Raw genomic sequence first — 115343 nt, forward strand, 5'->3', positions numbered from 1 at the left:
CGTCTGTTCCGTGCGGGGCATGAGCGGGTGCTGTTGCTGGCGTCGTTCGCGTTCGACCCGTCGACGTATGCGTTGTGGGTGCCGTTGTTGCGTGGCGATCGGGTGGTGGTGTCCCCTCCGGGTGATCTGGAGGTGGCCACGGTGGCGCGGCTGCTGCGGGAGGAGAAGATCACCGGCCTGGACGTGCCGGCGGGTCTGTTCCGGGTGATCGCGGAGGAAGATCCGGAGTGCTTCGCCGGAGTGCCCGAGGTCTTCACCGGTGGTGATGTGATCTCCCCGACGGCAGTGCGACGGGTCCTGGAAGCCTGCCCCGACACCGTCGTCCAAGCGACATGCGGTGCCACCGAGACCACCCTCTTCGGCATGCACCACGCCCTCAGCTCGCCCGACCAGGTGGGCACCGTGGTCCCCATCGGCCGCCCGCTCGACAACATGCAGAACTATGTGCTCGACAACCGTCTCCAGCCCGTGCCCGTGGGAGTACCGGGGGAGCTGTACACCGCCGGTGCCGGTCTGGCGCGGGGGTATGTGGGCCGGGCCGGGTTGACGGCCGAGCGGTTTGTGGCGAACCCGTTCGGTGAGGCGGGCGAGCGGATGTATCGCACGGGTGATGTGGTGCGGTGGAACTCGGCGGGTGCGCTGGAGTTCGTGGGGCGGGCCGACAGGCAGGTGAAGATCCGTGGGTTCCGGGTCGAGCCCGGTGAGATCGAGGCGGTGCTGTCCGGCTGCCCGGGTATGTCCCAGGTGGCGGTGGTGGTGCGCGAGGCCGCTCCGGGGGACAAGCGGATCGTGGCCTATGTGGTGGGCTCGGTGGAGCAGGCGCGGGCCTTCGCCCGGGAGTCGCTGGCGGAGTACATGGTGCCGTCGGTGTTCATGGAACTGGAGCGTCTGCCGCTGACCCGCAACGGCAAGGTCGACCATTCCGCCCTGCCCGAACCGGTGTTCGCCGAATCGGCGGGTGGCCGCGGGCCGCGGACCGTGCTGGAAGAGGTCCTGTGCGGGATCTTCTCCCAGTTGCTGGGTGTGGACACGGTCAGCATCGACGACGGGTTCTTCGCCCTGGGCGGTCACTCCCTCCTCGCCACCAAACTCGTCAGCCGCGTGCGGTCCGTCCTCGGGGTCGACATTTCCGTACGGGAGCTTTTCGAGGCCCCGTCGGTGGCCGGGCTGGCCGCCCGCATCGAGAGCGCGCGGAGTCTCCCCGCCCGTCCGGCTCTGCGCACGGGCGAGCGGCCGGAACTGCTTCCCTTGTCCTTCGCGCAGCGGCGGTTGTGGTTCCTGTCGCGGGTCGAGGGCGCGTCGGGCACGTACAACGTGCCGTTGGTGGTGCGGTTTTCGGGGCTGCTGGACGTGGCGGCGCTGGAGGGTGCGCTCGCGGACGTGGTGGGGCGTCACGAGAGCTTGCGGACGGTGTTCCGTGAGGAGGGTGACAAGCCGGTCCAGGTCCTGCTGGAAGATGTCGCTCCGGCGCTGGAGGTGCGGGAGGTCTCCGCGTCGCGCCTGGAGGAGGAACTCGCCCGGGCGGGTGGCTGGACGTTCGATCTGGCTGCCGATATCCCCCTCCGCGCGGTGGTGTTCCGGGTGGACACAACCTTCGACGTCCTGGTGCTGGCGATGCATCACATCGCAACGGACGGGTGGTCGACGGGTCCGTTGATGCGGGATCTCGGGGTGGCCTATCGGGCGCGGTGTGCCGGCGGGTCTCCTGTGTGGTCCCAGTTGCCGGTGCAGTACGCGGATTACGCGTTGTGGCAGCGGGAGTTGCTGGAGCAGGTGGGTGAGGGGCAGCTGGCGTTCTGGCGTGAGGCTCTGCGGGGTGTGCCGGAGGAGCTGGCTTTGCCGTACGACCGGCCGCGGCCCGCGGTGGCGTCGTTCGACGGTGACTCGACGTCGTTCTCGGCGGATGCCGAAGCGCTGCGGGGACTGGAGGAGCTGGCCCGGCGTTCGGGCAGCACCCTGTTCATGGCCGCCCAAGCGGTGACCGTGGCACTGCTGAGCAGGATCGGCGGGGGTACGGACATCGTGCTCGGCACGCCGGTGGCGGGCCGCTCGGACGAGGCGCTGGACGATCTGGTCGGCTTCTTCGTGAACACGGTGGTCCTGCGGACGGACGTGTCGGGCGACCCGTCGTTCGAGGAGCTTCTGGCACGCGTACGGACCACCGATCTGTCGGCCCTGTCGCACCAGGACATGCCGTTCGAGCAGGTCGTGGAAGCCGTCAACCCGCGGCGCAATCTCGCTCGCAACCCCCTGTTCCAGGTGATGTACAGCTTCCAGGAAGAAGGCACGGAGAGCGGCGTGGTCGAGTTCGCGCCGCTGCTCGGTGAGCTGGACGGGACGGAGCTGAAGCAGTCCAAGTTCGACGCCCACGTCACGTTCACCGCTCGGCGTGACAGTGACCGTCAGGCGCTCGGGCTGGACATCCAGATCGAGTACGCGACCGCGCTGTTCGACCGCTCGACGGTGGAGTCGATCGGACGGGCGCTGACCGGTCTGCTGCGGCACGCGGTGGCCGATCCGCAGGTACCGATCGGGGCACTGGAACTGCCCCTGGCCGACGCGTTGGCCGAACGGTCCGCCGCCGTTCCGACGGTGACCGACTCGCCGTCCCCGTCGGCCGCGGACACCGGCGACCGGCACCACGAGATGCTGCTGTCGCTGTTCCGGGAGCTGCTGCAGGACGAGGAGATCGGCCCGGACGACGACTTCTTCGACCTGGGCGGACACTCCCTGCTCGCCGCCCAGCTGATCGCCCGGATCCGTGAGGCGACCGGTGCGGAGATCAGCATCCGGGAACTCTTCGAAGCACCCACGGTCGCGGGCCTGGCGCAGGCGATCGCCGCGGGCGGAGCCGCCGGCGCGGTGGCGGGCGCGCTGGCGCCCGTGTTGCCTCTGCGGTCCGGTGGTTCCGGCACACCGTTGTTCTGCGTGCACCCCGTGGCCGGCATCGGCTGGGTCTACTCCGGCCTGCTGCGCCACCTGGACACGGAACGGCCCGTCCACGCCTTGCAGGCCCGCGGGCTCACCGACCCGGACGGCAAGCCGGCCTCGCTGTCGGAACTGGTGGCGGACTACGTCAGGCAGGTCCGCACGGTCAGCCCGGAAGGGCCGTACCACCTGCTGGGCTGGTCCTTCGGCGGTGTGGTCGCCCAGGCCATGGCCACCGAACTGCAACGTGCCGGTGCCGAGGTGGCGTCGCTCAGTCTGCTGGACAGTTATCCGCCGGACCCCGCACACAGGTGGAACGAGCGGTTCGACCACGACGACCCGCGCGCGGCCGAGGAACTGGCCAGGTCACTGGGCGTGGAGCCGGACGCGCAGGAAGGCCCGCTCGCGGACCTGACACCGGCACAGCAGGAAGCGGTGCGGCATGTGTTCGTCGACAACCACGCCTTGATGGGCGAGGCGGACCCTGCTCTCTTCGACGGGGACGTGCTCTTCTTCCGCGCCACCGAGGACAAGCCGGCGGACGCGACGCTCCCCGAGGCATGGCTGCCCTGGGTGTCGGGCGAGCTGGTGGTTCACCCGGTCCCCAGTACGCACGGGGAGATGTGCGGCAGTGCCGCGCTGGGGGTTGTCGGGCCGGTCCTCGAAAAATGGCTCAGGTCCCACAGCGAATAGCGGAGAATTACCGAAAAGGAACCCTTGATGTTTCCAGTCGCGCTGATACCGCGGCTGGATACATCAGCCTTGCCAAATGCTTGCCGGGTGCTTTCGAGTGCGTTTCTGAGAGCATTGACAGTGCTCTTCCCGGGGAAATACTCTCGAATTCGCTGATTTCCTTCGAGTTTTTGCCTCGGATGCGGCGCCCTGTATTTCGGCAGCCCGCTGAAACAGCCACCGAGTGAGCATGGGCAACCAGGTGGAGCACCGCACACGGGCCTTCACGGCGCGGATGGACGCGTCCGCCTGACCCGCCGGCAGTCACCACGAGCAGCGAGAGGGACCGGGGATGACCAAGGCGCGGGAAGCTTCGACCGCATGACCACCGACGACACCAGGGCCCGTGACGCAACCCGGTTCGAGTGCTCCGTCGGCCGTCCCGCCGCCGTGTGGCCCGTACACCGGCGGGACGACCACCCACATCCGGGCCGAAGCCGAGCATCCGCACCTGATGACCCACGCCGTACCGGAGCGGCACGGACCGAGCGCCACCCGCCGTCTCGCGCCGACCGCCTGAGGAGCCAGCGACATGCCCATACCTGAATCCTTCGTCGACACCGGGCTCGACGACGACATCGGCCTCGACCTGACCGATCCCGCCACCTTCGTCGGTCAGGGCCTCGACGAGTTCTGGCAGCGACTGCGGACCGAGCAGCCGGTCGCCAGGCACCGGGCCACCGCCTCCGCCCCCGCCTTCTGGGTGCTCAGCCGCTACGACGACGTCATGGCCGTGATGAAGGAGGCGGAGCGTTTCGTCTCCCGGCACGGCAACATGCTCACCTCGCTGCTCAGCGGCGGCGACCCGGCGGGCGGCCGGCTGCTCGCGGTGATGGACGCCCCCCGGCACACGGCGTTGCGCACCACCTTGCTGAAGTCCTTCTCGCCCCGGGCGCTGCGCGGTGTCGTGGCGAAGGTGCGGGCGCGCGCCGAGGAGCGGGTCACCGCCGCGGTGGCCATGGGCGAGTGCGACTTCGCGGTCGAGGTGTCCGACCACGTGCCGATGGGCACGATCTGCGACCTGCTGGGTGTCCCCGACGGCGATCAGGCTGAACTGCTGCGGCTGAGCAAGCAGGCCCTCAGCTCCGACGAGGCCGGACAGTCCGCCGAGGACGCCTGGCTGGCCCGCAACGAGATCCTGCTCTACTTCGCCGAACTCGCCGCACACCGCCGTGCCGCTCCGCAGGACGACCTGATCACCGCGCTCACCACCGTCCAGGTCGACGGCGCGCCCCTTGCGGAGGAAGAGCTGGTCCTCAACTGCTACGGCCTGGTGCTGGCCGGCGACGAGACCGGCCGGCTGGCCGCCACCGGGACCGTCTGGAACCTGCTGCGGCACCCCGACCAGTGGGCCGCGCTGAAGGAGGGCCGGGTGGAAGTCGCCACCGCGGTCGAGGAGATCCTGCGCTGGACCAGCCCCGCCCTGCACGTGGGCCGTACCGCGGCGACCGATGTGCGGATCGGCGGGCGGACCATCAAGGCCGGGGAGGCCGTCACCGCCTGGAACGTCTCCGCGAACCGCGACGAATCCGTCTTCGCCGACCCCTACCGCTTCGACCTCGCCCGCACCCCCAACCGGCACCTCACCTTCGGTTTCGGACCACACTTCTGCCTGGGCTCCTACCTGGGCCGGGCGGAGCTGACAGCGGTCCTGGAGGCGCTGTTGCGCCGGGTCGACTCCATCGAGTCGCTCGGTGCGCCCAAGCCCGTCTACTCGACGTTCCTCCAGGGCTACAGCAGCCTGCCGGTACGGCTGCACGCTGCCGAGGACGGTGAGCGGTGACCGCCACGACCGCGCTCGGCAACCCGCGGGGGAGCGGCGTCGTGGGCGACGGACCGCTGCGCACCGCCCTGGTGATCGGAACCGGCCTCATCGGCACCTCGGTGGCGCTGGCCCTCCTGGACGCCGGGGTCCGGGTCTACCTCAGCGACAGCGACCCCGGCGCGGCCCGGACGGCGTTCGCCCTGGGCGCGGGCAGACTGGACCGTCCCGGCGTCCCGGTGGACCTCGCCGTGATCGCGGTGCCTCCGGCCCAGGTCGGCGCGGTGCTGGCGCGCGCCCAGGCGGACGGTCTGGCCCGCGCCTACACCGACGTGGCCAGCGTCAAGTGCCTCCCGCGCGAAGACGCCTCCCGGCTGGGCTGTGACACCGCCCTGTACGTGGGCGGGCACCCCATGGCGGGCCGGGAGCGCTCGGGGCCCTTCGCCGCGCGCGCCGACCTGTTCCGGGGCTGCTCCTGGGTGCTGACCCCGGACGCCGGCACGGCAGAGGAGACGGTCGCGCTGGCACACGAGCTGGTCGCGCTGTGCGGTGCCGCCCCGGTGACCATGACGGCCAGGGCCCACGACGAGGCCGTGGCCCTGGTCTCGCACGGCCCGCACCTGCTGTCTGCCCTGATGGCGGCCCAACTGCCTGCCGCCGAAGGTGCCGTGACGGGCCTGGCCGGTCAGGGCCTGCGCGACATGGTGCGGATCGCGGGCGGCGACGCGGGGCTGTGGTCGGACATCCTCTCGGCCAACGCACCGGCCGTCGCCGCGGTGCTGGAAGGTCTGCTGGTCGACCTGAGCGTCATCCTGCGAGCCCTGCGCGCCCTCGACTCCGAGGGCCGCCACGACGACTCCCTGGCCCGGCTGAACGATCTGCTGGAGCGGGGCAGGACGGGACACCGGCGGGTGCCCGCCAAACCGCACACCGCTCCCGTGACCACCGTCGGGCTCGAGGTCGTGGTGGGCGACGAACCCGGCACCCTGGGCCAACTGCTGGCCGAGGTCGGAGCGGCAGGGGTGAACGTCGAGGACCTGGAGATCGAGCACGACGCACAGGGCACCGCCGGCACGGTCACGCTCACCGTCGACGAGCGTTCCGCCCAGGACCTGGCCCTGGCCCTCGGCCAGGGCGGCTGGCGCTGTGCCCTGCCCGGCCTGGAAGCGACCCGTCCCGAACCGCTCGGACACTTCGCCCACACGAAACGAAAGCGAACCTCATCATGACAGAACGGCCCAGGAGCTCCAGGCGGACGAGCCCGCACCGTGGACGGGTGCTGCGTACCGAGTGGCTCAGCCCGCACATGGTCCGCGTGGTCCTCGGTGGCGAAGGGCTGGCGGACTTCTCGGTACGGGGATTCACCGACCACTACATCAAACTGCTCTTCCCGCCCACCGGTGTCGCCCACCCCCAGCCCTTCGACCCGATGGCGGCCGGCGCCGCGCCGTCACGCCGGCACCGGCCGGTGACCCGCACCTACACGGTCCGGCACTGGGACGAGCCCGCCCGCGAACTGAGCGTGGACTTCGTCCACCACGGCCATGACGGAGTGGCCGGTCCGTGGGCTGCCCGCGCGCGGCCGGGAGACGTGCTCCACTTCACCGGCCCCGGCGGTGGCTACGCCCCCGCACCCGACGCGGACTGGCACCTGCTGGCCGGCGACGAGAGCGCGCTGCCCGCGATCGCCGCGGCGCTGGAAGCCATGCCGGACGACGCCCGTGGCACCGCGTTCGTGGAAGTGGCCGACGCGGCCGAGGAAGTGGACATCAAGACGCGGGCGGCGGTGGACCTCGTCTGGCTGCACCGGGGTGGCGCACGGGTGGGCGAGCGGCTCACCGCGGCGGTCCGCGCCGCCGAGTTCGCACCGGGCACCGTACAGGCCTTCGTCCACGGCGAGGCACATTTCGTGAAGGCCCTTCGCGGCCACCTGCTGGGCGAACGTGGACTGGACCGCGCCCGGGCGTCGATCTCCGGGTACTGGCGCGGCGGGGCCGACGAGGACGGTTGGCAGGCGACCAAACACGAATGGAACTGACGTCGTGACCGTCACCGAAACCGCCCGCCTGCTCGCCGGACTGGGCCTCATCTGTGTCGTGGCGCACGGGTGCGGCCATCTCTTCGCCCGGCTGAAGCAGCCGCCCGTGATCGGAGAGATCGTCGGCGGCATCCTGCTCGGCCCCTCCCTGCTGGGCCTGTTCGCCCCCGAGGCGGGGCAGTGGCTGTTCCCCACGTCCGGGCCGGTGTCCTCCGCGGTGGACGTGGTCTACCAACTCGGCCAGCTGCTGCTGATGTTCCTGGCCGGTGCCGAACTGCACCTCCGCGTCGACCGACGGCAGCGGCGCACCGGCGTGCTCGTCGGGGCGGCCGGTCTGCTGGCGCCGTTCGCGGTCGGCGCACTGATCGCCGCAGCACGTCCCGCGTGGTTCACGGGCCCCTCCGGCACCACGGTGACCACCGTGCTGGTGGTGGGCCTGGCGATGTCGGTGGCGGCCATTCCGGTGATCTCCCGCATCATGATGGACCTGGGGATCCTGGACGCACCCTTCGGCCGGATCGTGCTCGCGGTGGCGGTCATCGAGGACGTCATCCTCTACGTCGTCCTGGCTATCGCCCTCGGCCTCGCGAACTCCGGTGAGGCCACGGGCCTGTGGCCGGCGGTGGGCAGCTCGGCCGTGGTGCCGTCGGTGGCGTACTACACCGTCGTCAGCGCCCTGTTCTTCGCCCTCGCCCTGTTCGCGGGGCCGCGCGTGTTCCGCCGGCTGGCGCAGCACCGCTGGAACCTCGTCGCCCGGCAGAGCCCGCTCGCGTTCCGGTTGGTCTTCCTCTTCGGCGTGGTGCTGTGCTGCATGGGATTCGGCATCAACGCGGTGTTCGGGGCCTTGGTGGCGGGCATGTGCGCGGTGCGCGGCGACCTGGCGACCGGCGAGGCGACGGCCGACGCACACGGTCAGCAAGTGTGGGGCGCCATCCGGCAGTTCTCGATGGCCTTCTTCGTACCTGTCTTCTTCGCGCTGGTCGGGGTCCGGCTCGACCTCGCGCGCAGCTTCGACGCCTGGTTCTTCTTGTGGTTCCTGGTGGTCGCGTGCGCCGTCAAGGCCGTCAGCATCTGGGGCGCCGCGCTGCTGGCCGGCGAGAGCCGGGCGGTCGCGGGCTCGCTGGCCGCCGCGCTGAACGCGCGCGGCACGGTGGGCGTGGTGCTGGCCGGGCTGACCTACCGGGCGGAACTGATCAACGAGAGGTTCTTCGTGGTGCTGGTCCTCGTCTCGCTGGTGACGTCCCAGCTCGCGGGCGCCGTGCTGGCCCGCACCGCGCCCAAGCTGCGGTCCTCGCGCGAGACCGGTCCGGTACAGGTGGAGGTCGGGTGAGCGGACCCGGCGTGCCACGCTTGCTGGTGGCGGTCCATCTGCTGGGCAGCGTCGGCTTCGGGCTGTACGCCTCCGGCAGCGCGGTCTACTTCACCCGCCAGGTGGGTCTGCCGGTCGTCCAGGTCGGCACCGGTCTCACCGTGGCGGGCCTGGTCTGGCTGCCCCTGTCGCTGTACATCGGACGGTTCTGTGACCGGATCGGCGCCCGCCGGGCCACCGTCGGGCTGGGCTGCGCGCAGGTGCTGTTGCTGGTGACGGCCACCGGGGTGCGCGGCATGGGGGAGTTCGTGGTGCTGGCCGCCCTGCTGGGCGCCTGCGTGCACGGCGGCTGGATCTGCCGGGAGGCGCTGGTCGCCGACCTGGTCGACCCGGCCGGCCGGGTCAGCGCCTCCGCCCGGCTGCGCAGCGTCTTCAACATCGGTGTCGTCGCGGGCGCCCTGGGGTGCGGCCTCGCGCTGTCCGTGGACAGCGCGCCCGGCTACCTGGGTCTGATCCTGGGCAGCGCGCTGGCCGAGGCGGCGGCCACCGTCTGCTGCCTGGGCCTGCCGGAGCGCCGCCGCGGGCAGGTCGTACGGCAGGACACGGTCCGGCTCCGGCAGGCCTTGCACGACCGGCCCTACCTCGCGCTCTCGCTGCTGTACGGCCTGCTCGCGGTCGGCGACATCGTGCTGCGGGTCGGTATCCCGCTGTGGGTCGTGGCGCACGCCGCCCTGCCCAAGGGACTGGGCGCCTGGCTGTACGGCCTCAACGCCGTCCTGGTGGTGGGCCTCCAGGTCCGGTTGAGCCGGGGCGCGGAGAGCTTCGCCGGGACAAGACGCCTGCTGCTCCTCTCCGGCACGACGGCCGCCGTCTCGTGCGCAGCCGTGGCAGCCGGCGGCACGGGCGGTGCGCTGCCCGGCACAGCCGCCCTGGTGGCGGCGGTCCTGCTGCTGTCACTGGCCGAACTGTGGAGCTCGGCGGCCGGCTGGAAACTCCGGTTCGACCTGGCGCCGGACCATGCGCAGGGCACCTGGGGCGGACTGTTCGCGTTGGGCAGTTCCGTCAACCTGGTCCTCGGCCCGGCCGCGGTCACCCTCCTCGTCTCGCACTACGGCGCCGCCGGCTGGCTGCTGCTCGGCCTGGGGTTCCTCGGCGTGGCGGCGCTCTGCCCGCCCGCCTTGGCCTGGGCCCTGCGCACCCGCCCTGGCCAACTCGCCGCCGTCCCCCACTGATCTGGTGAAACGGAGTCACCGAAGGATGGACCGTTCGACACCGCGGCCGCTGGACGTCGTGGACGCGATCCTCGCCGCAGCCCGCCGCCACCCGGACCGCCCGGCCGTCACCGACGGCGTTGAGACGTGGAGTTACACCCGGCTGCTGGAGCGTGCGCGCCGGGTCGAAGGGTTGCTGCGTCTGCGCGGTGCGGCGGCGGGCGACGTGGTGGTGGTCCAGGGGCGGCGCCGTCCGCACCTGGTGGCCGCGCTGCTCGGCGTTCTGCTCAGCGATGCCGCCTACCTGGCCATGACCGAGCAACCGCCGCCCGCCCGGCTGGCCCGTGTCCTCCGGCAGACCGCGCCGCGCGTAATCCTGGCGGACGACCGGGACATGTTCACCGACGCCCTGCGCGCGGAGCTCCCGCAGAACCCGGGAGGACGCGGGGACACAACGCCAGTGGTGGCGGACCACCGGGAGACCGCCGCACACCCACCTGCTCCCGACCCGTACCGGAAGGCCACCGCGCCGGACCGGCCGGCCTACGTGATCCACACCTCCGGCAGCACCGGCATCCCCAAAGCCGTCCTGATCGGCCGCGCCTCGCTCGGATGGCACGCCCGCGCGATCCGCGATCTGTTCGAACTCCAGCCGCAGGACCGGGTGTTGCAGGCCGCCTCGATCGACTTCGACGTGGCCGCCGAAGAGATCTGGCCCACCCTCTGCGCCGGTGCCTGCGTCGAGCTGCTGCCGGACGGCCTGGGCCGGACCGGCTTCGACCGGCTCACCGCGCTGGTGGGCGAGCGTCGCCTCACCGTCGTCAACCTGCCCGCCTCGTACTTCAGCGGCTGGGCCGCCCACCTCTCCCGTACCGGCGCCGCCCCCGGGACGCTGCGCCTGGTGGTGGCCGGCAGCGAGGAGATGCCCGTCGCGGCCGCCCGCCGGTGGTGCGCCGAACCGGACCGGCCCCGGCTGCTCAACGCCTACGGAGCGTCGGAAGCCACGATCACCTCGGTGGCGTGCACCCTGCTCCCGTACCTCGTCGAAGGCGCACGGGTGCCGATCGGCACCGCCCTGCCCGGCGTCACCACGGCCGTGGTCGGCGACGACGGCCTGCCCGTTCCGCCCGGCACCCCGGGCGAGCTGCTGCTCGGCGGGGCGGGCATCGCACTCGGCTACCTGGACGCGGACGACGGCTCACGCTTCGTCCGGAACGGCGCCGAGCGCTGGTACCGCACCGGCGACCGGGTCCGCGAGCAGAACGGGCTCCTGTACTTCCTCGGCCGGTCCGACGACCGGCTCAAGGTCAACGGGGTGCGCATCGACCCCGGTGAGATCGCCGCCCACCTGGCCGAGACGCCCGCGGTGACGGACGTCCGGGTGCTGCTGGTGGGCGACCGGCTGATCGGCTTCCTGACGACGGACGGCCCCGTCGACACGGGCCGGTTGCTGGACGACCTGCGAAGGGTCCTACCCGCGACGATGATCCCCGGCGAGCTGCTCGTCCTGCCCGAGTTCCCGCTCACCCCGGGCGGGAAGGTCGACCTGCCCGCGCTGGAGCCGGCCGCGGTCCGCCTCGCGGAAGCGGCGGCCCCGGGCCCCGGCGACCTGGTGCCGTTGCTGCGGCGCCTGTGGCAGGAGGTGCTCGGCGCACCCGAGATCGACGGCGACAGCGACTTCTTCGCCCTGGGCGGGGACTCACTGCTCGCCGCACGGCTGGCCGCCGCCCTCCACCGGGAGGCGGGCGTCCGCTGCCGGCTCCGGACGATCTTCGCTCATCCGCGGTTCGACGACCACGTCGCGCAAGTCCGGTTGCTCCTGGCCCCGGCGGGCCGAACCCCGATCGGAGTGCCATGACCAGTTATCCGATGACCTTCGAGCAGACCTCCATCTGGCTCAACGACCGGATCGGCCAAGGTGGTTCGCGGTACCTGGAGTCATGGGCATACCGGCTGCGGGGACCCGTGGAGCCGTCAGCGGTCGAGTCCGCGCTCACCGCGATCGTCAGCCGTCACGAAGGGCTCCGCAGCAGACTCGAACTGACCGACGCCGGCCCGGTGCAGACCGTGCTGCCACCCGCGCCGGTGCGGCTGGCACGACGAACCGTGCCGACGCACCGGCTGTCCGCGGTGCTGGCGCAGTCGATGGCCGAGCCGCTGCCGCTCGACGCCCCTCCGCTCCTGCGGGCCACCCTGCTGGAGATGGAGGACGCCGACGACGAGCACGTCCTGGCCGTGGTGCTGCACCACGCCACCATGGACGGTGCCGCTCTGCGGCTGCTGGACACCGAGTTCAGCGCCCTGTACAGAGCCGCGCTCGACGGCGGCGCGGATCCGCTGCCCATGGTGCCCCGCCAGATCGGCCCGCATGCCGCACTCCGCCACCGGGACGCGAGCGGCCTCGCGGACACCGCTGCCCACTGGCGTACCGCCCTGGACGGCGCGCCGCCCGAGACCGCCCTCCCCGGCGACCGCCCCCGGCCGCGCACCCTCGGACCGCGCGGCGGGGAGGTGGGCTTCCTCCTGGACCAGGAACTCACCGGGCGGATCGCCCGTCTCGCCCGGCACCTGAGCAGTTCCCCGCAGGCGGTGCTGCTGGCCGCCCTGACCGCGCTCACCCACCGGTTGACGGGCGCGCGCGACGTGGTGCTGGGCGTGCCGGTCTCCCTGCGCGACGAGCCTGACCTGGACCCGCTGATCGCCTGCCTGACCGAGGTGCTTCCGGTACGTCAGCTGCTCCACCCCGCCGACTCCTTCGCCGCTCTGGTGAACGAGACGCAGCTCGCCCTGCTGGACACCGTCGAGAACCGTGCTCTGCCCTTCACCCGGCTGCTCGGCGAACTCGGTGTCGAACGCACGCTCAGCCGGTTCCCGCTCTTCCAGATCGTGATGAACGCCGAGTCGGCGCAGGCCCCCGGGCTCGACCTCCCCGGCGTCACAGCCGAGCGACTGCACGTGCCCACCGGAACCGCCAAGTACGACCTGTTCTGCAACCTCACCCCGCAGCAGGGCCACTGGTCGGGAGTACTGGAATACGCGGCGGACCTCTACGATCACGACAGTGCCGTGCGGCTCGTCGAGCGCTACCGCACCCTGCTGGCCGACGCGGTCGCCCACCCCGAACGCCCGCTCACCGACCTGGCGCTGCTGCCCGCGGCGGAGGAGCGGGTGATCCGCTCGACCTGGACCACCGGGCGGCCGCCCCTTGAACCGCCGCTGGTGCACGAGCTGTTCACCGCACAGGCGCGCCGCACCCCCGACGCCCCGGCCGTCCTGCACGGCGAGCGACGGCTGACCTACGGCGAACTGGAGACGGCCTCCGCTGCGCTCGCCGCCCGGCTGGTCGAAGAGGGCTGCGCGGGCCGGCGGATCGCGGTCTGCGTGGGGCGCTCCCTCGCGCTTCCGCAGGCCGTCCTCGCCGTCCTGCGGGCGGGCGCCACCTGCGTCCCGGTGGATCCGTCCCACCCGGCCGAACGGATCGACTTCCTGCTCCGCGACAGCGGGGCCGCCGCCGTGGTCACCGACCGCCCGCTGCCCACCACCCTGCCCGTCGTCGGCCCGGACGCGCCGCCCGCCACGCTCGGACCGCTGCCGACGGCCGGCCCCGAAGACCTCTGCTACGTGCTGTACACCTCCGGCTCCACGGGCACCCCCAAGGGCGTGGGGATGCCGCACCGCTCCACCGCCGGCCTCATCGCCTGGCAACGCGCCGCCTCGGTGTGCGACGAGGGCTCGCGCACCCTGCAGTTCGCTCCGCTGAGCTTCGACGTCGCCTTCCAGGAGATGTTCGCCACCTGGGCCTGCGGCGGCTGTCTGGTGATGGCCGACGACACGTTCCGCACGGATCCCGAGCGTCTGTGCGACCTGCTCGTCGAACAGCGGGTGGACCGCCTGTTCCTGCCGTACGTGGCGCTGCGCCAGCTGGCCGAGTACGCGTGTGCCACGGGGTGCCGCCTGCCCGCGCTGCGCGAGGTGATCACGGCCGGGGAGCAGCTCTACGTCACAGACGAGGTGCGGCGCTTCTTCACAGACCACACCGACGCCGTACTGGAGAACCAGTACGGGCCCACCGAGACGCATGTGGTCACCGCCGAACGGCTGACCGGTCCCCCCGCGCTCTGGCCCGAACGCCCGACGATAGGCCGCCCCGTCCCGGGCGCACGCGTGTACGTGCTGGACGACGGACTGCGTCCCGCCCCGGTCGGAACGGTCGGCGAACTCTGCGTCGGCGGCCCCTCGCTCGCCGCCGGGTACCTGGATCGACCCCGGCCGACCGCCGAGCGGTTCCTCCCGGACCCGCACGCCCCGGCGGCCGGGTCCGGGGCACCGCACGCGGCGCGGGACACACCGTCCGGACGGCTCTACCGCACCGGTGACCTGGCACGGCTGCGGTCCGACGGCCGGATCGAGTACCTCGGCCGCCGCGACGACCAGGTGAAGATCCGTGGGCACCGCGTCGAACCGGCCGAGGTCGAGGCGGCGGTGAAGGCGTTGCCGCAGGTGCGGGACGCCGTGGTGGTGACCGCCGAACCAGGACCGGGCGCCGGACACCGGCTCGTGGTCGGCTACGTCGGCGACGTCGCGTCCGACGAACTGCGTGCCGCTCTGGCCGAGCGGCTGCCGAAGGCACTGCTGCCCAGCGCCTTCCTGCACGTGCCGCGCCTTCCGCTGACCCACAGCGGCAAGGTGGACCGCGCTGCCGTCGCCCAGGCATGGAGTGCCGCACCCGCCGACCGGCCGGCCGCCGCCGCGGCCTCCTTGCGCACAGCGGCCGAGCACACGGTCGCCGGCCACATGGCCGGGCTGCTCAACCTGCGGGAGACAGGTGCCGACGACGACTTCTTCCACCACGGCGGCGACTCTCTGCTGGCCGTACGCCTCGTCCTCGCGCTGCGCGCCGAGTTCGACGCCGGGATTCCCATGAACGCCGTCTTCACCGCACCCACCGTGCGGGCGCTGGCAGCGTTGGTGGAGGATCTGGAACCGACCGCACCGGGGCCCGTACCGCCCGGCGATCTGCTGCTGCCCGCCGACGTCCGGGCCGGTCCACCCGACGCCGGTACCCGCTCCGGGCAGCCGGAGGAAGTACTGCTCACCGGTGCCACCGGCTTCCTCGGCGCCTTCCTGCTGCGCGATCTGCTGGCCCGCACCACGGCACGGGTGCACTGCCTGGTGCGCGGCACCGACCGGGAACACGCCGAGAAGAGGCTGCGCGCCGCGCTGGAGGAGTTCGGCCTGTGGGACCCCGCCGTCCGGCACCGGATCACCGTGCACCAGGGCGACCTGGGCGCCCCCCGGCTGGGAGTCGGCGCGGCGGCCTTCGACCAGCTCGCCCGGCAGGTCGGAGCCGTCTACCACTGCGGGGCACAGGTCAACCTGGCCCATGCGTACGCCCAGGCACGGGACGCCAACGTGACCGGCACGGTGGAGGTGCTGCGGCTGGCCGCCGTCCGAGGCGTGCCCGTGCACCACATCTCCACGGTCGGGGTCTTCGCCGGTCCGGCTCTGGCCGGACGTGGCATCGGGCCGTACGAGCCGCTCGGCCGCCCCGAGCGGCTGGTGCACGGTTACACCCAGACCAAGTGGGTGGCCGAGCACCTGGTCGAGCAGGCCCGGCGGCGCGGTGTGACCGTCTCCGTCTACCGTCCCACCCGCATCTGCGGGGCGGTGAGCAACGGTGCCTGTCAGCGGGCCGACTTCCTGTGGCTGCTCCTCAAGGGCTGCGTCCAGCTGGGACTGGCACCCGCGCTCCCCGAGGTCGCCTTCGACCTCGTCCCGGTGGACTACGTCAGCCGGGCCGTGGTGGCCCTTTCCGGCAGCCCGCAGGCGGCCGGGCGTACCTTCCACCTCGCGAGCGAACGACTGCTGCCGTTCGGTGCCGCCGTGCACCGGCTGCGCGAGCGGGGGTACGCGCTGACGGAGGTGCCGGTCGACGCCTGGCTGCGGGCCGTTGCGGGCTCGTCCGGCAACGCCGCCTTTCCCCTGCTCGGCGCGTTCGGCGAGAACGGCGCGGACGAGGATCCCGAGGGCAGTGTCCGCTTCGACGCCACCGACACCCGGCGGCTGCTGGCCGGTACCGGCGTCAACTGCCCGGAGGTCGACGGCCCGCTCTTCGACCGCTACCTGTCCTACTTCCAGGCCGTCGGGTTTCTGCCCGGTCCCGGGAACGCCCGGTGAAGCCGCGCATTCTGCTGCTCGGCGGTACCGAGGCCGCTACCCGCAAGGCCGCCGACTGCGGACTGGACGTCGTGAACATCGACAAGCCGGCCCTCTTCGACCCCGCTGCCCGCGCGCACTGCGTCCAGACCCACCTGGTGGACTACCAGGACATCAGCCTGGTCACCGCGCTGGCCCGGGCCCTGCACGCGCACCGGCCGTTCCGGCGCGTGGTGAGCCAGACCGAGGCCGGTCCGCTGGTCGCCGGCCACCTCACCACGGCCCTCGGCCTGCCCGGCACCGGAGCGGCCACGGCGCGCCTGGTGCACGACAAGGCGGCCCTGCGCGCCCTGCTGACGGCGCGAGGGATCAGCCCGGTGGCCTTCCAGGTGGGCGCCTCGCACTCCGTGCTGCGAGCCTTCGCCGAACGGCACGGCGCCCTGGTGGTCAAACCGACCATGGCATCGGGGAGCCTGGGAGTGCGCAAGGTCCGCTCGCCGCGGGAGGTGCCGGAGGCGTTGGCCTGGCTGGCGGGCTTCGGCGTGGGGGAGTTCATGGTGGAGGAGCTGCTCACCGGCACCGAGATCAGCGTGGAGAGCTTCTCGGTCGCCGGACGCCACACCGTCCTCGCCGTCTCCCGGAAGGACAACGGCGGCGGTGTCGTGGCCCTCGGCCACGCTCTCCCGGCGCCGCTGTCGGCCGAGTGCGCGGCCGAGGTCGACGACGTGGTGTGCAGGATGCTCGACGCAGTGGGCCTGATCGACGGGCCGGCCCATACGGAACTGATTCTCACCGCCGACGGGCCCCGCGTCGTCGAGTCGCACCTGCGGTGCGCGGGCGGCCGGATCGGCGAGCTCGTCGAGCTGGTGCACGGCATCGACACCGAGCGGCTGACCTGCCAACTCGCCTTGCCCGACGGCGTACCGGAGCTCGCCCCGGCCGCCCGGGGCGGGGCGGCGGTACGCTTCCTCACCCCGCGGCCCGGGCGGGTACGCACGGTGGAGGGCCTCGCCGCGGCCCGGCGGGCCGCGGGCGTGGTCCGGGCGGAGGTGGGCGTCGAACCCGGCGCACTGGTCGAGCCGTTGCGCTGGTCCGAGGACCGCTGCGGTTTCGTGGTCGCCCGCGCCGGGGACGCGGCCACGGCCGAGCGGCGGGCCCGCCAGGCCGCCGCACTGATCCGCATCCACACCGAGCCTCTTCCTGCCGGGCCGACGACCACCATGCGCGACCTGCTGACAGCGGCCGACGAGGTTCTCGACCCCTTCGGCGCGACCGCCCCACAGCTGTTCGCCCCCGTGAGGAATCACGGTTGACGTGCCGAGCGGGGCGCAAATACCTTCTGGTTCGAGACAGTCGAGCTTGAATCGAAATCAAATTCCTTTCGACTGGCGGGCTCGTCCGGCATCCGGTGTCACCTGTGGAGAGCGCCACACCCTTTTCGGTCAGCCGTTTCTCCGTCCACTTTCACCTTGTTGAATGCGCTGCAATTCGCGGACCCGGCCACGAGTGCGCGGAGTTCACCCATGGGGGCAGATATGTTCGTCGCGCGACCGGGCACAGCGGATCAGCCGGATCCGGAACGCATTCCCCTATCCCTGGAGCAGCGACGACTCTGGCTTCAGGAACGGTCGGGTGGACCGAACGCGGTGAACCGTCTGACGATGGCCTGGACCCTGTCCGGGAAGCTGGACCGGGAGGCGCTGGAAGAGGCGCTGGCCGACGTCATCGGGCGGCACGAGGCGCTGCGCACGGTGTTCCCGGCTGCCGACGGGGTGCCGTACCAGCGCATCCTCCCGGTCGACGGGGCGTTTTGCGCACTGAAGGTGGTCGAGTCGGCCCGAGCGGAGTCGGCGGACTGCGCGTTCGACCTCGAATCGGAGATCCCGGTGCGGGCCCGGCTGTCCGTCACCGGGACGGACGAAGCGGTACTCGTGCTGGTCGTCCACCGCATCGCGGTGGACGACTGGTCGGCCGTGCCGCTGGTCCGGGACCTCTCGGTCGCGTACGCGGCGCGGCGCCGGAAACACGAGCCGCTCTGGGAGGAACTGCCGGCCCGGTACGCCGATCACGCACCGGGCCGGGCCGAGCCGCTCGGCTCGGCGCACGACACGGACGGCGAGCTGTCCCGGGGGCTGACGTACTGGCGTGAGGCGCCGGCCGGAACACCGGGGGAGCTGGGACTGCCGGTGGACCGGCGGCGTCCCCCCGTGGCTTCGCACCGCGGGCATCGCGTCGCCGTCACGGTGCCCACCGCACTTCACCGGGGCCTGGTCGCACTGGCGGGGGAGCGCGGAGTACCGCTGAGCGCGGTGCTGCGGGCCGGGATGGCGGTGCTGCTGTCCCGGTGGGGTGGCGACAGCGACGTGCTCGTCGGTTGGGTCGAGGCCGGGCGTACCGACAAGGAGCAGGACCGCTTCGTCGGCCGCTACGCGGACACGCGCGTGACGCGGATCGACCTGTCCGCGGAGCCCACCACGGCGCAGGTACTGGACCGGGTCCGGGAGGCGGAGCTGCGCGCCGCGGACCATCAGGACGTGCCGTTCGCCTTGCCGGCGGTGGAGTTCGACCCTGCCGGACCTCCGGCCGCCCACCCCCTGGTCCAGGCCGTCCTCACCCTCCGCGACCCCGCCACCGCCTCCCCCGCCGTATTCCTGGAGCTGCCCGGGGTCCGGGTGAGCCCTCTGGCCGTGGGGGAGCCGCTGACGGCCCACCACGTGGAGGTGGTTCTCGGCGAGGAGACCGACGACCAGGGTGCTCCCGCCGGTCTGCGCGGGCAACTCACCCTGGCGGCAGACCTGTTCGAGCCCGCCACCGCCGCGCGGCTCGCGGGCGGGCTGCTGCGGGTCCTGCACGGGATGGCCGACACCCCGCTGGCCCGGATCCGTGACCTGGACGTGGTCGACCCGGCCGAGCGCCGGCAGGTGGACGTGTGGAACGACACGGGGCTCGCGGTGTCCGAGGCCACGGTGCCGGAGCTGTTCGCGGCGCAGGCGGCCCGGACACCGGACGCCGTCGCGATCATGTGCGGTGGCGCCGAACTGACGTACGGGGAGCTGGACCTGCGGGCGGACCGACTGGCCCGTCGCCTGGCGGCGGAGCACGCCGTGGGCCCGGAGGTCTTGGTGGCGGTCCTCGCCGAGCGCTCCGCCGAGCTGATCGTGGCGATCCTCGCGGTGCTCAAGGCCGGCGGCGCCTACCTGCCCATCGATCCCGGCCACCCCGCCGAACGGGTCGTCCACATGCTCGACGACGCCCTGCCCGCCTGCATCCTGACCACCTCACACTGCCGGAGGACGGTGCCACAGGACTGCCACGTACCCCAGCTGCTGCTGGACGTGCCCGGGACACCCGAGGCGGGGGACACGCGGCAGGGGCGGCCGCCGGCACCCGTGCGCAAGGAGAACGCGGCTTACGTCATCTACACCTCCGGTTCCACCGGCCGGCCCAAAGGGGTGGTCGTCTCGCACGCGGGGTTCGCCAACCTGTCCGCCAGCCACGCGCGGTTCGGTGTGGAACCGGGCCACCGCGTGGCGCAGTTCGCGTCGGTCGGCTTCGACAACTTCTGCTCCGAGTGGTCGCTGGCCCTGCTGTCGGGAGCGGCCCTGGTGGTCGTGGACCAGGACCGGCGACTCGGCGCGGAACTGGCCGCGTTCATGAACGAACAGGCCGTGACACACGCCACGTTGCCCCCCGCGGCTCTGGCGACGATGCCGGACGGGGCGATCGGGACCGGAGTCGTCCTCGAGGTGGGGGGCGAGGCCTGCCCTCCCGAGGTGGTGGAGCGCTGGTCGGCGGGGCGGGTGATGTTCAACACCTACGGGCCCACGGAAACGACGGTGGACGCCACGTCCTGGCGCTGCCGCCCCGGACTGGAGTCGGGCACGGTACCCATCGGGGCTCCGATCGCGAACACCCGCGCCCATGTGCTCGACGACTCCCTCACTCCGGTGCCGGTCGGGGTGGTCGGGGAGCTGTACCTGGCCGGTGCGGGGCTGGCGCGGGGGTATCTGGGGCGGCCCGGGCTGACGGCGGAGCGCTTCGTGGCCTGCCCGTCGGGTGCCGCCGGTGAGCGCATGTACCGGACGGGTGACCGGGTGCGGTGGCGGGCCGACGGCAACCTGGAGTTCGTCGGCCGCGCGGACGAGCAGGTGAAGATCCGGGGCTTCCGGATCGAGCCGGGCGAGGTGGCCGCGGTACTGGCCGGGCATCCGGGGCTGCGCCAGGCGGCGGTGGTGGTCCGCGAGGACACCCCGGGGGACAGGCGGTTGGTCGCCTACGCCGTGCCCGCCGAATCCGACCGGTCGTCCGCCGAGGGCGGGCTGGCCACCGAGGTGCGGGGGTTCGCCGCCGAACGGCTGCCGGGATACATGGTGCCCGCGGCGGTGGTGCTGCTCCCCATGCTGCCGCTGACGCTCAACGGCAAGCTGGACCGCACCGCGCTGCCTGTTCCCCAGTACGGCGCCGGCACGGGCCGGGGGCCGGTCACCGCCCGGGAAACGATGCTGTGCGAGGCGTTCGCCGACATCCTGGGCGTGAGCGCGGTCGGGGCAGACGACGACTTCTTCGCACTGGGCGGCCACTCGCTGTCGGCGACCCGGCTGGCCAACCGGATCCGGGCCGGACTGGGCGTGGAGCTGCCCGTCCGGACACTGTTCGAGTCACCCACCCCGGCCGGCCTGGCCAGATGGCTGGGAAAGGCCGCCGCCGCCCGGACGCCCCTGGCGCCGCACGCCCGCCCGGAGCGGGTCCCGCTGTCGTTCGCCCAGCAGCGGCTGTGGTTCCTGTCGCGGCTGGAGGGCCCCTCGGCTACCTACAACATCCCCCTGATCATGCGGCTTTCCGGCCCGCTCGACGTGGAGGCGCTGCGGTCGGCTCTGGGCGATGTGGTGGCGCGGCACGAGAGCCTGCGGACCGTCTTCCCCGACGACGAGGGCACTCCCTGCCAGCTGGTCCTGGACGGCGAGCGGGCACACCCGCCGTTCGCCGTCACCGAGGCGGCCGGTCAGGAGCTCGGAGCGGCGCTGCGCGCGGTGTCGCTGCGGCCCTTCGACCTGACCCGCGATCTGCCCCTGCGCGCCGAGCTGTTCCGGACCGCGCCGACGGAACACGTTCTGCTGCTGGTGATGCACCATGTCGCCACCGACGGCTGGTCCACCCGGCCGCTGGCTCAGGACCTGGCGGCGGCCTACCAGGCGCGGTGTGCCGGTGCGGCGCCCGCGTGGCCCGAACTTCCCGTGCAATACGCGGACTTCGCCCTGTGGCAGCGCGCGCGGACCGACCTGGCGCCGGACGGCACCTCGTCGGACCTGTCCTTCTGGACCCGAGAACTGGCGGACCTCCCGGAGGAACTCGACCTGCCGTACGACCGGCCCCGGCCGTCAGCCGCCAGCTATCGCGGGGACACGGTGGCGATGACACTCGACGCGGACACGCACGCCGCCGTCGTCCGTCTCGCCCGCCGGACCCGGACCACCGTGTTCATGGTCCTCCAGGCGGCACTCTCGGCACTCCTGAGCCGGCTGGGCGGCGGTACGGACATTCCGCTGGGCACCCCGGTGGCCGGGCGTCAGGACGAGGCGCTGCACGATCTGGTGGGCTTCTTCGCCAACACGCTGGTGCTGCGCACCGACCTGTCCGGCGCCCCCACGTTCGAGGAACTGCTCGCCCGGGTACACGCCACCGACCTCGCGGCCTTCGCCCACCAGTCCGTTCCCTTCGAGCGCGTCGTGGAGGCGGTCAATCCGACCCGCTCACTCTCCCGCAGCCCCCTGTTCCAGGTCATGCTCGTCATGCAGACCGCCGACGAATACGATGCCTTCACCCTCCCCGGCCTGGCCGTCACGGTCGAGGAGGGCCGGACCGGAACCTCCAAGTTCGACCTGCTGTTCAGCTTCACCGAGTCCTACGCCGGCGGAGCGGCCGACGGCATCGACGGGGTCCTCGAGTTCTCCACCGACATGTTCGACGCCGCTACCGCGCACGCTCTGGCCGGCCGGCTGCTGTCCCTGCTCAGGGCCGTCCTGGCACGACCGGACCGCCCCGTCACCGAGATCGACCTGCTCACCGCGGGTGAACGGCGACGCGTGCTCACCGAGTGGAACGACACGGCGGTCGAGCTGCCGGCCGACAACCTGCCCGAGGCATTCCAGCGCCAGGTGGCCAGGACCCCGGACGCCGAGGCCGTGCTGACCGACGACGTCACACTGTCCTACGCCGAGCTGAACACGCGGGCCAACCGGCTCGCCCACCTCATGATCCGGCGGGGCATCGGCCCGGAGCGGTACGTCGCGGTGCGGCTGCCCAGGTCGGCGGACCTGATCGTCGCCTTCCTGGCCGTCCTGAAGACGGGCGCGGCGTACCTGCCCGTCGATCCGGCCTACCCGGCCGAACGCATCCGCTACATACTGTCCGACGCCCGACCGGTGCTGATGGTCACCAGCAGCGCTCTCGACCCGCTGCCCGACACACCCGACGCCCTGTTCCTCGACGACACGGACACCGTCCGTGAGCTGTCCCGCGAGGCAGCCACCGACCCCGCCGACGCCGACCGCACCACCCCGCTGCTGCCGGACACCAGCTCCTACGTGATCTACACGTCGGGCTCGACCGGCCGCCCCAAGGGCGTGGTGATGACCGCCGTCGCGCTGCGCAACCTGCTGGCGTGGAACGCCTCCGCCGTCGCCGTACGCGCCGGGGCCCGGGTGGCGCAGTTCAGCGCCATCAGCTTCGACGCCTCGGAGCACGAGATACTCTCCGCGCTGTTCAACGGCAAGGCCGTGTGCGTCCCGGACGACGAGACCCGCCTCGACCCGTCCGCGCTCGCCCGCTGGCTGGACCAGCACGACGTGGACGAACTCTTCGCACCGGACCTGGTCGTCGGCGCCGTCTGCGAGGCGGCGAGGGAGCAGGGACTCGCCCTCGACTCCCTGCGCCACGTCATGCAGGCCGGCGAGGCGCTCCGGTTGACGGGCGGCGTACGGGAGTTCCACGCCTCCCGCCCACACGTGCGGCTGCACAACCACTACGGGCCGTCCGAGACCCACGTCGTGACGGGCTACACCCTCCCCGACCGGGTGCCCGACTGGCCCACCGCGGCGACCGCGCCCATCGGAGCGCCGATCTGGAACACGAGGGCCTACGTCCTCGACCGCCGCCTCCGTCCGGTGCCGCCCGGTGTCTCCGGCGAGTTGTACCTGGCCGGTGTCTGCCTGGCCCGGGGCTATCTCAACCGGCCGGACCTGACCGCCGAGCGGTTCGTGGCCGACCCGTTCGGGCCGGAGGGGGCGCGCATGTACCGGTCCGGAGACCTGGTGCGCCGGCAGCCGGACGGCACGCTGGAGTTCCTGGGCCGTGCCGACGATCAGGTGAAGTTGCGCGGTTTCCGGATCGAGCTGGGCGAGGTCGAGTCGGTCCTGACCCGGCACCCGCGGATAGCCGCCGCGGCGGTCGTCGTCCGCGAGGACCGGCCCGGTGACCGGCGGCTTGTCGCCTATGTCGCGCCCCTCGCGGGGGGCTCCTCGCCCGAGGCAGGCGAGCTGCGCCGTCATGTCTGCGCCACGCTGCCCGACTACATGGTCCCGGCGGCGTTCATCAGCCTGGACGTGCTGCCGCTGACGATCAACGGCAAGCTCGACCGGCGGGCGCTGCCCGCCCCCACGTACGACGGCGTGCTGACCGGAGCCGCGCCGCGCGACGTGCGCGAGACGATCCTGTGCCAGGCGTTCGCCGACATCCTCGGGCTGCCCGAGGTGGGGATCCACGACAGCTTCTTCGAGCTCGGCGGGCACTCCCTGCTCGCCACCCGCCTGGTGAACAAGGTGCGTTCCCTGTTGGAGGCGGAGGTGACGATCCAGGCGCTCTTCGAGTCCCCGACCGTGGCCGGTCTGGCGGAGAGGCTGCGGGACCGCGCTCCCGCCCGTCCGGCCCTGCGCCGGCGCCGGGCCCGTCCCTGACGAGGGCTCGCCGGCCGGTGTGATCCGGCCGGGTGCCGACCGGATCACCCGCGGGTCGGCTCGCGCGGCACCCGGCGGACCCGGCGGGCGGTATCAGCACCATGCGAGGGCGAGGCGTGCGAACGCGGACCTGCCGCGCCCGCCACGACGACTCTCGCCGTTCAGGCGAGGAAGTTCCTCAGTCGAACAGCCGGATCGGCGCCCGCTGAGCAGTCGTCGCGCGGCCGGGACGCCGGCGGGCGACGGCGCGGACAGCGGCGGGCCCCACGGCCGACGGGCGGCAGGCACGGTGTGCGCGACACGGGATCTTCGCCCCGCGAACCCGTCCGTCAGGATGACGGGACGTCGGTCGGGGCGGATTCCTCCCGCGCCTTGCGCAGGGCGTCGTCGATGCGGTCGGCACCGGTGAGCACGGCGACCAGGACGGTCATCACGGCGAGGACGATGGCTCCTGCGACGAAGGGGGCACGCAGCCCCGCCACCGTCGCCAGCCAGCCGCCCAGCAGGGCGCCCAGCGGTGCCGCGCCGACGCCCAGCATGCGGTTCGTGGCAGAGACCCGGCCGGTGAGGTGGGCGGGGACGATGGCCTGGGACACGGACGGCACGAGCACCATGGTCGCCGACATGGCCGCACTGCAGACGGCCATCGAGAGGCCCGCGGTGACCGGCCCGCCCGACAGACCGAGGCAGAGCTGGGCCACCGACTCCACCGCGGCCGTGACCGTCAGCGCGTGACCGGTCTTCATCCGGGAGCCGAGCAACCCGGCGAGCGCGGTGCCGACCAGGCCGCCGACGGCCTGGGTGGCGAGCAGGAAGCCGAAGCCGCTGTTTCCGATGCCCAGGGTGTGATGGGCGTAGAGGACCAAGACCGCCTCCCCGCCCGAGAAGGCGAGGTTGCCGACCGCGAACCGCAGGGCGAGGCCGAGGAGGATGCGGTTGCCGAAGACGTAGGCGGCGCCGTCGCGGGCGTCCCGCCACAACGAACGCCGCTCCTTGACCGGGGCCACCGGCTGGGCGGGCAGCTTGCGGATGAGCCACCCGCTGAGCAGGAAGGAGAGGGCGTCGAAGGCCAGCGGGACGGCCCGGCCGAGGGCGAAGAGCAGACCGCCCAACGGCGGCCCGGCGAACTCGCTGGTCGCCGTCTGCGCGCCCTGTTTCAGGGTGTTGGCGCGCCGCAGACTGGGGAGGTCCCGATCGAGCAGCTGGGGTAAGTAGGCCGAGGAGGCGGTGTCGAAGAAGATCTGCCCGATGCCCAGCGCGAAGGCCACGGCGATGAGGAGCTGGAGGCTGGCCGCGCCCACGGCGGCCGCGACGACCAGTCCCGACAGCAGGGCGGCACGTGCCACGTCGCTGATCCACATGACCCGGCGCCGGTCCCAGCGGTCGACCAGCGCGCCGCCGAGCAGCCCGAACGGCAGCCATGGGAGCAGGGAGGCCGCGGTCACCAGGCTGAGTGCGAACGGGTCGGTCGTGAGGGAGACGGCGAACAGGGGCAGGGCGGCGATGTAGACGCCGTCGCCGAGGGAGGACAGTGCCGAGGCGAACCACAGGCGGCTGAAGGCGGGAGGCAGGCCGTCGTGGAATCTGCGCAGCGGGATCACGCGTGCTCCTCGGGTCGGAAGAAGGCCAGGGCGAGCGTGGCCGGGGGCTCCGCCGGGTCGGACGCCGCGGAGATCTCCTCCACCAGGGCCTCCAGACGGGCGGTGAATTCTGCGTACTTGTCCTTGCTCAGCCGTGCCTGGTGCATCCGGACCAGGCGCGGCGACCCGCTCGGCGCAGCCTCCAGATCGGCCAGGGCGTGCCGCATCACCACGTTGGGTGCGCCCTGTTCGGGCTCGGGCAGCCTGATCCGGCTGCTCGTCCGGGCGTAGTAGCGCTCGGTGACCCCCCGGACCTTGCGGGTGCGCACCACGGCCACAAGGCCCGCCTTCTCCAGCAGACGCATGTGGTAGCTCGCGCTGCCCTTGGCGATGCCCATCCGGGCGGCGACCTGGGTGATGGTCGCGGGCTGGTCGCGCAGGAGGCGGAGGATGCGATGGCGGACGAGGTTACTGACGGCGCGCAGTTGCAGTTCGTCACTGATCTGCAGGGGCTCGTCCTGGCCGGCAACCGGCTGTTCTTCTGACACGGCGCAATGGTCAACGACTCTTGACCATATTGTCAACGTGCTCTCCGGCCGGGCCCCAGGCGCCGGAAAACAGTGCGCCCGGCCGCTTTCGAGCGCCGTACGGCGGTTCTCGGAAGCGGCCGGGCGAACCCGGTCCCACGGGCGGTCAGGACAGCAGCGACGCCATCCACGCCTCGACGTCGTCGGCCCCTCGCGGCAGCGCGGAGGACAGGGTCTCGCTGCCGTCCTCGGTGACGAGGAGGTCGTCCTCGATGCGGACGCCGATGCCCCGGTACTCCTCGGGGACGGTCAGGTCGTCCGCCTGGAAGTACAGGCCGGGCTCGACGGTGAGGACCATGCCCGCCTCCAGCGTTCCGGCGGAGTACCGCTCGACGCGGGCGGCCGCGCAGTCGTGGACGTCGAGACCGAGCATGTGGCCGGTGCCGTGCATGGTCCAGCGGCGCTGCAGACCGAGTTCGAGGACCCTCTCCACCGACAGGTCCTCGAACAGCCCCCAGGAGACGAGGCGTTCGGTCAGCACACGCTGGGCGGCCTCGTGGAAGTCGCGGTAGGAAGCGCCCGGTTTCACCGCGTCGATTCCGGCCTGCTGGGCGTCGAGGACCGCCTCGTAGACCGTGCGCTGCAGCGGCGTGAAGCGGCCGCTGACGGGCAGGGTGCGGGTGATGTCGGCCGTGTAGAGGTTGCGGGTCTCCACGCCGGCGTCGAGCAGCAGCAGGTCTCCCGGGCGCACCGCGCCGTCGTTGCGCACCCAGTGGATGGTCGTGGCGTGTGGTCCGGCCGCGCAGATGGAGGCGTAACCCACGGTGTTGCCCTCGACCCGGGCGCGCAGGAAGAACGTGCCCTCGATGTAGCGCTCCGAGGTGGCCTGCGCCTTGTCCAGAGCCCGGACCACGTCCTCGAAGCCGCGCGCGGTCGCCTCACAGGCGAAGCGCAGGTCGGCGATCTCGAAGTCGTCCTTGACCAGGCGCATCTCGGAGAGGAAGACCCGGAACTCTTCGTCGCGTTCGGCTGTCACCTTGTCGCGCAGGGACTCCTCCACGCCGGCGTCCAGACCGCGCAGCACCCGGACCGGGCCGGTGGCGTCCGCCAGCAGGTCCGCCAGCCCGCGGATGTCCGCCGTGGCCAGGCCCAGCAGCCGTGCGTTCTCGGTGAGGCTGTTGCGCCGCCCGTCCCACAGCTCGCCCCGGGCCGACAGCCAGAACTCCCCGTTCTCCCGGTCGGAGCGCGGCAGCAGGTACAGCGTGGCCTCGTGGCCGCCCCCGTCCTCCGGCTCCAGGACCAGCACGCCGTCCTCGCTCTGGTCCGCGGTCAGGTAGACGTAGTCGGATCCGGGGCGGAACGGGTAGTAGGTGTCGTTGGCGCGCACCTTCAGCGTGCCGGCGGGGATGACCAGGCGCTCGCCGGGAAAGCGGGCGGAGAGCGCCGCACGGCGGCGGCCGGTGTGCGCCGCCTGCGGAACGGCTTCCAGATCGTGCCGCTCGGTGTCGGCCCAGCCCTGTCGCATCGTCTCGGCGAGTTCGTCGCTCACCTTGCGGTCCTGGCCGTTCTTGCGGGGCTCCACGGCCTCGGTCTCCTCGCCCTGAGGGTTCCGCGGAGCCCTGGGCCCCAAGGTCTCGGACGTCGGCTCGTTCACTCATGCCTCCTCGTTCGGATCGCCGCACGGTCCTTACGGGGCGCATGCGGCAGGCGCGCTGCACGGACGGACGGCTCTTGCGCGGTGGGCGCCCCGCCATGGCGCGGGACACCCGTGATCGGGACACGGCACGGTCGTGTCGTCCGGGTGGATGACACGCGGTGCGTTCCTGGGGAGTCGGCTGCCTGCCCGCTCCTGGAGCGGGCGAGGGAGCATGCCGTTCGAACCCTACATGCGGCCGATCCGTTCGATCGCCGAACGTTGCCATCCACCGTGGCGACCGCGAGGATCACCGGGTACGTCCGACGGGACGGCCACGGGTCTTCGGCCCCGTGCGGGCCACCGGATCGCCGGGGGCCGCGAACTCCGGTGCGGCACAGCGAGTATGACGAGGCATCAGTGACGGGGGGATCCGTGTCGGAGGGCGCTTCGGGAACGAGTTCGGGACTCGGATCCTACGTTCGGCTGCTGCGTCTGCCGGGGGCCACGCCCCTGGCGCTGTGGGGCGTGGTCGGCAGGGCCCCGATCGCCATGCGGTCCATCGCCTGTCTGCTCCTCGTCTCGGCGGTGACCGGGTCACTGGCCGAGGCGGGCGTGGTGGCGGCGGCCATGCTGCTCGCCCAGGGCACCGTCAGCCCGGTGCTGGGGCGCGCGGCCGACCGGCACAGTCAGCGGCGGGTCCTGCTCACCGCGTGTGCGGCCCACGTCGTGGGGATGACGATGCTGATCGTCTCCATCGTGCTGGAGGCCCCGCTGCCGCTGATGGTCGCCGCCGCGGTGGTCACCGGCTGCACCTCGGTGTCGTTCACCTCGTTCATGCGCGCACGCTGGGCGGCGATGGTCGAAAAGGGGCTGCTGCGCACCGCGTACGCCCTGGAGTCCATGCTGGACGACACGATCTTCCTGCTCGGCCCCCTGCTGGTCACCCTGCTGGCCACCGCCGTGCACCCGGCCACCGGACTGGCCGTCTGCGCGCTGCTGACACTGACCGGGTCCATCGCGGTGGCGCTGCACCGCCGGTCCGAGCCGACGCCGGAGCCGACGGTCGGCCGCGGCCCCGAGCGTGCCATCAAGGTGCCCGGCGTGTGGGTGCTGATGCTCTGTTACGCGGGCATGGGCTTCCAGTTCGGGGCGGTCGACGTCACGATGATCGCGTTCGCGCGGGAGCAGTCGGCGCCCGGCCTGAGCGGAGTGTTCCTCGCCCTCATCTCGGTCGGCAGCCTGATCTCCGGGGCGGTCTACGGCGCAGTGAACTGGCGGCTGTCGCAGGCCCGGGTGCTGTCGCTCACCACGTGTGTGCTGACGCTCGGCGTCGTCCCCCTGGCCTTCGCGGAGTCCTCTCTGGTGATGTGCTTCCTCGCCGTCCTGGCGGGTGTGGCCATCTCCCCGGGACTGATCGCGGGCAGCACGCTGATGGAGTCGGTCTGTCCCAAGGGCGCGCTCTCCGAAGGCTTTTCCTGGTTGACCAGCGCCGGCGGGATCAGCATCGCCGCCGGTACCGCGGTGGGCGGGCGGCTGGCCGACGTGTTCGGCTCCGCGGCGGCGGCGTGGGCGGGGGTCGGCGGGGGGTTCGTGGCCCTGGTCCTGAGCCTCGTGGGGCAGCCGGTGCTGAACGTCGCGCGCCCGGTCGCGGAGCCCACCTCGGAATTGGCGGTGCAGGAACAATGAGCAGAGAGGGAAGAGTTGTGGGACCAACGGAGCCCGTCCCGACCGGGGCGGACCTCAGAGGCCGGCCCGTGCCCCGGCTCTCGTTCGACGAGTTCATGGCCTTCGGCCGTGCCGCTCTCATCAGGGCCGACGTCCCGGCGGTGATCACCCTGCCGGACGGCGCCCGCGGCCTGGGCCGGGAGGGGGTGGCCGAGCGCCTCGGGCACCTCCCGGTGACGCTGTTCACCGAGCCGAGCGACAAGCGGCACCCGGAGCGCTGGACGACCCGGGAGATCAGGCTCGCCGAGTTCTTCGACGACGACCGCTACCAGAACGACGCCGGTGCCTGGAACCGCGTGGTGTCGAACATCCGCAACCGGCCGGCCGACGTCAACGCGATCCTGGGCTTCGACGCCGGAAGGCTCTTCGACTACCGGCGCTCGCTCAACGCGGCGAACCTCTGGATCAGCCGACGCGGAGTGTTCACCCAGAGCCACTTCGACGAGTTGGAGAACTTCAACATCGCCCTGGAGGGCCGCAAGCGGTTCGTCCTGACGCCCCCGGGGTTCCGGGAGTACTACCCCCGGTCGCTCCGGCAGGGGTTCGGCGACAAGTCCCAGGTCTTCGACTTCGACGACGTGGACGGCGCACGGTACCCGAAGCTCGCCGCGAGGCTGGCCGAGCGCCGGGAGGTGATCCTCGAACCCGGACAGATGCTCTACCTGCCGCTCGGCTGGTGGCACCAGGCCGAATCCCTGGACGAGATGAACATCAACATCAACTTCTGGCTGCGCGACCCGAAGATCCTGCGCAGACCGTACGTGCTGGGAGTGGCGCTCTACACGGCCGTCTTCCGCAAGCTCAAAGGCGTCTACAACTACGCACCGGCCCAGGCGGCGTCATGACCGAGCGCATCGTGATCGACCCCACCCACCGGTACCGCAACAACGACAAACTCATCGGCATCGGCAACGAATTCTGGGACATGTCGGAGCGCCACGGTCTGGCCGGCATAGCGGCCGACCTCGACGGTGGTGTGCTGCGCACCGTCCCCGGTCATGAATCCGTCCCCGCGGGGCACGAGTTCGTGAACTTCAGCTGCTGCTCCTACCTCGACCTCGACTCCCACCCCAGGATCGTCGAGGGCGGCATCGAGGCGCTGCGCCGCTACGGCGTCCTGGACCATTGCATCGCGCGCAGCCGGGTGCAGATACCCGCCATGCTGGAGTTGGAGCACTCACTGGGCGAGCTGTTCGGCGCCCATGTCGTCTGCTCCATCGCGGCGAGCACCGCGACCTTCGGCCTGCTGCCGCTGATCGCCTCCGGCCACCTCGGCAACGGTGACCGGCCATTGATGATCTTCGACAAGAACGCCCATGTCTCCATGGCCAACGTCAAGCCGGTCTGCGCCGACGAGACGGAGGTCGTCACCTGCGCTCACCACGATCTCGACTACATCGAGGACGCCTGCCGCAAGTACGCGCGCGTCGCCTACGTCTGCGACGGCAGCGACAGCCTGGGCGGCTACGCGCCGGTGAAGGAACTGGCCGAACTGCAGGACAGATACGGCCTGCTGGTCTACTACGACGACTCCCACTCACTGTCGGCGTACGGAGAGCGGGGCGTCGGCTACGTCCGTACGCACAGCCCGGTTCTGGACGAGCGCACCATCGTGGTGGTGACCCTGAACAAGGCGTTCGGCACCAGCGGCGCGGCGATCGTGCTGGACGGTTACCAGAAGGACACGCTGCGGGTCATCGAGCGCTTCGGGGGAGCCCTCAACTACTCGCAGCTGCTGAACACGGCAGCGGTCGGCGCCGGTCTCGCCTCCGCGGAGATCCACCGGACGGCCGAGCTCACCGTGCTGCAGGACCGGCTGCGCGGCAACATCGAGCTGTTCGACTCGCTGATCCACACGGACCAGGCGGGCGGCACCTTCCCGATCCGCATGGTCCCGATGAGCGACGCGACCGTGATCGAGGCAGGCCGCCGGGTGTTCGAGGCCGGCTTCTACGTCTCCCCGGTGTTCTTCCCGATCGTCGCCCGCGGCACGGCGGGACTGCGCGTGATGATGCGCGCCGGTCAGACCGAGGAACAGATCCGCCGGCTGTGCGCGGTCCTCGCCGAGGTGGGCGCCCCGACCGTGCCGTCCGACCCGGCCGAGGCCACCGGATGACGGCCCGCGCCCGCGCGATCCCGCGCAGCATCCTCTACACGCCGGCGCTGTCCCTGGACCGGGTCGTCCACGCATGGTCGTACGACGCGGACGTGTACGTCATCGACCTGGAGGACGCCGTCCCGGGGCCACGGAAGCCGGCCGCACGGCAGGTGTGCCGGGCGGCGCTGGAGAAGGCGGCGGAGCCGGCGAACATCGGGGTGCGCGTCAACCAGCTCGGCACCGCCGAGGCCGTCCACGACCTGCTGCTGCTCATCGAGTGCCCGGTCCGGCCGGGCATCGTGGTGATGACGATGGTCGACTCCGCGGTCGAGGTGGAACTGGTGCGCGCCACCCTCGCCTCGGCCGGCGCCCGGCCCGAGATCTACGTGACCGTGGAGACCCCGGCCGCCGTGGCCGCGGTCGACGCGATCGCGGCATCCGCCGACGGGCTGGTTCTCGGCTCCGCCGACCTCGCCGCCACGCTGGGCGTCGAGATCACCTGGGACGGCCTCCTCGCGGCCCGGCAGGCGATGGCCATGGCGTGTGCCCGCTACGGCACCGCCTGCGTGGACACCGCCAACTTCCGGCTGGCCGAGCCCGAGGTGCTGGCCGAGGAGACCGACCGCGTACGCGCCCTCGGCTTTCACGGCAAGGTGACCGTCCACCCGGGCGAACTCGACGCGATCAATACCGCCCTGCGCCCCGACCCGGACGAACTGCGCCGGGCCAAGCGGGTCACCGAGGCCGTTGCGTCCGCGGACGGCGGTGTCGCGGTCCTGGACGGCTCCATGGTCGGTCCGCCGTTCGCCCGGCGGGCGCGTTCGACCGTCGTCCTCGGTGAGGCGTGGGCCGCCCGGTTCTCCTCGCACGGCACCGCGGACGCGGAGACGGGCCGATGACCCTCGTCGACGCCCCCGCCTCCCGAGGGCGACACCCCGAGTCCGCGCCGCTCACCGTCGCCGTCATCGGCACCGGCGCGATAGGACAGGACCTGGTCTCCAAGATCAACGACTCGGACGTGCTGGAGTGCGCCCTGGTCGCCGGGCGCAATCCGGAGTCGGCGGGCCTGCGGCACGCAGCGCTCCTCGGCTGCCCGACCACCGCGGACGGCATCGACGCGATCCTGGCCGCGCCCCGCCCGTTCCACGTGGTCTTCGACGCCACCAGCGCGATGGCGCACGCGGAGCACTGGCGGCTGCTCCGCCCCCTCGGAACGCTGTTGATCGACCTGACCCCGAGCAGGACCGGGCGGATGGTGGTGCCCACGGTGACCGGCGTCCAGCCACCGCCCGACGGCAACGTCAGCCTGATCAGCTGCGGAGGGCAGGCGGCGATCCCCGTCGCGCACGCCCTCGCCGACCGGTTCGACGTGACGTACGTCGAGGTCGTCTCCACCGTGGCGAGCAGCATCGCGGGCCGGGCCACCCGGCTCAACCTCGACGAGTACGTCGCCACCACCCAGCACGCCTTGGCCGCGTTCACCGGCGTGAGCCGTACCAAGGCCATCCTCAACATCAGTCCGGCCGTACCTCCGGCGCGCTTCCGCACCACCGTCCACGCGGTCCTGCCCCGGGCCGAGGGCCTGGAGGTCCGGTCCGCCGTCCGCGAGGCGGCCGAACGGGTACGGCGGTTCGCCCCCGGCTATCGGGTCCTCGCCTGCGACGTGCGTGACGATCTCGTCACCGTGACCGTGGAAGTCGTCGCCGACAGCGATGTCCTGCCCCCGTACGCGGGGAACCTCGACATCATCGACTCCGCCGCCGTCCTGGTCGCCGAGCAGCACGCGGCCCGGCTCGCCACGGCGTCCCCGAAGGGAGCCGGCCGGTGAACGCCGTGGTGATTCACGACCCGACGCTGCGTGACGGCCAGCACGCCGTGCGCCACCAGCTCGGCGCGGCGGCACTGCGCGGCTACGCGGAGGCCGCCGACGCCGCCGGGATCCCGGTCGTGGAGGTGGGCCACGGCAACGGCCTGGGTGCTTCCTCCCTCCAGGTCGGCCGCGCCGCCGTCAGTGACGACGTGATGCTGTCGACCGTGCGGGAAGCCCTGCGGCACAGCAGGATGGCCGTGTTCATGCTGCCCGGATGGGGCACCTCGGACGATCTGCGCAAGGCCGTCGGGCACGGGGCCGACGTGGTCCGCATCGGCGTGCACTGCACGGAGACCTCGCTCGCCGAGCGCCATCTGGGCCACCTGCGCGAGCAGGGCACCGAGGCCCACTGCGTACTGATGATGAGCCACATGGCCACCCCCGCCGAACTCGCCGACCAGGCGGCCGACGCCGTGCGCTACGGGGCACAGGCGGTGGGCATCATGGACTCCGCGGGCCACCTCCTGCCCGAGGACGTCACCCACCGGATCGGTCTGATCAGCGCGGCGGTCGACGTGCCCGTGATCTTCCACGGGCACAACAACCTGGGCATGGCCGTCGCGAACTCGGTCGCGGCCGCCCAGGCGGGCGCGGGGATCATCGACGGCTGTGCGCGCGGTTTCGGGGCCGGCGCGGGCAACACCCAGCTGGAGGTCCTCGTACCCGTGCTGGAACGCACCGGGTTCGCCACCGGCATCGACCTGTACGGCCTGCTGGACGCCGCCGAATTCGCCGAGCGGCACCTGATGTCCGTGCCGCCGGCCACCGGCTCGCTCAGCATCGTCAGCGGTCTGGCCGGGGTGTTCTCCGGGTTCAAGCACCAGGTGCTGGAACGGTCGGAGCGGGCCGGAGTCGATCCGCGGGACGTCTTCTTCGCGCTCGGCAGACACCAGGCCATCGCCGGGCAGGAGGACCTGATCGCGCAGGCGGTGGCCGAACTGAGCGCCGGGGAATCAGCGGGATGAGCGCTCCGGTGAGTCTCGGCCCCGAGGACATGGCGGGCAGCCATCAGCTGCTGCGGGTGGTCGACGCGCTGGCCGAGGCCTTCGCCGATCTGTCGGCCGGGCGCGTGTCGTCCCCGCCGCGCACGGTCGTCCCGCATGACGGACAACGGGAGTTGCTGACCGCGACCTCGGTCTGGGAGCGGCACGGGGTGGGCAGCGTCAAGATCACCACCCTCACTCCGGGCAACCCCGATCGGGGACTGCCGCTGATCCACGGCATCGTCGCGCTGACCGACCTGGACACCGGACGGATCGTCGCCCTGCTGGAGGGCGCCGGGCTGACGGCCGTTCGGACCGCCGCGGCGGCCGCCCTCGCCACCCGGCTGTGTGCCCCCGCGGACGCCGCGGACCTCGCCGTGCTCGGTGCGGGCGCTCAGGCCCGCGCCCTGGTGCCGGCGATGGCAGCGGTGCGTCCGGTCCGGACGGTCCGGGTGTTCTCGCGTACCCCGGAGCGGACCGCGCGGTTCGCCCGGTGGATCAGCGACACCACCGACGGCCGCGTCCGGACTGTCGTCTGCGACACGGCTGAGGACGCCGTCAGTGACGCCGCGCTCATCTGCACCGCCACGTCCACGAGCGGTCGGCAGCCGCTCGTGGAGGCTGGATGGGTGCGGCCGGGCGCGCACGTCAACGTGATCGGCGGCACCCACGAAGACGCCCTGGAGCTCGACCCGGCGCTCCTCGCGCAGGCCTTCGTCACCGTGGAGGACCGGGCCGCCGCCTGTGCCGAGGCGGGGGAGGTGCGAGCGGCGTTGGCCGGTGGACTGATCGACGCCCACGCGCTGCACGAGCTGGGCGAGCTGGTCACCGGGACGGCCGGGCCGATGGGCCGTACCTCGGTGTTCCGCAGCGTGGGCATGGCCATCGAGGACACGGCCGCCGCGGCCGCGTTGGCCGCGGGAGCCCGTACGTGAGGTCAACCGGCTTCCCGGCAGCGCACCATGAAGGACCGCTCGAAGACGATGACGGCCTCCCCGGTGGATTTGGTGCCGGTGGTCTCGACCGTCACGATCCCCTGCCCGGGCCGCGACTTCGACAGCCGCTTGGCCAGGATCCGGCTCGTCGCGTACAGGGTGTCTCCCACGTACACCGGGTCCTTCAGACGGACCCTGTCCCAGCCGAGGTTGGCCACCGCCCGCGCGGACAGCGCCTGTACGGTCATGCCGCCGACCAGACACAGCGTGATCCCGCTGTTCACCAGCACCCGCCCGTACTCCGTGCCCTGCCCGTAGGCCGTGTCGAAGTGCAGCGGATGCTGGTTCATCGTCAGCAGCGTCAGCCAGGTGTTGTCGGTCTCGCTGATGGTCCGCCCCGGCCAGTGCCGGATCACCATCCCCGGCTCGAAGTCCTCGTAGTCCCCGCCGTGTTCTTCGACGAACTCGTTGTCCTGGACGCGGCGCAGGGCCATGCGGCGTTCCCCCTCGTGCGATCGCTCTGCCGGACGGGCGCAGGCCGCCGGGACGGCGGCACCGGGGAGACGACGTCGCCCCCCGCACACATTAGCGACGCCCCCAGGACCGGTAGAACAGGAGAAGGACGATGAGTCTGCTTCACGAGTCGGCTCCCCGAGCGACGACCGGGCACCCATGGTTCGGCCGGCACCGGTTCCTGCCGGCCGCGTCGGCGCCGCGGATCCGGGAGATGCTCCGTACCGGCATCCGGGACATCGGGTCTCCGTACCAGTCGCTCCTGCCCGCGGCTCCGATCACCCTGCCGGTGGCCTCCTACGCGGAGTTGTTCCGGGTCACCGCGGCCCTGCTCGACCTGGTGCGCCGTACCGCTCTGGAGAGCGCACCCACCACCGAAGGGCGCCTGGCCGCCTATCGCATGCCGCACAGCGAGCACCAGCTGTTCATGGCCGACCAGTTCACCGAGGAGCGGTACGCGGACTGCGTGAGCCGCCCGGACGTCGTGATCGGGGCGGACGGACCGAAGTTCCTCGAATTCAACGTCAGCGGGGCGCTCGGCGGGCCCGTGGAGACCCACAGCCGCCTCCAGGTCTGGCGCGCACTCTACGCAGACGCCCTGGGCCGAGTGCCGTTCGGCCACGAGGACCCGTTCGCCGTCCGTACCGAGATGTTCCGCGGCCTCTGCCGGGAGCGGGGGGTGGCTCCCCGGGTGGCACTGCTGGGCAGCGCGCGTGACCAAGGGGGGTTCACCCGCTACTTCGACCTGCAGACCGACTACTTCAACACGCACGGGCTGACCGCACGCTTCTTCGAACCCGAGGACCTGAGCGAGGCCTGGGACTGCCCGCCCCACCTGCGTTACCCCCTGGGACTGAGAGACTTCACCATCCCCGACTGGGCCGAACTCGGCATCGACACCGCCCCGGTGCAGCAAGCACTGGACAACGGCTGCCTGCTGGTGGGCACCCAGACCTCCACCTTCCTGTCCAGCAAGCTGACGCTGGGCATGCTGTCGGAGGGCCGGCCGTGGATGAGCTCCGCCGAGCGCGCCCTGGTGGAGAGGTACCTGCCCTGGACGAGGGTGCTCTCCCACCGGTGGACGACCCGCGAAGGCCGCAAGGTCGACCTCGTGCGCCACGCCGTGGACCACCGGGAGTCGCTTGTGCTCAAGGAGAGCCTCGGAATGAGCGGCAGACAGGTCGTCATCGGCCGTGACACGGGCCAGGCCGAGTGGGAGGCGGCGGTGACGAGCGCCGCCGACACGGGCGCCAGCGTCGTGCAGGAGTTCGTGCAGGCGCGCACGTGCCGTCTGGCGGTCGTCTCCGACGACGTGGACGAGCCGTACGACCTCGACATCGCCCCGGTCTTCGGACCCCTGCTGTTCGCCGGCCGCCCGGCGGGCGTGTTGTCCCGCTTCTCCGCCGACACCACGACCGGCATCGTCAGCATCGCGGGGAGCAACAGCTCCCACGACTGCGTGGTGGCCGTCTGACAGGGCTGCGTGGGTCCGCCCCGCAGGGCATGGGCCCGTCCACCGATGCTCACAGGCGGGCGGCGACGACCGGGCCGATCTCCTGCAAGGCAGCGGGCGTCATCATCTGCATGTGCCCGGCGGACACCGGAATGCTGGTGATCGCACCGCCGATGTGCGGACGCCACACCTCTGCCAGCCCGCTGGGCCCGCGGACCGGGTCGTTCGCCTCGAAGAAGAGCATGTCGCCGTCGAAGTGCGGCGGCCGGGCGGCGTCGCTGATCCGGATGGTGTTACGGGTGGTGGTGATGATCGCCTCGATGGTGGGCGCGTCGGTCCCGGCCAGCGGGCTGGAGGCGTCGTGCAGGATCTCCTGAACGCGCCGAAGCGGAATGGGCCCGGTGCCGGGCTCGGCGTCGAAGGCCGGCAGGCCGTCGAAGGCGAGCTTGAGCGCGTCGCGCTGGCTCATCTCGGGCCGCTCGCCGCGCGCCCCGCCGTGACTGGAGTCGAGTACGGCCAGCAGTGACACCTGTTCGCCGGCCGCGCGCAGGCGGCCGGCCACCGTGTGCGCGGCGTTGCCGCCGAAGGACCAGCCCAGCAGCCGGTACGGGCCGGTGGGACGGATCTGCCGGATCTGCCGCACGTAGTCGGCAGCGAGGGCGTCCATGTCGGCCGCGACCGGCTCGTGGCCCGTCAGCCCGCGCGCCTGGAGCCCGTACACAGGGACGCTCTTGGGCAGATGGCGCAGGAGGCCGAAGTAGCACCAGGCCATCCCGCCGCCCGGATGAACGCAGAAGAGCGGCACGCCGTCGCCCTGCTCGCGGATCCTCAGCAGCGACTGCAGGCCCCTGGTCTCCGCATCCCGGCTGCCCTTCTCCCGGGCGGCCTCGGCCAGGCGCGCCACCGTGCGCCGGTCCAGCAGGTCACGCATCGACAGCCGCACCCCGAGCTCCGCCCGGGTACGGCTCAGCAGCCGGGTCGCGGACAGTGAACTGCCGCCCAGGTCGAAGAAGTCGTCGTGGATGCCGACCCGTTCGACGCCGAGGGCCTCCGCGAAGCACTCGGCGAGCACCTCCTCCCGGGCGTCGCGTGGGGCACCGGAGTCGGCCTGCGCAGCCGGGCCGGGCTCCGGGAGCGCCGCGTAGTCGACCTTGCCGTTGGGCGTGACGGGGAGCGTCGGCAGTCGGACGAAGGCGGACGGGACCATGTAGTCGGGCAGCAACTCGGCCAGCCGCCGGGCCAGCTCCGCATCCGGCGGGTACGACAGCCGCTCACCGGGGACCAGGTAGGCCGTGAGCCTCTTGTCGTTGACATCGGGGCCGTGTGCCGCGACCGCGACCTGGGCGGCCTGCGTCAGATCGCCCAGCACGGTCTCGATCTCGCCCGGCTCGACCCGGAAGCCGCGCACCTTGACCTGATTGCCGATGCGGCCGGCGAACTCCAGGTCGCCCTGCGGGTTGCGGCGCCCGAGATCTCCCGAGCGGTACATCCTGGCGCCGGGAGCACCGAACGGGTCCGCCACGAAAGCCGCGGCTGTCAGGGAGCCCTGGCCGTGATAGCCGCGGGCCACCCCCTCGCCCGCGAGATAGATCTCCCCGGTCGCCCCGTCCGGCACGGGATGCAGCTTCTCGTCGAGGAGGTACACCCGATCGCCGTCCAGCGGGCGGCCCAGCGGCACCTCGCGGTCCGGGGGCTCGGCCATCGCGTGGTGGGTGGCGAACAGCGTGACCTCGGTGGGCCCGTACATGGCACGCACCGTGGTGCCTGGGCACGCCTCCAGCACCTTGCGCACCGCGGCCGGGGAGACCACGTCGCCCCCGGTCAGCACCTCCCGTACGGAGCGGAACGTCTCCGGCGCACAATCCGCCACCACCCGGAACAGACCGGCGGTCAGGTGCAGTCCGTCGACCGCGTACCGCTCGATGAGCGGGCGCAGCGCCTGCGCCTCGAAACCGGCGGGGGCCAGTGCGAGACTCCCGCCGCGCAGCAGCGGGACCCAGATCTCGTAGCTCACCACGTCGAAGGCGTGGGGCGCGAGCATCAGGATCCGGCGGTGGCACTCGTCCCGCCACAGCGCGTCGTCGACCAGGGCCAGCACGTTCCGGTGCGGCACCGCGACGCCCTTGGGGGTGCCGGTGGAGCCCGAGGTGAGGGCGACGTAGGCGAGGCTGCTCCCATGGCAGGGCGGCGCGGGGGGTGCGGCGGGCGCGTCGGCGGGCTCCGACGGGTCGATGACGGTCAGGCCCCGGGTGTCGGGCAGCGGCATCGCACTCCGGTCGGCCACGAGGACGCGGACCCCTGCCCCGTCCAGCACCTGGCGCTGCCGGGCGGGGGGATTGCGGGTGTGCAGGGGGAGATAGGCGGCGCCGGACTTGAGGATCCCCAGCAGCGCCACCGGCAGGTCCGGGGAGCGCTCCATCAGCAGCGCCACCGGCTCGTCCGGGCGGACGCCGTGGGCCAGGAGACGGTGGGCCAGGGCGTTCGCCCGCCGCTCCAGTTCGCCGTAGGTCAGCTCCTTGTCGCCGCCGCTGACGGCGACGGCGTCGGGCTGCCGCCGGGCACGTTCGGAGAAGCGCCCGTGGATGGTGTGCCGGGAGTCGAGTTTTTGGGCCATCGCCGCGTTACCCCTTCGGGCGGTCGTCGGTCGTCGGTTATCGATCATCGGGCGCCGGGGCGGCGCGCGTCGTCAGCGCAGCGCCACCGGGAGGCTGCGGAAGCCCCGCAGGAACGTCGAGTAGATGGGCTGCGGGGGGCCGCACAGCTCGATGCCGCCCACGCGGTCGCGCAGCACGGTCAGCACGGCGCCGATCTCGGCCCGGCCCAGGAAGGCGCCGAGGCAGAAGTGCGGGCCGCTGCCCAGGCCCAGGTGCCGGTTGGGGGTGCGGTCCGGGACGAAGACGTCCGCCTGCGGGAAGGCCGTCTCGTCCCGGTTGGCCGAGATGTTCCACGCGGTGACGATGTCGCCGCTCCGGATCCGCCGGCCGTGCAGGTCGAAGTCCTCCGCCGCGGTGCGTCCGACGTGCTGGACCGGGCTGGTCCAGCGGATGATCTCCTCCACGGCGGCCGCCGGCGGCACGGAGCCCTCTCGCAGTCCGCGCAGCAGGCCGGGCCGGCTGCCGAACCGCTCCACCGCCGAGATCATCCCGAGCCGGCTGGTGTGGTCTCCGGCCAGCAACAGCCCGTAGCAGTTGAGGATGATCTGCTGGTCGGTGAGCGGGACGCCGTCCACCTCTGCGGCCGCCATCGCGCTGAGCAGGTCGTCGGCCGGCTCGTCGCGCTTGTCCTCCAGAGCGCGGGCACAGTAGTCGAGCAGTTCGGTGCGGGTGGCCCAGCGATCCTCCGGCGACTGGTCGGTGGAGGCGGCGCTGAGCGCGTCCCGGCTCAGTTCGAGCAGACGAGGCCGGTCCTCCTCGGGCATGCCCAGGAGTTCGCAGATGGTCCAGATGGGGACCTTGTCGGCGACGTCTTCGGCGAAGTCGAAACGGCCGCCGCCGATGCGCTCGGTGATCAGTGCGGCGACCCGGGCGGCCAGGCGATCCACCACGCCCTGTCTGATCGCGGGGGTGAGCGACTTCCTGAGGACGTTGCGCAGGGGCTGGTGCTCCGGCGCGTCCATCATGAACAGCACCTCGCCCGCGGCCGGGTCGCCCTCCGGCTTGCGCAGGGACTCCAGCATGTTGCCGGGGCCGGAGCGGAAGCGGTGGCTGTCCTTGTAGAGGTCCAGCACGTCGTCGTAGCGCGAAAGCACCCAGAAGCCGCGCCCCTCCGGGGAGTCCGGCTGGTGGTGGAGGGGCGCTTCGGTGCGCAGGCGGCGCCAGACGTCGTCGATGTCCGCCCGGCAGTGGGTTGCGGGATCGGCCAGGTCGATGGCAGCGAGGTCGAGGTCCGCCACGGCCGGCGCGGCCGACGGGGGAGTGCTCACGTCGTCTCCTGCAGCGCTCGGGCCAGCTCCGGGCCGATCACGTCGAGGGCCGCGGGGCCGAGCAGCTCGTGGTGGGTGAAGGGCACCGGTCTGCGGATGATCTCGCCGGTGATCCAGGGCTCCCAGAAGTCGCTGGCGCGGTTGTCCGCGGGCGCCGTCGAGGGCTCGAAGATGAGCAGGTCTCCGTGGAAGTGCTGCTGGACCGACTCGTCCCCGAGCTTGAGGTTGTTGGCGGTGACGGCCACGAGCCTCTCGATGGTCTCCTCGCTGAGGCCCGCCAGCACGCTGCCCTGCTCCGCGAGGATCTCCCGCACGCGCGCCGGCGGAATCGGACCCACCCCCGGCTCCGCGGCGATGGCGTCGACGCCCTCGAAGGTCTGGCGGAGGAGTTCGCGCCGGTCCGGGTTTCGGTTGACGGCCGTGTCCTCGCGCCGGGCGTCGAGCACGGCGAGCAGCGCCACCCGCTCCCCCCGGTCCTGCAGATGGACGGCGGCCGCCTGCGCGACCAGACCACCGAAGGACCACCCGACCAGGGCGTACGGGCCGCCCGGGCACAGCGTACGGATCCGCTCGGCGTAGGTCGCGGCCATCTCCTCCAGGGTGCGCGGCAGCTTCTCACCGCTGTCGACCACCTGGTCCTGCAGGCCGAACACCGGGTGACCGCGGGGGATGTGCTGCAACAGCCCCGAGTAGCACCAGGCCAGGCCGCCGCCCGGGTGGAAGCAGAACAGCGGGGTCTTCCGGCCGGCCTCGCGCAGCGTGAGGATCGGCCCCAGCCCGCTCATGCTCTGCGCATCGGCTTCCAGCAGGCCGAGGATGCCCGCCACGGTCGGCGCCTCCAGCAGATAGCGCACCGGCAGGTCCATGCCGAGGACCTTGCGGACACGCCCGGCGAGTCTGGTGGCCAGCAGGGAGTGTCCGCCCAGGTCGAAGAAGGAGTCGTCGATGCCCACCGACTCCACCGACAGCACCTCGGCGAACAGGCCGCAGAGGATCTCCTCGTGCGGGCTGCGCGGCAGCCGCCCGGTCCGGCCCGGTTCGGCCGCGGGGTCGGGCAACGCCTCGTAGTCGACCTTCCCGTTGGCCGTCAACGGCAGGGTGTCCAGGAAGACGTACGCGGAGGGCACCATGTACTCGGGCAGTGTCGCCGCGGCGAAGTCCCGCACCGCGCGGGCATCCTTCTCCCCGTCGACGACAAGGTAGGCGACCAGCGACTTCTCGTCATCGGACTGCGCCCCCAGCCGGGCCAGCACCGCGACCTGCCCGGTCCCCGGGAAGCCGGACAGCGTGTGCTCCACCTCGCGCGGCTCGATCCGGAAGCCGCGGATCTTGACCTGGTCGTCCGCGCGGCCGAGGAACTCCAGCATGCCGTCGCCGTTCCAGCGCACCCGGTCGCCCGTGGCGTACATGCGCTCGCCCGCCCCGCCGTAGGGATCGGCGACGAAGCGTTCGGAGGTCAGGTCCGGGCGGCCCAGGTAGCCGCGTGCCAGCCCGGCGCCCGCGATGTACAGCGAGCCTTCGTCGCCGACGGCGACCGGACGCAGCCGGTCGTCCAGCACGTGCAGCCGGGTGTCGTCCAGCGGCCGGCCCAGCGGCACCCCGGCAGGGCCGTACACGGCGTCCCGGGGCAGTGCGACCTGGGTGGCGAACAGCGTGGTCTCCGTCGGCCCGTACGTGGTGCGCACCACGGTCTGCGGACAGGCCCGCTGAATCCGCTGCACGGCCGTCGGCGGCACCACATCGCCGCCCGTCAGCACCTCCCGGACGGCGGAGAAGCACCCCGGCTCCTCCTGCGCCATCACCCGGAAGAGCCCGGCGGTCAGCAGGACGCCGGTCACCTTCTCGTCGATGATCGTCTGCGCGTACGCCCGCGCGTCCACCGCGCCCGGCGGCGGCAGGACCACCGTGCCGCCGTGCAGGAGCGCCACCCACAGGTCGTAGACCGACGCGTCGAAGGCGTACGGGGCCGCCATCAGCACGCGGGTGTGTCGGTCCGGGACGAACATCCGGTCGTGCGCGAAGCGGGTGACCTCGTCGTGCGCGATCGCGACGCCCTTGGGTTCGCCGGTGGAGCCGGAGGTGAACATCACCGACAACAGCTGGCCGGGCCTCACCCGTGCCGCGGTCTCGGTGGTGGGCCGCGCCGCGATGCCGGGGCAGTCGTCCACGACGATCGACGTGTCGGTCCCGGGCAGTTGCCGCTCGGCGCAGGCCCGGTCGGTCAGCAGGATGCGGACGCCGGCGGCATCGGTGATGGCCTGCATCCGCTGGACCGGATTCGCGTGGTGCAGCGGCAGGTAGGCCGCACCGGACTTCAGCACGCCCAGGATCGAGACGATCAGGTCGATCGTCTTCTCCTGGTGGACCGCCACCAGTTCTTCGGGCCGGGCCCCGGCCTCGATCAGGTGGTGGGCCAGCTGATTGGAGCGCTCGTCGAGTTCCCGGTAGGTGAGGGTGCCGCCCCCCGCCTCCTGGACTGCCACCGCGTTCGGGGACAGCCGCGCTTGCTTGGTGAAGCAGTGGTGCACCGGCTTGCTGTTGTCCATCGGCTATCTCCTCGAGATGAAACGGCTGCGGGCGGTCTCAGAGGACGGCGTCGGCGAGCGGGGTGAGGGCGACGGCGTCACGGGTGACGAGAAACTCCGGCCGCTTGCAGTGGAGGGCCGCATTGGACACGGCGTTGTACGTCACCAGCAGCATCGCCCGGCGGTCGGCGGAGGTGTTGCTGGAGGAAGAGTGGACGATGCTCGGATGGAAGACGCAGATCGTGCCGGCCGGTCCGGTCGCCAGCTCGGTGCCGGACCGGGCCGCCAGCTCCTCGGCGACCGTGTCCGGGACGGTGTACTCCAGGTCGGCGGCGACGTGGTTGCGCCAGTCGTGGCTGCGGCCGTCCGCGCCCTGGCCGGCGTCGAGAAGCCCGGAGCGGTGGCTGCCCGGCACGACCCTCAGCGGACCGTTGCCCTCGTGCGTGTCGTCCAGCAGCACCGCGATGTTGACGGCACGGTCCTCGGGCATGCCGTCCTCCCGGCTCCAGAACGCGTAGTCCTGGTGCCACGGCCAGGCCGCGCCCTCCCGAGGCTGCTTCATGTTGACCTTGAACTGGTAGACGTACACCGGCTCACCGAGGAGGTGCTCTGCCAGCCCGAGCAGCGCGGGCAGCCGGACCAGGCGGCCGCAGACGTCGTCGAAGTCGTGGCAGCCGTGGATGGCGCGAACCGCGTCGCTGCCCTTCTCGTGCACGACCTCGGGCCGGTCCTGCCGGCTGATCTCCGCCACGCTGGCGCGCAGCTTCTCCACCGACTCCGCGTCGAGCCGCGTCGGCGCGGTGAACCAGCCGTTCTCTTCGTAGGCGGCCCGCAGGGCGCCGGGGGAGCTTGCGGTGTCCAGCATCGAACTCTCCAGAGATGTGGGTGGCTGAGAGGTCTGGCACATCAGTTCGGCCCGTCCCAGGCGTCCCGCAGCGCGGCCCGGTCGACCTTTCCGTTGGCCGTACGGGGAAGCGCGGGGACCTGCTTGAGTTTCGTCGGGACCATGTGCAGCGGCAGCGCGGTGCGGAGCGTGGCCCGCACCTGGCGGGTGGTCAGCACGGCCCCGTCGGCGGTGCTGTACGTCCCGGCCAGCAGCAGCCCGCCGTGGCCGTCGGGCAAGGTCAGCGCGCAGCTCGCGGCGACCCCGGGAACCGACGAAAGGGCGTGCTCCACTTCGCTCAGCTCAATGCGGTAGCCGCGGACCTTCACCTGGTCGTCGGTCCGGCCGAGATAGCGCAGCAGGCCGTCGGGGCCCCGCTCCACGATGTCGCCACTGCGGTAGTAGCGGCGGCCGTCACGCAGGACGAAACGATGCTCGTCGAGTTCCGGCCGGTTGAGGTAGCCGCCGACCACCTGCGGGCCGGCCAGCAGCAGTTCGCCGCGCGCCGCGGGCTGGTCCCGCTCGTCCACGACCTGGGCGGCGAAGCCGCTCAGCGGGGCGCCGATCACCGATTCCGTGCCCTTCAGGTCCCGGTCGGTCAGCCGGTGCAGGGTGGCGTGCACCGTGACCTCGGTGATGCCGTACAGGTTGACCAGGGCCACCCGGTTCAGGCCGATCCGCTCGGCCCAGCTCCGCAGCGAGGCCGGCAGCAGCCGCTCGCCTCCGAAGACGACATAGCGCAGCGCGTTGTCCGGCGCCGAGCGCAGCAGTTCGGCGGAGACCGCGGCGAAGGCGGACGGGGTCTGGTTGAGGACGGTGATCCCCTCGTCCGCGATGAGCCGGGCGGCGGCGCGGGGCTCCATCACGGACCACCGTTCCGGCACGCAGAGCGCGGCTCCGTGCGCCAGCGCGCCCCAGATCTCCCATACGGAGAAGTCGAAGGTCACCGCGTGGAAGAGCAGCCAGCGGTCGTCCGCACGGAAGTCGAAGTGCTCGTCGGTGGAGTGCAGCAGCGCGCCGACATTGCGATGGGAGACCGGGACTCCCTTGGGTACGCCCGTGGTCCCGGAGGTGTAGATGATGTAGGCGGTGCGGTCCAGCGGATCGGCCGGTGCCGCTGACCGCGCGGCGGCGTCGAGGATGCGCAGCCTCGTCGTGTCCGTCACCGCGGTGCCGACCGCGCCCCCGTCCACGATGGCCATCGGGCGCGCGTCGTCGAGGATGAGCTTCATTCGGTGACCGGGCTCCGCCGGGTCCAGCGGAACGTAGGCGGCGCCGGAACGCAGCACCGCCAGCAGCACGACCATCAGTTCGGGGCCGGGCGGCAGTTGCAGCGCCACCCGGGTGCCAGCGCGGATGCCCGCCGCATCCAGCACGGATGCCGCCCGCTGCACCGCCTCGTCCAGCTCGGCATACGTCAGGCGCTGCGAGCCGGCCCACACCGCCGTACGCCGCGGGTGTGCCGCGACCGAGGCCGCCAGGCGTTCGTTGAGATCAAGCATCGGACTCTCCCTTCGGCGACTGCTCCCGCAGGAACGCCGCCAGCCGGTCCAGGCCGGTCTCGATCTCCTCCGGGGTCACGGCGCTGACCGACAGCCGCAGTTGGCGCTCGCCGCCACCGCCGTCGTAGAAATGGCTCACCGGGGTCCACAGCACCCCGTACTTGCCGGCGGACAGCTCCAGCGCCGCGTCGTCGGCGGTGAACGGCACGGTGAGCACCGCGAAGAAGCCGCCCGTCGGCACCTGCCAGCTCACCCCCAGCCGGGCCGCGTCCGGCAGCCGGCGTTCCAGCCCGCTCAGCAGCAGCCGGAGATTGCGGCTGTACACCTCGCGCTCGCGGACGTTCGCGGCGAGTAGGCTGCAGCCGTGTCGGACCAGCTTGCCGCCGACCACCGCCTGCGCGATCGGCGAGGTGTTCACCGTCAGCATGCTCTTGAGCTTCGAGAGCTGGTCCGCGAACAGCCCGACCCGGCCGGCGGCGTCCGCCACCCGCTGATCGGCCACCAGATAGCCCACTCGCGCGCCCGGCAGCGCGGTCTTCGCGAAGGACCCCAAATAGACGACTGAGCGCTCGGTGTCCAGCGCCTTCAGGGTGGGCAGGCGCTGCTGCCCGGGGTCGCCGAACAACCCGTACGGATTGTCCTCAAGCAGCAGCAGCTCCTCCTCCTGCGCCAGCCGCAGCAGCTCCCGGCGGGTCTCCATGCCGAGGGTCAGCCCGGAGGGGTTGGCGAAGTCGGGCATCACGTAGCAGCCGCGAGGCCGGAGTCCTTCACGGCGGGCGTGCTCCAGCGCGGCGCGCAGCGCCTGCGGGTCCGCGCCCGTGGCGCCGCCCGGCACCGGCAGCACCGGCAGGTCGGCCAGGCGGGCGGCGCCGGAGAGCCCTACATAGGTCGGCGAGATGGCGAGCAGCACGTCGCGGGCGTCGGCGCGCAACGCCCGCAGGACCAGATACATGGCCTCCTGGCAGCCCACCGTGACGACGATCGCCTCGGGGTCGCAGACGATGCCCTCGTCGACCCGGAGGTTCTCCGCCACCAGGTCGTGCACCACACCCTTGGTACGGCCGTACTGGAACAGCGTCTCCCGCACCGCGCCCGCGTCCAGCCCGCGCTCGTCCGCCAGGTGGTCGGTGAACGCCCGCAGGTAGTCGTGCAGGTCCTTGATCTCGAAATACGCCTCGCTCGGCCGCCCGGCGGCGAGTGCGATGGCATCGGGATGGCGCTGGGCGATCTCGTTGAGCTGGTTCATGGAGGTGAGCACCGGCTCCGACAGCGCGCCGAAGAGGTCGTCGGTGTGGAGATCGGGTGAGCCCGTCATGCCGTCCTCGCTTCCCGCCCGGGCGCGGCGTGCGGGCCGAGCAGGGCCCGCAGCCGCGCCGCTTCACTGACATCGCCGCAGCCGAGCAGCGTGAGGCCGTCGGCCAGTTCGGTCCGCAGCAGCGCCAGCAGCTGCTCGACGCCGGCAGCGCCGTCGGCGGCCAGGCTCCACAGCACCGGACGCCCGACCAGGACGCCCGAAGCGCCCAGGGCGAGGGCCCGGAGTACGTCGAGGCCACTGCGTATCCCGCTGTCCAGGAGCACCTCGGCCCGGTCGCCGACCGCGGCCCGTACCTCGGGCAGTACGGCGACGCTGGCCGGTGCGCCGTCGAACTGCCGCCCGCCGTGGTTGGACACCACCACGGCGTCCGCGCCGCAGGCCACGGCCCGCAGCGCGTCCGACGGGTCCAGAACTCCCTTGACGATCAGTGGCAGGGACGTCTGGGCGCGCAGCCACTCCACGTCCTGCCAGCCCGCCGCCGGGTCGAGGAGCGAGCGGGTGTGCTCGGCCACCGCCGAGGCACCCTGCTCCCGCAGGTGTGCCCGGCTCGGCCCCGGGGGCAGATGGACGGCCCGCACCTGGGAGGGCAGCGCGAAACCGTTGCGCAGATCCCGCAGGCGCCGTCCCATGACCGCGACGTCGATCGTGATCATCACGGCCTGGCAGCCGGCGGCCTCGGCCCGCCGGATCAGGTCGAGCATCCGCTCGCGCTCCCGCAGCCAGTAGAGCTGGAACCACAGGGTCGCCCCGGTCCCCGCGATCTCCTCCACGCTGCGGCTGCTGAGCATGCCGACCGTGAACGGCACCCCGGCGGTCTTCGCCGCCTGCGCCGTGGCGAGTTCCCCGTCGGGGTGCACGAGCTGGTGGTAGGCCATCGGCGCGACCGCGACCGGCATGCTCGCGGGCGCGCCGACGACCGGAGCCGCGGTCGAGGTGCTCGCCGCGCCGCGCAGCATCCTCGGCACGAGCGCGATGTCCTCCAAGGCGGTGCGGTTGGCCCCGAGGACCCGCTCCGTGCCGCTGCCGCCCTCGATGAAGTCCCAGACGCCGGGCGGCAGGCAGGCGGCGGCACGGCGCGCGAAGTCCTCCGCACAGACCGCGGGAGCCGCGTCGCCGGCCGCAGGCTCGTGCAAGGTCATCCTCGGGACTCCTCGGCATCGCGCCCCAGCTGCACGGCCTCGTACAGCGCCCGGATGTTGTTGGAGCCGAAGGTGCGGGCCCCGAAGCGCTCGATGACCTCCATGAAGAGAGTCCGGCGGGAGTGCACGGAGCGGGTGAAGATCTGGAAGAGCTGCCCGTCGTGGTCCTCGTCCATCAGGATGTTGAGATCCCGCAGCGCCGGGATGCTGTGCCGGCGCGGCATGGACCGCTCCTCCAGCAGCCGGTAGTAGGCGCTCGGCGTCTCCAGGAAGCCGACGCCGGCGGCGGCCATCGTCCCGACCGACCGCACGATGTCGTCCGTGCTGAAGGCGATGTGCTGCACGCCCACCGAGCCGTGGTTCTTCAGGAACTCGTCGATCTGCCCCGGATCCCGGCGGGTGTCGGGCTCGATGAGGGTCAGCGTGATGTCTCCGGAGGCGGACTGGACGACCTTCGAGATCATCGCCTGGCTGCCGACCTCGATGTCCTCCTCGAAGATCACCGAGAAGTCGAGCACCTGCGCGTAGTAGGCACAGGTGGCGTCCAGCGTCCCCGCCTCCAGGCAGACCGCGAAGTGGTCCATGGAGGTGAGCCGTGGCCCGTCGGCCGGCGCCGGCCGGGACACGGGGCGGAACCCGGGCAGGGGAGTGGCCGCAGCACCGTCCGGACGCTGGAGGAGGACGTGCTGGACATCGCCGAAGCCCCCGATCGCCGCCGTCACGAAGCCGTCGCGGCGCTCCGGCTCGGAGCGCGGGGAAGCGCCGCGACGCACCGCCTCGTCGAAGGCCGCGGCGGCGTCGGCGACCCCGAGGCCCAGTGTGCCGACGCCGTCACCGTGCTGGGCGACGTACGCGGAGGCTCGGTGTTCCGGGGCCAGGCCCTGAGTCAGGACGATCCGGATCCGGCCCTGTTCCAGCAGGCGGGACCGCGCGCCCGTCTGCCCGGCCTCGCCCTCGTTGTCGGCCGTGACCGCAAAGCCGTACTGGCCGACCAGTTCCCCGCTGCTCGACTCCAGGTCGGTGACGCAGAGTTCGACGTGGTCCAGGTGCAGCGAACGGAAGAGCGGCGAACTGCCTGATGCGCCTGCGTCGGCGGCCATGTCAGGCGTCCTGGTCCATCGCGGCGGCGAGACTGCGCGGCCGCATGTCGGTCCAGTTGTCGTTGACGTACCGCAGGCAGTCCTCCCGCCCGGCCGGGCCGTGCGCCGTGCTCCATCCGGCCGGCACGTCCGCGAACACGGGCCACAGCGAGTGCTGGCCCTCGTCGTTCACCAGCACCAGGAACTCGGCGTCGGCGTCGTCGAAGGGGTTGCTCATGATTGCTCCTCGGATGATCGGAAGGACACAGGTCTTCGGTTGTTGCACCGCGAGCCGATACGGCCGCTTCCGCGGCACGTACGCGCGGCGGCTCGCCGCAGGTCGACGGGGGCCGGGCCGCGGGGCCGGGCGTCGGCGGCGGTCTTCTCCTCGGTCGCGGCGAGGAAGAGCGCGTCGCCCTCGCACGGGTGCGGCTTCGCGCCGCGGCAGGCGTGGTCACCGAGGAACACACGCAGCACGGTCAACCGGTACGGGTGGCGCTGCGCGGGGGATCGCGTCCGGCGGGCAGTCGTCCGCCAGGGTGAGCGAGCCGGCCCCCCCCGCACCGGTGTTCCGCGCGTGCCTCGCGCGGGCGGGGCCGGAATCGGTCAGCCGGCCGGCCGAACCCAGCGCAGGGCGTCGCTGGAGCTGATGAGTCCGCCCTCGAACAGCGGGTCAGCGGCTTCGAAGGCATCGCCGAATTCCGCCATGGCCTGTACCTCGACGCCCTGGTCCATCAAGTTGCCGATGGCCTCGGACTTGTAGAGGGGCAGAGCGTCGTCCCCGCCGTTCGCGCTGACGGCATTGGCCCCGCTGTCGAGAGCGGACGCGGCCTTTTCGAGCCGTTCGCGCGTGGCGTCGGTGTTGCCGATGGAGGCGTCGCCCGAGGCGGCACCACCGACGAGGTTGATGAAGCACTCCAGTTCGTCGTCCGAGGTTTGCCTCACCTTCTTCGCCGACCAGTAGTACGAGTTTTCGTCGGAGTGGGTCTGGTAGAAGGACATGAGGAACTCGTAGAAGACCGAATACTCGCGGCGGTACCGCTTTTCGAATTCGGCGAAGCAGGTCGCCTCGTCCAGTTCGCCCTCCAGGGCGCTGTTGATCGAGCGCGCCGCCAGCAGGGCGCTGTAGGTGGCGAGATGGACGCCGGAGGAGAACACCGGGTCGATGAAGCAGGCGGCGTCCCCGACCAGTACCATTCCGGGCTTCCAGAACCGGCTGTGGAGGTACGAGTAGTCCTTCCGCACCCTCACCTCGCCGTAGATCCCGTCGGTGACGCGCTTGGCGTTCGCCAGCATGCCGGACACGTGCGGCGCCTTGGCGATGAGCTTCTCCAGCGCCGTCGGGCGGTCGCCCTGGACCTCCGCGGCCTTGTCCCGGTTGACGACCGCGCCGACGCTCGTCAGGTCGTCGGTCAACGGGATGTACCAGAACCACCCGTCTTCGAAGGCTTCGCAGAAGATGTTGCCGCGGCGGGGGTACGGAAGCCGCTCACCGCCCTCGAAGTAGCCGAAGACGGCGATGTTCTGGAAGAACTTCGAGTACATGCGCTCCCCGCCCACCGCGGTGTTGGTGCGGCTGCGGTGTCCGGAGGCGTCGACCACGTGACGGGCGTGCGCCGTCCGCGTCCGTCCGTCCGGGTCGGTGTACACGACTCCGGACACCCGGTCGTCGCTCTCCAGCACCTTGGTGACGGTGCATCCTTCGCGGACGTCCACACCGAGCCGGGCGGAGTGGCGCAGCAGGATCTCGTCGAACTTGCTCCGCTCCACCTGGTACGCCCGGGAGCTCGGGCCGGCCAGTTTGGGCGAGAGCGCGAAGACGAACGACCACGGATCCGGGCTGCTGCCCCACCTGAACGTCCCGCCCGCCTTCGGGGTGAATCCCTGGGCGTCTATCTCGTCGGCGACACCGAGAAGGCCGCAGATGCCGTGGATCGTCGCGGGTATCAGTGACTCCCCGATCTGATACCGGGGGAAGTGCTCCTTTTCGAGGAGAAGCACACGGTGACCCGCCTTGGCGACCAATCCGGCAGTCGTGGAACCCCCCGGCCCGCCGCCCACCACGATGACGTCGAATTCCTCTGCAGCCGTGTCACTCATGTCGCTCAACTCCCGTCACATTGCACGCGGAAAAGACGCCCTGGTTGCGGACCTATCGTTGGCGGGCCTCTCTGCACGGTCAACCCGCATGATCATTTGTTGGGCGAACGCGCGGGTCGCCGAATCCCCCGCGGCCCTGGACCGGGCAACGGGCGCTTGCCGGGGATGTTCGGCTGGGGATTGTCCTCAGTCGAACGTGTTCGGAAACGACCGGCGGTCGTGAAGCCGAGGCCTCTTGCTCCGTCGCGGAGTCGAGCGAGGAGGGACGCCTGCGGACCATGCCGGTCCCCACGGTCGGCCGACGCGGTGCCGGACCCGACGCCCCCCGAGGCACGACCGGTCGAACCGAGGTGCGACCACGGCAGCGGTGACGAGGGTGGCGAGGCCGGGTGTGAAGGCCTCCGCCCGGCGCTTCGTGAGCCCGCCGCAGCCGACAGCGGCACGGCTGGGGCGGGGTCGTCGGCGGTCTCCGCCAGGGGCGTCCGGGGGGCGCCGGAACGACGGGGGGAACCGGCACGACCGGCAACGGTCAATGGCTCTTGACTGTCACGTCAATGCAGTTCGGAAGCGTTTTCGCGGTGTCGATCAAGGTGCTCTGCTGTTCGGTGGGCCGTCGTTGTCACCGCATGGGATGTGTGCGAACTTCATGGCTCGGCGCCACCAGCCGCATCACCGGCCCCGCTCCGAAAAGGAGGGTGAACCGTGGGAACTGACAGCCAGAACTTCGTGCACCACATGGTCCGTGAGCAGGCCGGGCGTACTCCGCAGGCCGTGGCCGTGCGGTGCGGTGGCGTCAGCCTGACCTACGGACAACTCCAGGACCGGGCCGACCGGTTGACGCGTCGTCTCGTCGATGAGGGCGCCGGGCCCGAGCGGCCGGTACTGCTGGCGCTGGGACGATCGGTGGATCTCGCGATCGCCGAACTCGCCGTGCTGGGCGCGGGGTCGTTCTACGTACCGGTGCACCTGTCCTGGCCACAGCGGTGGATACGGCGGATCGCCGCGGACTCGGGGGCCTCCGTGCTGCTCACGGACGGGTCCCTGGGCGACCGGGTGCCGCGGCTGCCGAGCACCGTCCGGACCGACGCCCCCCTCCCGCCCGCCCCGGCCCCGGCCCCGGAGTGCCGGCCCGAGCAGCTCGCCTACGTGATGTACACCTCCGGCTCCACCGGGGCCCCCAAAGGCGTCGCGATCCCCCACGCGGAACTCGCCGCCCTCGTCACCGACAGCATGTTCCACGAGCCCGGCGCCCACGAGCGGGTCCTGATGCTCGCTTCGTACGCCTTCGACCCGGCCGACTACGCGCTCTGGCACCCCCTCACCCACGGCGGGACCGCCGTCATCGCCACCGAGGACCAGGTGACGGCCGACGGCATCGCCGACCTCGTCCGCACCGAGCGGATCACCGCCGTGGAGATCACCTCCGGCCTCTTCAACCTCGTCGGCGAAGAACGCCCGCACGCCTTCGCCGGCACCCGGGAGGTACTGACCGGCGGTGACGTCGTCTCCGCGACCGCCGTACGCAACATCCTCCGTGCCTGCCCCGGGACCACCGTCCGCGCCACGTACGGGCCCACCGAAACCACCCTGTACGCCACGCAGGTCCCCTTGCGCGGCGCGGCCCAGGTCACGGCACCGGTGCCGCTCGGACGCCCCCTCGACGGTCTGCGCGTCCAGGTTCTGGACGGCACGCTGGCCCCCGTCCGCCCCGGCGAGGTGGGCGAGATCTACCTCGGCGGCGCCGGGCTGGCCCGCTGCTACCAGGGCCGGCCCGACCTCACCGCGGAACGCTTCGTGGCCGATCCGTGCGGGCCGGCCGGCAGCCGCATGTACCGCACCGGGGACCGCGCCCGTACGCTGCCCGGCGGCCTGCTCGTCTTCGCCGGGCGCGCCGACCGGCAGCTGAAGATCCGAGGCTTCCGCGTCGAGGTCGCCGAGGTGGAGGCGGTGCTCGCATCCTGCCGCGGCGTGCGGCAGGCAGCGGTCGCCGTACGCCGAGGGCAGCGCTCCGATGACACCAAGCTCGTCGGCTACCCGGTGCTGGACGGCACCGTGACACCCGCCGGGATACAGGCCGAGCTCGCCAGGCGGCTGCCCGACTACATGGTGCCCGCGGCCCTGGTCCCGATGGACCGGCTGCCGCTCACCCCGAACCACAAGGTCGACCACAAAGCCCTGCCCGCGCCGCCCGACCGGCCGGCCGCGCCCGCGGTGGCGCCGCGCACCGCCCATGAGGCCGGACTGTGCGCCCTGTTCGCCGATGTCCTGGGTACGGGGGAGCCCGGCATCGACGACGACTTCTTCCAACTCGGCGGTGACTCCCTGTCCGCGACCCGGCTGGTCGGCCGGATCCGCGCAGAGTACGACATCGCCCTGACCGTCGGCGCCGTGTTCGGCAACCCCACGGTGGCCCGGCTCGCCGGTCTGCTGACGGACACCGCCGAGGGGCGCCCCGCACTGCTGCGGACCGACCCGCGGCCCGCGGTCGTGCCGCTGTCGCCGGTGCAGCAGCGACTGTGGTTCCTCAGCTGCCTCGACGCCACCTCGGCCGCGTACAACCTGCCCGTCCTGGTGCGCATCAAGGGAGCCGTCGACGTAAAGGCCCTGACCGCCGCGCTGCGCGACCTGCTGGGCCGCCACGAGAGCCTGCGCACGGTGGTGCGGAAGTCCACCGACGGCCCTTGCCAAGTGGTGCTCCCAGCGGCGGAGGCCACGCCCGAGCTGGTCGCGGAGAGCGTCGCCGACCTCGACCGCGCGGTGCGCGAGGAAGCACGCCGACCGTTCGACCCCGCCACGGACCCGCCGCTGCGGGCCCGGCTGTTCGAGGCGGGAGACGGCGACAGCGCCCTGCTCCTGGTGCTGAACCACATCGGCACCGACGGCTGGTCTCTGGGCCCGCTGACCCGGGACCTGGAGCAGGCGTACGGCGCCCGCCGCCAAGGGCACGCGCCGTCCTGGCCGCCGCTGCCCGTCCAGTACGCCGACTACACCCTGTGGCACCAGCGGCTCCTGGGCGATCCCCGCGACCCCGGGAGCCTGGCCGCCCACCAACTGGCCCACTGGCGGCGCACGCTCGACGGTGTGCCCGGGGAGCTGCAGCTCCCCGCGGACCGGCCCCGCCCCGCGGCGCCGGCCGGCCGTGGCGGTGCCGTACCGCTGCAGATCGACGCGGCCCTGCACGCCGAGGTCCGCCACATCGCCCGCGCCACCGGCACCACGGTCTTCATGGTGCTGCACGCCGCCCTGGCCGCGCTGCTCACCCGGCTCGGCGCCGGTACCGACATCCCGGTCGGCACCACGGTGGCGGGGCGCACCGAGGCCGTACTCGACGACCTCGTCGGCTTCTTCGTGAACACCCTCGTGCTGCGTACCGACACCGCAGGCCGCCCCAGCTTCCGGCAGCTCCTGGGGCGGGTGCGTGAGACCGACCTCGCGGCGTTCGAGCACCAGGACGTGCCCTTCGACCTGGTGGTCGACGCCCACGGCGCCGAGCGCTCGCCCGCCCGGCACCCGCTGTTCCAGGTGATGCTCGCGCTGGAGACCCCGGGCGGATACTGGTTCACGCTGCCGGGCCTGCAGACCGACACCGAGGAACTGCACAACGACACGGCCAAGTGCGACCTGCTGCTCAGCCTGACCGAACAGCAGGGTCCGGAGTCGGCCCCCGCGGGGATCACCGGGCGGCTGGAGTACGACGCCGGTCTCTTCGACGCCGGTACGGCCGACCTGATCGCCCGCCGGTTCACGCTCCTGCTGGCCGCCGCCGTGCACGCACCGGAGCAGGAGATCGAGGACCTCGACCTGTTCCTGCCGGGGGAGCGGCACCGCACGATGGTCCAGTGGAACGCCACCGACACGCCGCTGCCGCGGTCGTCGCTGAGCGAACTGCTGCGGCGGCAGGCCAGCCGCACGCCGACGGCGATCGCGGTCGCCGCGCACGACGGCCGGCTCTCCTACGCCGAACTGGACCACCGGTCCGACCGGTTGGCGCAGCTGTTACTGGCACGCGGCGCCGGCCCGGGCACCAGCGTGGCCCTGCTTCTGCCCCGCGGCATGGATCTGGTGGTCGCCTTCGCGGCGGTCCTGAAGGCCGGAGCCGCCTATCTGCCGGTGGACGTCGGCCATCCGGACGACCGGATCCGCTACATCCTCGAAGACGCCCGCCCGGCCGTGGTCCTCGGCCGGGAAGAGGCTGCCGGGCGGCTCGCGGGCGACGTGCCGCTGCTCGATCCCGCGGCCGCCGACCGCCCCGACGGCTCGACCTCACCCCAGGAGCCCGCCGCCGCGGGCCTTCGGGCCCGGACCCTGCCGGACGCCCCCGGCTACGTCGTCTACACCTCCGGCTCCACCGGACGCCCCAAAGGCGTGGTCCTCCCCGTCCGCGTCCTGCACAACCTCCTCGCCTGGAACGCCTCGGTGTTCCCCGGGGAACCGGGCTCCCGCGTAGCCCAGTTCAGCGCCGTCGGCTTCGACGCCTCGGAGCACGAGATGCTCACGGCCCTGCTCAACGGGAAGACCCTCTGCGTCCCCGACGAGGACACCAGGCTCAACCCGGCCAAGCTGGCGGCCTGGCTGGAGCGCGAACGGATCACCGAATTCTTCGCCCCCGACCTCGTGATCTCCGCCGTGCTGGAAGCGGCCGCGGAACAGGGGCTGCGGCTGGCCCACTTGCGGCACATCCTCCAGGCGGGCGAGCCCCTCCGGCTCACCCCGCGCCTGGCCGCCTTCCACCGAGCCCGCCCCCTGCTGCGTCTTCACAACCACTACGGGCCCTCCGAGACGCACGTCGTCACGGCGGCGACCCTGCCCGCCGACGTCGACGCCTGGCCGGCCGGCGCACCGCTGGGCGACCCGATCTGGAACACCCGCGGCTACGTCCTGGACACCCGGCTGCGGCCGGTGCCGGTCGGCGTGGAAGGCGAGCTGTACCTGGCGGGGGAGTGCCTGGCCCACGGCTACCTCGGACGCCCCGGCCTGACGGCCGGACGCTTCGTCGCCGACCCGTTCGGCGGCCCCGGCGAGCGCCTGTACCGCACCGGTGACCTGGTCATCCGACGGCCCGACGGGAGCCTGGAGTTCCGGGGACGTACGGACGACCAGCTCAAGATCCGGGGCATACGGATCGAGCCCGGCGAGATCGAGGGCGTCCTCGCCGCCCACTCCGGCGTCGGCCAGGCAGCCGTCGTACCGCAGGAGGACGAGGCGCTCGGCCCGCACCTCGTCGCCTACGTGGTGCCGGCGGAGGGCGCGGCGGCCCCGGCCTCCGAGGAGCTGCGCCGCTGCGTCGCCCGCGCACTCCCCGAGGCCATGGTCCCGGCGGCTTTCGTGCTGCTGCCCGCGCTGCCGCTGACACCCAACGGCAAGCTGGACCGGCGCAGCCTGCCGCGGCCGGACCGCCGCGGCGGTGCCGGCCGCGAGCCGAGCACCGCCCACGAGCGGCTGCTGTGCCGTCTGTTCGCGGAGGTCCTCGGCGTCGCCACCGTCGGCGTCCGGGACGACTTCTTCGAACTCGGCGGGTCCTCGCTGCTGGCGACCCGCCTGGTCAACCGGATCGGCACCAAGCTGTCCCTGGACATGCCGGTGCGCTGGATCTTCGAGTCACCCACCGTCGCCGGGCTGGCCGGCCGCCTGGAGGCGGAGCCGTCGCACGGCGAGGCGTCCCGCGCGCCCCGCCGCCCGGCGCTGGTCCGCAGGACACCGCCCGGTGCCGCCCCCGTATCGCCCGCCTCGTCCCCCTTTCGAGGCCCCCGACCCGCTCGCAGGGAGGACTGAAACATGCGCATCACCTCTGGCCAGGACGCGGAGGGCGAAGCCGAACCGGACCTGTCCGACCCGCACTTCTACGGCACCGGGGACCCGCACCCGGTATGGGCCCGGCTGCGTCGCGAAGGACCGGTACTCCGCACGTGCCCCATGGGCGACCGGCCGGAGTTCTGGGTCGCGACCCGGTACGCGGACGTGTCCCGGGTGTTGAGCCGGCATGAGGAGTTCACCGCCTCCCAGGGCAACATCCTGACCACGCTGGGCCGGACCGACATCGCGGGCGGCAAGATGCTGGCGGTCAGCGACCCGCCCGACCACCACCGGCTCAAGAGCCCGCTCACCCCGTACCTGGGCAGCAAGCGGGCTGTGGGCGGCTTGGAGCCCAAGCTACGGGAGTTCGCGCGCCGCCTGCTGTCGGTCGGCGCCCGTGAGAGCACCTGGGACTTCGCGGCCGAGGCGACGTATTTCCCGATCGCCCTCGGCGGTCTGCTGCTGGGCATCCCGGAAACCGCCTGGGAGAAGCTGAGGCACTTCACCTACGCGGCCGTCGCCGAGTCCGACCCGGACTTCGCCGTCGCCGGGAAGTCCCGTGCCGCCGTGCTGAGCCGGGCGCACTCCGAGATCTTCCTCTACTTCCGCACCGAGGTGTCCCGTCCGCGCCGCGCGGAGGCCGACGACCTCATCGGCGCGCTGCTGCGGGCGGCCCCGGACGGGCGGCCGATGACCCAGGAGGAGGTGATCCTCAACGCCTACAGCCTGCTGATCGGCGCCACCGTCACCACCTCCCACGCGGCCGGCGCCGGCCTGCTGGCGCTACTGGAGAACCCGCGCGAGTACGACCGCTGGCAGCGGAGCGGGGACACCGAGACCCTGGTGGAGGAGATCCTGCGCTGGTCCTCACCCGCCAACCACGCGCTGCGCCACACCACCGACGCGGCCCGCCTGAACGACACGGCCGTCGGCGCCGGACAGCCGGTGACGGCCTGGCTGGGCTCCGCCAACCGCGACGAGAGCGTCTTCGCGGAGCCCTTCCGCTTCCGCGCCGACCGCAGCCCCAACCGTCACATAGCGTTCGGAACCGGAGTGCACCGGTGCATCGGCGCCCACCTGGCCCGACTCGCGCTGAACGTCCTGTTCGAGGAGATCGACAGGAACTTCGAGCGGATCGAACTGGCCGGTGAACCCCGCCATCTGCACTCGACCTTCATCGCCGGGATCAAGAACCTCCCCGTGCGCTCGGTGCTCAGCCCCGACGGGCACGCGCTGAAGGACCTGCCGCCGCTCGGCCACCCCATGGAGGAAGCGCAGTGACATCCGTAGCCCTGCCGGAATCCGCCGGGCCCGCGTCCGCGTCCGGCACCTGGTCGCACCCGGCCCAGCACGTCGTGCGCTGCCTGCACATCAAGGGCGGCTTCGAGACCCAGGTGGCCAGGACCGCCTTCACGGCGCTGCTCGAACGGCACCCGCTGCTGCGCACCGCGCTTCCGGACGGTGCCACCGTCCCGGCCGTCACCGTGCCGGACCCCGCGCGCGTCGACTTCGCCACGAGCGAGGTGCCGGCCGCACAGGCCCTGGCCCGGGCCGCAACGGTGGCGGCCGAACCCTTCGACCTCGCCCGCGGACCGCTGCTGCGCCTGCGCGTTCTGGAACTCGGCGACGGTGAGCGGCTGCTGGTGGCCGCGGCCCACCGGTTGGTGCTCGACCCCGGCACGCTGGACGCCTTCCTCGCCGAACACGCGCGCATGTACACCGCCGTGCTGCGAGGCGGCCCGGCCGCCGGCCGAGGCCCCGCCGAGCCCGCGGACGCGGTCTGGCCGCCGGCCGAGGAGTCAGCCGCCATCCGGGACCGCAGGCTGCGCGAGGCGGCCGGGATGCCCGTCCTCGACCTGCCGACCGACCACCCGCGGCCGTCGCGGCCGGAACGCGCCGCGGCCGTGGTGCGCTGCACCGTCCCGCAGCCGCTGGCGCGGCGGCTGCGCGCGCTGGCCACGGCACCGGAGGACCCCAGCGTCCTGTACGCGGCCGCGGCGGTCCTCCTCGCACGCCACACCGGGCAGGGCGCCGTACCGCTGCTGGTGCCGGTCGCGCCCGAGCAGGACCGGCCGGGTGCGGTGCTCCGCCGCCCGGAGACGGACGTCGTGCTCACCCTCCAGCCGGCGGAGAACCCGACGTTCCACCAGTTGGCCGAACACATCCGTGAGGAACTCGACCGTGCCCGCGCCGACGCGGGCGCGCTGCCCCCGGGCGCCCTGGCGGAAGCCGTCGGCACCTGCGGCGATCCCGGCCGCCAGCCCGTACCGGTCAAGGTCGCGGCCCGTGCCCCGGCCGGCCCGCCGCCGCACTACCCTGGCGCCTCCTGCACCTCGGTCGACGTCGGCACAGGTACGGCGGCCCGCGACCTCTCGCTCCGCTTCGACCTCCACGACGAGACGCTGAGCGCAACGCTGGAGTACGACACCGGCCTCTTCGAGCCGGTCACCGCGCGGCGGCTGACGCGGCGCCTGGAACACCTGCTGGCCGCGGTCGCGGACGACCCGCACCGCCCGGTGGCCGAACTGCCGGTGCTCCCGCCCGAGGAACGGGCCCTGGTGGTCACCGACTGGAACCGCACCGCGCGCGACTTCCCCCGGACCCGCACCACCTCCTCCCTCTTCGAGGAACAGGTCGCGCGCGCCCCGGACGCCATCGCCGTGCAGCACGAGGACGAACGGCTCACCTACCGTGAACTCAACGTGCGTGCCAACCGGCTGGCGCACCGGCTGATCGACGCGGGCGTGCGCCCCGACCAACCGGTCGGCCTCTGCCTGCCCCGCTCGGTCGACATGATGGTGTCGCTCCTCGCCATCCTGAAGGCGGGTGGCGCCTACCTGCCCCTCGACCCCGGTCACCCGGTACAGCGGCTGGCCTTCGTCGTCCGGGACGCCGGCGCACGGGTCGTCGTCACGGATGCGGCCCACGCGGACGCGTTCGCCGACACCCCGGCCACCGCCCTGCGCCCGGACCAGCCGGACCCGCACGTGCCCGGCGACGAGCCGGCCGACCCGCAGGTGGCGGCCACGGCCGAGCACCTCGCCTACGTCATCTACACGTCCGGCTCCACCGGACGGCCCAAGGGCGTCGCCGTCCCGCACCGGGCCCTCAGCCGCCTCGTCAAGGGCGCCGACTACGCCCGGCTCGGCTCCGGCGAGGCGCATCTGCACCTGTCCCCGCTCACCTTCGACGCCTCCCTGCTGGAGGTGTGGGGGCCGCTGCTGAACGGCGGCACGGTGGTGCTGCCCCCCTCGGGCCTGCCGTTCCCGGACCAGCTGAAGGCGGCGCTGCGCAAACACCGGATCACCACGCTGCTGCTGATCTCTCCGCAGCTGCAAGTGGGGGCCGAGCAGTTCCCCGAGGACCTGGCACGAGTGCGGCAGCTGCTCGTGGGCGGCGACGTCCTCTCGCCGGCCGCCGCCGCCCGCCTCTTGCCGCACCTGCACGACACCCGGTTCCTGCACGTCTACGGACCCACGGAGTGCACGCTCTTCGCCACCTGGCAGCCCATCGAGGCCGCAGACACCCTCCGCCCCACCATCCCCATCGGCCGGCCGCTGGCCAACACCCAGGCCTACGTCCTCGATGAACGCCTGAACCCGGCGCCGGTCGGCGTCCCCGGTGAGCTGTGGCTCGGCGGCGACGGACTGGCGCGAGGGTACCTCGGCCGGCCGGACCTCGACGCGGAGCGGTTCGTCGCGAGCCCGTTCGGCCCGCCGGGCAGCAGGATGTACCGCAGCGGCGACCTCGCCCGCTGGCTGCCCGACGGACGGCTGGAGTTCCTCGGCCGCGGCGACGACCAGGTGAAGATCAGGGGCTACCGGATCGAACTGGGCGAGATCGAGGCGGCGCTGGCGGACCATCCCCTTATCCGTTCGGTGGCCGTCGTCGTACGCGACGACGCGCCCGGCGGGCGGGAACTGGCGGCCTACCTCGTCGGCGACGACCTTCCTGAGGACGCGGCGCTGCGTGAGCACCTGTCGTCCCGGCTGCCGTCGTACATGGTGCCCGCGGCCTTCGTCCGCCTCGACGAGCTGCCGCTGACGGAGAACGGCAAGCTGGACCGCAAGAACCTGCCGGCCCCCAGGAGCGGCGGCGCACCGCCCCCCGCCACGGCACCCGCGGACACGCTGGAAGGCCAGGTCCTGGCGACCATGGCCGAGGTCCTCCAGACGGAGGGCATCGGCCCGGACGACGACTTCTTCGAGTACGGCGGCAACTCGCTGCTCCTGGTCGACCTCTTCACCCTGCTCCAGGAGCGCTTCCCCGATGCCGGCCTGGAACTCGCCGACCTGCTGGACAACCGCACCGGCGCTCACATCGCCGTGCTCCTGGACGCTGCTCAGGGACGTGCATGAGCAGCGAACCGACCCGCTGGATCCTCGGCACACCGGCCGGCAGCCCCGACGGGGACCGCCTCTTCTGCTTCCCGCACGCCGGGTCCGGCGCGAGCGCCTTCACGGCCTGGCGCGCCCACCTGCCGGAGGCGGTGGAGCTGTACCCTGTGCAGCTGCCCGGCCGGGAGAACCGCAGCGGCGAACCCATGCCGGACACCCTCGACGAGCTCGCCGCCCGGCTGGCCGACGACCTGCTGCCACTGCTGCGGCCCCCGTACCTGCTGTTCGGCCACAGCTTCGGCGGCCTCGTCTGCTACGCGCTCACGACCGAACTGCACCGGCGCGGGCACCCGTTGCCGAGACAGCTGCTGATCTCCGGCGCGCGACCGCCGCACCTCGCGGCCAAGGACGCCTACCACACACTTGCCCATGACGAGTTGCTCAGCCACGTACGCGACACGGGCGGAATCTCCGCACCCCTGCTCGAACACCCGGCGTTCGTGCGCCGCCTGCTCGACGTGGTCCGCAACGACCTGCGGATGGCGGCCGAGTTCAGCCCCGCCCCCGCCGCGGTCCTGCCCTGCCCGGTCACCGTCTTCGCCGCGGCGGACGACCCCGTGGTGTCACCGGTGGAGATGGAGGACTGGCGGGACTACGCGGGCGGGGAGTTCGTCATGCACCGGGGCCCGGGCGACCACTACGCGGTCTACGACCCCTCCGGTGCGTTCTTCAGCACGATCGTGCGCAGCCAACGATGAGGAGACAACCCGGCATGGACACAGTGGTGACCACCCGATCACCTTCGCCGCGGCAGCTGTCCGGCGCGGAGGGCGACCAGGTGCTGAAGGTGCCGAAGTTCCGCGGTGCCGTCGACACCGACGCGCGACTGCTGAGCGGCTGCGCCGAAGCGTGCGCGGAGCTGACCGCAAGGCTGCCGCCGCGCGCCGAACGCACCCCCGACCAGCGCGACACCGCCGACCGCGCGGAGCGGGCGGCCCGCCGCGCCCGTCACGACTTCCTCGCTGTGCACGCCGGACACGTCTACGACGAGCTGACCGACGCCCGCCGGCGCCGGCTCCGGCTGGACGAACTCGCCTTCCAGGCAGCGGCGACCTACCCGGGCCTGGTCCCCACCCGCGCCCAGGACGCCACCGACCGGCTGCTGCCGCAGGCCGCCAAGTCGGGCGGGGAGGTCGACCAGGGGATCCTCTTCGGACACCTGCTGGACCGCCGCGACACCGGCGAGCACCTCCTGCGCGCGATGCTGGAGCCCACCCCGCGGGCGCTGGAACTGCTCCCCGAGTTCAGCCGCACCGGTGTGCTGGACCTCGGCCAGGCGCAGATCCGCCGCGACGGCTGCGTGGCCGAGGTGACCATCTGCAACCAGCACGCCCTCAACGCCGAGGACGACGCGGTGGTCGAGGCCCTGGAGACAGCCGTCGACCTCGCCCTGCTCGACGACTCCGTGACGGTGGGTGTACTGCGCGGCAGCGTCCTTGCCCACCCGCGCTACAGCGGCCGACGCGCCTTCGGCGCCGGCATCAACCTCACGCACCTTTACACCGGCCGGATTTCCTTCCTGGACTTCATGCTCCGCCGCGAGCTCGGCTACATCCGCAAACTGGTCCACGGCCTCGCCCACGGCCCGGCCGACGATCTGCGCCACCTGTCGGGCGGCAAGCCGTGGGTGGGCGCCGTCGACACCTTCGCCATCGGCGGCGCCACCCAGGTCGCACTGGTGCTGGACCGGGTGATCGCGGGCTCCGACGCCTACTTCTCCCTGCCCGCCCTCACCGAGGGCATCATCCCCGGCGCCGCCAACATGCGGCTCGGCCGCGTGGTGGGCCGCCGCATGGCCGAGCGGCTGATCTTCTTCGGCGAGCGCGTCGAGGCGGACAGCGCCCAAGCCCTCGCGCTGTGCGACGAGGTCGTCGCCCCGGACGCGGTCGGAGCGGCGGTGGCGACGGCGGCCGACCGCCTCGCCGACCCCGCCGTCGCCGGCAACCGCCGCATGCTGAACCTGGCCGAGGAACCCGACGACCTCTTCCGCACCTACATGAGCCGGTACGCCCTGGAGCAGTCGGCCCGCATGCACAGCCCCGACGTGGTGGCCAAGCTGGAACGCACCTGGATCAACAGAAAGCCCTCCGGTACGCGCACAGGGAGCGAGCACCACTCATGACCACGCTCGCCGACGAACCACTCAACGACCTCCGCCCGCTTGCCGAAACACTCCTGCCCTCGCCCGTGCCGCTGCGCTTCGTCACCGAGGCGGGCACCGAAGCCGACGCACCCCCCGACTACGCCCCGCCCCCGGACGACACACTGCGCGAGGCATACCGCCGCATGGTCACCGCCCGGCGCTTCGACGAGCAGGCGTCCGCCCTGACCAGGCAGGGCCAGCTGGCTGTCTACCCGTCCAGTCGCGGCCAGGAGGCATGCCAGGTGGGCGGGGTCCTCGCACTGCGCCCGCAGGACTGGCTCTTCCCGACCTACCGGGACACCGCCGCTGTGGTCGCCCGCGGTGTGGACCCGGTGGAGGTCCTCACCCTGCTGCGCGGCGACCGGCACTGCGGCTACGACCCCGCGGCGACCCGCGTGGCGCCCTTGTGCACCCCGCTCGCCACCCAGCTCCCGCACGCCGTGGGGATGGCGGACGCGCTGCGCCGCCAAGGCGCGGACAGCGTCGTGATGGCCTTCGTGGGTGACGGTGGCACGAGCGAGGGAGACTTCCACGAGGCGCTCAACTTCGCGGCGGTCCGCAACGCCCCCGTCGTCTTCCTCATCCAGAACAACCAGTACGCGATCTCCGTCCCGCTCGCGGACCAGACGGCGGCACCGGCGCTGGCCTACAAGGGCGTCGGTTACGGAGTGCGCTCCGAGCAGGTCGACGGCAACGACGTGGTGGCGGTGCTGTCGGTTCTGACCGAGGCCGTGGAGCGGGCACGCGCCGGGCACGGACCCTGTCTCGTCGAGGCCCATACGTATCGCGTCAGCGGTCACACCAACGCCGACGACCCGGGCCGCTACCGGGACGAGGCGGAAGTGCGGCGCTGGGTCGCCGCGGACCCGATCGAGCGGCTCGCGACCTGGCTGCGCGGCCGCGGAGCCCTGAGCGACCAGGACATCGACGCCGCGCGGACGGCGGCCGAGGCCCTCGCGGCCGACCTGCGGACCCGCATCGGCGCGGACAGCGGGCCGGACCCGCTGGAGCTCTTCGACCACGTCTACGCCGAGCCGACGAGCCAGCTGCGGGAGCAGCGGCGCCAGCTCGAGGCCGAGCTGAAAGCCGGACAGGAGTGACATGCCCACATTGACCATGGCGCAGGCTCTCAACACCGCGCTGCGGGACGCGCTGTGCGAGGACGACCGTGTGCTGGCCCTCGGCGAGGACGTCGGCCGACTCGGCGGTGTCTTCCGCATCACGGACGGGCTGCGCGACGAGTTCGGCGAGCAGCGCTGCTTCGACACACCGCTCGCCGAGTCCGGGATCGTGGGGTACGCGGTCGGCCTGGCCGCGGGCGGATTCCGCCCGGTGGTGGAGATCCAGTTCGACGCCTTCGCGTACCCGGCGTTCGAGCAGATCGCCTCCCACGTCGCCAAGATGCGCAACCGCACCCGGGGGCAGATGACGGTGCCGATGGTGATCCGCATCCCCTACGGCGGAGGGATCGGGGGAGTGGAGCACCACAGCGACTCCGGCGAGGCGTACTACGCGCACACCCCCGGCCTGAAGGTGGTCACACCGGCCACCGCCGAGGATGCCTACTGGCTGCTGCGGGACGCGATCCGCGACCCCGACCCCGTGGTGTTCCTGGAACCCAAGAAGCTGTACTGGACCAAGGAGGACGCCGACCTGGAGCGGCGGCACGCCGCTCCCTGCGGCCAGGCCGTGATCCGGCGCCCGGGCCGGGACGTCACGCTCGTCGCGTACGGCCCCGCCGTGCCCGTCGGGCTGGAGGCCGCGGCGGAGGCGGCCCGCACCGGCATCGACGTCGAGGTGGTGGACTTGCGCACGCTGGTCCCCTTCGACGACGAGACGGTGACGGCGTCGGTACGGCGCACCGGCCGCTGCCTGGTCGTGCAGGAGGCGCAGGGGTACGCCGGCATGGGCGCCGAGATCGCGGCGCGGGTTCAGGAGCGGTGCTTCCACTCACTGGCGGCGCCGGTGCTGCGGGTGGCCGGCTTCGACATCCCCTATCCGCCGCCGAAGCTGGAGCACGCCTATCTGCCCGGCGTGGACCGCGTGCTGAACGCCGTCCACCGCCTCCAGTTCGACGAGCAGCCCGACCTTCGGCACCTTGCCCCGGAGCCCGCATGACCACCGGAACCGACGCCCGGGTGTTCCTGCTGCCCGACCTCGGCGAAGGGCTGACGGAGGCGGAGATCGTCGAGTGGCGGGTGGCCCCCGGCGAGCAGGTCGCGGTCGACCAGGTGGTCGCCGAGGTCGAGACGGCGAAGGCCGTGGTCGAGGTGCCCGTGCCGTACGAGGGCGTGGTGCTGGAACTGCACGGCGCAGCCGGCGACATGCTGCCGGTGGGCGCGCCCCTGATCACCGTCGGCGGCGAGGAGACGCCGTCCGGCAGCGGGAACGTCCTCGTCGGCTACGGGACCGGCCCGACCGCCACGCTGCCCCGCCGGCGCAGCCACCACACGGTGACGCCGCCGGCAACGATCGCCCCGGCCGGGACCGCCCACCGGACCCCGGGCGCCGCACCGCTGGTGATCTCCCCCTTGGTCCGGGCGCTGGCGCGGCGGCACGGCGTCGACCTGACACACGTCGCGCCCAGCGGGCCGTACGGCGTCATCCTGCGCCGCGACGTCGAGCAGGCGCGTACGGCCGCCGCACAACCAGCGGCCCGGGGCACGGCGGAGGAAGCCCCGGCCACCGCCGACGAACGGATCCCGCTGCGGGGCCGACGACGCGCCGTGGCGGAGAAACTCGCTCGCAGCAGCGCGATCCCGCACGCCACCACCTGGGTCGACGCGGACGCCACCCGGCTGGTGGAGGTCAGGCAGGCCCTGCGGGCCGCCGACCCGGCGCGGCGGATCGGGCTGCCGGGGCTGCTGGCCGCCATCTGCGTCGCGGGGCTGCGCCGCCACCCCGAGCTCAACTCGACCGTGGACCTCGAACGAGACGAGATCGTCCGGCTCTCCGCCATCCACCTGGGCATCGCCGCCCAGACCGAACGCGGCCTGATGGTCCCCGTCGTGCACGAGGCCCACCGGATGACACCGGCTCAGCTCGCCCATGCCGTCGACACACTGACCGGTCAGGCACGCACGTCAGGACCCACCCCGGCAGATCTGATCGGCGGCACCTTCACGCTCAACAACTACGGGGTCTTCGGGGTCGACGGCGGTACCCCGCTCATCAACCACCCCGAGGCCGCGATCCTCGGCGTCGGCCGTATCACGGACAAGCCCTGGGTGACCGACGGCGGGATCGCCGTACGCAAGGTGACCCAGCTCGCCCTCACGTTCGACCACCGGGTCTGCGACGGGGACACCGCCGCCGGCTTCCTGCGCTACGTCGCGGACTGCGTGGAGCAGCCCCCCGCCTTCCTGACCGATCCCAGCCAGTACGAGTCATGGCTGCATCCGTGAAACCGGGCTCGACCACAGCAGGATCATGGCAGCGTGCCCGGTCGTCCGGTCCCCCGGATCCGGGTTCACGCTCCGGAACCACGCGCACTTCCTGCCCCTCAGATGTCCCGGAACGTCTCGATCTGCGCCCCGATCGAGTTCAGCCGCTCCGCCAGGTCCTCGTATCCGCGGTTGATGACGTACACGTTGCGCAGCACCGACGTGCCCTCGGCGGCCATCATCGCCAGCAGGACGACCACCGCGGGGCGCAGGGCCGGCGGGCACATCATCTCGGCGGCGCGCCAGCGGGTCGGGCCCTCCACCAGGACGCGGTGGGGGTCGAGGAGCTGGAGCCGGCCGCCTAGGCGGTTCAGGTCGGTCAGGTAGATCGCGCGGTTGTCGTAGACCCAGTCGTGGATGAGGGTCTGGCCCTGGGCGACCGCCGCGATGGCCGCGAAGAAGGGGACGTTGTCGATGTTCAGGCCGGGGAACGGCATGGGGTGGATCTTGTCGATCGGCGCCTCCAGCTTGGAGGGGCGGACGGTGAGGTCCACCAGCCGGGTGCGGCCGTTGTCGGCGAAGTACTCGGGCGTGCGGTCGTGGTCGAGGCCCATCTCCTCCAGGACCGCCAGCTCGATCTCCAGGAACTCGATGGGCACCCGACGCACCGTCAGTTCCGACTCGGTGACGACGGCCGCCGCGACCAGGCTCATCGCCTCGACCGGGTCCTCGGAGGGGGAGTAGTCCACGTCGACGTCGATGGTCGGCACGCCGTGCACGGTGAGTGTGGTCGTGCCGATGCCGTCGACCTTGACGCCGAGGGCCTCCAGGAAGAAGCACAGGTCCTGGACCATGTAGTTGGACGAGGCGTTGCGGATGACGGTGATGCCGTCGTGCCGGGCGGCCGCGAGCAGCGCGTTCTCCGTCACCGTGTCGCCGCGCTCGGTCAGGACGATCGGGCGGTCGGGGCCGACCGCGCGGTCGACCCGGGCGTGGTACTGGCCCTCCGTGGCGGCGATGTCCAGGCCGAAGCGGCGCAGCGCGATCATGTGCGGCTCGACCGAGCGCGTACCGAGGTCGCAGCCGCCGGCGTACGGCAGTTTGAAGTGGTCCATGCGGTGCAGCAGCGGGCCGAGGAACATGATGATGGAGCGGGTGCGGCGGGCCGCGTCCGCGTCGATCGCCGCCAGGTCCAGCTCGGCCGACGGCACGATCTCCAGGTCGACGCCGTCGTTGATCCACCGGGTGCGCACGCCGATGGAGCCCAGCACCTCGAGGAGGCGGTACACCTCCTCGATGCGGGCGACGCGGCGCAGCACCGTGCGCCCCTCGTTGAGCAGTGAGGCGCACAGCAGCGCCACGCACGCGTTCTTGCTCGTCTTCACGTCGATGGCACCGGACAGCCGGCGCCCGCCGACCACCCGCAGATGCATCGGACCGGCGTAGCCGAGCGACACGATCTCGCTGTCGAGGGCCTCCCCGATGCGCGCGATCATCTCAAGGCTGATGTTCTGGTTGCCGCGCTCGATCCGGTTCACGGCGCTCTGGCTGGTGCCGAGCGCCTCGGCCAGCTGCGACTGCGTCCAGCCCCGGTGCTGCCGGGCGTCACGGATGAGCTTGCCGATGCGTACGAGGTAGTCGTCTGCCATGAGCTTGAGGTTATCTCACATATGAGATGAGGCCCGACCGGGGGGTCCGTTCGGGTGATGGGCCGTCAACCCCGCCCGGCGGCCTCAGTGTCGTTTGGACGACGTGGTGCGCCGCCACCCGAAAGGTCCGGGCAGGTCCATCGATGTCGTACGGCGTCCCGTACTGCTGCGCGTGTACCGGGGGCCGTTCTTGCCGCCGCCGGTGGTGATGGACCAGGAGCGCTTGTTGATGTTGAGCCGCACGCCGGGAAGAATCCGGAAACTCTTACGGAACGTGAGGGGCATTCAGGGCCTCCTTCGGTGTCACCGGGCTTCCCCGGTTCCGTTCGGTTACCCCGAGTTCGCACTCTGATGGCACAACCGGCGGCGCGGTGCGGCGTGGCGGCGGTGTGGCGGCGCGGCCCCGCCCCCTCCGCGGGGTGCCGGACGGCGGTTACCCCGAGTGGTGAAGGCGCGCAAGCGCATATCGGCCACTGCGGGATGCGCCACAGGCGCCGCCCGGGCATGACCAACGGCCCCGGGTGTACTAGAGTTATCTCGACATCGAGATATCTGCCGAGAAGCACCGCAGCCGTCACCCGGGTAAGGGCTACCTAACTTAGCCTTACCTTAGCGGATCGGTCGAGAGGCCATGGCGGCAGGATCGTGGTGGTACGCGCACATCAATGAAGGAGACTGTCGTGTCGGCGAACAGCTTCGACGCCCGCAGCACGCTGCAGGTGGGCGACGAGTCGTACGAGATCTTCCGGCTGGACAAGGTGGAGGGCTCGGCCCGCCTTCCCTACAGCCTCAAGGTCCTGCTGGAGAACCTGCTCCGCACCGAGGACGGCGCGAACATCACCGCCGACCACATCCGTGCCCTCGGCGGATGGGACTCGCAGGCCCAGCCCAGCCAGGAGATCCAGTTCACGCCGGCCCGCGTGATCATGCAGGACTTCACCGGCGTTCCCTGTGTCGTGGACCTCGCGACCATGCGTGAGGCCGTGAAGGAGCTGGGCGGCGACCCGGCGAAGATCAACCCCCTCGCCCCGGCCGAGCTGGTCATCGACCACTCCGTCATCGCCGACAAGTTCGGCACGAACGACGCCTTCAAGCAGAACGTCGACCTGGAGTACGGCCGCAACAAGGAGCGCTACCAGTTCCTGCGCTGGGGCCAGACCGCCTTCGACGAGTTCAAGGTCGTCCCGCCCGGCACCGGCATCGTCCACCAGGTGAACATCGAGCACCTGGCCCGTGTCGTGATGGTCCGCGAGGGCAAGGCCTACCCGGACACCCTGGTCGGCACCGACTCGCACACCACCATGGTCAATGGCCTGGGCGTGCTCGGCTGGGGCGTCGGCGGCATCGAGGCCGAGGCCGCCATGCTCGGCCAGCCGGTCTCCATGCTGATCCCGCGCGTCGTCGGCTTCAAGCTGACCGGTGAGCTCCAGGCGGGCACCACCGCCACGGACCTCGTGCTGACCATCACCGAGATGCTGCGCAAGCACGGCGTCGTCGGCAAGTTCGTCGAGTTCTACGGCGAGGGCGTCGCAGCCACCTCCCTGGCGAACCGCGCCACCATCGGCAACATGTCGCCGGAGTTCGGCTCCACCGCCGCGATCTTCCCGATCGACGACGAGACGATCAGCTACATGCGGCTCACCGGCCGCAGCGAGCAGCAGCTCGCCCTGGTCGAGGCGTACGCCAAGGAGCAGGGCCTCTGGCTCGACCCGGCCGCCGAGCCCGACTTCTCCGAGAAGCTGGAGCTCGACCTGGCGACGGTCGTCCCCTCCATCGCCGGCCCGAAGCGTCCGCAGGACCGCATCGTCCTCGCCGAGGCCGCCCAGCAGTTCGCGAAGGACGTCCTCAACTACGTCGAGGCGCCCGTCGCCCCGCAGGCCACCGCGGCATCCCCGGTCGACGAGGCCAGTGACGAGTCCTTCCCGGCCTCCGACGCCCCGGCCTACGGCAACCAGGAGAACGGCGCCGGTGCCCCGCAGCACGCCGACGGCACCGGTGCCGCCGTCCCGTCGAACCCGGTCACCGTCACCGCCCCCGACGGCTCGACGTACGAGATCGACCACGGCGCCGTGACCGTCGCGGCCATCACCTCCTGCACCAACACCTCCAACCCGTACGTCATGGTCGCCGCCGCGCTGGTGGCCAAGAAGGCGGTGGAGAAGGGCCTGACCCGCAAGCCGTGGGTCAAGACCACCCTCGCCCCGGGCTCCAAGGTCGTCACCGACTACTTCGAGAAGGCGGGTCTGACCCCGTACCTCGACAAGGTCGGCTTCAACCTCGTCGGCTACGGCTGCACCACCTGCATCGGCAACTCCGGCCCGCTGCCGGAGGAGGTCTCCCAGGCCGTCAACGACCACGACCTCGCGGTCACCTCGGTCCTCTCCGGCAACCGGAACTTCGAGGGCCGCATCAACCCCGACGTCAAGATGAACTACCTGGCGTCCCCGCCGCTGGTGGTGGCCTACGCGCTCGCCGGTTCCATGACGGTGGACATCACCAAGGACTCCCTGGGCACCGACCAGGACGGCAAGCCGGTCTTCCTGAAGGACATCTGGCCGACCGAGGCCGAGGTCAACGAGGTCGTCGCCAGCGCCATCGGCGAGGACATGTTCTCCAAGTCCTACAGTGACGTCTTCGCCGGCGACGCCCAGTGGCAGGCGTTGCCGATCCCGACCGGCAACACCTTCGAGTGGGACGCCGAGTCGACCTACGTCCGCAAGCCCCCGTACTTCGAGGGCATGACGATGGAGACGACCCCGGTCTCCGACATCTCCGGCGCCCGGGTGCTCGCCAAGCTGGGCGACTCGGTCACCACCGACCACATCTCCCCGGCCGGCGCCATCAAGGCCGACACCCCGGCGGGCAAGTACCTCACCGAGCACGGTGTCGAGCGTCGTGACTTCAACTCCTACGGCTCCCGCCGCGGCAACCACGAGGTCATGATCCGCGGTACGTTCGCCAACATCCGCCTGCGCAACCAGATCGCGCCGGGCACCGAGGGCGGCTACACCCGCGACTTCACGCAGGCCGACGCGCCGGTGTCGTTCATCTACGACGCCTCGCAGAACTACCAGGCCGCCGGCATCCCGCTGGTCGTCCTGGCCGGCAAGGAGTACGGCTCCGGCTCGTCCCGCGACTGGGCCGCCAAGGGCACCGCGCTCCTCGGCGTCAAGGCCGTCATCGCCGAGTCCTACGAGCGCATCCACCGCTCGAACCTCATCGGCATGGGCGTGCTGCCGCTGCAGTACCCGGAGGGCCAGTCGGCCTCGTCCCTCGGCCTCACCGGTGAGGAGACCTTCGACTTCACCGGCGTCGAGGAGCTCAACAACGGCACCACACCGCGCACGGTGAAGGTCACCACCGACACCGGCGTCGAGTTCGACGCCGTCGTCCGCATCGACACCCCCGGCGAGGCGGACTACTACCGCAACGGCGGCATCATGCAGTACGTGCTGCGCAGCCTGATCCGCAAGTAAGCGGACCGCGCTGCGGTTCGAGGGCCGCGTTCCCGGGTGACCGGGGGCGCGGCCCTCGCCGTTCACTCGGCGTGGGCGGGTCACTCGCCGCGGTACTTCGCCGCCGCGGCCTGGGCGAGGTCCTGGGACTTCTCCAGGGCCGTGTCCACCGACTGCCGCCCGGCGATGGCCGCGGCGATCTGCTCGGAGACCGCCGTACCCAGCACGGCGAACTCGGGGATGCTCAGGAAACCGATGCCGTCGTAGGGGCGGGGACCGACGCCGGGGTCCTTCGGGTCGGCGGAGTCCGTCGCCGCCGTGTACTCCTGCCGGTACCAGGCGCCGGCCGCCTGCTGGTACTCGGGCTTCTCGTAGAGCGACTTGCGGTTCCCGGCGGGGGCCGAGGTCCAGCCCACCTCCCGGCCGACCAGTTCCTGGAACTCCTTGGAGGAGGCCCAGGAGATGAACTCCCAGGCGGCGTCCTTGTTCTCGGCCGCCTGCTGGATGCCCCAGGCCCAGGTCCACAGCCAGCCGGCCTTCTCGGTCCGCTCGTGCGGGGCCGCAACGTAGCCGACCTTGCCCTTGACCGAGGAGCTGTCGGCCTCGATCGACGAGGCCAGCGACGTGGCGTCGTACATCATGGCGCACTTGCCCTGGACGAACCGGTCCAGGATCTCCAGCACGCCCATCCGCTCCGCGCCGGGCTGGCCGTGGGAGCGGAGCAGGCCGACGTAGAACCCGACGGCCTTCCTGAACTCCGGTGAGGTCAGGCGGGCGTTCCAGTCCATGTCGTACCAGGCGCCGCCGAAGGTGTTGACGACCGTGTTGATCGGGGCGAGGTTCTGGCCCCAGCCGGGCAGGCCGCGCAGGCAGATGCCGCTCGCGCCGTCGGTTCCGTCGACCCGGGCGGCGAGGTCGGCGACCTGCTGCCAGGTCGGGTTCGGCGGCATCGTCAGCCCGTCCTTGCGGAACAGGTCCTTGCGGTACATCAGGAAGGAGCCCTCGCCGTAGAAGGGTTCGGCGTAGAGCTTGCCGTCCTCCCCGGTCAGCGAGGACGCCATGTTCGGGAAGACGTCGTCCTGGTCGAAGTCCTCGTCGGCCTTCACGTAGGAGTCCAGCGGGGCGAGCCAGCCGTTGGCGGCGTAGATCGGCACCTCGTACGCGCTGACGCTGGCCACGTCGTAGCGGCCGGCCTGGGTCGCGAACTCGCGGTTCATCTCCTCCCGCGCCTCGTTCTCCGGCAGCACGGTGTAGTCGACGGTGATGCCGGTCTCCGCCGTGAAGTGCTTCTTGGTGAGCTTCTTGAGGGTCTGGATCTGCGGCACGTCCGTCGCGAGCACGCTGAGGTCGGCCTGCTCCTCACCGCCGGGCAGATCGGTGTCACCGCATCCGGCGAGGACCAGACCGGCGGCGACCGCGACGGCCACGGCCGCCTGGGTGAGGCGGCTGCGTTTCATGACATCCCGCCCATACCCACCTTCGACCGTTGTTAGGCATTCCGTAAAGAACGGGTCAATTGCGTCATTCCGGCCTGCCGCAGCTCACGGCCGACCGCGTCTGGCCTGGGCGCGTCTGGACAGCGCGTCGGCCGCGACGGCGGCCAGCAGCACCCCACCGGTGATCATGAACTGCACGGCGTCCTGGACCCCCAGCAGCCCCATGCCCGAGGCGATCGACTGGATCACCACCACGCCGAGCAGCACCGACCAGGGCGTGCCCCGTCCGCCGAACAGACTCGTCCCGCCGATGACGGCCGCCGCGATCGCGTTGATCAGCAGCATCCCCGAACCGGCGGCACGCGCCGTCGTGGGGCTCGCCGAGGTCAGCCCCGACGCCACGAACAGCCCGCCGACCGCGGCCAGGGTCCCCGACACCATGAACATCGCGACCCGCACCCGCTCCACCCCGATGCCGGCCCGACGCGCCGCCTCGACCCCGCCGCCCAGCGCGTACACCCGCCGCCCGTAGCGGGTCCGGCGCAGCACGTAGTCCGAGACGACCAGGACCACCAGGAAGATCAGCAGGGCGAGCGGCAGCCCCTGGAACCGGTTGAGGGTGAAGGCCGCGGCGAAGGCGATCACCGCGAGGAGCCCCGTGCGCAGCCAGACCTCGCCCCGGGAGCGGTAGGGCATCCCGGCCGCCCGGTGACGGCTCCGGCGGCGGCGGGCCGCCAGGGCGTACCCGGCCGTGCCGAGCGCCGCGACCGCGTACGCCGCCAGGTGATCGCCGAAGTGGCGGCTGGTCAGCGAGGCGACCAGGCCCTCCTCGTCGATGTTGATCGTGCCGCTGGCTCCCAGCAGGTAGAGCGTCAGGCCGTTCCAGATCAGCAGCCCGGCCAGCGTCACCACGAACGCGGGCACGCCCAGCCAGGCGTGGAAAACCCCGTGGAAGGCACCCACGGCCGTCCCGGCGGCCACCGCCACGATCACCGCCAGCCACTCCGGCACCCCGTGGTTCACGTTCAGCACGGCGAACGCCGCCCCCGCCAGGCCGCTGACCGAACCGACGGACAGATCGATCTCCCGGATCAGCAGGACGAAGACGATGCCGACGGCGACCAGCCCGGTCCCGACGATGTCCACGCTGAGGTTGGACAGGTTGCGCGGCGAGAGGAACTTGTCGTCCAGAGCCTGGAAGACGATCCAGATCACGATGAGCCCGGCGATGACCAGGAGCGGCCCCCGCTCTCCGTCGCGCACGCTGCCGCGGACGTCCAGGGCGTACTCCCGCAGGCCGTCCTGCCATCCCCGGGTGCGCCGCTCACCGCGGCCGGTGACCGGTCCGGCGCTGCCCGGCCCGGCCGGCCCGCCGTCCCGCTGCGGCCCGCCGCGGCTCACGGCCACGCCTCCTCGTCGCCCTTCGAACGGTGGGCCACGGCGTTGTCCGCCGCCCCGGTGACGGAGGAGATGATCTGCTCCTGGGTCACCGTGCTCACGTCGAACAGCCCGTTGTTGCGGCCCAGCCGCAGTACGGCGACCCGGTCCGCGACGGCCTTGATGTCGCCCATGTTGTGGCTGATGAGGATGATCGCCATACCGCGGTCGCGCACCTCCTCGATGAGGTCGAGCAGATGGCTGGTCTGCTCCACGCCGAGGGCGGCGGTGGGCTCGTCGAGCAGCAGCACCTTGGGCGCGCCCATGAGCGAGCGGGAGATCGCCACGGCCTGCCGCTGCCCGGCCGACAGCGCGGCGACCGGCACCCGCACGTCGGGGATGCGGATCGACAGGGTGCGCATGAGATCGCGGGCCCGGCGCTCCATCTCGACCTCGTCCAGGACGCCCACCCGGTCGATCTCGCGGCCGAGGAAGAGATTGCCGACGACGTCCAGGTTGTCGCACATGGCGAGGTCCTGGTACACGGTCGCGATGCCCAGGGCGTGGGCGTCGTGCGGGCGTTTGATCTGCACGAGGCGCCCCTCCCACTCGATGAGGCCCCGGTCGGCGGGGCTGACCCCGGAGATCACCTTGACCAGGGTCGACTTGCCCGCTCCGTTGTCGCCCGCCAGGGCCACGACCTCACCGGCCCGGACCTGCAGGTCGACGCCGACGAGGGCCTGCACGCCGCCGAACCGCTTGGTGATGCCGCGCAACGCGAGTACGGGGGGATGGGCCACGGGGAAACCACCTCACTCACCGGGTCAGCCCGGCCCGGTCGCAGGCCGGACGGAGCTTCGGGGTGCAGATCTGGTCGATCGTGTAGACACCGTCCCGGACGACCGTCCGGCCGATCGTCTCGCGCGTGACGGCAATCGGGTCGAGCAGCACCGCCGGGACGTCCTCGGTCGTGGGGCTGTCCACCTGCGCCGTGACCAGCGCGTCGATGTCGTTGCCCCGCGCCAGGGCGACGGCCATCGCGGCGGCCGCCTCGGTCTCCAGCCGGAACGGCTTGTAGACGGTCATGTACTGCTCGCCCTTGAGGATGCGCTGCAGCGCGTCCAGATCGGCGTCCTGGCCCGTGACCGGAGGCAGCGGCGAGACGCGGGCGCTCTTCAGCGCCGAGATGACACCGGCCGCGATCGAGTCGTTGGCGGCGAGCACCCCGTCGATCCGGTTCGGCCCGAGGGCGCTGATCGCGGCGGACATGTGGTCGTGCGCGTTCTCCGTACGCCACCCGATGGTGTTGTACGACTTCAGGATCCGCACCTCGCCCTGCAGGGCGGACCGGGCCCCGCCCTCGTACCAGGCGGCGTTGGGGCTGGACGGGTCGCCGTTCACCATGACGACACCTCCGCCGTCGGCCCTGCCGCCCATGCCCCTCAGCAGCGCCTGGCCCTGTTGCCTGCCGACCTGGGCGCCGTCGAAACTGACGAAACCCGAGATCGGGCCCTCGGCGAGCCGGTCGTAGGCGACGACCGGGATGCCCTCGCGCTGCGCCGCGCGCACCGAGGAACGCAGGGCCTTGGGGTCGACGACGTCCAGGATCAGGGCCGAGACGCCCCGGGTGATCATGGAGTTCATCTGCTGCCGCTGGCTCGCCGCGTCGTTCTCGGCGTTGGCGTAGACGAGCGTGCAGTCGGGGCAGAGCTCCTTCACCCGCCTCTCGATCAGGGGCTTGTCGGACTTCTCCCAGCGGGGCACGGCCCGGCTCGGCAACAGCAGCCCGATGGTCTGCCCGCCCTCGCCCTCCCCGCCGCTGTCGGTACACCCGGCGAGGGTCACGGCCAGAAGGAGCGCCAGCAGCCCTGCGGCGCCGCGCAGACCGGGGCGACGCATCAGGGGCCTCCTTCGTGCGGCCGGTTCCGGCGCGGGGGCGGGTCTGCGACACCGTCGCCGATGTGCTCCATGGCCCGGTCGAGCCCCACGGCCTGCTCGCCCTTGCGGGCGGCCGCCGGCTCGCCCTCGCGGCCTGTTGCTTGCTCGCCGTCGCGGTCCGGGGTGCGGTTGTCGTGACCGTCTGAGGCGCGGTCGCCCTCGCGGTCCGTGGCGGGGTCGTCGTGATCGTCCGCCGTCCGGTCGTCGCCACGGTGGCGGCCCTGGTCGCGGGACTTGCGGCGCTCCCGGTTGCGGCCCAGCCCCCAGCCGCGGTCCCGGCCCAGGCCCCAGCCGCGGCCCGGCTTCCGCTCCTCCTCCGGTTCGGCCTCCGGTTCCTCGTCCGGTTCCTCGCCGGGTGCCGCCCCCTGTTCCGGACGGGTGACGACGATCTCGCTCCACACCTGCTTGCCGCCGCCCACCGGCACCGAGCCCCAGGCCGCCGACACGGCCTCGACCAGGAAGAGCCCACGGCCGCCCGTCGACTCCCAGTCCACGACGACCGGCTTGGCCGGCGCCCGGGGCGAGGAGTCGTTCACGGTCACCCGCAGCCGGTCCGCCGCCAGGGTCAGCTCCACCCGCACCGCGCCCTGCGTGTGCACCAGCGCGTTGGTGACCAGCTCCGACACCACCAGCAGGACGGTGTCGGCCTCGGCCGAGATGCCCCACGAACGCAGCGTCCGCGCGCTGAACCGGCGTGCGTGCATCACCGCGTCCGGCAGCCGCCACACCACCCAGCCCGACCGCACGGGCCGTACCCGCATCCCGTCGTAGCGCAGCAGCAGCACCGCCACGTCGTCCTCACGGCGCCCGGCCTCGCCGAGCAGTTCGTCGGCCATCCGCCCCGGGTCGGCGGGATCGGCCGCCGCGAGCGCCTGGCGTACGAGCCGCATCCCCTCGTCCAACTGCAGATCCGCCGACTCGACCAGGCCGTCCGTGACCAGCGCCAGGACCGTGCCCGGGGCGAGCGCGAGGGCGGTGAGGGGGAACTCCGCGTCGGCGAGGACGCCCAGCGGGAGCCCGCCCTCGACGGCGATCTCCGCGGTGCCGCCGTCGGGATGCCGCACCAGCGGGGCCAGATGCCCCGCCCGCACGAACAGCGCGTTGCCCTCCTCCATGTCCAGTTCGACATAGCAGCAGGTGGCGAACAGGTCCGTCTCCATGCCGACGAGCAGCCGGTTGGCGTGCGCGACGACCACGTCCGGGGGATGCCCCTCCACGGCGTAGGCCCGGACCGCCGTACGCATCTGGCCCATGATCGTCGCGGCGCCGGCGCTGTGCCCCTGCACATCCCCGATGACCAGCGCCACCTTGCTCTCCGACAGCGCGATCACGTCGTACCAGTCGCCCCCCACCTGGAGACCGCGCCGGGCGGGCAGATAGCGGGCCACGGCGGTGCCACCGGGCAGCTTGGGGAGCCGGCGCGGCAGCAGACTGCGCTGGAGCATCGTCGCGAGCTCCTGCTCGGCGTCGTAGGCGTGCGCGCGCTTCAGGGCCTGCCCGACCAGGCCCGCGGTGGCGGTCAGCAGAGCCCGCTCCTCGGGGGCGAACTCGTGCGGGGCGTCCCAGCCGACCAGGCACACCCCGGCCACCCCGTTCTTGGCCGGCAGTGGCAGCACCGCGAGGCCGCCGGGCCCGATGCCCGCCAGCCCCGGCTCCAGCACCGAACCGACCGGCCACAGGCTCACCCGGCCGTCCCGTAGCGCCGCCTGGAGCGTGGGCAGCGCGGTGACCGGGGCGTCGGGCCACTCCGAGCGCCACTCGCGCCGCCACAGCTCCGGCCAGGCCCCCGCACCCGGCGGATCGAGCACGGTGACCGCCAGCCGGTCCTCCACCAGCTCGGCGAGCGCCACCCGGTCGGCACCCAGCGGCTCGCGGAGCGCGGCGACCACCACACGGCTGACGTCCCGGACGGTCGTGGCGTCGTCGAGCGCGGCCGTCAGCCACTGGATCCGGGCGACGTCGCTGGCGCTGCGGCGCAGCACGGGCGCCGCGCTCACCACGCCCAGCACCCGCTTCGGAGCGCCTTCGGGCCCCTTCAACACCCGGCAGCTCAGCCGCAGCCAGCACAGTTCACCGGTGGGCCGTCGGATACGGAACTCCAGCTCACGCCGGCCGGGGGTCTGCGCGGACGGCTCGATGACCGACATCAGCGCGGGGACGTCCTCCGGGACGCTGCACGAGAGCAGCGTGTCGGTCTTGCCGTCGAAACCGCCCTCGGGGATGCCGACGAGTTCGAGCAGCGCCGGGTCCGTCTCGACCAGCCCGGTGCCGGGCGACAGGGCGAAGGACCCGACCCCCATGGCGCGCAGGGCCGAATCCAGCAGCGGCGAGGGCGCCGACCGGTCTGCCTCGCCCCGCAGCCGTTCGGCGACGGCCTCGGCGTACCACTCCAGAAACTCCCGCTGCTCGGTCCCGAATCCCTCCCCGGCCTCTCCCACCACGACGAGACACCCCAGCCACCCGCCCGCAGCCCCCAGGGGCAACGCCCCGAGCGGCGAGGCGGCGGCCGCGCCCTCCTCACGCCCGGGCATCACACCCGCGAGCCACACGGCCCGCCCTCGCTGATACGCCTCGGCCACGGCGGGGCAACCGCCCCCGATGCGGGCCTCGCCCGAAGGTTCCGAGGCGGGGGAGCCGTGGGAGGCGCCAGGTGATGACGGTCCGGGGGAGGCGTTCGCACCCGTGGCCGCGGATCCGGCCGGGACCGCCACCCGCCCCGGCAGCCGGTACCGCTGCCCGGACTCTGCCCCGGCCGACTCCACCAGCCGGAGCTCCGCCCCGTCCTCACTGCGCACGTACACCACCGCCAGCGCCACGCCCGCGAACGCCAGCAGCCGAGCTCGCGCGGCCGGTTCCGGAGCGGGACGGGGCGGGCCGGTGCCCCCGTTCCCCGGCGCCCGAAGACCAGGGGCCGCGGCCCGGGCATCGCCGTAATGGGGCATGTCCGCATCCACCTCCCGTCCATGCCGCAGCCACCGGCAGGTGGGAGTCCCCGGAACTCAGGCGACGACGACGCGGGCACGGGACCGGCGGCGCGGGGTAGCGCCTCCCATGGCGGATCCACGCCGCACATGAGCGGCAGGGCACCCACACACAGAATCGCACACCTGGATAACAGCGACATATGGGACGACCGACTCGGCTCGGTCAACGGCTCCGGCGAGTCACGGTCACACCCCCGCCATCGCCGGTCAGCCCTCGGACATCGCCGGTCAGCCCTCGAAACGCCGCTCGCTCAAGGTGGCGCTCCCTGACCGGCGTGGAGACCGAGGTGGCGCTCCCTGACCGGCGTGGAGACCGAGGTGGCGCTCCCCGACCAGGCGTGGAGACCGAGATCACCGCGTATTCGGTCCAGCCCCTGGTGTTCGACGGCACCGAGACCCGGTGATCGCGACAGCGGGCCCGGTCACCGGACTCCCCGGTTCACCGGACCCGCCCCTTCCGGCGCCTCAGCCCACCCGGCAGGGCAAGCTGTTCGCGCTGTCATCGCCCGGCCCGGAGACGACATACCCGAATGTCGTGCTCTTGCCCGGGGCCAGCGAGCCGTTCCAGTTGGCGTTGTGGACCATCACCGCCTGGCCGTTGTAGGTCGCGCTGCCGCTCCACAGGCTCTCGACCTTCTGGCCCGCTGGGAGCCTCCAGTCGACCATCCAGCCGAGCATCGGGACCGTACCGGTGTTGGTGACGGTCACCTCGGACTGGTAGCCGCCGTTCCAGGTGCCCGTGGTCTTGCGGGTGGCCGTGCAGGTGCCGGGCACCGGCTCGGTCGGGTTGCCCGGCTCCTTGATGCCGGTCACCTCGCCGTTGCCGCCGTCGAAGACGACGTCGGAGCAGGAGTAGAAGGTCTCCTGGCTGTCGGAGCGCTGCCAGACCATGTAGATGATGTGGCGGCCCGACTTGCCCTCGGGGAGCTTGCCGTTCCAGGAGTAGTTGGCCTCGACCGTGCCCGGGGAGCCGTTCAGCGGCGGGTGGTCGACGCTCAGGAACGGCCGCTCCTCCATGTCGTTCCAGGTGAGCGTCTTCGTCGGGTCGAAGCCGTCCTTGGTGATGTAGACGTAGAACCAGCCCGGGTGCGCCGCCCAGGCGTTGTACGAGAAGTCGACCGTCGCGCCCGAGGTGAGGTGGGTGAGCGGCCAGTCCTTGCTGGGCGTGTTGAAGCCGGTGAAGTTGGTGTTGCCGCCGCTGCACAGCTCGCCGTCCGGTACGAAGCCCTTGGTGCGGCCGGCGCCGTCCGAGCGCAGCACCGAGAACCAGTTGTAGAACGGCGTGGTGCCGCTGACCTGCTGCGCACCCCGGCACGCGGGGTTCACCGGCTTGATCTCGCCGGTGTCGGTCAGCCCGTCCTGCCAGCACAGGAACGTGCGGCTGCCGGGCTTCATGGGTGTGCCGTGCGCCTCCGCCTCGCCCCCGGTCGTCATGACCAGGCCGATGGCCGGGACGGTGACGAGGAGGGAGAGGAGTACGAGGAAGAAGGCTCTGGCCCGGGCGGGGAGTGATGAGCGGGGCATCGTGGATCCTCCCGGCTTGCTTGTCAGGATCATGACAGCACCGTCCGTTCGTGGGGGTACGGACCTGCGGATGTGTGTGCGCCGGTGCGCGGGATGGGAGCGACTCGAAGGCGGGTTCCGGTCCACCCTGATGGGAGCGCTCCCACCCCACATGGTGCGGAAGGTAGCGCCAGGCGGCACAGATGTAAACGCCTCGCGGCCACCGGAAGGGCGCACGAGCCCGTTCGGGTGAGAACAGCGCGCGCTCGCGTCGCGGTGCTCGCAGACTGCGGACAAGGGGTCCTTTCGCTCTGCGCGACTCGGACGGGCATGGCGAAAGGACCCCTCAGCGCACGGCCCGGCACGTGGAGAGCAGGAGGCTGTCATGACATGCATGCCGAGTGAGGACGTCGAGTTCCACGACGCGATCAAGGAGGTCTTCCGCAGGTACCCGGAGGCGCAGGGCAAATACGCACTGTCCAGCCTCGCTCTGGAGAACCGGATGAAGATCGACTTCAGCGAGAAGGTCGGAGTCTCCCGGGTCGACGGCGACAGCATCATCACCGAGTTCAAGGACCGGAAGTCGGTGGTCCGGACGCAGCACTGCTTGAAGTGGAACTTCAACTACACCGAATGCCTGCACTGGGAAGAGGTGCTGGAGTAGGCCGGGGCGACGAGGTGTCAGCCTCCCGGTCCGGCCAAGAGGTCGCCGCACAGGGCAAGTTGACTTTACTTTCCCTTTGAGGTTGGCTGCGGCTTCGGCCATCATGATCCGGGGGGATCCTTTGAACCGCACCATCCGCGCAGCCGTCTGCGCCGTCGCCGTCACCGGTCTCGCGTTCGGCCTCACCGCCTGCTCAGAGGCGGTCGACCAGGTCGACAAGGCCGTGGACGAGACGTACGAGGTCACCTACGAGGTCACGGGGAAGAACATCGACTCGATCGAATTCCACGGCGGCGGTGGCAAGGCCATGGAACCGAAGATCGAGTCGGTGTCGAAGCCCAAGCTGCCCTGGAAGAAGACGGTCACGCTGCGCGGCATCATGCCCGCGGCGGTCATGCCGGTCGCCGCGGACCCTGAGGGGGCCCAGGTCACCTGCAAGATCATCCACAAGGGCAAGGTGCTCGAGGAGCAGAGCGCCGACGGCCTGGTGACCGCCGGCGGCTGCACGGCGGAGTCCCCGATCACGGGATGAGCCGTGGCAGGGCCGGCGGGGTGGCGCAGCCTCCGGGCTGCGCCATCGGCGTCTGCCGGCTGGACCGGTGTCGTCTCCCGCCCGCTTGAGCGAGCCCGGTCGCCCGGCTCCGGCTCACCACGGGGCAACGCACCCCAGCCGTCACCCGCTGCTCACGATCATTCGCGCCGGTCGTCCAACACCGTTTCCAGCCACCCCAGTTGGCGCCGCACCTGCACCGCGTCACCCCCCTCGTGCCCGTTGAACGGATACGCGTGGATCTCCTTGCGCGGCTCCGTCCCCGTCAGCTCGGCATAGCGGTTGAAGGCGGCGTACGTCCCGCTCGGCGGGCACACCGTGTCCCGCAGTCCCACCCCGAAATGAGCCGGAGCCTGCGCGCGGCGGGCGAAGGAGACGCCCTCGACGTAGGACAGGGTGCGGTACACGGCGTGCTCGGCGCCCCGGTGGACCGACAGGTACGCGGCGATCTCGCCGTACGGGCCCGCGTCGGTGAGGTCGAGGGCGCGGCGGATTCCGCACAGGAACGGGGCGGTGACCAGCACGGCGGCCAGGTCCGGGACGAGCCCCGCCACCGCCAGGGCCAGCCCTGCGCCCTGGCTGTTGCCGACCGCCACGGCCCGCGCCGGATCGACACCGGGCAGCCCCCGCACCGCCGCGACCGCGCGCACCGCGTCCGTGATCAGGCGCCGGTAGTGGTAGTCCGCGGCGGCGAGCAGCCCGCGCACCGCCGGCCCGGGCCCGCCCGGCGCGAGCGCGTGGGGATCGGGCGTGTCACCACCGCACCCGTACTGGTCGCCCTGGCCGCGGTTGTCCATGAGCAGATGCGCGTACCCGGCGTTGACCCAGGTGAGGCGTTCGTGGGGGAGCCCCCGGCCGCGCCCGTACCCGGCGAACTCGACGACGGCCGGCAGGAGTTCGCCGGCCCCGGCGGGCCGGCTGAACCACGCCCGCACCGGGTCGCCCGCGAAGCCCCGGAAGGTCACGTCCCAGGTCCGCGTCAGCCGCAGTCCCGTCTCCACCGGCCGCACCGACACCAGAGGGTCCGTCTGCCCCGCCTCCTTCAGCGTGCTCGTCCAGAACGCGTCGAAGTCGGCGGGCTCCTCGATGTCCGGGCGGTGGCGCTCCAGTTCCGTCAGGGGCAGGTCGAACGCGGGCACGGCGGCACCTCGCAGGAGTCGGTGGTCGTCCAGAAACTTGCGACGCGGAAGGGTCGGTCGGCCCCTGGGGTCTACCCAGCTTCGACGGCGTTCCAACGCGCCCCAGGCGTCCCACCCGACCGCGCGGTACCCATTGACAGCGCTTTCTTCTGCCCATAAGTTGCCGCGAAGTTACCGGTAGAAGCTCGAAAGTTTCGGTTCCGCGTCCCATGCCCACGGGAGGCCCGAGCAATGAGCACGTCCACCACATCGGCCCCGCCGGGCACCGAGGACCCGCCTCCGGCCCGGGCCGCGCCCCGCCGCGGCAGACGGGTGCCCGCCCGGACCGGCTGGCGGCGGGCGCTGCGCCGCGACTGGCAGTTGTACTCCCTGGCGATCCTGCCGCTGCTGTTCTTCCTGGTCTTCCGCTATCTGCCGATGATCGGCAACGTGATCGCCTTCCGGCGCTTCGAGCCCGGAAGGTCGATCTTCGGCGAGGAGTGGGTGGGGCTGCGCTATGTGCAGATGTTCCTCAACGACCCCACCTTCTGGCAGGTGTTCCGCAACACCCTGTGGATCGGCGGGCTCACGCTGCTGTTCTGCTTCCCGGTCCCGATCGTGCTGGCGTTGCTGCTCAACGAGGTGCGCCGGCGCTCCCTGAAGCGGTTCGTGCAGTCGGTGTCGTACCTTCCGCACTTCCTGTCGATCGTGATCGTCGCGGGCATCACGATGCAGATGCTGGCCAGTGACGGGCCCGTCAACCACGTCATCGGCTGGCTGGGCCACGAACCGATCCGCTTCATCCAGGAACCCGAATGGTTCCGCACGATCTACGTCGGCTCGGAGATCTGGCAGACCGCCGGCTGGGGCACGATCCTCTACCTCGCCGCGCTCACCACCATCGACGAGGACCTGTACGAGGCGGCGCGGATCGACGGCGCCAACCGCTGGCAGCAGATCTGGCACGTCACCCTGCCCGGCATCCGGCCCACCATGGTCACGCTGCTGATCCTCAACATCGGCACGTTCATGGCGGTCGGATTCGAGAAGGTCCTGCTGCTGTACAACCCGCTGACGTATCCGACCGCCGACGTGATCTCGACCTACGTCTACCGGTCCGGTGTGGAGTCCAACAGCTTCAGTTACGCCGCCGCCATCGGACTGTTCGAGGCGATCATCGGCCTGGTCCTCATCGTCTCCGCCAACCAGCTCTCGCGTCGCACGGTGGGGACGAGCCTGTGGTGAAGCCGAGCCGCTCCTACCGGGTCTTCCAGGGCGTCAACGGGGTGATCCTCACCCTGGTCGTGCTGGTGACCCTGTATCCCTTCACCAACATCCTCGCGCGGTCCTTCAGCGGGGAGCGGCAGATCCGTGCCGGTGAGGTGACCCTGCTGCCGAAGGGGTTCAACCTCACCACGTACGAGATCGTGTTCCAGGATTCGATGTTCTGGCGGAACTACGGCAACACCGTGCTGTACACGGTCGTGGCGACGGTCGTGGCCATGGTCCTGACGACGTGTTACGCCTACGTGCTGTCCAAGAAGCACCTCAAGGGCCGCGGCGTGCTCGTCGGGATCGCCGTGTTCACCATGTTCTTCACCGGCGGTCTGATCCCGAACTACCTCCTGGTCACCAACCTCGGGCTGAAGAACAGCGTCTGGGCGATCGCGCTGCCGAACGCGATCAGCGTCTTCAACCTGCTGGTGATGAAGGCCTTCTTCGAGAACCTGCCGACCGACCTGGAGGAGGCCGCCCAGATCGACGGCCTGAGCACCTACGGCATCCTCCTCAGGATCGTGCTGCCGCTGTCCAAGGCGGTCGTGGCGACGATGGTGCTCTTCTACTCGGTGTCCTTCTGGAACTCCTGGTTCAGCGCCTTCCTCTACATGGACCGGACCGATCTGATGCCGGTCACCGTCTACCTCCGCAACCTCATCCAGGGCGCCACCGGCGGCGGCAACGCGGGCGCCGGCACCGAGCAGCTCAGCCAGGTCGGCGCGAACATCCAGTCGGTGACCATCGTGCTGACCGCCCTGCCGATCCTCTGCGTGTACCCGTTCGTCCAGCGCTACTTCGTCTCGGGCGTGATGCTCGGCGCGGTCAAGGGCTGACGCCGCCCACCCGGCTCGCCTACGGAACAACTCGCATACGGAACAAAGGAGTCTCCGTGCAGAACGCAGGACAGCTCTCGCGGCGCCAGATCCTCGCCGCCGCCGGATTCATCGGCCTCGCCACGGTCACCGGCTGCGGCAGCGGAGACGACGGCGGGGACGGCAAGGACCTGTCGAAGAAGCAGGACGGCGCCATGAAGAACTACCGGGCGGGACAGCAGTTCAAGGCGGCCAAGCCCCTGTCCTTCTCGGTGCTGCACAACAACAACCCGGTCTACCCCATGAAGGACGGCTGGCTGTTCTGGAAAGAGCTCAGCAAGCGCACCGGGGTGACCCTCAAGCCGATCGACGTCCCGCTCGCCGACTACGAGAAGAAGCGCAGCGTCCTCATCGGGGCCGGGGACGCCCCCTTCCTCATCCCGAAGACGTACCACCCCTCCGAGGTCGCCTTCGTCTCCTCGGGCGCCGTCCTCCCGGTCAGCGACTACGTCAAGCTGATGCCCAACTTCCGCGACAAGGTGCGCAAGTGGAAGCTGGAGCCCGAGCTCGACTCCATCCGCCAGTCCGACGGCAGGTACTACCTGCTGCCCGGCCTGCACGAGAAGGTCAAGTCCGGCTACTCGCTGTCCTTCCGCACGGACGTCCTCGACAAGCACGGCCTGGCCCTCCCCACCACCTGGGACGAGGTGTACGACGTCCTCAAGGCGCTCAAGGAGGAGTATCCCGGCAAGTACCCCTTCTCCGACCGCTGGAGCACCAACACCCCGTTCCCCTGCGGCGCCCTGTTCCTCTATCTCGGCCAGGCCTTCGGCGTCAGGGCCGGATGGGGGTACGACAACATCAGCTTCGACGACAAGGCGCAGCAGTTCGTTTTCACGGGCGCCCAGGACGGCTACCGCCAGATGGTCGAGTACCTGCGGAAGCTGGTCGCCGAGAAGCTCATGGACCCCGAGAGCTTCAGCCAGACCGACGACCAGGCGCTGCAGAAGCTGCTCGCCGAGAAGTCCTACGCGATGAGCGCCAACCCCCAGGTCCTGGTTCAGGACTACCGGTACAACCTTGAGAAGCAGGTCGAGGGCGCGAAGATCGAGATGGTTCCGGTGCCGCTCGGCCCCGCCGGCCCCGTGGTGCTGGGCGGCAGCCGGCTGGAGAACGGCGTGATGATCTCCAGCAAGGCGCTGAAGAGCGACAGCTTCGTCGCCATGATGCAGTTCGTGGACTGGCTCTGGTACTCGGACGAGGGCCAGCGGCTGGCCCGCTGGGGTGTCGAGGGCGTCACGTACACCCGCTCCGGAAGCCGGTACGAGCTGAAGCCCGGCATCAGTCTCATGGGTTCCGACCCGGACGCCCCGAAGGACATGCAGAAGGACTACGGCTTCTACAACGGCGTCTTCGCCTACGGCGGCAGCTGGGAACTCGTCTCCTCCATGTTCAGCCCGGACGAGAAGAAGTTCCAGGCCACCATGGCCCAGCGCCGGCAGCTCCCCGTCGCCCCGGCCCATCCCCTTCAGTCCTTCGAGCAGGAGCAGGCGACCCTCTGGGACACCCCGCTCAAGGACACCGTCATCCAGAACACCCTGCAGTTCGTCCTCGGCAAGCGCCCGCTGTCCCAGTGGGACGCCTACCTCGCCGAGCTGAAGTCGAAGAACATGCAGCGGCTCGTCGACCTGCACAACAAGGCGTACGAGCGGTTCAGGAAGGAGAACGGGTGATCCGCGTCCCCGGCCCGCCCCGACGGGACGTAAGGCACCGGCCCGGCCGTGGGGCCGCGGCATGAGCACCGTACGCGCCTCCGGCTTCGGCACCGGAACCCTCTCCAGCGCCTGCGCCCTCATCCACACCCTGCTGACCGTCGAGGCGCTGCTCCTCCTCACCGCCTCCCCGGGGCTGGCCGCACTGCTGCTGCTCGGCCCCGACCCGGCGAACCTCCCCCTCGCGGCCCCGTGCCTGCTGCCCCTCGGGCCCGCCCTGTCCGCCGCGCTCTACGCCCTCCACCACCGCAGCCGCGACCTCACCGAGCTGCACCCGGCCCACACCTACCTGCGCGGCCTGCGGCTCAACGCCGTACCGGCACTGAAGGTCTGGGCCCCCCTGCTGGCCTGGCTGACGGTCATCGCCTTCACCCTCACCCACTTCTCCGCCACCGGCCTGCCCGGCTGGTGGGCCCTGCTGCTCGCGGCGATCGGCGCCGGCTGCCTCCTGTGGGGCGCGCACGCCCTCGTCCTGACCTCGCTGTTCGCCTTCCGCACACGGGACACCGCCCGCCTCGCCGCGTACTTCCTGTTCCGGCACGGCCGCGCCACCCTCGCCGTCGCCTCCCTGCTGGTCCTGACGGCCGCGTCGGCGAGCCTGCTGACCGAGGCCGTGGCCGCCCTGCTGGCCGCCCCGCTGCTGCTGTCCCTGCTGCACGGAAGCCGCCCGGTGATCGCCGAGACGCGGAAGGACTTCACCACATGACGCACAAGATCCGCTACGGCGGCGACTACAGCCCCGAGCAGTGGCCCCAGGAGGTCTGGGACGAGGACCACCGGCTGTTCACCCGGGCCGGGATCGACACCCTCACCGTCGGCGTCTTCACCTGGTCCCTCACCCAGCCGGCCCCCGACACCTACGACTTCACGATCCTGGACCGCGTCCTGGACCGGGCCGCCGCCGAGGGGCGCCGGGTCTGCCTGGCCACCGGCACCGCCGCCCTCCCGCCCTGGCTCGCGAAGCAGCACCCCGAGGTCAACCGCACCGACTTCGAGGGCCGCCGCCACCGCTACGGCCAGCGCCACAACTTCTGCCCCAGCTCACCGGCGTACCGCGAACACGCCACCGCGCTGGCCTCCCGTCTCGCCGAACGCTACGCGCACCACCCGGCCCTGCTCGCCTGGCACATCAACAACGAGTACGGCGGCGCCTGCTACTGCGACCTGTGCGCCGAGGCGTTCCGGCAGTGGCTCCGGGACCGGCACGGCACCCTCGACGCCCTCAACGACGCCTGGTGGACCACCTTCTGGTCGCACCGCTACACCGACTGGGACCAGATCGAGCCGCCGAACGCCCTCACCGAGCACTGGCGCGGCCCCGACCACACCGCCTTCCAGGGCATCACGCTCGACTGGTTCCGCTTCACCACCGACGCCCTCCTCGGCTGCTTCCTGGCCGAGAAGGAGGTGATCCGCGCCCACGACCCTGACACGCCCGTCACCACCAACTTCATGGGCACCTTTCGCCCCCTCGACTACCACCGCTGGGCGCCCCACCTGGACTTCGCATCCTGGGACAACTACCCGGCCCTCGACGCGCCGCCGACCCGGCCCGCCCTCGCCCACGACCTGATGCGCGGCCTGAAGAACGGCGCCCCCTTCTGGCTGATGGAGCAGACCCCGTCCACGACGGCCTGCCGTGACGTCAACCCGCTCCGGCGGCCCGGCGAACTCCGCCTCGCCACCTTCCAGGCGATCGCCCACGGCGCGGACGCCGCCCTCTACTTCCAGATGCGCGCCTCCCGGGGCGCCTGCGAGAAGTACCACGGGGCCGTCATCGGCCACGCGGGCCGCGACGACACCCGCGTCTTCCGCGAAGTCGCCGCCCTCGGAGGCGAGTTGGAGGCCCTGGGCGGCCGGACGCTCGACGCCCGCACCCCCGCCCGCACCGCTCTGCTCTTCGACTGGGACAGCTGGTGGGCCCTGGAGATCTCCGACGGCCCGTCCCGGCTGGTGAAGTACCCGGACGTGGTCCACGCCTACTACCGGGCCGCCCGGGAGGCGGGCGCCGACGTGGACGTGATCCCGCAGACCGCCGACCTCACTCCCTGCGACGTGGTCCTCGCCCCCGCCCTCCACATGGTCAAGGGCGACCTCGCCGCCCGCCTCGAAGCCGTCGCCGCACGCGGCGGCACGGTCCTGGCCACCTTCCTCTCCGGCCGCGTCGACGAGCACGACCGCGCGTTCCCCACCGACGTCCCCGGGCCGCTCGCACCCCTCATGGGCATCCGCGTCGACGAATGGGACGCCCGCCCGCCGGAGTTCACCCAGCCCGTCCCCGAGCTGGGTACCGAGGCCCGACTCGTCTTCGAGATCGTGCGGACGCGCGGCGCGGAACCGATCGCCACCTACGGCACCGACTTCTACGCGGGCACCCCCGCGGTCCTGCGCAACCCGTACGGCGACGGCGAGGGCTGGTACGTCGCCACCGCCCTCGACCAGCGGGGCGTCGACGAGGTCGTCCGCAGGATCCTGACCCGCCACGACCTGCTCGGCCCCTACGCCGGCCACCCGGCGGTCGAGACGGCGACCCGTGTCGCCCCCGACGGCACCCGCCTGCTCTTCCTCCTCAACCACGCCCCCGAACCGGCCCGCCTCACCGCCCACACCACCGCCACCGACCTGCTCACCGGCAAGCGGCTGGACCAGGGCGAAACCCTGGTCCTCGACCCCTTGGGCGTGGCGATCCTTCATTGAAGTGCTCTCCCGGCTGAAGCAGGGAGATTCCTGCCTACCTTGCGGTGGTGGGTTTGACGCCACGTGTGCGCCTGACGACTGCCCTCCCGGCAGCCGGGACGAGCGCGAGGCCCATCCGAAACAGATGCAAGACGTTTCGGGCGGCGTTGTGGTCGGCATTGCCCGACCACCCGCAGTCCGCGTTCTTGCAGACGAACGTGGCCTGGTCTTCCCGGCTACCCGGCGTGGTGTATCCGCAGGCCGAGCAGCGCTGGGAGGTGCCGGGAGCGGGAACCTTGACGAGGGTCCCGCCGCGCTGGGCGAGTTTGTACGTCAGCATCGTGACCGTGCGGCCCACATGCCTCCTGGCTGATGGAGCGGTTGAGTTCCAGCCTTCTGTGCGACGTTCTTCCCCGGTTGTTCGATGGTGCCCCGGGCGGACTTGACCATGTTCGTGATGTGCAAGTGTTCGACCACCACGGTGCTGGCTCTGGTCGCCTCGCTGGAATCCGAATCCTGATGTGCGCACTGGCCGTCATGTGGTCTACAACCTGTACGTCTACTTGGTGTTCGTCACCAAGACACCGACGCCATGGAGCTCTCCGAGCTGGTCAACTCCCTCAGGGCGTTTCCGCCCAGCTGCTGCGCAAGGAGCGCTGCGCGCACGTGCCGGTTCCTGTGGGGGCGGACACCTTTGCTCCGCAGTGATGCCCGGCGCTCCGCGTCGGGAAGCCGAGGAAGAATTTCACCTCTGCACTGAAGGGCGGAGCACTGCGCAAGATCAAAGATGAATCCGCCGCCCCCGCCCGTCCGGCACCCCGGACTTGCGGAAGAAGTAGCTGTTGACCTGGTCGCGCCACTCGCGGGCACCGCGGAGCTGCTCCTCGTAGCGCTCCGCCACCCGCGCGTGGCACGCCGGGTCCACCAGCCCGGCCAGGGACGCCCACACCGACCGGGCCTCCTCGACCTCCTCGACACCCTCGAAGTGCGTGTCGTAGATGTGCTGGATGACGGTCTTCCCGCTCTTCAGCACATGCCCGTACGGCACGTGGTGGAAGAACAGCAGCAGCTCGTCCGGGCAGGTGTCCGGCGATGCGTAGAGCCCGGCCCACGGTTCGCCGTACTGCCCGGCGAAGCCCGTACCGCTCTTCACGGTGCGGTCGACGCCGATCCCGTCCCGGTCGGCGAAGTGGTAGGTCCCCCACGGGCTGTACTCGTACCCGTCCACGCTCGGCCCGTAGTGGTGCCCCGGCTGCACCATGAATCCCACGCCCAGGGGAGCGGTGTACTTCTCGTACGTCCGCCAGGAGCCGTCGAGCACGGCGTGCAGCCCGTCGGCCAACCGCGGGGAGGCCTCCGGGAAGCTGAGCCCGATCCACTCGTCGAGCACCGCGCGCGGCTCGGCGTCCGGCCGCCAGGCCAGCCGCCCGAAGGTGTACAGGTTGGCCTGCGCCAGCGGATGCCCCGTCCAGAACGGGTCGTCACCGGCGTTCGACACCGCGACGAGCCCGCCCCGCGCCAACTCGCCTGCCGTCCGGCCCGGTTCCGGCCGGAACCGCAGGACCTCACTCCACATCGGACCCAGCCAGCACACATGCCGCTGCTGCCCGGTGTACTCCTGGGTGGCCTGCAACTCCACCGCCAGCCGGGTCCGTGGCATCGCACCGATCAGCGGCGAGACCGGTTCACGCACCTGGAAGTCCATCGGTCCGTGCTTCACCTGGAGCACGGCGTTGCCGGCGAACTCCCCGTCCAGCGGCACGAAATGGTCGTACGCGGCCCGGGCCCGGTCGGTCGTGCGGTCCCGCCAGTCCTGCCGGTGGTCGTAGACGAACGCCCGCCAGTGCACCGTGCCGCCGAACGGCTCCAGGGCCGCCGCCAGCAGGTTCGCGCCCTCGGCGTGACTGCGGCCGTACGCGAACGGCCCCGGCTGCCCCTCCGAGTCCGCCTTCACCACGTACCCGCCGAAGTCGGGTATCGCCTCGTACACCCGGCGCGTCGCCTCGGCCCACCAGCCGCGCACCGCTCCGTCCAGCGGATCGGCGGTGGACAGCCCGCCCAGCGTGATCGGCGCGGCGAAGGAGACCGACAGGTGGGTGCGGATGCCGTAGGGCCGCAACGCCCCGGCGATGTCGGCCACTTCACCGATGCGGTCGGTCAGCAGGCGCGCCTCGGCCGCGTGCACATTGACGTTGTTCACGGAGACGGCGTTGATCCCGCACGCCGCCAGCAGCCTGCCGTACGCCCGCACCCGGTCGAGTTCGCCCCGCGCCCTCCCGTCCCGCCAGAACAGCGAGCCGCCCGCGTACCCGCGCTCCACCTGGCCCATGACCGGGTGCACGGCCACGTTGTCCCAGTGGTCGAGCATGCGCAGGGGGAGCGCGGGACGGTGTGTCTCCCCGGCCCGTCCGCCGGTGAAGGCCGTTTCGCCGAGGCGTACGACATGGAACAGCCCGTACAGCAGTCCGCGTCCGCCCCGGGCGGTGACGGTTGTCGTGCCGCCCTCCCGCGCGCAGGTGAAACCCTCCTCGCCGAGGAGTTCCGGTCCCTGGGCACCGAGGTCGAGGACCAGGTCGTACGAGCCGTCCGCTACGGCGTCCCGCACGACCCGGCCCCCGAACCGCCGGCAGGCCTGGGCCACCTCCCCGTGCACCGTCTCCACCAGGGGACCCGATCCGCGGATCAGCGTCCTGCGGCTGCCGACCGCCCGGAAGGCGGCGGGCGGCAGCCAGGCCGGGTCGACACCCTCGGGCAGGACGGGCGGCACGGGAAGCGGCATCGAACCCCCAACTCGGTTGCACGGAACAGCAGTTGGAACATTGTCGACGTGTCCTCACGTCGAGGACCAGGCGGCACCTCTCGTACGTACCCGGCGATCTCACGGTGAACGCGCGGGGCTGCCGGTCCCAGACGGAGGACTGCCCGGAGCGCCGGTCCAGCGTCTGCCAGGCCGTGCCGTCGGAGGAGCCCTGGGGCGTCCACCGGGCCGGTGCCTTCGCCGGTCCGCCGACGACGTCAGCGGGTACTCGACCGCCCCGGCGTCCTTCGGGACCGGCAGGTCCACGGACGTCACCGCGGCGTCCGTCGCCGACGCGTCCTCGAACAGGGCACCGTCGCCCTCCAGCACGTCCGCGCGAGGCGTCGGCACCTCGTCGTCCCGGGGGATCGACACGGGCGCGGCATCGCCGCCCGTGCCCCAGGGCGACGGGCGCGGACCCATGTCGAAAGCGAAGGCGGTCGCCGACACGACCGCCGAACCCCATTTGTGCCGAGCTTTCCGCAGCATCTACGGGTACCCTCCCTGCGCAGTGGACAACGTTGTCAGCTTCGACGCGCAAAGATCAGTGGTTGCCCAAATGCCCGGGAGTGTCAAGGGTGTTGCTTGTGGCGTTCAGGGGTGATGGCCGGGATATTTCCGCCGAGGAGCAGACGCAGCCCCCGACTTTCCGCCAGGTCTCAACTCGGATAAGACCCACGGCCAACCCTGTGTTCGATCTTGATCCGTCGGCGGGAAGTGGACTATACCTGTCGCACGCTTCACACGATCCGCACGTCACCACCCGCACTTTCCTGCACGACCCAGCTTGACCCGATCGCGGTGCCGGGAAGGATCCGGTTCACCGCCTGAGTCCTGGAGAAGGCGAGGACTTGAGCATGGGATCCACTTCCGCCGAGAACCACGGCACCGAGGGTGTCGGCCGCCGTGATCTGATCAAAAGGTCCGCCGCGCTCGGGCTGATCACCGTCCCCACCATGAGTTTCCTGTCCGCCTGCGCCTCCAGCGGCGGCGACGACACCGGTGACAAGGCCAAGGCCGGCAAGAAGACCGCGAAGAACCCGCTGGCCGTCAACGACACGGCCGGCATGGAATTCGTCCTGTTCGACGGCGGTTTCGGCAAGGAGTACGCCGAGGACGCCGTGAAGATCTACGAGAAGAACTTCCCCAAGGCCACGGTGAAGTTCTCCGCCACCCAGAAGATCCAGTCCACCCTCCAGCCCCGCTTCAACCAGGGCACCCCGCCGGACCTCATCGACAACTCCGGCGCCGAGCAGATGGACATGGGCGTCCTGGCCGGCAAGAACCAGCTCACCGACCTCACCCCGCTGCTGGACGCGCCCTCCTACGACGACCCGGCCAAGAAGGTCCGTGACACGCTGCGCCCCGGCATCGTGGAGATGGGCCAGCTCGACGGCGACCCGGTCTGGATCATGTACTACGCCTACACGGTGTACGGCGTCTGGTACTCGCAGAAGGCACTGGACTCGCTCGACGCCACCTATCCCGAGACCTGGGACCAGATGCTCGCCGTCTGTGCGAAGGCCAAGAAGAAGGGCATGGCGGGCTGGACGTACGCGGGCAAATACCCGTACTACCTCCCCTTCTCGCTCTACCCGATGATCGGCAAGGTCGGCGGCCGCGAGGTCCTCGACGCGATCGACAACCTGGAGCCGAACGCCTGGAGGCACCCGGCCGTCAAGGCCTGCTTCGAGGCGTACTACGAGCTCTACAAGAAGGGCTACGTCCTCAAGGGCACCCCGGGTCTGGACCACATCCAGTCGCAGACCGCCTGGGCCGAGGGCAAGGCACTGTTCATCCCGAACGGCTCCTGGGTGGAGAACGAGTCGGCCAACGTCATCCCCGAGGACTTCGATCTGGCCGTCTCCGCGCCCACCGGCCTCGACTCCTCCGACAAGATGCCCTTCGGCACCATCTGGGCCTCCGGCGGCGAGCCCTTCATCGTCCCGGCCAAGGCGAAGAACGCCGCCGGCGGCATGGAGCAGCTGCGCATCATGCTCAGCGAGGCATCCTCGAAGAACTTCACCGGCAAGGTGAAGTCGCTGACCGCGTACAACGGCGGCACCGACGGAATCACCCTCACCCCCGGTCTGAAATCCGGCGTCGCGGCGCTGGACAAGGCCGGCGAGAACGTGGTGAACCCCCGTCTCCAGGACTGGTACGTGCAGTTGCAGAAGGAGAAGATCGGCGTCTCCGGCCTGGGCGAGATGATGGCAGGCCGCCTGACTCCGGCCGAGGCCATCAAGAAGATCCAGGCCTTCGCCGACGAGACCGCCAAGGACGACTCCATCAAGCACTACAAGCACCAGTAACGGCACCGGAAAACCCAAATTCCGCACACGGCACCGGAGTGGCGATGCAGCACGGCAAGTACCGGTTCATCGTGGGCTTCCTGGCGTTGCCCCTCGGCCTGTACGCGCTTTTCGTGGTCTGGCCGTTCATCCAGTCCATCTATTACTCGTTCACGGACTGGACCGGCCTGAGCCCCGAATTCAAGATGGTCGGATTCGACAACTACGACCGGATGCTCGACGACGACATCTTCTGGAAGTCGTTGCAGCACAGCCTGCTGTTCGCCCTCCTGCTGCCGGTGGTGACGATCGGCCTCGCGCTGTTCTTCGCCTTCATGATCAATGTGGGCGGCAGAAAGAGAAAGAACGGCCCGGTCATCACCGGCGTCCGCGGCTCCTCCTTCTACAAGATCGTCTACTTCTTCCCGCAGGTCCTCTCGATCGCCATCGTCGCACTGCTGTTCGCGTTCGCGTACAACCCGGACAGCGGCGCGATCAACTCGCTGCTGCGCGGCATCGGCCTGGACGGCGTCCAGCCCCTGTGGCTCGGCGATCCCGACCTGGCCCTCTGGGCGGTGATGGCGGTCCTCGTCTGGTCCACGGTGGGCTTCTTCGTGGTCCTGTTCTCCGCGGGCATGGCCTCCATCCCCGCGGACATGTACGAGGCGGCCCTGCTGGACGGTGCCAACCGCTTCACCACGTTCTTCCGGATCACCCTGCCCCTCCTGTGGGACACGGTGCAGTCCGGCTGGGTCTACATGGGCATCCTCGCCCTGGGCGCCGAGTCGTTCGCGGTCGTGCAGATCATGACGACCGGGCCGGGCGGTCCCGACTACTCGACCACCGTCATGGTCCTGTACGTGTACCAGAAGGCGTTCCGTGACGGGCAGGCCGCCTACGCCACCACCATCGGTGTCGCCCTGCTCGTCGTCACGCTGGCCTTCGCCGCCGTGGTGATGCGGCTGGGCCGTCGCGAGCGGCTGGAGTACTGACCGATGAAGACGACCGAAACCCCCGCGCCGCTCCCGGCCGAGTCCGGGGCCCCGATCACCAAGACGGACATCGAGCCGCCGCCGCCCGTGAAGGAGAAGAAAGAGGGCACGGTCCTCAACGTCTTCTCCCACGGTGTCCTGGTCATCTGGGCGTTCATGGTGGTCATGCCGCTGCTGTGGGCGGTCATGACGTCCTTCAAGGACGACCGCTCGATCTTCAGCTCCCCCTGGTCGCTGCCGGACTCCCTGCACTTCGACAACTGGTCGCGGGCATGGACCCAGGCCAACATGAGCGACTACTTCCTCAACACGGTCCTCGTGGTGGGCGGCTCACTCGTCGGCACCCTGGTCCTCGGCTCGATGGCGGCCTACGTCCTGGCCCGCTTCGACTTCCCGGGCAACCGTTTCATCTACTACCTGTTCATCGGCGGCATGAGCTTCCCGATCATGCTCGCGCTGGTCCCGCTGTTCTACGTCGTGAACAACATGGGCCTGCTGAACACCATCCACGGCCTGATCCTGGTCTACATCGCCTACTCGCTGCCGTTCACGGTGTTCTTCCTGACGGCGTTCTTCCGCACGCTGCCGACGTCGATCGCCGAGGCGGCGTTCGTGGACGGGGCCTCACACAGCCGCACGTTCTTCCAGATCATGCTCCCCATGGCCAAGCCGGGCCTGATCAGCGTCGGCATCTTCAACTTCCTGGGCCAGTGGAACCAGTACATGCTGCCGACGGTCCTCAACACCGACCCGGACAAGCGGGTCCTCACGCAGGGCCTGGTGCAGCTGGCGGTCAGCCAGGGGTACAAGGGCGACTGGTCGGGCCTGTTCGCGGGGCTCGTCATGGCGATGCTGCCGGTGCTTGCGGCGTACATCGTCTTCCAGCGGCAGGTGGTGCAGGGGCTTACCGCGGGGGCGCTGAAGTAGCCAGGGCCGGTACCACAACCGCCGGGTGGGTCCGCAGCCCGGCGCAGCGGGGTGCCTCCCCCAAGCTCTCCGAGCAGGGGGGACCCCCAGCGCCCATCCTCCCCCAAGCTCTCGGCTTCGCTCGAGCAGGGGAACCCCCATCGCCTCCAGCGGCACGCATGCCCGCAGCGGGGGCGGCCCGCACCCGCGCACGGCGAGAAGGGGACGTGTCGGGGGTGTCCGCCCGCAGCGGTTGGCGCGTCAACGGACAGTCAGTCGGTACGCGACCCCATCGCGCCGTTCCGAGGACGGACACCTCCCCGGCGCGACCCCGACCCACCACCCGGCGTCAGGCGAAGGCGCGCACCCCCCGAACAGCCGCAGGCCCCGCAGGCCCTCCAGGCAGAAAGCGCGTACCCCCACATAGCGCTCCGCGACGACCCGCACACACCGCGGAATCAGTTCAACCTCTTGACGGGAGGCAACCCGAACGGCTCAGCTTAGAGTTCACTAGTTGGACATAGACGGGGTCTCATCGAAGCGGCCCCGTGCGCAGGAGGTCGTCGTGGAGACTCCGGGGTCGCAGTCATCGCTGCACCGAGCCAACCTGGAGCGGGTCGTACGAGCCGTGCGCCTGGCGGGTTCCCTCACCCAAGCCGAGATCGCGCGGACGACAGGCCTGTCCGCGGCGACGGTCTCCAACATCGTCCGGGAGTTGAAGGAGGGCGGCACCGTCGAGGTCACACCGACCTCCGCCGGCGGCCGCCGGGCCCGCAGTGTGTCCCTGAGCGGCGACGCCGGCATCGTCATCGGCGTCGACTTCGGCCACACCCACCTCCGCGTCGCGGTCGGCAACCTCGCCCACCAGGTCCTGGCGGAGGAGTCCGAGCCCCTCGACGTCGACGCCTCGTCCACCCAGGGCTTCGACCGCGCGGAACAGCTGGTCACGCGCCTGATCGAAGCCACCGGCGTCGACCGTTCCAAGATCGCCGGCGTCGGCCTCGGCGTCCCGGGCCCCATCGACGTCGAATCCGGCACTCTGGGCTCGACGGCCATCCTCCCCGGCTGGTCCGGCACCAAGCCCGCCGAGGAGCTCCGCGGCCGCCTCGGCGTCCCCGTGCACGTGGACAACGACGCCAACCTCGGCGCCCTCGGCGAGATGGTCTGGGGCAGCGGCCGGGGCGTGCGTGACCTGGCCTACATCAAGGTTGCCAGCGGCGTCGGCGCCGGTCTGGTGATCAACGGCAAGATCTATCGCGGCCCCGGCGGCACCGCAGGAGAAATCGGGCATATTACACTCGACGAGTCCGGCCCCGTCTGCCGTTGCGGAAACCGCGGCTGCCTGGAGACCTTCGCGGCCGCGCGCTACGTGCTCCCGCTCCTCCAGTCCAGTCACGGCACCGACCTGACCATGGAAGGCGTCGTGCGGCTCGCGCGGGACGGAGACCCGGGCTGCCGTCGGGTGATCGCCGACGTCGGCCGCCACATCGGCAGTGGAGTGGCCAATCTCTGCAACCTGCTGAACCCGAGCCGCGTGGTCCTCGGCGGTGATCTCGCCGAGGCCGGTGAGCTGGTGCTCGGGCCCATCCGGGAGTCCGTCGGCCGCTACGCCATCCCCAGCGCGGCACGCCAGTTGTCCGTTCTCCCCGGTGCCCTCGGCGGCCGTGCTGAAGTGCTCGGAGCGCTCGCCCTCGCCCTCAGCGAGATGGGCGATTCGACCCTTTTGGACGGGACGGCTACAGGCACACTGCAGGCGGTGGCTCCTGCCTTCACTTAGAGAACGGATGGCACCGTTGCCATCTCGTTAAGGATTTACTTCTTGACGTCGCACGTGCGGCCGAGTTGACTTCCAGCCACCTCGGCCGCAATGTCGCGGCCTCGTCAGGGAGGTTTCTGAAGTGAACACGCGTATGCGTCGCGCCGCTGTCGCTATTGCCGCCGGTGCGATGGCTGTTTCGCTTGCTGCCTGTGGCAGCGCCAAGGAGTCGGGCGACAACGCCGACTCCACCGGGTCCGCCAAGAAGGGCGACGACATCAAGGTCGGCCTGCTCCTTCCCGAGAACGCGACCGCCCGTTACGAGAAGTTCGACCGCCCCCTCATCGAGGAGAAGGTCAAGGAGCTCACCAACGGCAAGGGCGAGGTCGTCTACGCCAACGCCAAGCAGGACGCCAGCACGCAGAACCAGCAGGTCGACACGATGGTGACCAACAAGGTCGACGTGCTGATCGTGGACGCGGTGGACTCCAAGGCCATCGCCGGCTCGGTGAAGAAGGCCAAGGACGCAAACATCCCCGTCGTCGCCTACGACCGCCTGGCCGAGGGCCCGATCGACGCCTACACCTCGTTCGACAACGAGACCGTCGGCAAGACCCAGGGTGAGGCCCTGCTGAAGGCCCTGGGCGACAAGGCCAAGGACGGCCAGATCGTCATGATGAACGGGTCCTCCACCGACCCGAACGCCGCCCAGTTCAAGAAGGGCGCGCACTCCGTGCTCGACGGCAAGGTGAAGATCGGCCGCGAGTACGACACCAAGGAGTGGAAGCCGGAGAACGCCAACTCCAACATGGAGGGCGCCATCTCCGCCCTCGGCAAGGACAAGATCGTCGGCGTCTACTCCGCCAACGACGGCATGGCGGGCGGCATCATCACCGCCCTGAAGGCCGCCGGCATCGCCGACATCCCGGTCACCGGCCAGGACGCCGAGCTCGCGGGTGTGCAGCGCATCGTCACCGGTGAGCAGTACATGAGCGTCTACAAGCCCTACCCGCAGGAGGCGGAAGTCGCGGCCGAGATGGCCGTCGCCCTTGCCCAGGGCAAGTCGCTCGACTCGATCGCCAAGGACAAGGTCGACAGCCCGACCACCAAGGCCATCCCCTCCGTCCTCGTCCCGGTCGTCTCGCTGACCAAGGACAACATCAAGGACACCGTCATCAAGGACGGCATCTACACCGTCAACGAGATCTGCACGGGCAAGTACAAGGCCGCCTGCGACAAGATCGGCCTCAACTAAGAAGCCGCCGGGTCCCCCGCGGGGCACGGGAGTCCGAGCCGGACTCCCGTGACTCCGTGCGGGGACAGGTCGCCCCGAGTTCCTCCGGCGCCCCGCCACATCAGCCCCGCAAGCTACGCGGGGCGCCGGACGGATCACCCCTCCCACCCTTCTGCACAACCTCCCGCCGGGTCAGGCGGCGAAGGAGATGGTTCACGTGTCCGCTACGCCCGTGCTGGCGTTGCGCGGGGTCTCCAAGCGGTTCGGTGCCGTTCAGGCGCTCACCGACGTAGAGCTTGAGGTCCACGCCGGTGAGGTGGTCGCCCTGGTCGGCGACAACGGAGCCGGAAAGTCCACGCTGGTCAAGACGATCGCCGGCGTGCACCCCATCGATGAGGGCGTCATCGAATGGGACGGCAGGTCCGTCCAGATCAACAAGCCGCACGACGCCCAGAACCTGGGCATCGCGACCGTCTACCAGGACCTCGCGCTCTGCGACAACATCGACGTCGTCGGCAACCTCTACCTGGGCCGGGAGATCCGCAAGCGCGGCATCCTGGACGAGGTGGAGATGGAGCGGCGCTCCCGCGAGCTGCTCGACACGCTGTCGATCCGCATTCCCAGCGTGCGCATCCCGATCGCCTCGCTCTCCGGCGGTCAGCGCCAGACCGTGGCCATCGCCCGTTCCATGCTCGGCGAGCCCAAGCTGGTCATCCTCGACGAGCCCACCGCCGCCCTCGGCGTCGAGCAGACCGCGCAGGTCCTCGACCTGGTCGAGCGGCTGCGCGAGCGCGGCCACGCCGTGATCCTCATCAGCCACAACATGGCCGATGTGAAGGCCGTCGCGGACAAGGTCGCCGTGCTGCGCCTCGGCCGCAACAACGGCGTCTTCGAGGTCAAGTCGACCTCGCAGGAAGAGATCATCTCCGCCATCACCGGCGCCACCGACAACGCCGTGACCCGCCGTGCGGCGCGCACGAACGGGGAGGTTTCCAAGTGAGCATCGACAAGACCTCCGCGGCTCCGGACGACCACGTCGTGGAGAACCCCGAGGCGGCCAAGGCCGCCGTCACGGTGGTCGACCCCCGGCTGCTGGTGCGTGAGCAGGGACTCAAGGGCTACGTCAGCGAGTTCAAGCGGAAGATGAAGTCCGGCGACCTGGGCTCCATCCCGGTCGTCATCGGCCTCGCGATCATCTGGCTCATCTTCACGAGCCTGAACTCCAACTTCCTCACCGCGGGCAACCTGTCCGACATGTCCGTCGCCATGGTCGGCACCGGCATGATCGCCGTCGGCATCGTGTTCGTGCTGCTGCTCGGCGAGATCGACCTGTCGGTCGGCTCGGTCTCTGGTGTGGCGGGCGCGAGTTTCGCGGTGCTGAACGTCACCAACGGCATGAACGAGTGGCTCGCCTTCGTGCTGGCCATCCTCACCGGCACAGTCGCCGGCGCGCTGCACGGCTTCTTCTTCGCGAAGATCGGCGTACCCGCCTTCGCCGTCACCCTGGCCGGTCTGCTGTTCTGGAACGGCTTCATGCTCCAGATCCTCGGCGACAACGGCACCATCAACCTCGACCCGGACGGGGTCGTGGCCCAGCTGACCAGCTACTACTTCTCCGACGTGGCCGCCGCCTACGCTCTGGCCGCGGTGGTGACCGCCGGATTCTTCATCAGCTCCTTCCTCGGCAACCGGCGCCGCGAGGCCGCCGGCGTGCCGTCGCGGCCGCTGAGCGAGACCATCGTGCGGACCGTGCTGCTGGCGGTGCTCGCGTTCACCGTCGCCATCGTCTTCAACCAGTACAAGGGCCTGCCGCTCGCCGTGGTGATCTTCATCGCGGTGCTGCTGGTCACGGACTTCGTGCTGCGCCGCACGGCGTACGGCCGGAAGGTGTTCGCGCTCGGCGGCAGCGTCGAGGCGTCCCGCCGGGCCGGCATCAACGTGGAGATGGTCCGGATCTCGGTGTTCGCGATCTCCGGCACCTTCGCAGCGGTGGGCGGCCTGTTCATCGCCTCGAAGATCGCGGCGGCCAACCAGGGCGCCGGCGGCGGTGACCTGCTGATGAACGCGATCGCCGCGGCGGTCATCGGCGGCACGTCGCTGTTCGGCGGCCGTGGACGCACCTGGAACGCGCTGCTCGGCGTCCTGGTGATCGTGTCGATCCAGTACGGCCTCGCCCTGGAGGGCATCGCCTCCCCGGTGCAGTACATGATCACCGGTGGTGTGCTGTTGGCCACGGTCGTCATCGACGCCGTCACCCGCAAGACGCAGAAGACCGCAGGGCGCGCGTAGCGCCGAGGAACACCTCCCGTGCCCGGTACCTCCCAGGTACCGGGCACAGGTGTGTCGTAGGTGTGGCACAACATGGGTACAGCCGAACGCGTGACGTACGACGCAGAGCCTCGGCGCCGCCCGCGAAGGCGGAACATTAGACTCGACAAGCCCGGCAACAGCTCTACTGCAAGGAGGCACGGGTGCCGCTGCTGACCCGTATCAGGGGACCGCGCGATCTGGACCGGCTCAACCTGGAGGAGCTGAACCAGCTGGCGGAGGAGATCCGGAGCTTCCTTGTCGAAGCGGTCTCCAAGACCGGCGGTCACCTCGGCCCCAACCTCGGCGTGGTGGAGCTCACCATCGCCCTGCACCGGGTCTTCGACTCGCCCCGGGACAAGGTGCTCTGGGACACCGGCCACCAGTCCTATGTCCACAAGCTGCTCACCGGCCGTCAGGACTTCTCGAAGCTGAAGATGAAGGGCGGCCTGTCCGGCTACCCCTCACAGGCCGAGTCCGAGCACGACGTCATCGAGAACTCGCACGCCTCGACCGTCCTCGGCTGGGCCGACGGCATCGCCAAGGCCAACCAGATCCTGGAGCGCGACGACCACGTCGTGGCCGTGATCGGTGACGGCGCGCTGACCGGCGGTATGGCCTGGGAGGCTCTGAACAACATCGCCGACGCCAAGGACCGTCCGCTCGTCATCGTCGTCAACGACAACGAGCGGTCCTACGCGCCGACCATCGGCGGCCTCGCCAACCACCTGGCGACGCTGCGCACCACCGACGGCTACGAGCGGTTCCTCGCCCGCACCAAGGAGGTCCTGGAGCGCACCCCCGTCGTCGGACGGCCGCTTTACGACACCCTGCACGGCGCGAAGAAGGGGCTGAAGGACTTCATCGCCCCGCAGGGCATGTTCGAGGACCTCGGCCTGAAGTACGTCGGGCCGATCGACGGACACGACCTGGAGGCCCTGGAGTCCGCGCTCGCCAAGGCCAAACGGTTCGGCGGGCCGGTCATCGTGCACTGCCTCACCGAGAAGGGCCGCGGCTACCAGCCCGCCCTCCAGGACGAGGCGGACCGCTTCCACGCCGTCGGCAAGATCCACCCCGACACGGGCCTGCCGATCGCCAGCTCCGGCGCCGACTGGACGTCCGTCTTCGGCGAGGAGATGGTCAAGCTCGGCGAGGAGCGCGAGGACATCGTCGCCATCACGGCCGCCATGCTCCAGCCGGTGGGCCTGGACAAGTTCGCCAAACGCTTCCCCAAGCGGGTCTACGACGTCGGAATCGCCGAGCAGCACGGCGCCGTCTCCGCGGCCGGCCTGGCCACCGGCGGCGTGCACCCGGTGTTCGCCGTGTACGCCACGTTCCTCAACCGGGCCTTCGACCAGGTGCTGATGGACGTGGCCCTGCACAAGTGCGGGGTCACCTTCGTCCTCGACCGGGCAGGGGTCACCGGCACCGACGGGGCCTCCCACAACGGCATGTGGGACATGTCGATCCTGCAGGTCGTGCCGGGGCTGCGGCTGGCCGCGCCGCGCGACGCCGACCAGGTGCGCGCCCAACTGCGCGAGGCCGTCGCCGTCGACGACGCGCCGACCGTGGTCCGCTTCTCCAAGGGCGCCGTGGGCCCCGCCGTGCCGGCCCTGCGCCGCGTCGGCGGCATGGACGTCCTGCGCGAGCCGGGTACCGACCGGCCGGACGTGCTGCTGGTCTCCGTCGGCGCCCTCGCGCCGATGTGCCTGGAGATCGCCGGCCTGCTCGACAAGCAGGGCATCTCCACGACCGTCGTCGACCCGCGCTGGGTCAAGCCCGTCGACGAGGCCATGGCCCCGCTCGCCGAGCAGCACCGCGTGGTCGTCACCGTCGAGGACAACAGCCGCGTCGGCGGCGTCGGCTCGGTGATCGCGCAGGCGCTGCGCGACGCGGGCGTCGATGTGCCGCTGCGGGACTTCGGCATCCCGCCGCGCTTCCTCGACCACGCCTCCCGTGCCGAGGTTCTCGCCGAGATCGGACTGACCGCACCGGACATCGCCCGTCAGGTGACCGGGCTGGTCGCCAAGCTCGACGGACGCTACGAGCGGTCCACGGTGGACTCCGTGGAGCCCGCGCGCGACTGACGCCCACCCGGTACCGCTGAATGGGCCGGTTTCACCCCCGTCAAGGGTGGTGAAACCGGCCCATTGGCGTGAATCCACCCCCGTCGGGGCATACGGATGGTGCCCCCTCTCGATCATGTCGAGGACGACAAGCGTGGGAGGTACCCCGTGAGCAGTACCCTCTTCCGGACGAAGAAGGTCGAGCAGTCCATCCTCGACACCGAGGAGCCAGAGCACGCGCTCAAGAAGTCCTTGTCAGCGCTGGATCTGACCGTCTTCGGCGTCGGTGTGATCATCGGTACCGGCATCTTCGTCCTCACCGGGACCGTCGCCAAGGACAACGCCGGGCCCGCGACGGCTCTGGCGTTCGTGGCGGCCGGCGTCGCGTGCGCCCTGGCCGCCCTGTGTTACGCCGAGTTCGCGTCCACGGTCCCGGTCGCCGGGTCCGCCTACACGTTCTCGTACGCCTCCCTCGGTGAACTGCCCGCCTGGACCATCGGCTGGGACCTGGTTCTGGAGTTCGCACTCGGTACGGCGGTGGTGGCCGTCGGCTGGTCCGGCTACATCCAGTCGCTCATGGACAACGCGGGCTGGGCGATGCCCGCGGGCCTGGGCAGCCGCGAGGGCGCCGACGCTTTCGGCTTCGACATCCTCGCCGCCGCGCTCGTCCTCGTCCTGACCGGCATCCTCGTGCTCGGCATGAAGCTGTCCGCGCGGATCACGTCCATCGTCGTGGCCATCAAGGTGACGGTCGTCCTCGTCGTGATCATCGCGGGCGCGTTCCTCATCAAGGGTGCCAACTACGACCCCTTCATCCCGAAGGAGCAGCCCGTGGAGGCCGGGGCGAGTCTCGACTCCCCGCTGATCCAGCTCATGTTCGGCTGGGCGCCCTCCAACTTCGGCGTGATGGGCATCTTCACCGCCGCCTCGGTCGTGTTCTTCGCCTTCATCGGCTTCGACGTCGTGGCCACGGCCGCCGAGGAGACCAAGAACCCGCAGCGTGACATGCCGCGCGGCATCCTCGGCTCCCTCCTGATCTGCACGACGCTGTACGTCCTCGTCTCGATCGTCGTCACCGGCATGCAGCACTACAGCGAGCTGTCCGTCGACGCGCCGCTCGCCGACGCGTTCAAGGCCACCGGGCATCCGTGGTTCGCGGGCTTCATCAGCTTCGGTGCCGCGGTCGGCCTGACGACGGTCTGCATGATCCTTCTGCTCGGCCAGACCCGGGTGTTCTTCGCGATGAGCCGGGACGGGCTGCTGCCGCGGTTCTTCTCGCGCGTCCACCCGCGGTTCAAGACGCCGCACCGGCCGACGATCCTGCTCGGCGTGATCATCGCGATCCTCGCCGGGTTCACCCCGCTGACCGAGCTCGCCGCGCTGGTGAACATCGGCACGCTGTTCGCCTTCGTGGTCGTCGCCATCGGCGTGATCATCCTCCGCAAGTCCCGCCCCGACCTGCCCCGGGCCTTCCGCACCCCCTGGGTGCCGGTCATCCCGATCCTGTCGGTCTGCGCGTCCCTGTGGTTGATGATCAACCTGCCCGCCGAGACGTGGGTCCGCTTCGCCATCTGGATGGCCGCCGGCTTCCTCGTCTACTTCCTGTACGGCCGCTCCCACAGCCGCCTCGCACGCCGCGAGTCGGGGGAGGAGCAGCCGAGCGTGGGTGGTGGCACGCCGTAAGCGGCTGCGGCTGCGGGGCGGCGGTCTGTGCGGCTTCGGTGGGGGTGCGCGCCTGCGCCTTCTCGTCGGGGGCGGGTAGGGGCCGCGCCGGGGGTGTCCCTCCTCGGAACGGCGCGATGGGGTTGCGTTCCGACTGACTGTCCGTTGACGCGCCAACCGCTGCGGGCGGACACCCCGGCACGTCCCTTCTCGCCGTGCGCGGGTGCGGGCCGCCCGGGCTGCCCCGACCCCGCCGCCCCGCACCTACGGACGAACAGACCGTGGCCCCGCCACCTCCGCTCCCAGCTCCCCGACCCGTCGCCGTAGCTCCCGGTCCGCCGTGATCACCAGGACGGAACGGTCACCGGCGGACGCGACGACCTCGACGATGTGATCGTCCCCACTGCCCGGCGCCGACGACACCCGCACGCCGGGCACGGACTCCACCCCCCGTGCCGCCCCCTCCACCACCAGGACGATCTCCACCGGGCCCGAGACGGCGGGGACGCCCTCCGACGCCAGCCGGTCGCGCAGCCGTTCCGCCGCACCCCGGCGGTCCCGCCACCAGCCGTCCGGCACCGACCCGACGACGTTGGCCGCGTCGACGACGACCAGGACAGGCGTGTTGGCGTTCATGTGGCCAGGTTCGCACGGCAGATGGCCGCCCGGCGGGGCCGGGCGGCACGCCGGGCCCGCCGGGCGCATAAAGTGAACAGGTGAACGGCGACTGGCTCATCCGCGGCCGCGACGGCCGCCTCACCGTCTACCTGCCCTCCGGCGACGCCGTCCTGTGCCGTGCGGAACGCGGTCCCGCCGGCCCCTGGGAGGACGTCCCCCGCACCGTCGGCGGCAGCCAGAAGCTGCACCCGGGCGCGGCGGTCGGCCAGGGCCGGGACGGATACGCCCACCTGGCCGCCTGGCGGCCCACCGTGCCGGGGGAGTCGGGGCTCGTGCACTCCACGCACTTCCGGCCCGGACTCGCGCCCCTGGACTGGGTCCCGATCGGGCACCCGGACCAGAAGGGGGACCGGACGGGCCCGCCGGCCGTCGCCGTCGACGGGGCGGGGCGCGGCTACGTCTTCGTCCGGAACACCGACGGCGGGGTCAGCCTGCGCAACCAGAAGGTCAAGGGCGGCTGGAGCTCTTGGCAGAACCTCGAAGGGCATGACGTCGAGGGCGAGTTGGCCGCCGTGACGGGGGAGTCGGGGCTGGTGGAGCTGTACGCCTCCGTCCCCGGCGGGATCCTGCACTGGCGGCAGGAGGGGGACGGGAAGAGGCCGGTGCGGGCCGAAGGCGTCGACGTGCCCGTCCGTCTGGGAACCCTGCGCGCGCTCGCCACGTCCGCCGAGCACACCACCCTCTTCTTCACCGACAGCTCGGGCGACCTGTGCGCCTGGCGCCCCGGTGAGAAGCCGGCGACCCTCCTGACGTCCGCGGGCCCCGGCCCGGTTTCCGCCGTACGGTGCGAGATCGAGGGGCACGACTGCACCGTGCTCGCGCAGCGGTCGGCGAGCGGCAGGGTCGCCTTCGCCGCGTATCCGACGGAGCAGGAGTCGGCCGGTGCCTGGTGGACCGGGTCCGGGCCCCAGCTGCCCGCCGACGCCGTGGTGTCGGTGGCGCTCGACGAGCACGGGGAGGTCGTCGCGGCCTCCGTGTCGCCCTCGACGGGGACCGTGCTGCTCACCCGGCGCAAGGACGAACCGGGGCTCGCGCTGGAGGCCTGGCGGGAGATCTGACCCCGTCAGAAACGGAACAGACCTCTTCATCTTGAGGCTCTTGACGCAGCAGACACACAAGGTGCGTCGAGGGTTGTACAGATGTGTGCGTGACAAGGCGCACCTCGGGTGAACGTGGTCAAAAAGTGAAGGTCTTGTTAGCCTCTTCGGACTTGTTCGATTTGCTCGGGGGGCCGGTTGCTGCTGCGTCTGGCCGACGCCGTTGCAACGGGGTTGGGGAATGATGTCGTGAGCAGATCCTCCACGGTGGATCTTGTCGTTGTCGGACTCGGTTACGTGGGGCTGCCGTTGGCCAGATCCGCCGCCGCCGCGGGTCTGAAGGTGGTCGGTCTCGACCACAGCCGACGGGTGGTCGACGGACTGAACGCCGGCCGTTCACACATCGACGACATCACCGACTCCGAAGTGCGCGCCATGCGCGAACAGGGCTTCGAGGCCGTCGACGAGGCCACGGTCATCGCCGGGGCCGCCGCGGTGGTCGTGTGCGTTCCCACGCCGCTCACCGAGCACGGAGCCCCGGACCTCGGCGCGGTGCACGCCGCCGTCGACGACATCGCCGCCCACCTCACCGCCGGCACGCTGGTGGTCCTGGAGTCGACGACGTACCCGGGCACGACCGACGAGGTCGTCCGGCCGCGCCTGGAGGCCGGGGGGCTGCGGGTCGGCGTCGACTTCCACCTCGCCTTCTCCCCGGAGCGCATCGACCCGGGCAACGCCTCCTTCGGCCTGGAGAACACGCCGAAGGTCGTCGGCGGCATCACGGCCGACTGCACCAAGGCCGCCCGTGCCCTCTACGAGCGGTTCGTGAACCGGGTCGTCGAGGCGAAGGGCACCCGCGAGGCCGAGATGGCCAAGCTGCTGGAGAACACGTACCGGCACGTCAACATCGCGCTCGTCAACGAGATGTCGATGTTCTGCCGTGAGATCGGCGTCGATCTGTGGGATGCCATTCGGTGCGCGTCCACCAAGCCGTTCGGGTTCGCCCCGTTCTTCCCGGGCCCCGGCGTCGGCGGGCACTGCATTCCGATCGACCCCAACTACCTGTCGTACAAGGTGCGTTCGCTGGGCATTCCGTTCCGGTTCGTGGAGCTGGCGCAGGAGATCAACCAGCGGATGCCCGTGCACGTGGTGAACCGGGCCGCCGATCTGCTCAACGACCAGGGCAAGGCCGTGCGCGGCTCCCGGGTCCTGCTGCTCGGCGTGACCTACAAGCCGGACATCTCCGACCAGCGCGAGAGCCCGGCCCTGGCCGTCGCGGAGAACCTCCTCGCCCGCGGCGCCGAACTCGTCTACTTCGACCCGCGCGTCGAGGACTGGCGCGTCGGCGGTGAGCCCGTCGAGCGGGCCGCGGACTACCTCGCCGCCGCCGAGACCGCGGACCTCACCGTCCTGCTCCAGCCGCACCGCGAGATCGACCTCGACGAACTCGCGGACCGCGCCCGGGCGCTCTTCGACACCCGGGGCAAGTCCGCCGACCACCCGCGGGTGGTCAAGCTGTGACTTCCGAAGATACGTTCATACCCGGTGCCGTCGACTCCGGTGGGCGTCGAGCGCACCGGAAGCGGCGGCATCTGAAGGTCTCGTACTTCGTCTTCCTGGGCCTGGCCGCGCTCATCGCCACCCGGCTCGACGCCGGTTCGCTGCACCTGTACTCGATGGGCGCCATGGGCCTGCTGGCCCTGAAGATGTTCGGCGCCCTCTTCTACCGTCCGGCCAAGGCCGGGCGGGAGGAGCTGGAGTACCTGGAGAACGCCTGGGTCACCGCGGTCATCCCGATCTACAACGAGGACCCGGTGATGTTCGAGCAGGGCATGCGCAGCCTCCTCGCGCAGAGCCGCCTGCCGAACGAGATCCACATCATCGACGACGCCAGCGCCAACGACTCCGGCATCCGGGCGGCGAAGAAGATGCGCCGCGAGTTTGAGGCGAAGGGCGTCAAGTACACCGTCAGCGTGCAGCCCGAGAACAAGGGCAAGCGCGAGGCGCTGGCACTGGGCTTCGAGGCCGCGCCGTACTCCGACATCTTCCTCTGCGTCGACTCGGACACCGTGCTGTCCCGGGACACCGTGCGCGAGCTGCTGCTGCCGCTCGCCGACGAGAAGATCATGGCCTCCACCGGCATGGTGCTGGCGCTCAACCACGACAGCAACATCTTCACCCGCCTCCAGGACCTGCGCTACGGCAACTCGTTCCTCTTCGAGCGGGCCGCCTACTCCCGGCTGAAGTCGGTCCTGTGCTGCTGCGGCGCGCTCTCCGCGTACCGCGGCACGCTGGTGCGCAAGTACCTGCCGGACTTCCTCAACCAGCAGTTCCTGGGCAAGCCGGCCGTCTTCGGCGACGACCGCCGCATGACCAACTACTGCCTGATGGAGGGCCAGGTCGTCTTCCAGGAGACCGCCGTCGGTTACACGGCCGTCCCCGAGAAGCTGCCGCACTTCCTGCGCCAGCAGGTCCGCTGGAACAAGTCCTTCTTCCGCGAGTCGCTGTGGGCGTTCCGGCACCAGAAGAAGTACCGGCCGGCCTTCTGGCTGACCTGCATGGAACTCGCGCTGTGGCTGGTCTTCGGCTCGGCGATGTTCTACTCGATGGTCATCCTGCCCATCATCAAGCCCCAGCAGTTCGTCAACCACATCGGCGACTACCTGGTCTTCATGGTGCTGATGGGCTACCTGCGCAATGTGCGCTACCTCGACTTCCCGCGTCGCGGCATGGGCTTCGTCAAGCGCTTCGGCATGTTCCTGCTCGCGCCGATCTACGGCGTGATCCAGCTGACGCTGCTGACCCCGCTGCGCTTCTACGCCCTGTTCACCCTGCACAAGGGCAGCTGGGGCACCCGCCAGGGCGGTGTCGAGGTGTCCGTGGCCGGGGACCACGAGGGCGATGTGACGGAGATCTTCGAGGAAGAGGACCCGTACTCCGACAAGAAGGTCACCGAGACGCTCCAGCTGATGCGTCTGGAGGGCGTGGCCCTGCGCACCCGGCCGCGCCCCGCGGGCGGCATCCCCTCCCAGCCGCAGCCGATCCCCGGATACGACGAGGAGCAGCACGCGGCCGTTCCGCAGCAGCGCGTGAGCTGGGGGTCACCGGAACCGGCCGGGCAGCAGCACTGGCAGGGCGGTCACCCCGGGCACCACGACCCGCAGCAGCGGTACCACCCGGGCCAGGGCGGCCACGGCCCGCAGCAGGGCGGCTATCCGCCCCAGGACCCCTCGTGGCAACAGGGCCAGGGTCAGGGCCAGGGCGGCTACGGGCAGGGCGGCTGGTAGAGCCGTAGAGGAACGAAGAGAGAGGCGGCCGGGGGGCCGCCTCTCTCTTTTGTGTCCGGACCTCAGGTGTAGGAGGCCATGGCCTCCTCGACCGTCAGCACCGGGATGTCCCGGTCGTCGATCGCCTTCATCAGCGCCTCCAGGCCCGCGGTGCCGATCTCGGTGCTCGTCTTGGGAGCGCCGTCGACGACCTTGTGCAGGCAGAGGATCAGCCAGTCGCCGTTGTTCACGCACCGGTCGAGCTTGCCGCCCGCGCCCGTCAGTTTCGACAGGGCCGTGCCGCCGATGCCCGTGCCGTCGTTGATGCCCGTCAGCGCCTTGAGGCGATAGGGCATCGCCGGGGCGAACGACTCGATGGTCTCGGAGATGATCGACCGGGCCGTGGTGAAGTGCCGGCTCGCGATCTGGTCGACCGGGACCCCGTCGGAGGTCTTCTGGAACGCGCCGTGCGGATAGGCGAAGTGCTCGCTGGTGAAGCCGTTGGAGACCAGCCACTCGCGCAGCTTGCGGAAGTCGTCGTCGGCCTGCTCGGCGGTGAGCTTGGGGTAGCTGGCCGTGTGGACGGCGTTCGCGTACGAGTGGCCGCCCATCTCCCACCCGGAGAAGTCCTGCATCGACCGCATCTGGTCGAGGGTCAGGAAGCTGCCGGTGCCGATGGCGTCGGCGATGTTGTAGACCGTGCCGGGGAAGCCGAAGCGGTCCATGACCGGCCGGGCCAGGTCGTGGATCGACTTGTGGGAGTCGTCGAAGGTGATGGAGACGACGCCCTTGGGGAAGACCGAGACCGTGTCCGGTATCAGCTCGACGGCCTGGAGCCGGTAGGTCACCGGACCGCCCGCGTTGTCGTACACGGCGAACGACATGTCGGTGAAGCCGGTCTTCGTGGAGGGCTTGCCGCTGGCGCCGATGGAGTACGTGCCCGCCGCCGCGTTGACGTCCGCCCACTGGAGGTGGACGGTCACCCACTCCCCGGACTGGACGTAGTTCGCCGAGGTCTTGGAGTGGACGTGGTGCGTCCAGGCGAAGTGGTTCGCGAGGGAACCGCTGCCCAGGTAGAAGACGCACTTGGCCAGGTTCGTCACGTCGTCGACGCGGAAGACCAGCCGGATCATCTTGCCCGTCAGGCTCATCGCCGGCAGGCCCGTCTTGCGGACGTAACTCTGCTTGCCGGTGCCGTTCGTGGTCACCCGGACCGACTGAGTGCCGCGGACGAAGGCGGACTTGTCGTTCGCCTCGGCCGACGCGGTGCCCGCGCCCCCCGGCGTCCAGCCGTGGCCCGACTGGAACTGCTGGGACCAACTGGCCCGGCGGTACTTGGGGCGGCGGCCGGAGGGGGCGTAGAGGGGAGGCGTGGTGAGGCCTCCGATGCCGCCCCCGGCGGCCGGGGCGGCGGCGGGCTGTGCCACCACCTTGCCCAGCCACGCGCCGCCGCCGGCCATGGCGACGCCTCCTGTACCGCCCATCAGCAGAGCGGAGCGCCTGCTCACCACCGGCTTGTTCTCCGTTGCCTCGGCAGCGTGCCTGTGGGCGCCTGACCGCCTGTTCTTCACCGGGACTCCCGAACCGTGTCGAAGTAGTTCATACCCTCGTCGGTGAAGTCCTCGACAGCGGACTGCACTTGCTTCGCCGACAGGGTGTCGTTCGCGTTGTAGTAGAGCCAGTCCACCTTCATGTCCCAGGCGCGCTCGCCCTTGAACGGCAGATCGATGAACCAGTGGTTGAAGTTCACGGACATGTCCGCGCGCGGGGCGTACTTGCCGTTGCTGAGGAAGAGCTTCTTGCCGTCGAGCCAGTAGGCGACGACGCCGTCCTTCACTCTGATCAGCACGGTGTGCCAGGTGTCGAGGCTCTTGTTCGTGGTCTCGTAGACCCGGTCGTTCGTCTTGTGGTCGTACCAGGTCACGGTGTCGAGCTTCGGGCCGGGACGGCCCCAGCCGCCGTTCGGCATGTACTCGTTGTCCAGCTCGCTGTACTTCGAGCCGGTGCCGCCGATGGTGTAGAAGGTCTGGTTGACGTGGTCGCCGGCGTCGCCGGTGGTCGGCTCGTCGCTGAAGTGGACACGGGCCGCGTAGGTGCCGTCGCGGAACTTGCTGGCGGCCGTGCCGAGGCTGGCCTGCTTCGTCCCGGCCTTGGTGCCGTCCGTGCTCGCCCGCAGGTTCAGCACCTGGCCGCCGGCGTGCGCACCCTCGGCGGTGGGGAAGCTGACACCCTTCGCCGACCAGGTGCTTTCGACGCCCGGGCCGCCCTTGCTGGTGCGGACCAGCCAGCCGTGCTTGAACAGGGCCGGGTCCTTGGGGCCCTGGTAGGTGAAGTCGTCGAACAGCACCCCGGCGGGCGGGGCGGCCGGCGGCTCCGGCGCGGCCTTCGCCGCCGTCTTCTTCTCGTCGCTCGCCTTGGTGCCGTCCGGCTCCTCGCCCCAGGCGAGGACGCCCCGCTTGTAGGCGGTGACGTTCTCCGCCTCCTTGTAGCTGGTCATCTCCGCGTCGAAGGAGCGGTCGTCGGACTGCTCGAGCTTCTCGTGGTCGGTGCGGAAGAGCTGGAGGTCGATGCCCTTGCTGTTGGCGCCGGGCTTCAGATCACCTGCTGCGGCCGTGAACCGGACCTCGAGGTAGTGGTCGGCGGTGTCCGTGGGCTTGTCCATCGCGACGATCCGGCCGGCGACGTTGGAGCAGCCGAAGACGGCGTTGACACAGTTGAAGGCGTACGACGCGGAGCCGTCGGCGGTGAACCAGTACCGGAGCGTCACATCGCTCAACGGCAGTGGCTTGTCCGTGTCGTTGAAGACCTCCAGCGACGGCTTGGCCGCCGTCGCCGTCGCCGGGGTGTCGGTCCGGTAGCGGACCTTCAGCTCGGGCGGATCCGGGTTCGCGGCCTTCCACACGGGGTAGAGCGCCGTGCCGCCTGCGGCGACGACCGCCACGAGGAGCAGGAGCCTGATCTTGGGCCAGACCCGGCGTCGGGGTGTTCGGCGACGAGGGGACGCCACGCAGGACTCCTTCTGGGGCACCCTGCGGTCTTGGGTGGAGACCGTCAGAGTCGGGTAAACAATGGTCGGATTGTGTGAGGATCCTATCTGCGGCGGCATACAGAAAGGGGGGCGGGTGCACGGATTGTTACCGTACGCCCCACCCCCCCCTCAGGGGTATCGCGTTACGCCGGGACGCTCGCGACGCCCTGGGCCAGGAACCTCTTGCCGTTCACGCGCTCGGAGACACCCTCGCGGTCCAGGTACGGCGTGATGCCGCCCAGGTGGAACGGCCAGCCGGCGCCCGTGATGAGGCACAGGTCGATGTCCTGCGCCTCGGCGACGACGCCCTCGTCGAGCATGATGCCGATCTCCTGCGCCACCGCGTCCAGAACGCGCTCGCGGACCTGCTCCTCCGTCAGGACGCTGTCGCCCTGCTTCAGCAGCGCGGCGACCTCGGGGTCGAGCTCGGGCTTGCCGCTGTCGTAGACGTAGAAGCCGCGCTTGCCCGCCTCGACGACCGCCTTGAGGTTCGGGGAGACCGTGAAGCGGTCCGGGAACGCC

Annotated in this window: 75 protein-coding genes and 2 pseudogenes (1 of these 77 running past the window's edge); 46 read left to right on the forward strand and 31 right to left on the reverse strand. The window is 71.2% G+C overall.

Annotation, left to right across the window (positions count from 1 at the left end):
* The 10 genes from ACFY9S_RS17320 to ACFY9S_RS17365 form a co-directional block, all read left to right on the forward strand.
* Positions 1–3621, forward strand: a 3621-nt coding sequence (locus tag ACFY9S_RS17320; protein WP_391128845.1) for an alpha/beta fold hydrolase, incomplete at its 5' end; no start/stop codon positions are given.
* Positions 3622–4192: 571 nt separating this feature from the next.
* Positions 4193–5443, forward strand: a complete 1251-nt coding sequence (locus tag ACFY9S_RS17325) for a cytochrome P450 (RefSeq protein ID WP_391128848.1) — start codon at positions 4193–4195, stop codon at positions 5441–5443.
* A 56-nt stretch (positions 5444–5499) separates the two neighbouring features.
* Complete coding sequence (locus ACFY9S_RS17330) at positions 5500–6651, forward strand: prephenate dehydrogenase (RefSeq protein WP_391129562.1); 1152 nt, start codon at positions 5500–5502, stop codon at positions 6649–6651.
* Positions 6648–7460, forward strand: a complete 813-nt coding sequence (locus ACFY9S_RS17335; RefSeq protein ID WP_391128852.1) for an SIP domain-containing protein — start codon at positions 6648–6650, stop codon at positions 7458–7460. The genes ACFY9S_RS17330 and ACFY9S_RS17335 overlap by 4 nt, the downstream gene beginning before the upstream one ends.
* A 4-nt stretch (positions 7461–7464) precedes the next feature.
* Positions 7465–8790, forward strand: coding sequence for a cation:proton antiporter (locus tag ACFY9S_RS17340; protein WP_391128855.1), 1326 nt, complete (start codon positions 7465–7467; stop codon positions 8788–8790).
* The gene (locus tag ACFY9S_RS17345) at positions 8787–10001 is read left to right on the forward strand and encodes an MFS transporter (RefSeq protein WP_391128858.1); all 1215 of its coding nucleotides are present in this window, start codon (positions 8787–8789) and stop codon (positions 9999–10001) included. The genes ACFY9S_RS17340 and ACFY9S_RS17345 overlap by 4 nt, the downstream gene beginning before the upstream one ends.
* A 25-nt stretch (positions 10002–10026) precedes the next feature.
* Positions 10027–11838 carry an AMP-binding protein gene (locus ACFY9S_RS17350; RefSeq protein ID WP_391128861.1) on the forward strand — a complete coding sequence of 604 codons (1812 nt, stop codon included), beginning with the start codon at positions 10027–10029 and terminating at the stop codon, positions 11836–11838.
* Positions 11835–16157, forward strand: coding sequence for an amino acid adenylation domain-containing protein (locus ACFY9S_RS17355; RefSeq protein WP_391128864.1), 4323 nt, complete (start codon positions 11835–11837; stop codon positions 16155–16157). Before ACFY9S_RS17350 ends, ACFY9S_RS17355 begins: the two co-directional genes overlap by 4 nt.
* On the forward strand, positions 16154–17449 hold the full coding sequence (locus ACFY9S_RS17360) for an ATP-grasp domain-containing protein (RefSeq protein WP_391128867.1): 1296 nt from the start codon (positions 16154–16156) through the stop codon (positions 17447–17449). The genes ACFY9S_RS17355 and ACFY9S_RS17360 overlap by 4 nt, the downstream gene beginning before the upstream one ends.
* 222 nt (positions 17450–17671) lie before the next feature.
* Positions 17672–24088 carry an amino acid adenylation domain-containing protein gene (locus tag ACFY9S_RS17365; protein WP_391129565.1) on the forward strand — a complete coding sequence of 2139 codons (6417 nt, stop codon included), beginning with the start codon at positions 17672–17674 and terminating at the stop codon, positions 24086–24088.
* A gap of 329 nt (positions 24089–24417) precedes the next feature.
* Here ACFY9S_RS17365 and ACFY9S_RS17370 read toward each other — a convergent pair whose 3' ends face one another.
* The 3 genes from ACFY9S_RS17370 to ACFY9S_RS17380 form a co-directional block, all read right to left on the reverse strand.
* Positions 24418–25689 (reverse strand): MFS transporter, encoded by a 1272-nt coding sequence (locus tag ACFY9S_RS17370; protein ID WP_391128870.1) that lies wholly within the window; start codon positions 25687–25689, stop codon positions 24418–24420.
* Complete coding sequence (locus tag ACFY9S_RS17375) at positions 25686–26216, reverse strand: helix-turn-helix domain-containing protein (protein ID WP_391128873.1); 531 nt, start codon at positions 26214–26216, stop codon at positions 25686–25688. Before ACFY9S_RS17375 ends, ACFY9S_RS17370 begins: the two co-directional genes overlap by 4 nt.
* Positions 26217–26361: 145 nt before the next feature.
* A complete protein-coding gene (locus tag ACFY9S_RS17380; RefSeq protein ID WP_391129568.1) occupies positions 26362–27825 on the reverse strand; it encodes an aminopeptidase P N-terminal domain-containing protein in 1464 nt (487 codons plus the stop codon).
* 438 nt (positions 27826–28263) lie between these two features.
* On the opposite strand from ACFY9S_RS17380, the gene ACFY9S_RS17385 reads away from it, so the two are divergent.
* The 7 genes from ACFY9S_RS17385 (at position 28264) to ACFY9S_RS17415 (ending at position 35442) form a co-directional block, all read left to right on the forward strand.
* Positions 28264–29517: an MFS transporter gene (locus ACFY9S_RS17385; protein WP_391128876.1), complete on the forward strand. Its 1254-nt coding sequence runs from the start codon at positions 28264–28266 to the stop codon at positions 29515–29517.
* A gap of 95 nt (positions 29518–29612) precedes the next feature.
* Positions 29613–30401 carry a cupin-like domain-containing protein gene (locus ACFY9S_RS17390; protein ID WP_391129571.1) on the forward strand — a complete coding sequence of 263 codons (789 nt, stop codon included), beginning with the start codon at positions 29613–29615 and terminating at the stop codon, positions 30399–30401.
* Positions 30398–31672: an aminotransferase class I/II-fold pyridoxal phosphate-dependent enzyme gene (locus tag ACFY9S_RS17395; protein ID WP_391128879.1), complete on the forward strand. Its 1275-nt coding sequence runs from the start codon at positions 30398–30400 to the stop codon at positions 31670–31672. The genes ACFY9S_RS17390 and ACFY9S_RS17395 overlap by 4 nt, the downstream gene beginning before the upstream one ends.
* Positions 31669–32553: an aldolase/citrate lyase family protein gene (locus ACFY9S_RS17400; protein ID WP_391128881.1), complete on the forward strand. Its 885-nt coding sequence runs from the start codon at positions 31669–31671 to the stop codon at positions 32551–32553. The genes ACFY9S_RS17395 and ACFY9S_RS17400 overlap by 4 nt, the downstream gene beginning before the upstream one ends.
* Positions 32550–33482, forward strand: coding sequence for an acetaldehyde dehydrogenase (acetylating) (locus tag ACFY9S_RS17405; RefSeq protein ID WP_391128884.1), 933 nt, complete (start codon positions 32550–32552; stop codon positions 33480–33482). The genes ACFY9S_RS17400 and ACFY9S_RS17405 overlap by 4 nt, the downstream gene beginning before the upstream one ends.
* Positions 33479–34489: a 4-hydroxy-2-oxovalerate aldolase gene (gene dmpG, locus ACFY9S_RS17410; RefSeq protein ID WP_391128887.1), complete on the forward strand. Its 1011-nt coding sequence runs from the start codon at positions 33479–33481 to the stop codon at positions 34487–34489. Before ACFY9S_RS17405 ends, dmpG begins: the two co-directional genes overlap by 4 nt.
* Complete coding sequence (locus ACFY9S_RS17415; RefSeq protein ID WP_391128890.1) at positions 34486–35442, forward strand: ornithine cyclodeaminase family protein; 957 nt, start codon at positions 34486–34488, stop codon at positions 35440–35442. Before dmpG ends, ACFY9S_RS17415 begins: the two co-directional genes overlap by 4 nt.
* Before the next feature lie 2 nt (positions 35443–35444).
* On the opposite strand, the gene ACFY9S_RS17420 is transcribed toward ACFY9S_RS17415, so the two are convergent.
* Positions 35445–35936: a MaoC/PaaZ C-terminal domain-containing protein gene (locus ACFY9S_RS17420; protein ID WP_391128893.1), complete on the reverse strand. Its 492-nt coding sequence runs from the start codon at positions 35934–35936 to the stop codon at positions 35445–35447.
* A gap of 131 nt (positions 35937–36067) precedes the next feature.
* Between ACFY9S_RS17420 and ACFY9S_RS17425 the strand changes: the two genes are divergently transcribed.
* Entirely contained in the window at positions 36068–37429 is a 1362-nt protein-coding gene (locus tag ACFY9S_RS17425; protein WP_391128896.1) for a hypothetical protein, read from the forward strand.
* A gap of 49 nt (positions 37430–37478) precedes the next feature.
* Here ACFY9S_RS17425 and ACFY9S_RS17430 read toward each other — a convergent pair whose 3' ends face one another.
* From ACFY9S_RS17430 to ACFY9S_RS17480, 11 genes are all read right to left on the reverse strand, one after another.
* Positions 37479–40022, reverse strand: coding sequence for an amino acid adenylation domain-containing protein (locus tag ACFY9S_RS17430; protein ID WP_391128899.1), 2544 nt, complete (start codon positions 40020–40022; stop codon positions 37479–37481).
* Positions 40023–40094: 72 nt separating this feature from the next.
* Positions 40095–41330, reverse strand: a complete 1236-nt coding sequence (locus ACFY9S_RS17435; protein ID WP_391128901.1) for a cytochrome P450 — start codon at positions 41328–41330, stop codon at positions 40095–40097.
* The gene (locus ACFY9S_RS17440) at positions 41327–43876 is read right to left on the reverse strand and encodes an amino acid adenylation domain-containing protein (RefSeq protein ID WP_391128904.1); all 2550 of its coding nucleotides are present in this window, start codon (positions 43874–43876) and stop codon (positions 41327–41329) included. The genes ACFY9S_RS17435 and ACFY9S_RS17440 overlap by 4 nt, the downstream gene beginning before the upstream one ends.
* A 37-nt stretch (positions 43877–43913) precedes the next feature.
* The gene (locus tag ACFY9S_RS17445; protein WP_391128907.1) at positions 43914–44720 is read right to left on the reverse strand and encodes a phytanoyl-CoA dioxygenase family protein; all 807 of its coding nucleotides are present in this window, start codon (positions 44718–44720) and stop codon (positions 43914–43916) included.
* Positions 44721–44761: 41 nt separating this feature from the next.
* A complete protein-coding gene (locus ACFY9S_RS17450) occupies positions 44762–46240 on the reverse strand; it encodes an amino acid adenylation domain-containing protein (protein WP_391128910.1) in 1479 nt (492 codons plus the stop codon).
* Positions 46233–47555: an aminotransferase class I/II-fold pyridoxal phosphate-dependent enzyme gene (locus ACFY9S_RS17455; protein WP_391128913.1), complete on the reverse strand. Its 1323-nt coding sequence runs from the start codon at positions 47553–47555 to the stop codon at positions 46233–46235. The genes ACFY9S_RS17450 and ACFY9S_RS17455 overlap by 8 nt, the downstream gene beginning before the upstream one ends.
* Positions 47552–48694: an alpha-hydroxy-acid oxidizing protein gene (locus ACFY9S_RS17460; protein ID WP_391128916.1), complete on the reverse strand. Its 1143-nt coding sequence runs from the start codon at positions 48692–48694 to the stop codon at positions 47552–47554. Before ACFY9S_RS17460 ends, ACFY9S_RS17455 begins: the two co-directional genes overlap by 4 nt.
* Positions 48691–49794, reverse strand: coding sequence for a 4-hydroxyphenylpyruvate dioxygenase (gene hppD / locus ACFY9S_RS17465; RefSeq protein WP_391128919.1), 1104 nt, complete (start codon positions 49792–49794; stop codon positions 48691–48693). The genes ACFY9S_RS17460 and hppD overlap by 4 nt, the downstream gene beginning before the upstream one ends.
* A gap of 1 nt (position 49795) precedes the next feature.
* A complete protein-coding gene (locus tag ACFY9S_RS17470) occupies positions 49796–50011 on the reverse strand; it encodes an MbtH family NRPS accessory protein (protein WP_391128922.1) in 216 nt (71 codons plus the stop codon).
* Positions 50008–50250: a hypothetical protein gene (locus ACFY9S_RS17475; protein WP_391128925.1), complete on the reverse strand. Its 243-nt coding sequence runs from the start codon at positions 50248–50250 to the stop codon at positions 50008–50010. Before ACFY9S_RS17475 ends, ACFY9S_RS17470 begins: the two co-directional genes overlap by 4 nt.
* Before the next feature lie 129 nt (positions 50251–50379).
* Positions 50380–51873, reverse strand: a complete 1494-nt coding sequence (locus tag ACFY9S_RS17480) for an FAD-dependent oxidoreductase (protein WP_391128928.1) — start codon at positions 51871–51873, stop codon at positions 50380–50382.
* Positions 51874–52575: 702 nt separating this feature from the next.
* Here ACFY9S_RS17480 and ACFY9S_RS17485 point away from each other — a divergent pair.
* The 8 genes from ACFY9S_RS17485 to ACFY9S_RS17520 are packed head-to-tail and all read left to right on the forward strand — an operon-like array spanning position 52576 to position 67610.
* Positions 52576–57645: an amino acid adenylation domain-containing protein gene (locus ACFY9S_RS17485; RefSeq protein WP_391128930.1), complete on the forward strand. Its 5070-nt coding sequence runs from the start codon at positions 52576–52578 to the stop codon at positions 57643–57645.
* 3 nt (positions 57646–57648) lie between these two features.
* Complete coding sequence (locus ACFY9S_RS17490; RefSeq protein WP_391128932.1) at positions 57649–58947, forward strand: cytochrome P450; 1299 nt, start codon at positions 57649–57651, stop codon at positions 58945–58947.
* A complete protein-coding gene (locus ACFY9S_RS17495; protein ID WP_391128934.1) occupies positions 58944–62024 on the forward strand; it encodes an amino acid adenylation domain-containing protein in 3081 nt (1026 codons plus the stop codon). Before ACFY9S_RS17490 ends, ACFY9S_RS17495 begins: the two co-directional genes overlap by 4 nt.
* Positions 62021–62761, forward strand: a complete 741-nt coding sequence (locus tag ACFY9S_RS17500; RefSeq protein WP_391128937.1) for an alpha/beta fold hydrolase — start codon at positions 62021–62023, stop codon at positions 62759–62761. Before ACFY9S_RS17495 ends, ACFY9S_RS17500 begins: the two co-directional genes overlap by 4 nt.
* 14 nt (positions 62762–62775) lie before the next feature.
* Entirely contained in the window at positions 62776–64185 is a 1410-nt protein-coding gene (locus ACFY9S_RS17505) for an enoyl-CoA hydratase-related protein (RefSeq protein WP_391128940.1), read from the forward strand.
* Positions 64182–65306, forward strand: coding sequence for a pyruvate dehydrogenase (acetyl-transferring) E1 component subunit alpha (pdhA, locus tag ACFY9S_RS17510; RefSeq protein WP_391128943.1), 1125 nt, complete (start codon positions 64182–64184; stop codon positions 65304–65306). Before ACFY9S_RS17505 ends, pdhA begins: the two co-directional genes overlap by 4 nt.
* 1 nt (position 65307) lies before the next feature.
* Positions 65308–66324, forward strand: a complete 1017-nt coding sequence (locus tag ACFY9S_RS17515) for a transketolase C-terminal domain-containing protein (RefSeq protein WP_391128946.1) — start codon at positions 65308–65310, stop codon at positions 66322–66324.
* Entirely contained in the window at positions 66321–67610 is a 1290-nt protein-coding gene (locus tag ACFY9S_RS17520; RefSeq protein ID WP_391128949.1) for a 2-oxo acid dehydrogenase subunit E2, read from the forward strand. Before ACFY9S_RS17515 ends, ACFY9S_RS17520 begins: the two co-directional genes overlap by 4 nt.
* Before the next feature lie 98 nt (positions 67611–67708).
* Here ACFY9S_RS17520 and ACFY9S_RS17525 read toward each other — a convergent pair whose 3' ends face one another.
* Both ACFY9S_RS17525 and ACFY9S_RS17530 read right to left on the reverse strand, forming a co-directional pair.
* Positions 67709–69238, reverse strand: coding sequence for a UDP-N-acetylglucosamine 1-carboxyvinyltransferase (locus ACFY9S_RS17525; RefSeq protein ID WP_391128952.1), 1530 nt, complete (start codon positions 69236–69238; stop codon positions 67709–67711).
* 84 nt (positions 69239–69322) lie between these two features.
* Complete coding sequence (locus tag ACFY9S_RS17530) at positions 69323–69523, reverse strand: DUF4236 domain-containing protein (protein ID WP_102908002.1); 201 nt, start codon at positions 69521–69523, stop codon at positions 69323–69325.
* 395 nt (positions 69524–69918) lie between these two features.
* On the opposite strand from ACFY9S_RS17530, the gene ACFY9S_RS17535 reads away from it, so the two are divergent.
* Positions 69919–72714 (forward strand): aconitate hydratase AcnA, encoded by a 2796-nt coding sequence (locus ACFY9S_RS17535; RefSeq protein WP_391128955.1) that lies wholly within the window; start codon positions 69919–69921, stop codon positions 72712–72714.
* A gap of 80 nt (positions 72715–72794) precedes the next feature.
* On the opposite strand, the gene ACFY9S_RS17540 is transcribed toward ACFY9S_RS17535, so the two are convergent.
* From ACFY9S_RS17540 to ACFY9S_RS17565, 6 genes are all read right to left on the reverse strand, one after another.
* The gene (locus ACFY9S_RS17540; protein WP_391128958.1) at positions 72795–74150 is read right to left on the reverse strand and encodes an extracellular solute-binding protein; all 1356 of its coding nucleotides are present in this window, start codon (positions 74148–74150) and stop codon (positions 72795–72797) included.
* 84 nt (positions 74151–74234) lie between these two features.
* The gene (locus ACFY9S_RS17545; protein WP_391128961.1) at positions 74235–75530 is read right to left on the reverse strand and encodes a sugar ABC transporter permease; all 1296 of its coding nucleotides are present in this window, start codon (positions 75528–75530) and stop codon (positions 74235–74237) included.
* On the reverse strand, positions 75527–76306 hold the full coding sequence (locus ACFY9S_RS17550) for an ATP-binding cassette domain-containing protein (RefSeq protein ID WP_391128964.1): 780 nt from the start codon (positions 76304–76306) through the stop codon (positions 75527–75529). Before ACFY9S_RS17550 ends, ACFY9S_RS17545 begins: the two co-directional genes overlap by 4 nt.
* A 16-nt stretch (positions 76307–76322) precedes the next feature.
* Positions 76323–77405 (reverse strand): substrate-binding domain-containing protein, encoded by a 1083-nt coding sequence (locus ACFY9S_RS17555; RefSeq protein WP_391128967.1) that lies wholly within the window; start codon positions 77403–77405, stop codon positions 76323–76325.
* On the reverse strand, positions 77405–80386 hold the full coding sequence (locus tag ACFY9S_RS17560; RefSeq protein ID WP_391128970.1) for a SpoIIE family protein phosphatase: 2982 nt from the start codon (positions 80384–80386) through the stop codon (positions 77405–77407). The genes ACFY9S_RS17555 and ACFY9S_RS17560 overlap by 1 nt, the downstream gene beginning before the upstream one ends.
* Before the next feature lie 507 nt (positions 80387–80893).
* The gene (locus ACFY9S_RS17565) at positions 80894–81952 is read right to left on the reverse strand and encodes a lytic polysaccharide monooxygenase (RefSeq protein ID WP_391128973.1); all 1059 of its coding nucleotides are present in this window, start codon (positions 81950–81952) and stop codon (positions 80894–80896) included.
* 373 nt (positions 81953–82325) lie between these two features.
* Here ACFY9S_RS17565 and ACFY9S_RS17570 point away from each other — a divergent pair, with 373 nt between their 5' ends.
* Positions 82326–82595 (forward strand): hypothetical protein, encoded by a 270-nt coding sequence (locus tag ACFY9S_RS17570; RefSeq protein ID WP_391128976.1) that lies wholly within the window; start codon positions 82326–82328, stop codon positions 82593–82595.
* Between the two features lie 121 nt (positions 82596–82716).
* The gene (locus ACFY9S_RS17575; protein WP_102912621.1) at positions 82717–83127 is read left to right on the forward strand and encodes an MmpS family transport accessory protein; all 411 of its coding nucleotides are present in this window, start codon (positions 82717–82719) and stop codon (positions 83125–83127) included.
* Positions 83128–83285: 158 nt separating this feature from the next.
* Here the strand turns inward: ACFY9S_RS17575 and ACFY9S_RS17580 are convergent, their stop codons facing one another.
* Positions 83286–84284: an acetylxylan esterase gene (locus ACFY9S_RS17580; protein WP_391128980.1), complete on the reverse strand. Its 999-nt coding sequence runs from the start codon at positions 84282–84284 to the stop codon at positions 83286–83288.
* A 231-nt stretch (positions 84285–84515) separates the two neighbouring features.
* On the opposite strand from ACFY9S_RS17580, the gene ACFY9S_RS17585 reads away from it, so the two are divergent.
* The 5 genes from ACFY9S_RS17585 to ACFY9S_RS17605 all read left to right on the forward strand — a co-directional run bounded on the left by ACFY9S_RS17585 (position 84516) and on the right by ACFY9S_RS17605 (position 90822).
* Positions 84516–85508 carry an ABC transporter permease subunit gene (locus ACFY9S_RS17585; RefSeq protein WP_391128982.1) on the forward strand — a complete coding sequence of 331 codons (993 nt, stop codon included), beginning with the start codon at positions 84516–84518 and terminating at the stop codon, positions 85506–85508.
* Positions 85502–86374 carry an ABC transporter permease subunit gene (locus ACFY9S_RS17590; protein WP_391128985.1) on the forward strand — a complete coding sequence of 291 codons (873 nt, stop codon included), beginning with the start codon at positions 85502–85504 and terminating at the stop codon, positions 86372–86374. The genes ACFY9S_RS17585 and ACFY9S_RS17590 overlap by 7 nt, the downstream gene beginning before the upstream one ends.
* Positions 86375–86430: 56 nt before the next feature.
* Positions 86431–88086 (forward strand): extracellular solute-binding protein, encoded by a 1656-nt coding sequence (locus ACFY9S_RS17595; RefSeq protein WP_391128988.1) that lies wholly within the window; start codon positions 86431–86433, stop codon positions 88084–88086.
* A gap of 61 nt (positions 88087–88147) precedes the next feature.
* On the forward strand, positions 88148–88831 hold the full coding sequence (locus ACFY9S_RS17600; RefSeq protein ID WP_391128991.1) for a hypothetical protein: 684 nt from the start codon (positions 88148–88150) through the stop codon (positions 88829–88831).
* Positions 88828–90822, forward strand: a complete 1995-nt coding sequence (locus tag ACFY9S_RS17605) for a beta-galactosidase (RefSeq protein ID WP_391128994.1) — start codon at positions 88828–88830, stop codon at positions 90820–90822. Before ACFY9S_RS17600 ends, ACFY9S_RS17605 begins: the two co-directional genes overlap by 4 nt.
* A gap of 34 nt (positions 90823–90856) precedes the next feature.
* Here the strand turns inward: ACFY9S_RS17605 and ACFY9S_RS17610 are convergent.
* From ACFY9S_RS17610 to ACFY9S_RS17620, 3 genes and pseudogenes are all read right to left on the reverse strand, one after another.
* Positions 90857–91287 (reverse strand): annotated as a pseudogene (locus ACFY9S_RS17610) (zinc ribbon domain-containing protein); the annotation flags it as partial.
* A gap of 295 nt (positions 91288–91582) precedes the next feature.
* Positions 91583–93580 carry an alpha-glucuronidase gene (locus ACFY9S_RS17615; RefSeq protein ID WP_391128997.1) on the reverse strand — a complete coding sequence of 666 codons (1998 nt, stop codon included), beginning with the start codon at positions 93578–93580 and terminating at the stop codon, positions 91583–91585.
* Positions 93581–93638: 58 nt separating this feature from the next.
* Positions 93639–94030, reverse strand: a pseudogene (locus ACFY9S_RS17620) (glycoside hydrolase family 92 protein); the annotation flags it as partial.
* A 425-nt stretch (positions 94031–94455) separates the two neighbouring features.
* Between ACFY9S_RS17620 and ngcE the strand changes: the two are divergent.
* The 9 genes from ngcE to ACFY9S_RS17665 all read left to right on the forward strand — a co-directional run bounded on the left by ngcE (position 94456) and on the right by ACFY9S_RS17665 (position 106833).
* Positions 94456–95910: an N-acetylglucosamine/diacetylchitobiose ABC transporter substrate-binding protein gene (gene ngcE / locus ACFY9S_RS17625; protein WP_391129000.1), complete on the forward strand. Its 1455-nt coding sequence runs from the start codon at positions 94456–94458 to the stop codon at positions 95908–95910.
* Between the two features lie 44 nt (positions 95911–95954).
* Complete coding sequence (locus ACFY9S_RS17630; RefSeq protein ID WP_391129003.1) at positions 95955–96881, forward strand: ABC transporter permease subunit; 927 nt, start codon at positions 95955–95957, stop codon at positions 96879–96881.
* 3 nt (positions 96882–96884) lie between these two features.
* Complete coding sequence (locus ACFY9S_RS17635) at positions 96885–97808, forward strand: ABC transporter permease subunit (RefSeq protein WP_391129006.1); 924 nt, start codon at positions 96885–96887, stop codon at positions 97806–97808.
* 544 nt (positions 97809–98352) lie between these two features.
* Positions 98353–99564: an ROK family protein gene (locus ACFY9S_RS17640; RefSeq protein ID WP_391129009.1), complete on the forward strand. Its 1212-nt coding sequence runs from the start codon at positions 98353–98355 to the stop codon at positions 99562–99564.
* Between the two features lie 133 nt (positions 99565–99697).
* Positions 99698–100798, forward strand: coding sequence for a substrate-binding domain-containing protein (locus ACFY9S_RS17645; RefSeq protein ID WP_391129574.1), 1101 nt, complete (start codon positions 99698–99700; stop codon positions 100796–100798).
* A 187-nt stretch (positions 100799–100985) separates the two neighbouring features.
* Positions 100986–101777: an ATP-binding cassette domain-containing protein gene (locus tag ACFY9S_RS17650; protein WP_031134513.1), complete on the forward strand. Its 792-nt coding sequence runs from the start codon at positions 100986–100988 to the stop codon at positions 101775–101777.
* Positions 101774–103066: a sugar ABC transporter permease gene (locus ACFY9S_RS17655; RefSeq protein WP_391129013.1), complete on the forward strand. Its 1293-nt coding sequence runs from the start codon at positions 101774–101776 to the stop codon at positions 103064–103066. The genes ACFY9S_RS17650 and ACFY9S_RS17655 overlap by 4 nt, the downstream gene beginning before the upstream one ends.
* Before the next feature lie 182 nt (positions 103067–103248).
* Positions 103249–105171: a 1-deoxy-D-xylulose-5-phosphate synthase gene (gene dxs / locus ACFY9S_RS17660; RefSeq protein WP_391129016.1), complete on the forward strand. Its 1923-nt coding sequence runs from the start codon at positions 103249–103251 to the stop codon at positions 105169–105171.
* A 147-nt stretch (positions 105172–105318) separates the two neighbouring features.
* Complete coding sequence (locus tag ACFY9S_RS17665) at positions 105319–106833, forward strand: amino acid permease (RefSeq protein ID WP_391129019.1); 1515 nt, start codon at positions 105319–105321, stop codon at positions 106831–106833.
* A gap of 243 nt (positions 106834–107076) precedes the next feature.
* On the opposite strand, the gene ACFY9S_RS17670 is transcribed toward ACFY9S_RS17665, so the two are convergent.
* A complete protein-coding gene (locus ACFY9S_RS17670) occupies positions 107077–107448 on the reverse strand; it encodes an NTP pyrophosphohydrolase (RefSeq protein ID WP_388248041.1) in 372 nt (123 codons plus the stop codon).
* 80 nt (positions 107449–107528) lie between these two features.
* Between ACFY9S_RS17670 and ACFY9S_RS17675 the strand changes: the two genes are divergently transcribed.
* From ACFY9S_RS17675 to ACFY9S_RS17685, 3 genes are all read left to right on the forward strand, one after another.
* A complete protein-coding gene (locus ACFY9S_RS17675) occupies positions 107529–108548 on the forward strand; it encodes a hypothetical protein (RefSeq protein WP_391129023.1) in 1020 nt (339 codons plus the stop codon).
* A gap of 228 nt (positions 108549–108776) precedes the next feature.
* Positions 108777–110048: a nucleotide sugar dehydrogenase gene (locus ACFY9S_RS17680; protein ID WP_391129025.1), complete on the forward strand. Its 1272-nt coding sequence runs from the start codon at positions 108777–108779 to the stop codon at positions 110046–110048.
* Positions 110045–111814, forward strand: a complete 1770-nt coding sequence (locus tag ACFY9S_RS17685; RefSeq protein WP_391129028.1) for a glycosyltransferase — start codon at positions 110045–110047, stop codon at positions 111812–111814. Before ACFY9S_RS17680 ends, ACFY9S_RS17685 begins: the two co-directional genes overlap by 4 nt.
* 62 nt (positions 111815–111876) lie before the next feature.
* Here the strand turns inward: ACFY9S_RS17685 and ACFY9S_RS17690 are convergent, their stop codons facing one another.
* The 3 genes from ACFY9S_RS17690 to ACFY9S_RS17700 form a co-directional block, all read right to left on the reverse strand.
* Positions 111877–113277 carry a polysaccharide deacetylase family protein gene (locus ACFY9S_RS17690; RefSeq protein WP_391129031.1) on the reverse strand — a complete coding sequence of 467 codons (1401 nt, stop codon included), beginning with the start codon at positions 113275–113277 and terminating at the stop codon, positions 111877–111879.
* Between the two features lie 83 nt (positions 113278–113360).
* Positions 113361–114800, reverse strand: a complete 1440-nt coding sequence (locus ACFY9S_RS17695; RefSeq protein ID WP_391129034.1) for a cellulose binding domain-containing protein — start codon at positions 114798–114800, stop codon at positions 113361–113363.
* A 164-nt stretch (positions 114801–114964) separates the two neighbouring features.
* Positions 114965–115343, reverse strand: the end of a protein-coding gene (locus tag ACFY9S_RS17700) for a 3-hydroxyacyl-CoA dehydrogenase NAD-binding domain-containing protein (protein ID WP_391129037.1). The gene runs 1751 nt beyond the window's last position; the window shows 379 of its 2130 coding nt (coding positions 1752–2130); its start codon lies off the right edge, out of view; it ends in the stop codon at positions 114965–114967.

The sequence above is a fragment of the Streptomyces sp. NPDC012474 genome, from assembly GCF_042955185.1.
Taxonomy (GTDB): Bacteria; Actinomycetota; Actinomycetes; order Streptomycetales; family Streptomycetaceae; genus Streptomyces; species Streptomyces cahuitamycinicus.

What these genes read in the sequence shown, in the direction of transcription:
- ACFY9S_RS17615 (WP_391128997.1), bottom strand. Translation starts at nt 93,580, where the DNA reads ATGCCGCTTCCCGTGCCGCCCGTCCTGCCCGAGGGTGTCGACCCGGCC.
- ACFY9S_RS17530 (WP_102908002.1), bottom strand. Translation starts at nt 69,523, where the DNA reads ATGCCCCTCACGTTCCGTAAGAGTTTCCGGATTCTTCCCGGCGTGCGG.
- ACFY9S_RS17555 (WP_391128967.1), bottom strand. Translation starts at nt 77,405, where the DNA reads ATGCGTCGCCCCGGTCTGCGCGGCGCCGCAGGGCTGCTGGCGCTCCTT.
- ACFY9S_RS17600 (WP_391128991.1), top strand. Translation starts at nt 88,148, where the DNA reads ATGAGCACCGTACGCGCCTCCGGCTTCGGCACCGGAACCCTCTCCAGC.
- ACFY9S_RS17630 (WP_391129003.1), top strand. Translation starts at nt 95,955, where the DNA reads ATGCAGCACGGCAAGTACCGGTTCATCGTGGGCTTCCTGGCGTTGCCC.
- ACFY9S_RS17585 (WP_391128982.1), top strand. Translation starts at nt 84,516, where the DNA reads ATGAGCACGTCCACCACATCGGCCCCGCCGGGCACCGAGGACCCGCCT.
- ACFY9S_RS17480 (WP_391128928.1), bottom strand. Translation starts at nt 51,873, where the DNA reads ATGAGTGACACGGCTGCAGAGGAATTCGACGTCATCGTGGTGGGCGGC.
- ACFY9S_RS17515 (WP_391128946.1), top strand. Translation starts at nt 65,308, where the DNA reads ATGCCCACATTGACCATGGCGCAGGCTCTCAACACCGCGCTGCGGGAC.
- ACFY9S_RS17525 (WP_391128952.1), bottom strand. Translation starts at nt 69,238, where the DNA reads ATGGCAGACGACTACCTCGTACGCATCGGCAAGCTCATCCGTGACGCC.
- ACFY9S_RS17390 (WP_391129571.1), top strand. Translation starts at nt 29,613, where the DNA reads ATGGCCTTCGGCCGTGCCGCTCTCATCAGGGCCGACGTCCCGGCGGTG.
- ACFY9S_RS17425 (WP_391128896.1), top strand. Translation starts at nt 36,068, where the DNA reads ATGAGTCTGCTTCACGAGTCGGCTCCCCGAGCGACGACCGGGCACCCA.
- ACFY9S_RS17445 (WP_391128907.1), bottom strand. Translation starts at nt 44,720, where the DNA reads ATGCTGGACACCGCAAGCTCCCCCGGCGCCCTGCGGGCCGCCTACGAA.
- ACFY9S_RS17490 (WP_391128932.1), top strand. Translation starts at nt 57,649, where the DNA reads ATGCGCATCACCTCTGGCCAGGACGCGGAGGGCGAAGCCGAACCGGAC.
- ACFY9S_RS17520 (WP_391128949.1), top strand. Translation starts at nt 66,321, where the DNA reads ATGACCACCGGAACCGACGCCCGGGTGTTCCTGCTGCCCGACCTCGGC.
- ngcE (WP_391129000.1), top strand. Translation starts at nt 94,456, where the DNA reads ATGGGATCCACTTCCGCCGAGAACCACGGCACCGAGGGTGTCGGCCGC.
- ACFY9S_RS17430 (WP_391128899.1), bottom strand. Translation starts at nt 40,022, where the DNA reads ATGGCCCAAAAACTCGACTCCCGGCACACCATCCACGGGCGCTTCTCC.
- ACFY9S_RS17355 (WP_391128864.1), top strand. Translation starts at nt 11,835, where the DNA reads ATGACCAGTTATCCGATGACCTTCGAGCAGACCTCCATCTGGCTCAAC.
- ACFY9S_RS17570 (WP_391128976.1), top strand. Translation starts at nt 82,326, where the DNA reads ATGCCGAGTGAGGACGTCGAGTTCCACGACGCGATCAAGGAGGTCTTC.
- ACFY9S_RS17460 (WP_391128916.1), bottom strand. Translation starts at nt 48,694, where the DNA reads ATGACCTTGCACGAGCCTGCGGCCGGCGACGCGGCTCCCGCGGTCTGT.
- ACFY9S_RS17635 (WP_391129006.1), top strand. Translation starts at nt 96,885, where the DNA reads ATGAAGACGACCGAAACCCCCGCGCCGCTCCCGGCCGAGTCCGGGGCC.
- ACFY9S_RS17670 (WP_388248041.1), bottom strand. Translation starts at nt 107,448, where the DNA reads ATGAACGCCAACACGCCTGTCCTGGTCGTCGTCGACGCGGCCAACGTC.
- ACFY9S_RS17350 (WP_391128861.1), top strand. Translation starts at nt 10,027, where the DNA reads ATGGACCGTTCGACACCGCGGCCGCTGGACGTCGTGGACGCGATCCTC.
- ACFY9S_RS17645 (WP_391129574.1), top strand. Translation starts at nt 99,698, where the DNA reads ATGCGTCGCGCCGCTGTCGCTATTGCCGCCGGTGCGATGGCTGTTTCG.
- ACFY9S_RS17565 (WP_391128973.1), bottom strand. Translation starts at nt 81,952, where the DNA reads ATGCCCCGCTCATCACTCCCCGCCCGGGCCAGAGCCTTCTTCCTCGTA.
- ACFY9S_RS17605 (WP_391128994.1), top strand. Translation starts at nt 88,828, where the DNA reads ATGACGCACAAGATCCGCTACGGCGGCGACTACAGCCCCGAGCAGTGG.
- ACFY9S_RS17455 (WP_391128913.1), bottom strand. Translation starts at nt 47,555, where the DNA reads ATGACGGGCTCACCCGATCTCCACACCGACGACCTCTTCGGCGCGCTG.
- ACFY9S_RS17325 (WP_391128848.1), top strand. Translation starts at nt 4,193, where the DNA reads ATGCCCATACCTGAATCCTTCGTCGACACCGGGCTCGACGACGACATC.
- ACFY9S_RS17505 (WP_391128940.1), top strand. Translation starts at nt 62,776, where the DNA reads ATGGACACAGTGGTGACCACCCGATCACCTTCGCCGCGGCAGCTGTCC.
- ACFY9S_RS17405 (WP_391128884.1), top strand. Translation starts at nt 32,550, where the DNA reads ATGACCCTCGTCGACGCCCCCGCCTCCCGAGGGCGACACCCCGAGTCC.
- ACFY9S_RS17500 (WP_391128937.1), top strand. Translation starts at nt 62,021, where the DNA reads ATGAGCAGCGAACCGACCCGCTGGATCCTCGGCACACCGGCCGGCAGC.
- ACFY9S_RS17440 (WP_391128904.1), bottom strand. Translation starts at nt 43,876, where the DNA reads ATGGACAACAGCAAGCCGGTGCACCACTGCTTCACCAAGCAAGCGCGG.
- ACFY9S_RS17450 (WP_391128910.1), bottom strand. Translation starts at nt 46,240, where the DNA reads ATGCTTGATCTCAACGAACGCCTGGCGGCCTCGGTCGCGGCACACCCG.
- ACFY9S_RS17395 (WP_391128879.1), top strand. Translation starts at nt 30,398, where the DNA reads ATGACCGAGCGCATCGTGATCGACCCCACCCACCGGTACCGCAACAAC.
- pdhA (WP_391128943.1), top strand. Translation starts at nt 64,182, where the DNA reads ATGACCACGCTCGCCGACGAACCACTCAACGACCTCCGCCCGCTTGCC.
- ACFY9S_RS17365 (WP_391129565.1), top strand. Translation starts at nt 17,672, where the DNA reads ATGTTCGTCGCGCGACCGGGCACAGCGGATCAGCCGGATCCGGAACGC.
- ACFY9S_RS17560 (WP_391128970.1), bottom strand. Translation starts at nt 80,386, where the DNA reads ATGCCCCATTACGGCGATGCCCGGGCCGCGGCCCCTGGTCTTCGGGCG.
- ACFY9S_RS17400 (WP_391128881.1), top strand. Translation starts at nt 31,669, where the DNA reads ATGACGGCCCGCGCCCGCGCGATCCCGCGCAGCATCCTCTACACGCCG.
- ACFY9S_RS17470 (WP_391128922.1), bottom strand. Translation starts at nt 50,011, where the DNA reads ATGAGCAACCCCTTCGACGACGCCGACGCCGAGTTCCTGGTGCTGGTG.
- ACFY9S_RS17335 (WP_391128852.1), top strand. Translation starts at nt 6,648, where the DNA reads ATGACAGAACGGCCCAGGAGCTCCAGGCGGACGAGCCCGCACCGTGGA.
- ACFY9S_RS17650 (WP_031134513.1), top strand. Translation starts at nt 100,986, where the DNA reads ATGGTTCACGTGTCCGCTACGCCCGTGCTGGCGTTGCGCGGGGTCTCC.
- hppD (WP_391128919.1), bottom strand. Translation starts at nt 49,794, where the DNA reads ATGGCCGCCGACGCAGGCGCATCAGGCAGTTCGCCGCTCTTCCGTTCG.
- ACFY9S_RS17690 (WP_391129031.1), bottom strand. Translation starts at nt 113,277, where the DNA reads ATGGGCGGTACAGGAGGCGTCGCCATGGCCGGCGGCGGCGCGTGGCTG.
- ACFY9S_RS17540 (WP_391128958.1), bottom strand. Translation starts at nt 74,150, where the DNA reads ATGAAACGCAGCCGCCTCACCCAGGCGGCCGTGGCCGTCGCGGTCGCC.
- ACFY9S_RS17415 (WP_391128890.1), top strand. Translation starts at nt 34,486, where the DNA reads ATGAGCGCTCCGGTGAGTCTCGGCCCCGAGGACATGGCGGGCAGCCAT.
- ACFY9S_RS17420 (WP_391128893.1), bottom strand. Translation starts at nt 35,936, where the DNA reads ATGGCCCTGCGCCGCGTCCAGGACAACGAGTTCGTCGAAGAACACGGC.